The organism is Joostella atrarenae (genome assembly GCF_021764745.1).
In the GTDB taxonomy this organism is placed as follows: domain Bacteria; phylum Bacteroidota; class Bacteroidia; order Flavobacteriales; family Flavobacteriaceae; genus Galbibacter; species Galbibacter atrarenae.
Genome location: NZ_JAETXX010000001.1, coordinates 692,057 through 807,399 on the forward strand (window position 1 = coordinate 692,057; position 115,343 = coordinate 807,399).

Annotated in this window: 95 protein-coding genes (2 of these 95 running past the window's edge); 69 read left to right on the plus strand and 26 right to left on the minus strand. The window is 33.6% G+C overall.

Features of this window, described 5'->3' with window-relative positions; translation table 11 throughout:
• On the minus strand, positions 1–4,133 hold the 5' portion of the coding sequence (locus JM658_RS03025) for an alpha-2-macroglobulin family protein (protein ID WP_236957747.1). It extends 1,402 nt beyond the left edge of the window; 4,133 of the gene's 5,535 nt are visible here — the first part of the coding sequence; its start codon is at positions 4,131–4,133; its stop codon lies beyond the left edge, outside the window.
• Between the two features lie 80 nt (positions 4,134–4,213).
• On the minus strand, positions 4,214–5,281 hold the full coding sequence (locus JM658_RS03030) for an isoaspartyl peptidase/L-asparaginase family protein (protein ID WP_236957748.1): 1,068 nt from the start codon (positions 5,279–5,281) through the stop codon (positions 4,214–4,216).
• Positions 5,282–5,429: 148 nt separating this feature from the next.
• On the opposite strand from JM658_RS03030, the gene JM658_RS03035 reads away from it, so the two are divergent.
• Complete coding sequence (locus tag JM658_RS03035; RefSeq protein WP_236957749.1) at positions 5,430–5,924, plus strand: CAP domain-containing protein; 495 nt, start codon at positions 5,430–5,432, stop codon at positions 5,922–5,924.
• 62 nt (positions 5,925–5,986) lie between these two features.
• The gene (locus tag JM658_RS03040; protein WP_236957750.1) at positions 5,987–6,529 is read left to right on the plus strand and encodes a 3-hydroxyanthranilate 3,4-dioxygenase; all 543 of its coding nucleotides are present in this window, start codon (positions 5,987–5,989) and stop codon (positions 6,527–6,529) included.
• 33 nt (positions 6,530–6,562) lie between these two features.
• On the opposite strand, the gene JM658_RS03045 is transcribed toward JM658_RS03040, so the two are convergent.
• Both JM658_RS03045 and JM658_RS03050 read right to left on the minus strand, forming a co-directional pair.
• A complete protein-coding gene (locus JM658_RS03045) occupies positions 6,563–7,603 on the minus strand; it encodes a PepSY-associated TM helix domain-containing protein (RefSeq protein ID WP_236957751.1) in 1,041 nt (346 codons plus the stop codon).
• A gap of 12 nt (positions 7,604–7,615) precedes the next feature.
• Positions 7,616–9,955, minus strand: a complete 2,340-nt coding sequence (locus JM658_RS03050) for a TonB-dependent receptor (RefSeq protein ID WP_236957752.1) — start codon at positions 9,953–9,955, stop codon at positions 7,616–7,618.
• A 228-nt stretch (positions 9,956–10,183) separates the two neighbouring features.
• Between JM658_RS03050 and amaB the strand changes: the two genes are divergently transcribed.
• Positions 10,184–11,737 carry an L-piperidine-6-carboxylate dehydrogenase gene (amaB, locus tag JM658_RS03055; protein ID WP_236957753.1) on the plus strand — a complete coding sequence of 518 codons (1,554 nt, stop codon included), beginning with the start codon at positions 10,184–10,186 and terminating at the stop codon, positions 11,735–11,737.
• A 55-nt stretch (positions 11,738–11,792) separates the two neighbouring features.
• Here the strand turns inward: amaB and JM658_RS03060 are convergent, their stop codons facing one another.
• A complete protein-coding gene (locus JM658_RS03060) occupies positions 11,793–12,782 on the minus strand; it encodes an acyl-ACP desaturase (RefSeq protein WP_236957754.1) in 990 nt (329 codons plus the stop codon).
• A 442-nt stretch (positions 12,783–13,224) separates the two neighbouring features.
• On the opposite strand from JM658_RS03060, the gene JM658_RS03065 reads away from it, so the two are divergent.
• On the plus strand, positions 13,225–14,145 hold the full coding sequence (locus JM658_RS03065) for an OmpA family protein (protein WP_236957755.1): 921 nt from the start codon (positions 13,225–13,227) through the stop codon (positions 14,143–14,145).
• Positions 14,146–14,149: 4 nt separating this feature from the next.
• Positions 14,150–14,671: a hypothetical protein gene (locus tag JM658_RS03070; RefSeq protein WP_236957756.1), complete on the plus strand. Its 522-nt coding sequence runs from the start codon at positions 14,150–14,152 to the stop codon at positions 14,669–14,671.
• A 46-nt stretch (positions 14,672–14,717) separates the two neighbouring features.
• On the opposite strand, the gene JM658_RS03075 is transcribed toward JM658_RS03070, so the two are convergent.
• Complete coding sequence (locus JM658_RS03075) at positions 14,718–15,449, minus strand: metallophosphoesterase (RefSeq protein WP_236957757.1); 732 nt, start codon at positions 15,447–15,449, stop codon at positions 14,718–14,720.
• Between the two features lie 51 nt (positions 15,450–15,500).
• On the opposite strand from JM658_RS03075, the gene JM658_RS03080 reads away from it, so the two are divergent.
• Complete coding sequence (locus JM658_RS03080; RefSeq protein WP_236957758.1) at positions 15,501–16,445, plus strand: carbohydrate kinase family protein; 945 nt, start codon at positions 15,501–15,503, stop codon at positions 16,443–16,445.
• 1 nt (position 16,446) lies between these two features.
• Here the strand turns inward: JM658_RS03080 and JM658_RS03085 are convergent, their stop codons facing one another.
• Positions 16,447–17,583, minus strand: coding sequence for an ATP-binding protein (locus JM658_RS03085; protein ID WP_236957759.1), 1,137 nt, complete (start codon positions 17,581–17,583; stop codon positions 16,447–16,449).
• An 86-nt stretch (positions 17,584–17,669) separates the two neighbouring features.
• A complete protein-coding gene (locus JM658_RS03090) occupies positions 17,670–18,428 on the minus strand; it encodes an SDR family NAD(P)-dependent oxidoreductase (RefSeq protein ID WP_236957760.1) in 759 nt (252 codons plus the stop codon).
• Between the two features lie 258 nt (positions 18,429–18,686).
• Here JM658_RS03090 and JM658_RS03095 point away from each other — a divergent pair, with 258 nt between their 5' ends.
• The 13 genes from JM658_RS03095 (at position 18,687) to JM658_RS03155 (ending at position 34,313) form a co-directional block, all read left to right on the plus strand.
• A complete protein-coding gene (locus JM658_RS03095) occupies positions 18,687–19,760 on the plus strand; it encodes a DUF4382 domain-containing protein (RefSeq protein ID WP_236957761.1) in 1,074 nt (357 codons plus the stop codon).
• Between the two features lie 155 nt (positions 19,761–19,915).
• Positions 19,916–20,917 (plus strand): AAA family ATPase, encoded by a 1,002-nt coding sequence (locus JM658_RS03100; protein ID WP_236957762.1) that lies wholly within the window; start codon positions 19,916–19,918, stop codon positions 20,915–20,917.
• Positions 20,918–21,058: 141 nt separating this feature from the next.
• Positions 21,059–21,925, plus strand: coding sequence for a DUF58 domain-containing protein (locus JM658_RS03105; protein WP_236957763.1), 867 nt, complete (start codon positions 21,059–21,061; stop codon positions 21,923–21,925).
• An 18-nt stretch (positions 21,926–21,943) separates the two neighbouring features.
• The gene (locus tag JM658_RS03110; protein WP_236957764.1) at positions 21,944–23,602 is read left to right on the plus strand and encodes a BatD family protein; all 1,659 of its coding nucleotides are present in this window, start codon (positions 21,944–21,946) and stop codon (positions 23,600–23,602) included.
• 2 nt (positions 23,603–23,604) lie between these two features.
• The gene (locus JM658_RS03115; RefSeq protein ID WP_236957765.1) at positions 23,605–24,606 is read left to right on the plus strand and encodes a vWA domain-containing protein; all 1,002 of its coding nucleotides are present in this window, start codon (positions 23,605–23,607) and stop codon (positions 24,604–24,606) included.
• 3 nt (positions 24,607–24,609) lie between these two features.
• Positions 24,610–25,659, plus strand: coding sequence for a vWA domain-containing protein (locus JM658_RS03120; RefSeq protein ID WP_236957766.1), 1,050 nt, complete (start codon positions 24,610–24,612; stop codon positions 25,657–25,659).
• Positions 25,634–26,602 (plus strand): tetratricopeptide repeat protein, encoded by a 969-nt coding sequence (locus JM658_RS03125; protein ID WP_236957767.1) that lies wholly within the window; start codon positions 25,634–25,636, stop codon positions 26,600–26,602. The genes JM658_RS03120 and JM658_RS03125 overlap by 26 nt, the downstream gene beginning before the upstream one ends.
• Positions 26,603–26,606: 4 nt before the next feature.
• Positions 26,607–28,397 carry a BatD family protein gene (locus JM658_RS03130; RefSeq protein WP_236957768.1) on the plus strand — a complete coding sequence of 597 codons (1,791 nt, stop codon included), beginning with the start codon at positions 26,607–26,609 and terminating at the stop codon, positions 28,395–28,397.
• A complete protein-coding gene (locus tag JM658_RS03135) occupies positions 28,394–29,176 on the plus strand; it encodes a tetratricopeptide repeat protein (RefSeq protein WP_236957769.1) in 783 nt (260 codons plus the stop codon). The genes JM658_RS03130 and JM658_RS03135 overlap by 4 nt, the downstream gene beginning before the upstream one ends.
• A gap of 125 nt (positions 29,177–29,301) precedes the next feature.
• On the plus strand, positions 29,302–29,559 hold the full coding sequence (locus JM658_RS03140; RefSeq protein WP_236957770.1) for a hypothetical protein: 258 nt from the start codon (positions 29,302–29,304) through the stop codon (positions 29,557–29,559).
• Between the two features lie 185 nt (positions 29,560–29,744).
• Positions 29,745–31,325, plus strand: a complete 1,581-nt coding sequence (locus tag JM658_RS03145) for a SulP family inorganic anion transporter (protein WP_236957771.1) — start codon at positions 29,745–29,747, stop codon at positions 31,323–31,325.
• Positions 31,326–31,368: 43 nt separating this feature from the next.
• The gene (locus JM658_RS03150) at positions 31,369–31,995 is read left to right on the plus strand and encodes a carbonic anhydrase (RefSeq protein WP_236957772.1); all 627 of its coding nucleotides are present in this window, start codon (positions 31,369–31,371) and stop codon (positions 31,993–31,995) included.
• A gap of 476 nt (positions 31,996–32,471) precedes the next feature.
• Positions 32,472–34,313, plus strand: coding sequence for a SulP family inorganic anion transporter (locus JM658_RS03155; protein ID WP_236957773.1), 1,842 nt, complete (start codon positions 32,472–32,474; stop codon positions 34,311–34,313).
• Between the two features lie 16 nt (positions 34,314–34,329).
• Here the strand turns inward: JM658_RS03155 and JM658_RS03160 are convergent, their stop codons facing one another.
• On the minus strand, positions 34,330–34,818 hold the full coding sequence (locus JM658_RS03160; protein WP_236957774.1) for a CvpA family protein: 489 nt from the start codon (positions 34,816–34,818) through the stop codon (positions 34,330–34,332).
• A 147-nt stretch (positions 34,819–34,965) separates the two neighbouring features.
• Here JM658_RS03160 and JM658_RS03165 point away from each other — a divergent pair, with 147 nt between their 5' ends.
• The 10 genes from JM658_RS03165 (at position 34,966) to JM658_RS03210 (ending at position 47,655) form a co-directional block, all read left to right on the plus strand.
• Positions 34,966–35,322 (plus strand): hypothetical protein, encoded by a 357-nt coding sequence (locus tag JM658_RS03165; RefSeq protein ID WP_236957775.1) that lies wholly within the window; start codon positions 34,966–34,968, stop codon positions 35,320–35,322.
• Positions 35,323–35,433: 111 nt separating this feature from the next.
• A complete protein-coding gene (gene pheS, locus JM658_RS03170) occupies positions 35,434–36,453 on the plus strand; it encodes a phenylalanine--tRNA ligase subunit alpha (protein ID WP_236957776.1) in 1,020 nt (339 codons plus the stop codon).
• Positions 36,454–36,466: 13 nt separating this feature from the next.
• Entirely contained in the window at positions 36,467–36,862 is a 396-nt protein-coding gene (locus JM658_RS03175) for a hypothetical protein (protein WP_236957777.1), read from the plus strand.
• Positions 36,863–37,046: 184 nt separating this feature from the next.
• Positions 37,047–38,324, plus strand: a complete 1,278-nt coding sequence (locus JM658_RS03180) for a sensor histidine kinase (RefSeq protein ID WP_236957778.1) — start codon at positions 37,047–37,049, stop codon at positions 38,322–38,324.
• A gap of 218 nt (positions 38,325–38,542) precedes the next feature.
• A complete protein-coding gene (locus JM658_RS03185; protein WP_236957779.1) occupies positions 38,543–39,061 on the plus strand; it encodes a GbsR/MarR family transcriptional regulator in 519 nt (172 codons plus the stop codon).
• Entirely contained in the window at positions 39,061–40,191 is a 1,131-nt protein-coding gene (locus JM658_RS03190; protein ID WP_236957780.1) for an efflux RND transporter periplasmic adaptor subunit, read from the plus strand. The genes JM658_RS03185 and JM658_RS03190 overlap by 1 nt, the downstream gene beginning before the upstream one ends.
• An 18-nt stretch (positions 40,192–40,209) precedes the next feature.
• Complete coding sequence (locus JM658_RS03195; RefSeq protein ID WP_236957781.1) at positions 40,210–43,359, plus strand: efflux RND transporter permease subunit; 3,150 nt, start codon at positions 40,210–40,212, stop codon at positions 43,357–43,359.
• A gap of 1 nt (position 43,360) precedes the next feature.
• A complete protein-coding gene (locus JM658_RS03200) occupies positions 43,361–44,761 on the plus strand; it encodes an efflux transporter outer membrane subunit (protein WP_236957782.1) in 1,401 nt (466 codons plus the stop codon).
• 100 nt (positions 44,762–44,861) lie between these two features.
• A complete protein-coding gene (locus JM658_RS03205; protein ID WP_236957783.1) occupies positions 44,862–45,557 on the plus strand; it encodes a Bax inhibitor-1/YccA family protein in 696 nt (231 codons plus the stop codon).
• Between the two features lie 331 nt (positions 45,558–45,888).
• Positions 45,889–47,655, plus strand: coding sequence for an alpha-L-fucosidase (locus JM658_RS03210; protein ID WP_236957784.1), 1,767 nt, complete (start codon positions 45,889–45,891; stop codon positions 47,653–47,655).
• A gap of 9 nt (positions 47,656–47,664) precedes the next feature.
• Here JM658_RS03210 and JM658_RS03215 read toward each other — a convergent pair whose 3' ends face one another.
• The 3 genes from JM658_RS03215 to JM658_RS03225 all read right to left on the minus strand — a co-directional run bounded on the left by JM658_RS03215 (position 47,665) and on the right by JM658_RS03225 (position 50,130).
• On the minus strand, positions 47,665–48,549 hold the full coding sequence (locus JM658_RS03215; protein WP_236957785.1) for a 3-keto-disaccharide hydrolase: 885 nt from the start codon (positions 48,547–48,549) through the stop codon (positions 47,665–47,667).
• 13 nt (positions 48,550–48,562) lie between these two features.
• Complete coding sequence (gene azu, locus JM658_RS03220) at positions 48,563–49,081, minus strand: azurin (RefSeq protein ID WP_236957786.1); 519 nt, start codon at positions 49,079–49,081, stop codon at positions 48,563–48,565.
• An 86-nt stretch (positions 49,082–49,167) separates the two neighbouring features.
• On the minus strand, positions 49,168–50,130 hold the full coding sequence (locus tag JM658_RS03225; protein ID WP_236957787.1) for a YheT family hydrolase: 963 nt from the start codon (positions 50,128–50,130) through the stop codon (positions 49,168–49,170).
• Between the two features lie 198 nt (positions 50,131–50,328).
• Between JM658_RS03225 and JM658_RS03230 the strand changes: the two genes are divergently transcribed.
• A complete protein-coding gene (locus JM658_RS03230; RefSeq protein ID WP_236957788.1) occupies positions 50,329–50,808 on the plus strand; it encodes an acyl-CoA thioesterase in 480 nt (159 codons plus the stop codon).
• 74 nt (positions 50,809–50,882) lie between these two features.
• Here JM658_RS03230 and JM658_RS03235 read toward each other — a convergent pair whose 3' ends face one another.
• Together JM658_RS03235 and JM658_RS03240 are read right to left on the minus strand one after the other, a co-directional pair.
• On the minus strand, positions 50,883–51,797 hold the full coding sequence (locus tag JM658_RS03235; RefSeq protein ID WP_236957789.1) for a DMT family transporter: 915 nt from the start codon (positions 51,795–51,797) through the stop codon (positions 50,883–50,885).
• A complete protein-coding gene (locus JM658_RS03240; RefSeq protein WP_236957790.1) occupies positions 51,790–52,143 on the minus strand; it encodes an arsenate reductase family protein in 354 nt (117 codons plus the stop codon). Before JM658_RS03240 ends, JM658_RS03235 begins: the two co-directional genes overlap by 8 nt.
• A gap of 162 nt (positions 52,144–52,305) precedes the next feature.
• Between JM658_RS03240 and JM658_RS03245 the strand changes: the two genes are divergently transcribed.
• On the plus strand, positions 52,306–52,770 hold the full coding sequence (locus tag JM658_RS03245; protein ID WP_236957791.1) for a DinB family protein: 465 nt from the start codon (positions 52,306–52,308) through the stop codon (positions 52,768–52,770).
• Here the strand turns inward: JM658_RS03245 and JM658_RS03250 are convergent.
• Entirely contained in the window at positions 52,739–53,494 is a 756-nt protein-coding gene (locus JM658_RS03250; RefSeq protein ID WP_236957792.1) for a DUF3298 and DUF4163 domain-containing protein, read from the minus strand. The two genes, JM658_RS03245 and JM658_RS03250, sit on opposite strands and share 32 nt — an antisense overlap.
• 199 nt (positions 53,495–53,693) lie before the next feature.
• On the opposite strand from JM658_RS03250, the gene JM658_RS03255 reads away from it, so the two are divergent.
• The 3 genes from JM658_RS03255 to recO all read left to right on the plus strand — a co-directional run bounded on the left by JM658_RS03255 (position 53,694) and on the right by recO (position 57,197).
• Positions 53,694–54,848, plus strand: a complete 1,155-nt coding sequence (locus JM658_RS03255) for a cystathionine gamma-synthase (protein ID WP_236957793.1) — start codon at positions 53,694–53,696, stop codon at positions 54,846–54,848.
• Positions 54,849–54,961: 113 nt separating this feature from the next.
• Positions 54,962–56,305 (plus strand): NADP-specific glutamate dehydrogenase, encoded by a 1,344-nt coding sequence (gene gdhA / locus JM658_RS03260; RefSeq protein ID WP_236957794.1) that lies wholly within the window; start codon positions 54,962–54,964, stop codon positions 56,303–56,305.
• A 175-nt stretch (positions 56,306–56,480) separates the two neighbouring features.
• The gene (gene recO / locus JM658_RS03265) at positions 56,481–57,197 is read left to right on the plus strand and encodes a DNA repair protein RecO (RefSeq protein ID WP_236957795.1); all 717 of its coding nucleotides are present in this window, start codon (positions 56,481–56,483) and stop codon (positions 57,195–57,197) included.
• Between the two features lie 162 nt (positions 57,198–57,359).
• Here the strand turns inward: recO and JM658_RS03270 are convergent, their stop codons facing one another.
• A complete protein-coding gene (locus JM658_RS03270; protein ID WP_236957796.1) occupies positions 57,360–57,710 on the minus strand; it encodes a hypothetical protein in 351 nt (116 codons plus the stop codon).
• Between the two features lie 466 nt (positions 57,711–58,176).
• Here JM658_RS03270 and ileS point away from each other — a divergent pair, with 466 nt between their 5' ends.
• The 10 genes from ileS (at position 58,177) to JM658_RS03320 (ending at position 72,703) form a co-directional block, all read left to right on the plus strand.
• Positions 58,177–61,575 carry an isoleucine--tRNA ligase gene (gene ileS / locus JM658_RS03275; protein ID WP_236957797.1) on the plus strand — a complete coding sequence of 1,133 codons (3,399 nt, stop codon included), beginning with the start codon at positions 58,177–58,179 and terminating at the stop codon, positions 61,573–61,575.
• A gap of 4 nt (positions 61,576–61,579) precedes the next feature.
• Positions 61,580–61,963 carry a TraR/DksA family transcriptional regulator gene (locus tag JM658_RS03280; protein ID WP_236957798.1) on the plus strand — a complete coding sequence of 128 codons (384 nt, stop codon included), beginning with the start codon at positions 61,580–61,582 and terminating at the stop codon, positions 61,961–61,963.
• Between the two features lie 96 nt (positions 61,964–62,059).
• Entirely contained in the window at positions 62,060–62,653 is a 594-nt protein-coding gene (locus JM658_RS03285) for a DUF4097 family beta strand repeat-containing protein (protein ID WP_236957799.1), read from the plus strand.
• A gap of 66 nt (positions 62,654–62,719) precedes the next feature.
• Positions 62,720–63,343, plus strand: coding sequence for a lipoprotein signal peptidase (locus JM658_RS03290; RefSeq protein WP_236957800.1), 624 nt, complete (start codon positions 62,720–62,722; stop codon positions 63,341–63,343).
• 173 nt (positions 63,344–63,516) lie between these two features.
• The gene (locus tag JM658_RS03295) at positions 63,517–64,026 is read left to right on the plus strand and encodes an RNA polymerase sigma factor (RefSeq protein WP_262911727.1); all 510 of its coding nucleotides are present in this window, start codon (positions 63,517–63,519) and stop codon (positions 64,024–64,026) included.
• A 54-nt stretch (positions 64,027–64,080) separates the two neighbouring features.
• Positions 64,081–65,181: a FecR family protein gene (locus JM658_RS03300; RefSeq protein ID WP_236957802.1), complete on the plus strand. Its 1,101-nt coding sequence runs from the start codon at positions 64,081–64,083 to the stop codon at positions 65,179–65,181.
• A 456-nt stretch (positions 65,182–65,637) separates the two neighbouring features.
• The gene (locus tag JM658_RS03305) at positions 65,638–68,961 is read left to right on the plus strand and encodes a SusC/RagA family TonB-linked outer membrane protein (protein WP_236958061.1); all 3,324 of its coding nucleotides are present in this window, start codon (positions 65,638–65,640) and stop codon (positions 68,959–68,961) included.
• A 12-nt stretch (positions 68,962–68,973) separates the two neighbouring features.
• Positions 68,974–70,464: a RagB/SusD family nutrient uptake outer membrane protein gene (locus tag JM658_RS03310; protein WP_236957803.1), complete on the plus strand. Its 1,491-nt coding sequence runs from the start codon at positions 68,974–68,976 to the stop codon at positions 70,462–70,464.
• A gap of 24 nt (positions 70,465–70,488) precedes the next feature.
• Complete coding sequence (locus JM658_RS03315; protein WP_236957804.1) at positions 70,489–71,337, plus strand: zinc-binding metallopeptidase; 849 nt, start codon at positions 70,489–70,491, stop codon at positions 71,335–71,337.
• 10 nt (positions 71,338–71,347) lie between these two features.
• Positions 71,348–72,703, plus strand: a complete 1,356-nt coding sequence (locus tag JM658_RS03320) for a DUF4302 domain-containing protein (RefSeq protein WP_236957805.1) — start codon at positions 71,348–71,350, stop codon at positions 72,701–72,703.
• A gap of 64 nt (positions 72,704–72,767) precedes the next feature.
• Here JM658_RS03320 and JM658_RS03325 read toward each other — a convergent pair whose 3' ends face one another.
• A complete protein-coding gene (locus JM658_RS03325; RefSeq protein WP_236957806.1) occupies positions 72,768–73,331 on the minus strand; it encodes a 5-formyltetrahydrofolate cyclo-ligase in 564 nt (187 codons plus the stop codon).
• Positions 73,332–73,336: 5 nt separating this feature from the next.
• Positions 73,337–73,744, minus strand: a complete 408-nt coding sequence (locus tag JM658_RS03330) for a response regulator (RefSeq protein WP_236957807.1) — start codon at positions 73,742–73,744, stop codon at positions 73,337–73,339.
• A 219-nt stretch (positions 73,745–73,963) separates the two neighbouring features.
• On the opposite strand from JM658_RS03330, the gene uvrC reads away from it, so the two are divergent.
• The 10 genes from uvrC to JM658_RS03380 all read left to right on the plus strand — a co-directional run bounded on the left by uvrC (position 73,964) and on the right by JM658_RS03380 (position 89,029).
• Positions 73,964–75,757: an excinuclease ABC subunit UvrC gene (gene uvrC / locus JM658_RS03335; protein WP_236957808.1), complete on the plus strand. Its 1,794-nt coding sequence runs from the start codon at positions 73,964–73,966 to the stop codon at positions 75,755–75,757.
• Positions 75,758–75,761: 4 nt separating this feature from the next.
• On the plus strand, positions 75,762–77,990 hold the full coding sequence (locus JM658_RS03340; protein WP_394800458.1) for a patatin-like phospholipase family protein: 2,229 nt from the start codon (positions 75,762–75,764) through the stop codon (positions 77,988–77,990).
• 80 nt (positions 77,991–78,070) lie between these two features.
• Positions 78,071–79,231 carry a homogentisate 1,2-dioxygenase gene (locus JM658_RS03345; protein ID WP_236957810.1) on the plus strand — a complete coding sequence of 387 codons (1,161 nt, stop codon included), beginning with the start codon at positions 78,071–78,073 and terminating at the stop codon, positions 79,229–79,231.
• A gap of 132 nt (positions 79,232–79,363) precedes the next feature.
• A complete protein-coding gene (gene hppD, locus JM658_RS03350; protein WP_236957811.1) occupies positions 79,364–80,503 on the plus strand; it encodes a 4-hydroxyphenylpyruvate dioxygenase in 1,140 nt (379 codons plus the stop codon).
• Between the two features lie 315 nt (positions 80,504–80,818).
• Positions 80,819–81,607: a DUF3108 domain-containing protein gene (locus JM658_RS03355; protein ID WP_236957812.1), complete on the plus strand. Its 789-nt coding sequence runs from the start codon at positions 80,819–80,821 to the stop codon at positions 81,605–81,607.
• The gene (locus JM658_RS03360) at positions 81,607–82,569 is read left to right on the plus strand and encodes a tryptophan 2,3-dioxygenase family protein (protein WP_236957813.1); all 963 of its coding nucleotides are present in this window, start codon (positions 81,607–81,609) and stop codon (positions 82,567–82,569) included. Before JM658_RS03355 ends, JM658_RS03360 begins: the two co-directional genes overlap by 1 nt.
• Before the next feature lie 6 nt (positions 82,570–82,575).
• Positions 82,576–83,868 (plus strand): peptidoglycan DD-metalloendopeptidase family protein, encoded by a 1,293-nt coding sequence (locus JM658_RS03365; RefSeq protein WP_236957814.1) that lies wholly within the window; start codon positions 82,576–82,578, stop codon positions 83,866–83,868.
• Position 83,869: 1 nt separating this feature from the next.
• A complete protein-coding gene (gene pgi / locus JM658_RS03370; RefSeq protein WP_236957815.1) occupies positions 83,870–85,510 on the plus strand; it encodes a glucose-6-phosphate isomerase in 1,641 nt (546 codons plus the stop codon).
• A gap of 166 nt (positions 85,511–85,676) precedes the next feature.
• Complete coding sequence (locus JM658_RS03375) at positions 85,677–88,478, plus strand: TonB-dependent receptor (RefSeq protein WP_236957816.1); 2,802 nt, start codon at positions 85,677–85,679, stop codon at positions 88,476–88,478.
• A gap of 116 nt (positions 88,479–88,594) precedes the next feature.
• Positions 88,595–89,029, plus strand: coding sequence for a hypothetical protein (locus JM658_RS03380; protein ID WP_236957817.1), 435 nt, complete (start codon positions 88,595–88,597; stop codon positions 89,027–89,029).
• Between the two features lies 1 nt (position 89,030).
• On the opposite strand, the gene JM658_RS03385 is transcribed toward JM658_RS03380, so the two are convergent.
• Positions 89,031–90,071, minus strand: a complete 1,041-nt coding sequence (locus JM658_RS03385) for an endonuclease/exonuclease/phosphatase family protein (protein ID WP_236957818.1) — start codon at positions 90,069–90,071, stop codon at positions 89,031–89,033.
• A gap of 74 nt (positions 90,072–90,145) precedes the next feature.
• Between JM658_RS03385 and JM658_RS03390 the strand changes: the two genes are divergently transcribed.
• Both JM658_RS03390 and JM658_RS03395 read left to right on the plus strand, forming a co-directional pair.
• Positions 90,146–92,878 (plus strand): P44/Msp2 family outer membrane protein, encoded by a 2,733-nt coding sequence (locus JM658_RS03390; RefSeq protein ID WP_236957819.1) that lies wholly within the window; start codon positions 90,146–90,148, stop codon positions 92,876–92,878.
• 1 nt (position 92,879) lies between these two features.
• Positions 92,880–95,561, plus strand: a complete 2,682-nt coding sequence (locus tag JM658_RS03395; protein WP_236957820.1) for a DUF5689 domain-containing protein — start codon at positions 92,880–92,882, stop codon at positions 95,559–95,561.
• A 266-nt stretch (positions 95,562–95,827) separates the two neighbouring features.
• Here the strand turns inward: JM658_RS03395 and JM658_RS03400 are convergent, their stop codons facing one another.
• On the minus strand, positions 95,828–96,340 hold the full coding sequence (locus JM658_RS03400; protein ID WP_236957821.1) for an acyl-CoA thioesterase: 513 nt from the start codon (positions 96,338–96,340) through the stop codon (positions 95,828–95,830).
• A gap of 210 nt (positions 96,341–96,550) precedes the next feature.
• Positions 96,551–97,492: an HU domain-containing protein gene (locus JM658_RS03405; protein ID WP_236957822.1), complete on the minus strand. Its 942-nt coding sequence runs from the start codon at positions 97,490–97,492 to the stop codon at positions 96,551–96,553.
• Between the two features lie 105 nt (positions 97,493–97,597).
• Here JM658_RS03405 and dprA point away from each other — a divergent pair, with 105 nt between their 5' ends.
• Entirely contained in the window at positions 97,598–98,704 is a 1,107-nt protein-coding gene (gene dprA / locus JM658_RS03410) for a DNA-processing protein DprA (protein ID WP_236957823.1), read from the plus strand.
• A 133-nt stretch (positions 98,705–98,837) separates the two neighbouring features.
• A complete protein-coding gene (locus JM658_RS03415; protein ID WP_236957824.1) occupies positions 98,838–99,407 on the plus strand; it encodes a hypothetical protein in 570 nt (189 codons plus the stop codon).
• A 68-nt stretch (positions 99,408–99,475) separates the two neighbouring features.
• Here the strand turns inward: JM658_RS03415 and trpS are convergent, their stop codons facing one another.
• Positions 99,476–100,444, minus strand: coding sequence for a tryptophan--tRNA ligase (gene trpS / locus JM658_RS03420; protein ID WP_236957825.1), 969 nt, complete (start codon positions 100,442–100,444; stop codon positions 99,476–99,478).
• A 76-nt stretch (positions 100,445–100,520) separates the two neighbouring features.
• Here trpS and JM658_RS03425 point away from each other — a divergent pair, with 76 nt between their 5' ends.
• Positions 100,521–101,264, plus strand: a complete 744-nt coding sequence (locus JM658_RS03425; protein ID WP_236957826.1) for a lysophospholipid acyltransferase family protein — start codon at positions 100,521–100,523, stop codon at positions 101,262–101,264.
• A gap of 118 nt (positions 101,265–101,382) precedes the next feature.
• On the opposite strand, the gene JM658_RS03430 is transcribed toward JM658_RS03425, so the two are convergent.
• The 4 genes from JM658_RS03430 to recA all read right to left on the minus strand — a co-directional run bounded on the left by JM658_RS03430 (position 101,383) and on the right by recA (position 104,982).
• Complete coding sequence (locus JM658_RS03430; RefSeq protein ID WP_236957827.1) at positions 101,383–102,792, minus strand: outer membrane beta-barrel protein; 1,410 nt, start codon at positions 102,790–102,792, stop codon at positions 101,383–101,385.
• A 51-nt stretch (positions 102,793–102,843) separates the two neighbouring features.
• On the minus strand, positions 102,844–103,386 hold the full coding sequence (locus JM658_RS03435; RefSeq protein ID WP_236957828.1) for an RNA polymerase sigma factor: 543 nt from the start codon (positions 103,384–103,386) through the stop codon (positions 102,844–102,846).
• Between the two features lie 27 nt (positions 103,387–103,413).
• Positions 103,414–103,851: a hypothetical protein gene (locus tag JM658_RS03440; protein ID WP_236957829.1), complete on the minus strand. Its 438-nt coding sequence runs from the start codon at positions 103,849–103,851 to the stop codon at positions 103,414–103,416.
• A 123-nt stretch (positions 103,852–103,974) separates the two neighbouring features.
• Positions 103,975–104,982 carry a recombinase RecA gene (gene recA / locus JM658_RS03445; protein WP_236957830.1) on the minus strand — a complete coding sequence of 336 codons (1,008 nt, stop codon included), beginning with the start codon at positions 104,980–104,982 and terminating at the stop codon, positions 103,975–103,977.
• 424 nt (positions 104,983–105,406) lie between these two features.
• On the opposite strand from recA, the gene JM658_RS03450 reads away from it, so the two are divergent.
• The 10 genes from JM658_RS03450 to JM658_RS03495 form a co-directional block, all read left to right on the plus strand.
• The gene (locus tag JM658_RS03450; protein ID WP_236957831.1) at positions 105,407–106,648 is read left to right on the plus strand and encodes a peptidase U32 family protein; all 1,242 of its coding nucleotides are present in this window, start codon (positions 105,407–105,409) and stop codon (positions 106,646–106,648) included.
• Entirely contained in the window at positions 106,648–106,878 is a 231-nt protein-coding gene (locus JM658_RS03455) for a ferredoxin (RefSeq protein WP_236957832.1), read from the plus strand. Before JM658_RS03450 ends, JM658_RS03455 begins: the two co-directional genes overlap by 1 nt.
• A gap of 197 nt (positions 106,879–107,075) precedes the next feature.
• Positions 107,076–108,113: an oxygen-dependent tRNA uridine(34) hydroxylase TrhO gene (gene trhO, locus JM658_RS03460; RefSeq protein ID WP_236957833.1), complete on the plus strand. Its 1,038-nt coding sequence runs from the start codon at positions 107,076–107,078 to the stop codon at positions 108,111–108,113.
• Positions 108,114–108,303: 190 nt separating this feature from the next.
• The gene (locus JM658_RS03465; protein ID WP_236957834.1) at positions 108,304–109,470 is read left to right on the plus strand and encodes a PSP1 domain-containing protein; all 1,167 of its coding nucleotides are present in this window, start codon (positions 108,304–108,306) and stop codon (positions 109,468–109,470) included.
• Positions 109,463–109,951: a gliding motility lipoprotein GldH gene (locus JM658_RS03470; RefSeq protein WP_236957835.1), complete on the plus strand. Its 489-nt coding sequence runs from the start codon at positions 109,463–109,465 to the stop codon at positions 109,949–109,951. The genes JM658_RS03465 and JM658_RS03470 overlap by 8 nt, the downstream gene beginning before the upstream one ends.
• Position 109,952: 1 nt before the next feature.
• Complete coding sequence (locus JM658_RS03475) at positions 109,953–112,301, plus strand: penicillin-binding protein 1A (RefSeq protein WP_236957836.1); 2,349 nt, start codon at positions 109,953–109,955, stop codon at positions 112,299–112,301.
• A 10-nt stretch (positions 112,302–112,311) separates the two neighbouring features.
• Positions 112,312–112,860: an isochorismatase family protein gene (locus JM658_RS03480; protein ID WP_236957837.1), complete on the plus strand. Its 549-nt coding sequence runs from the start codon at positions 112,312–112,314 to the stop codon at positions 112,858–112,860.
• A 153-nt stretch (positions 112,861–113,013) separates the two neighbouring features.
• Positions 113,014–113,715: a CoA transferase subunit A gene (locus JM658_RS03485; protein WP_236957838.1), complete on the plus strand. Its 702-nt coding sequence runs from the start codon at positions 113,014–113,016 to the stop codon at positions 113,713–113,715.
• A gap of 24 nt (positions 113,716–113,739) precedes the next feature.
• A complete protein-coding gene (locus JM658_RS03490; RefSeq protein ID WP_236957839.1) occupies positions 113,740–114,396 on the plus strand; it encodes a CoA transferase subunit B in 657 nt (218 codons plus the stop codon).
• 535 nt (positions 114,397–114,931) lie between these two features.
• A protein-coding gene (locus JM658_RS03495) for an amidohydrolase (RefSeq protein ID WP_236957840.1) crosses the window boundary here: on the plus strand, positions 114,932–115,343 show its 5' portion. It continues 362 nt past the right edge of the window; only the first 412 of its 774 coding nucleotides appear in the window; the start codon lies at positions 114,932–114,934; its stop codon lies beyond the right edge, outside the window.

Sequence of the window (115,343 nt, forward strand, 5' to 3'; positions counted from 1 at the left end):
TCAATCTGCGCGCTATTACTGCCTTCGATTCCGAAAGTTTCTAAATTTATAGTTTCAGTAGCATTTGCATCTAAAGTGATTTCTTGAGTTATGGTCGACTTAGGATTTGGATTGAATACATCCAATTCGATTTTATAATTAGCTTTTTCGCCATTTGCAGTTGCACTAACTTCTATTTCTCCAATTCCTGTAATCTGATTTACTTGGAGATCAAAATAAACCATTTTTTCATCAGGGTCAGAAAATGTAACGGTTTTTGTCTTATCTCCAATAATTTCATAAGCATTGTTATCTTTTATCGAAACAGTTACATTTTTAATATTCTTTTCCATAGCAAAAACGGTCACAGGAACAGTAATCGTTTCTTTAGGAGTTATTTTCCTTGGCGCTGATGCTAATAACATCAATGGTTTTTTTACAGGAGTAGATTTCTCTGCCATTCCATAAGCATTTTCCTTAACGTTTCCTGCAATAACCATGGTTCTTACAGCTCCTATATATTTAGGAATAAGGATGTCATGAGTTTTTGTTTCTCCTTCTTTTAATTGAAAAGGTCCTAAATAAACAACCATCGGTTTAAAGCGGTTGGCTTTTTTATTTTTTGCTCCAGCTGCCATTCCATCTCCACCAATACTAAATACTTGATCTATACGACCTCCAAAAGCACCTATTATATCGTCATAAATATCCCAAGTTTTTACTCCTAAAGCTTCACGAGCAAAAAAAGTATCCCATGGATTTGGCGTTTTAAAACGAGTAAGATCGAGTAAGCCTTCATCTACAATAGCAAGAGTGTAGGTCATAGCCTTCCCGTTTTTCTCTCCCACTTTTACATTGATATGTTCTTCCGGTTTTAATGAATTTGGCATCGCGATAGTTGGCTCCAAGATTGTCTTAGGATCATTTACCGTAATCGGAATTACTCCATACATTCGTATTGGAGCATCATTTAATGTTGTAGCATGCGGCTGTAATAATGAAATATGAATGTATACATTTGGAGCGTAAAGAGCTTCGATTGGAAGCTCGAATTTAGTTTCCTCTTTTTCAGGAATTACCCACATTGATTTTAATACTTCGTTTCCATTTTCAACAGTAACCAAAGCTCGCCCTTGCTCACTAGAAGGAAATGTTATAATTGCATTTTCGCCAACATTATAAGTTTCTTTATCAGAAGAGAATACAAGCATGGTGGCCGCTTCAGGGTCTTGGTTTTTAGATTTTCCAGCCCATCCTGGCCAATCTATATATACAGTTTCTCCAGTGGCATGCCCACCTTCTTCATCTTCAACTCTTACCAAATAACGACCCCATTCAGGATATTTAATTTCAAATTTAAAAGTCCCTTTACCGCTGCTATTAGTGGCTATTGTTGTTTTGTATACTTCCTCTTGATAATTGCTACCGTTAAAACTAGATAAGTTGTCTTCGGAAGTATCCCACCACCAACGCCAATCAATTTTATAAACAGATACATTAAGTTTATCAACCGCTTTCGGAGCTCCGTTTTTATCTACAGTAGCTACTTCAAAAGTATGTTCTTCATCTGTAAGAAGCATACTTCTTTTTGTATCGCCATCTGGAACTCTAAGTCCAACATAAGTATCGTATGGAGCGTAATTTTTTGAAAATACATCAGTACTAAAGTCACCTCCGTTTTCATAAACTTTAGTGATAAAAGTGGCCTTTAGCATCCCAGGGGCTTTCTCTTCCAATTGTGGAGAAAGTCTAAAATTGGTTTTCCCTTCTGAATTTATCTTCCCGTCGAAAACCGTTTGATCTTCAGAAGAAAAACGGATGGTTGGATCATCAAAAATATAGTTTTGATAATCTTCAAAAGTAGTTTTTGTTGCTGAAAAACGACCTTTAATATCACTTTTTAAGTTCTTCGCAATTGCACCATGCAACCAAGTAACAGACATATTCCCATTGATTTCTTCGTCTGAGGAAAGCAATTCTTTATCAAAATCTACTTTTATTTTTAAACGGTTAGGCTTTATCGTTTCTATTTTTAGTGTTTTTGAAAACGATGTTCCCCCAATGCTCACTTTAGCTAGCCAGTTTCCTGTTGGAGCGTCTTGGTCTGTAGCTACATTAAAATTATAGAAACCGTTAATTCCATTTGCTCTAATTTCTTTGTGAACTATTTTTCCGTAAGGATCACTTAATTCGAACTTAACAGGATGGCTATCTGGAATAGGATTGTTTTTGTCATTTAAAATGAAATTTAAAAACAGGGTGTCTCCAGGTCTCCAAACACCACGTTCCCCATAAATAAATCCTTTTAGACCTCTTTTAAGTTCTGCCCCAGCGACGTTAAATTTACTAACCGATAATGCATTCCCATCGTTTATTTTAAGATATGTTTTCTGATTGTTTCGCTCTGCAATTACAAAGAAGGCTGGAGCTTCTGCATCAAACATTGTAGTCCCATCTGTTTCGGTAATACCGTATCCAATAGGCTGCTGTTGGTAATTGTAGAAGGTTACTTTTGTGCCAGCTAGCGGCTTTGTGGTGATAATATCATTAGCGCTGATAAAGTAACTTTCGTTTTTTCCCTTTTTAATTGTTAGACCAATATCACTTGCAATAATGTTTGTTTTTATTGTCTTATCGTAATAGTAAGAATCTTTACAAGGATCTTCACGTTCACTCCAATTATAATCATAATAATAGTCGTTATCCCAATAGCTATTGCTGGCGGTAGGCGTCCATTCTTCAGAGTTATTTACTTCTTCTTTAAAATTATCGAAATCATTAAGTTCGAAAGTTTCATTCTCATCAGCACCACAAGAATAGGAACTATATTTTTTACTGTATGAGAATTCTACCCTGTATATCGCTCCTGGATCTGGAGTGATAATTTCACGAAGATCGAGTGCATATGCTCGCCAATTACCAGTATTTTTAGTAAGGTTTGTTTGTAATTGGATGGCCTTTTTTGCTACAGGTTTTGCTACGGAACGCAAGTTTCCTCCACCGTTGATATCATTTTGTTGAAGAAATTGTAAGATATTATTTTGGTAGATTTTAATAACCGTTACATCTACTGCTTTTAGATTCACGGCTTCAAAATTAATTTTTAGATTGTTAGAGTTGGGAAGAATTGTTCCGCTACTTAAAAGTCTAACATTTGGTTTTAATTGTTCGAAAGCAATATTCTCACTGAAAATATTTTTTAGTTTATAGCCTTCAGCACTTTCTATTCCTTGAAAAATATTTAAACTATTTACACCTTGAACTTTTTCATTAGGATAGACTTTTATAACATTTCCATCAATTATAAATTTCAGTTTATCTACATTTTCAAGTGTAATTAACCCTTCTAAATTCTGAGACTTTTTTATAGGATCGGAGAAATTGATTTCGAAATATTGATTCTCACCCTCATAAGTATTTACTTCAACAATAGAAAAGTTGTTCTTTCCAGGGATATTTACTTTTGTATCCCCTTTATCATGAATTCCTTGAGAATTTCCATCCCAAATAATCTCTAATTCTGAGTCGTCTTCAAATCGCTGAATACTATCGATTTTAAAAGGGATTTGTGTTCCTTCGTCTATAGTTCCATCAAATTTAATAGCGAGGGATTTACTATTCTGGTATGCTGCCACAAGACTTTTTGCAGTCTCCAAATCCATAACATCACTGCTACGAAGGCTCCCCTCCAAATACTGCCAATCTCTGCTATATGATTGTAAATTGGAAGTTGTAATATTAAATTGTTGCTTGAGAGTTTTCACTTTAAAGGTAAACTCTTCAAATTCTGAAGGTAGATCTTCAATAAAAGCTTCTAGATTGAGTTCTAGCGTATATTCAGTGTCTTGTTTAAGTCTTTTTTCAGGAATAAAAGCAATAGTTTGATTGTTTAAAGCAACCACTTTACCATCTACATAGGGACTAATATCTAATATTTTATCATCTAATACTTTATTGTCAGAAAGTTTTTCTGAAGGGTTTCTTAGCACTACACGAATATCAGATTTAGTAGAAATGATTCCTGTGGAAACATCAGATATGTAATTTCTGTATTTAAATAATTCTTCTTTTTGTTGCTGAATATCATCCTTCTTGTTTTTGCAACCGATGATGAGAATTGCTAAAACGAAAAAAAATATCTTTTGTATTTGCATAATTGTTTTTTTGAAGGATGTTAGTCAGTACTAATTTTTGATTTTAATATTTTAAAAAAGGTATTGAAATATAAATGGAGCTATTCGCCATAAATAGCAATTTCTAGTTTTCCGTTTTTATCAATAGAAGCTCTATACATTCCAGCTGTATTAAATTCCATAGCCATATTCCCTTTATGGTCTATTGCAATTATACCACCATCGCCACCCATTTCTGGAACCTTTTCTTGGATTACTATTTTAGCAGCCTCTGCAAGAGATTTACCGCCATATTCCATCATTGCAGAAATATCATAAGCAACTACACCACGAATAAAATATTCTCCCCACCCTGTTGATGATACAGCGCAAGTTTTATTGTTAGCATACGTTCCTGCCCCTATAATTGGAGCGTCTCCAACACGCCCCCAGCGTTTGTTTGTCATTCCTCCTGTAGATGTTCCAGCTGCTAAATTTCCATTTTTATCTAAAGCAGCACAGCCTACAGTTCCAAATTTATCATCCTTAATAAAGGGATCATAGAATGCAGTTTTATCATCATGATCTAGCTCTACTTGTTCTCTTTTCTGTGCTCTTTTTAAAGAGTTCATTCTTTTGTCAGTATAAAAGTAAGAAGGGTCTACAATTTCTAGACCTTGCTCTTCTGCAAATTGTTCTGCACCTTCTCGTGCAAACATAACATGCTCCGACTTTTCCATTACAGCTCTCGCTAAATTAATTGGGTTTTTAACTGTAGTTACACCAGCCACAGCTCCAGCATTTAGTGTTTTACCGTCCATAATGGAAGCATCTAGTTCATTTTTTCCTTCATTGGTAAATACAGCTCCTTTTCCAGCATTAAAAAGAGGAGAGTTTTCCATTACATTTATTGTTTTTTCAATCGCATCTAAGCTACTTCCACCTTTTTCAAGAATTGCATATCCTGTTTTTATAGCTTCTTCTAATTTAGCTTTGTAGGCAACTTCGAGCGAATCGCTCATATTCTTTTTTAAGATGGTTCCTGCTCCTCCGTGAATAATAATTCCGAAGTTATTTTCAGTATTATTTTCTTTATCAGCAGTAGGTTGATCTGGAGCATTTGTAGTGTTTTTGTTTTCGCATGAGAAGAAAATAACTACAAATAGTAGCAGAAAATTCAGATGTTTCATAAATAATGATTATATTTAACTGATTAGATAGTTACTAAATTACTTTTTTTCCCATCTCTTTCCCAACTTGTCGCCTTTTTCTTTTTAAAAAAAGGACTTTTCATGGTGTCCCATTTCTGACACATAATTGTTTAATACAATTTGCCAGATGAAAAGTTATCTTTATTTTTTGAGTTTGATGTTGTTTTTATCTGTTGTTTCCTGTGGGAATGACAATATAGAAGATGAAATGCAACAAGAAGAATTAACAATTGCTGTTAATGAAGGTTTAGAGCAACAAGTGATTCAAGAAGTTAATAAGTTTAGAGTAAGTAAAGGGTTGAATGCGCTTGCTTATAGTGAGGACGCATACCAGTATGCGGAAGCACAAACTCATTATATGATTCGTACTGGGAGTTTAAATCATGATTCTTTTGATGAAAGAGCATCCTCACTTTCTAAATCTACAAATGCCATAAAGGTGGCCGAAAATGTTGCCAAAGGATATACTACAGCAAAAGACGTTGTTGAAGGATGGATTTTGAGTGAAGGACATTATATAAACTTAGTAGGTTCTTATTCTCATACAGCCGTTTCTGTAGCTCAAAATAGTGAAGGTGTCCTTTATTATACCCAGATTTTTATCAAGGATCAGATTAAATAATTGATTAGATTTCCTGCTTTTTTCTTTAAGTTGTTTACTTTTATACTTCAATTATAAGAACAATGGCAATTATAAAACCTTTCAATTTAAATAAATGGTTAGAAGAGAATAGAGATCTCTTAAAACCTCCTGTTGGGAATAAAAATCTATATAAAGAATCGGATGATTATATCGTAATGGTTGTGGCGGGGCCTAATGCTCGTAAAGATTATCATTACAATCAAACCGAAGAACTTTTTTATCAATTAGAGGGTACAATTGAAGTTCATGTTCAAGATGATGGGGAGAAGAAAATCATGGAGCTTGGTCCTGGAGATATGTACTTGCATCCTGCAGGAGTTCCTCATAGTCCTGTTAGAAAAGAAGGTTCGATTGGATTGGTTGTAGAACGTAAACGCGATAAGCTTGATATTGAAGATGGATTATTATGGTTTTGCGATAATTGTAATAATAAGCTGTACGAAGTTCGTTTTCCTTTAAATGATATTGAAAAAGACTTTCTAAAACATTTTAAACATTTTTATAGTAGTAAAGAATTGCGAACATGTGATAGCTGTGGCACTGTAATGCCAGTTGATGAACGTTATGTTTCTAATGATGATTAGGGTTTAAATTCAGTAGTATAAACATTAATTGCATTAAGCAATCAGTTTTTTTCTTTTAAGCCAGATAAAATAACCTGTAATAGAAAGAAATTGGCCAGAGAGCCCTATTAAGCAATATAGAACTTTGCTGAAGATTCCTCCGTACTGTCCATAGTGGAGGGGAAGGATACTGCTATTAAATTTAGTTGAGAAATCTGCTTCTTCAATTTTATTTACACCAATTAATTCACCTGTTTTATAGTCAACAGAAATCTTATTGTAGTATTCGCTAAGGTAAAAAGAATCACCTTTAAAAATACCATTTACAGTAATGCTCCCTTCTTTAGAACTTGGTAGTCTAAGATACGTTGGAGTAAAATCTGGATGCTCCTTTTTTATGTTTTTTAATGCTGCCTCCATAGAAGTTTCTACTGTTGGAGGTGTAGGTTCAACAGGTTTTTTAAGTCCAGAGGTTACCACTTTATACGCAAGAAATACCCCTGTAAATACAATCACTAAATTTAATAATAAAGACCAAACTCCTACATAACGGTGTAATGCCGAATAGTAATTACGTTTGTTATTACTCTTTACTTTAATTTTAAAAAGAAGCGTTTTTATGATTACTTTTCGATATAGGATTATCCCAGTAATAAGAGATAAGAAAAAAGCTATTCCTGCAATGAAAATTAGAACACGTCCAGTTATTCCTGCGTGGAGGGAATAATGAAACTTAAGAATCCATTTTGTAAAATGGCTCGTAGCACTGATAACATTTGTAATCTTTCCGGTAGCGGGATCTACAAAAGCATATTTTCTTGCTTCAGGCCTTCTTAAGTTAAAAAGAATGGTTTTTCCTTTTTCAAACTTAATAATCCTTGTGCTCCATTCAGGAAATTCTCTCTGAACTTCACTAATAGCCTTATCTAGTTGAAGTGCTTCACTTTCACTTTTAACCTCATATTTTTCAAAAATAAGAAGGTCAATATCATCTGTAAAAACTAACACAGAGCCCGTAATACCCAAAGCAAATAGAATGATACCTGCAATGATACCAAAGTATGAATGGTATTTTAAAAGGACTCTGTTGTTCATATAGTTACCCTACTATAAGTTTATAGTTAGCGATACATTAAATTGTGTTCCGTTAGCTTTTATGTAATTAGAATCTCTTGCGTTCCATTGAGAAATTAGATTGTAATAATCTTCATTCAGTAAGTTTTTAATACCTAATCCCAATTTTGTGTTTTCGGTTAAGTCATAATTGGTGGTAAGGTTTAATACCCCAAAACTATCAACTGGTCCTTGTCCGTAAGAGTAACTTGGCACGAAACGATCTCTGTCACCGCTGTAAATATAAGCTAAACGAGCATCAAATCTATTGTTCCATTTGTAAGATACATAAGAGACAATTTTTACTGGTGGAATTCTATCTCCTCCCATATAAGTGTCGTAATCACCACTATCTTGGCTATCTATTTTTCCTTCCGTATAAGAAACAGAAGTTCCAAAGTTTACATTTCTAGCTATTTCAGTGTCTAATGAGAGCTCAAATCCATATACTTTTTCTGGCTGACGTAGGATCTCGAAAGCTCCACTTTCTGTTTCGCTATATGTAGATCCTAAATCTGATGTGCTTATAAAGTATGCTCCACTAATACTTGTTGCTCTTCCTAAATGTGTATTGAACCCTATTTCGTAATTATTTGCAATTACTGCTTCAGAGTTAATTTCGCTTACAGTATTTTCCGTTGCAGAACGTAGTGTTCTCCCTAAATCCGCAATAGAAAAACTCTGTGAGAAACTAATAAAAGGCTTAAATACGCTCCACTTGTTGTAACGTAACCCTGCATTAAAAGTAGTTGCATTATAATCTAACTCTCCGCCAGTAATATCTACACCACCGCTGTTTGGAGTAGTTTCACCAACATTATATCTTGTAAGTGTTGTGTAGTCTGGAATATCAATATTTATGTTTTCGAATCTTATTCCTGCCTTTAAAACAAAATTCTTATAGATTGTTTTCAACTGGGCATAAGGAGCAAAGTTTGTCATGTCCATTTCTGGAACCCACTCACGGCCATCAACTAATTCTTGAGATGTTCTGTCATTTAAAATATCTACACCATAAAGAATATTACCCGTTACCTCTCCAAAAGAATACGAAGTATTTAAATTAAAACGCGCTCCTTTTTTTGATGATAATATAGAAGACTGTCCGCCATCATATCCTAGGTTAGGATCGTAAAAACTATCTGTATATCCGTATACAGTTTTAAAATCTTGCATGTATAGATTTAATCTGAAATCTGTTTTACCAAAAATCTCATCATAATCGTATGTTAGTTGAGCGTTATGGTTGTATCTATTTCCTTGGTCTTCTCCTAGATCTTCACCAAGCACTCCAATAGTTGGTGTTTCACCATAAACTCCTACTTGCGGAATGTAGTCTGTATCTTGATTGCTGCTGAAGTAATTGTACATTAATTCAACCCTTTGCTTTTCGGTAAACTGATAATTTAATTTACCAAATAAGCTATATTGACTTGTTTCACCTAACCCATAGAAAGGAGAGATAACCTCACCATTTGCATCTTTATAAACTCCTGTTTGTCTAAAACTTCCGCTAGCAACATATCCTAGTTTATTAATCTGACCGTTAAAAGTCTGAGTAACTTTAGCACCAACCGTATTATCAATATCTACTAAAGCACCTTCAGCACCAATATAGGTTGTGCTTTCCATTTTCTTTGTAGCATGCGGCTTTTTAGTAATGTAGTTTACAATACCACCATCGGCACCATTTCCATAAATAGCAGTAGCTCCTTTTATAACCTCTACACGCTCTAAAGTGCTCGGATCAATAGTATTTACATCTCTTCCTCCTGCTCTTAATGGTGTAGATTGCGGAATTCCATCAATAAGCACCAACATTCTTCTACCTCTTAGCGTTTGTCCTGTGCTACTTGTTTGATTTGAACTTAGAGACATTCCAGGGACTTCTGTAAGTACATCAGCAACAGAATTACTAGTTTGTGCTAAGTTTTCTACTTGTTTAGAGGTTAAAACAGAAACAGAAGATGTTACTTCGTCCAATGTTTCTCTTGTTCTGTTAGAGGTAATAACAACTTCATTTAGTTGCTCCATAGACTCTTCTAAAACAACATTTAGTTCTATAGAAGTATTGTTTTGTATGTCTACTTTTTTAGTGATTGTAGAAAAACCAATTGCAGAGAATCTAACAGTATAAGAACCATTCTCAATATTGTTTATTTCATAAGTACCGTTGTTTGCAGTAGTGGTACCCTTATTATTTTCTTTTATTGTAACTGAAATATAAGGAATCGGTTCATTGGTGTTATCGGTTACCTTTCCTCGGATACTTCCATCTTGTCCGTATATAGTTATTGAACTGATGATAAACAGTAAAAATGCGAAATATTTCATTCTTATTCTTATTTAGATTCTTTTAAAATAAGCGCAAATGTACAGTCATTTTATTCTTATCCAAAAATATCATTGTTAATTCTTAATTTTTTCTAAAATTACAATGAACTGTAATGATTAAGAGTTCTACTATTAATAGCTTTATTTTATGCTGCTGATTACATCTTTACATAAAGAATTTGTATTTTCGTGATTATTGAAACAAAATGAAGTTAAAAAGTTATAAATATGACAAACAATATAAAGGAATCTAAAATATCTGAAGCATTAAAAGAGTTAGGAGTAGAGTCCAATAGTTTAGGAACTTCTACAGGAAACGAATGGTTTGCTTCTGGTGAAGAGTTAATTTCTACTTCTCCCGTAGATGGAGCTGTAATAGGGAAAGTAAAGCAAACGACTGCTGAAGATTATGAAAAAGTAATTAAAACGGCGGAAGGAGCATTTAAAGAGTGGCGAAAAGTAACTGCGCCTCAGCGTGGAGAAATAGTGCGTCAATTTGGTCTAGAATTGCGAACGCATAAAAATGCTTTAGGAAAATTGGTTTCTTATGAAATGGGGAAATCATATCAAGAAGGTTTAGGAGAAGTTCAAGAAATGATAGATATCTGCGATTTCGCAGTAGGATTATCACGTCAGTTACATGGTCTTACCATGCATTCTGAACGTCCTGGGCATAGAATGTACGAACAATACCATCCTTTGGGAATTGTTGGGATTATCTCTGCGTTTAATTTCCCTGTTGCCGTTTGGGCTTGGAATACTGCCTTGGCATGGGTTTGTGGAGATGTTTGCGTTTGGAAACCTTCAGAGAAAACACCATTAACCTCTGTTGCTTGTCAGAAATTAATCGGTAATGTTATCAAAGCGAACAATCTGCCAGAAGGAATCTCTTGTTTAATTACAGGTGATTATAAAGTAGGAGAGTTGCTTACAAATGATAAAAGAATTCCATTGGTTTCTGCAACAGGATCTATCCGAATGGGGAAAATTGTAGCGCAAGCTGTAGCTGCTCGTTTAGGAAAATCTTTACTGGAATTAGGGGGAAATAATGCTATTATAGTTACGCCAGATGCTGATGTTAAGATGACGGTTATTGGAGCTGTATTTGGAGCTGTTGGTACTTGTGGGCAACGTTGTACTTCTACGAGAAGACTAATCGTGCATGAAGACATGTATGATAAAGTTAAGAATGCATTGGTGGAAGCGTATAAGCAATTAAGAATTGGAGATCCTTTGGATGAAAATAATCATGTTGGGCCACTTATCGATAAAGATGCTGTGAATAATTATTTAACGGCTTTAGATGAAGTTAAAAAAGAAGGTGGTACTATTTTAGTTGAAGGAGGAGTGCTTGAAGGCAAAGGTTATGAAAGTGGATGTTATGTAAAACCAGCCATTGCAGAAGCTAAAAACGATTATAAAATAGTTCAGCATGAAACATTTGCTCCTATTCTTTATTTAATGAAGTATAAAGGAAGTATAGAAGATGCTATCGAGCTTCAAAACGGTGTAGTACAAGGATTGTCTTCTGCAGTTATGACCAATAATTTAAGAGAAGCAGAACACTTTTTATCTTATCAAGGATCGGATTGTGGGATAGCGAATGTAAATATTGGAACTAGTGGTGCCGAGATTGGAGGTGCTTTTGGTGGAGAAAAAGAAACAGGTGGAGGTCGCGAAAGTGGATCGGATGCTTGGAAAGTTTATATGAGACGCCAAACAAATACTATTAATTACACTACAGAACTACCTTTAGCACAAGGAATAAAATTTGATTTGTAGTCAGGGAATAATATAAAAAAAAGCGGAGTTGAATTAACAACTCCGCTTTTTTGTTTTATAAAACTCCATTTGCCTCAACCCATTTAAAAATATGTGGATCTTGAGGAGTAGACATCCTTTCAGAAATACGTTTTAATCTGTCAGGAAGAGCAACTAAATAATCTCTAGCTTTCTCTCCTTTATCATTTAATTCTCTAATCTTATCGATTTCCCAATATTGGTTCAATCTTTCAAGAATATTAATGTAATCAAAAGTAGTGTAAACACCTAAGCGTTGCGCTGCATTCGAGAAGTTCTCGAAGGCACTTCCGATGTGGTCCCCAGATTCTCTTACAAATTGTGCAGGCATTACGATCTTTTTCTTCATCATATCAGCAAAAGCAATCATCATTTCACTGGCATCATATTCAAAAATCGTTTTTACAAATTCTCGGTATGCTAAATGGTGTCTCATTTCATCCCCAGCAATAATATTACACATTTTTGCTAGCATCGGATTTCCTTTCTTTTTAGCTAGTTGTCCAACTCTCTTGTGAGAAATATTGGTTGCTAACTCTTGGAAAGAAGTGTATACAAAGTTTTTATATGGGTCTCTTCCTGTACCGATATCAAAACCATCGGCAATCATATGTTGTGTTGTAACTTCAATTTCCTTCATGTTTACACGTCCAGAAAGATATAAGTATTTGTTCAACACATCTCCGTGTCTGTTTTCTTCTGCAGTCCAGTGGCGAACCCATTTAGACCATCCATTTCTAGATTGCTGGTCTACACCCTCTACATCCATTAACCAAGATTCGTATGTTGGTAATGCTTCTTCAGTAATAGTGTCTCCAACGAGTACTACCCAGAAGTCGTATCCTAATTCTTGCGCCTCTCCTCTAATTTTTTTTACGTCTTCAAAGAAGTTTTCACTTTGAGAGTCCGGAAGAAAATCTGTAGGCTGCCATATTTTTTCAGCAGGAATAAGATATTGTTCAAGAAAAGAGTCTACTCTCTTCTCGATGGTTCTCATTACTTCAAGTCTAATATTATGTAGTGACATGTTGTTCTGGTTTTTATGTTGGTAAATATCGTATTTCTATAAATTAAATACGAACACTTTAAGATATTTATAGTATTTTCCCTTTTTATAGGGTCTGTTTCACGATTTTACACCTAATTAAGTATAATTAAATGATACTTTTAGCGATTCCTTGTTTATTTTAAATTACCTCCAACAGGCTTTTTAAATGTTTCCATCTCCATTAACGCAAGGTCTCTAAATAACAATTCAGGATAATAATATAAGTTGGCTAATATAGGTTACAAAATAGAACTATTAAAGTTCTTTTGAGGGTAACTTAAAGATACGAAATAAAAATGTACATTATGTTTTTTTAATGTTATGATAACTAATTGATTTAAAGTTTTTTATATATTTCGAGTAATCATTTAAGATTTTGTTTAAATTTGAGTGTAAGAAATTATAAATCAAACCCATATATATGAAATCAACATATTTAGTTGGTATTATTCTGACCATTATAGTAGGTTCATTTTTTAATTGGATTTTATGCTGTGAGGCGGTAAATGTCACTTCTGATAAAAACCAAGAAATTGTATCGCCAAAAGAATCTACTCCACTAGTAAATCCGATGGTTATAAAAGATAGTACGGGAGATTTTAATTATACTACAAATGACAATTATAATTTTAATAAATCTGACTTCGTAATATTAAGGCCTCTGGGAGAAGGTGTAGATAAAGGTGTTGATGAATTAAAAGATTATATCAATCAGAATAACGGTAAGTTTATAAACATAAATGGGTTTTATTCAATTTCTGAAAAAAACAATTCTGCTTTTCCAAACTTAGGAATGGCAAGAGCAAATGCTATTAAAAATCATTTAATTGCGCAAGGAGTGTCTTCAAAAAAGATCAATACTTCCGGAGATTTAAAACCAGATTTGGTAATTCAAGATAGTGATAGTATTTATATCGGTCCTGTGTCTTTTGTGATTTCGAGTGATTCAGATTTTGAAGATGCGGAAGCTATTGTTGCAGATATTATTAAGAATCCTATTGTGTTATATTTTGAAACTGGTGAGAGTACAATAAAGTTGTATAAAGATCAGAAAGCTAAATATATGAACATAGTGAAGGCGCTAGATAAGGTTGATAATATTTCTGTACATATTATTGGTTATACGGATAATACCGGTGATACGGCTAATAATATAGCTTTAGGGAAAGAAAGGGCGGAGTTTATTAAAGCATATTTAGTGAGAAATGGAATTCCTGCGGGAAGTATTGAAACTCTTTCTAAAGGAGAAGAAGACCCCGTAGCTAATAATAGTACAATTGAAGGGCGTGCCAAAAACCGTCGTACAGTAATTACCATAAAAAAAGAATCATCCAAAATTTAAATATATGAACTGGTGTTTAATTATTCCGATAATAGTAGGTGTTATTTGTGCTATTTTAGGTTATTTATTAGGTAAGTCATCTTCTAATAATACTGATGAAATAGGAGCTTGGCAAAAGAAGTATGATAAATTAGAGGCAGATTTAAGCGAATGTAGATCGAAATTAGCTTTAAAACCCTCGGAGTCGATAGCAGCTACAGAATCTCCAAATACTTCTGCTACTTTACTTCCTTTTGACGCTACATTAGCTAAAGCTGCATTCGGAAAAAAAATAAAGCAAGACGATCTTAAAATTGTGGAGGGAATAGGCCCTAAAATAGAGCTGCTTTTTCATTCAAAAGGAATTAAAACATGGAAAGACTTATCAGAATGTAGTGTGCAAAAATGTACAGAAGTTTTACAATCTGGAGGAAAAGCATACGAAATTCATAAACCTGGAACCTGGCCAGAGCAAGCAAAATTAGCTTATGAAGGTAAGTGGACCGAGCTCCATAAGTGGCAAGGCGAGTTAAAAGGAGGTAAATAAAATTTACCTGTTAAGCATACAGAAGCCCTCTTTTACAGAGGGTTTTTTAATTTCTTCCGTTTTCATCAGGATACAATTCATTTACATTGTCACTTTGCCAATATTCTTTTGTGTCCACATCCATTATCGTAAGCGGACTTTTATATGCAGCTCCAGTATCCATATTCCAAACACGATCGATATTTACTGGTGTAGTTTCCCCGATTCTTATGGTAGGCGTATGTCCGATGTAAATTTCTTTGTAATGTTTTAATCGCTTTGGGTAATAAGGGCTGTCTTCAGTTAACGTTTTGTCCATTGCCAAAAGCATTTCCCAAAGAGTTCTGTCCCAGTACATCATTTCAGGGAAATATTCTTTATCAACACCATGTAAATTTGTAAATCCTGCATGAATATAAAGACGGTTTTTATCATCTAAATAATGGTTTTCTAGAGATTTAAAAAAATCGATATGGATATTTATCTCCGTTTTACTAAGTTTATTATAAGCATCGAGCGTTGCTTTGCCTCCATGGAATAACCACAACTCATTATCCTTTTGCGTAATAAGCCAGTCAAGAAATAAGGCATCATGATTCCCTTTTATAAAAACACATTCATTAGAGCTTCTTAATGAGATAAGTTTATTTATTACCTGTGGTGATTCACTCCAACCATCTACATAATCACCTAAAAAAATTAGCGTATCATTTTCGGTAACATTAGCAAGGGATAAAACTTGTTCTAAAGCGCGAAATGCACCATGAATATCACCGATTACAAGCGTTCTTTTTGTCATGAAGTCACTTTTAAAGTATATTTATGGTGAAATTACGATATAAGTTTGGGAATGAAAAAAGTTTATTGTGTAGGAGAGTTGTTAATAGATTTTGTTGCTGAAAACCAAGGAGCAGATTTATCTATTGCAAGTAGCTTTGTAAAGAAAGCAGGCGGAGCACCAGCAAATGTAGCTGCTGCAATAGCAAAGCTAAATGGGAAAAGTGAGTTTGTAGGTTGTGTTGGTCAAGATGCTTTTGGAGATTTTCTTGCTGAAACCCTTAAGGAAAATGGAGTAGGAATAACAAATCTCCAACGGTCTAATATATTTACAACATTAGCATTTGTCTCAATTGCTGAAGATGGAGAGCGTGATTTTGTATTTAGTAGAGGAGCGGATAAAGAATTGGTCCATCAGGAGGAGTTAGCAAGCGACTTAAAAAATCAAATTGTTCATTTTGGAGCGGCTACCAGTTTTTTGGGCGGTTCGCTAGAAACGGCATATCATCAATATTTGGAAGATGCTATTTCAGAAAATGCTTTCATTAGCTTCGACCCTAATTATAGAGCAGATCTATGGAAAGGAAATTCAGATGTTTTTATTGAAAAATGCATTCCATATATAAAAAAGGCAAATTTCGCTAAGTTCAGTGAAGAGGAAGCTATTTTAATAGCTGGAAAAGAAACTTTATTGGATGCGTGTAAAGCACTTCATTTGCATGGAGTAAAATTAATTGCTGTTACATTAGGGAGTAAAGGGACATTTTTAAGTACAGAGAACGAAAATGTTATTATAGAAAGTATTGCGGTAACCGCTGTGGATACTACTGGAGCAGGAGATGCTTTTGTAGGGTGTTTTTTATATCAACTTTCATTAGAGGATAATATTTCAGAAACAATAAATGATTTTTCGAAGCTTAAAAAAATGATAGCAATAGCCAATAAAGCGGGGGCGATAACAACCACAAAATTCGGTGCGATAAATGCATTGCCAACCGCAGATCAAGTTGGGGTGTGATTTAAGAATACTCCACTTTTCTTAAAATCCTCAATGCTTCTTTAAGAGAGGCATATACATCTTTATTATGCTCTTTTACAAACCATCTGTAATCTTCTAGCATTTGTTTGGCGCCTCCAAATCCATTCAAATAGCAAATAAGATGTGTTGCAGGGATGTTTTTGAGGTCTTTTTCATCACGATTATTTAATGGGAGTCCTTTTTTTAGTTTTTCTAGAATGGTGTTATTGGTATTGAAAATATGATAGAGCATTTTTCGGTCGTACTGCGGAGGATCAAAAATTAGTGTACTATTAATTTTGTAAGAGCCATTATCGTTAAAAAGGATTTCTACTTTTTCTAGAGGATAGAATTTTTTATTATTGCTTAATCCCAATTTCACATATTCAGTAATAGAAAAAGAGTGATCGTTATAATTAATTTCCACTTCATCTAAGGCAGAATAAAATAGTTTTACTTGCTCGTTTATAAGTTCGATATCAACCCGAGAGTAATAAACTTTGTTGTCAATTTTTTTAATTTTTCCAGCCCAACATACTACAAACTGCTCTTTAAAAACTTTATAGTCAGATTCTAAATCTCGGTGTTTGTTATTTATAAAATCGATAACTCCATCTAAGGTAAGTTCGATATTATTTTTGGCATGTTGTTCAATTTCATTAACAATCGCAGAATTGGTGTCTTTTATTTCAATATCAAAAATTTTGGGCATGCTTATGCTTCCATCTCTAAAGAAAACACTTCCTCCCCAATATTTCCAAATGTTCTTTTTTAAAGCTGCTAGTTTTCCTGAAGAGCGAATAGTAACTAAGCCGACTACCTTCCCCTCAGGGAGTTTTGGGAAATATATATTTTCATAAGAAACAAAAGGAGCATTTACAATGTAGGCATTTACAAGATTCTGAATCTTGCTATCGTCAAAAAAATCAACGCCAACAATTTTATTATCTTCATCTTCAACGCCAATTACAATAAAAGAATTGTTATTAGGATTAGAATTTGCTAATGCGCAGATGTGTTTTATAAATTTTGCCTTCCCTTCTTTATCTCCAATATTTATAAACCGCTTCTTATCATAAAAACTGTTTTCGTCGTTATGAGCCAATAGATTTTTTACTAGCAAGCGTTTATTAATCATTCAGCAATATATCCTTAATTATTTGACTTTAAAGATATAAAGTAGAAATGTAAAGGAAAAGACATTCATTCTTTTCCTTTAATAAACTATAGATTTTTATTTACGATCGTACTTGTTGCTTGCGCAGTCGGCATTACAATTAAGTCAGCAATATTTACATGTGGTGGTCTAGTAACTGTAAAATGGATTATATCTGCAATGTCTTCAGGTTTTAAAGGATCAAAACCTGTATAAACAGTAGCTGCTTTCTCTGTATCTCCTTTAAAGCGGACTTTACTAAACTCTGTTTCTACTAATCCAGGATTTATAGCTCCAACACGAATTCCATGTGCATGGAGGTCTATTCTCATACCTTGATTAATAGCATCAACGGCGTGTTTGCTTGCGCAATAGACGTTTCCGCCAGGATATACTTCTTTTCCAGCAGTAGATCCAATATTTATGATATGTCCAGATTTACGTGCTATCATTCCAGGGATAACAGCTTTAGAAATGTAAAGGAGTCCCTTAACGTTAATATCCATCATAGCTTCCCAATCGGAGATATCCCCTTTGTCAATAGGAGAAAGTCCATGCGCATTCCCTGCATTATTTATAAGAATGTCAATTTCTTTAAATGCTGAAGGGAGATTTTCGATAGCTTCAAAAACAAGTTCTTTATTACGAATATCAAATGTTAAGGTATGTACTTTTACTTTAGCTGAAAGTTCTTCTTTAAGCTTCTCTAATCGTTCGTTCCTTCTTCCGCAGATGATCAGATCAATACCATGATTAGCAAATACTTTTGCAGTTGCGTTTCCAATACCGCTAGTTGCTCCTGTTATAAGTGCAATTTTATTTTTCATGAGTTTATCTTTTTGTTGTAGTGCTTTTCAGAAATTAAAAGTAATCATAATATAAACGCTTAGAAAAATCGATTTTAAAATTCTATCGTTTGACGTAAATTTTTTCAATCAAAAAAAAGTTGAAGTTTCATACAATAAATCAATTTCCGAATCTTAACACTTGTTAACATCTTTCTGCTGTTAAAGGGGCGTACATAAAAATAAGACCACATTGCGCAAGAGGTTTTAGAGATTAAAATTTAACAACAAACAAACCCAATGATGAAAAGTTTAAAGAGATTATCACAAGTTGTATTAATGGCTTTTGCCATGCTATTTATAGCTGCTAGTTGTAGTGACGACGATAATGATGGTGCAGAAGTGCCGTCTTCAGATATGGCAAAAGTGACCGTAAAATTAGTAGATGCCCCTGGTGACTACGAAAAGGTAAATGTCGATATCCAAGATGTTATGATTAACAGAACCGACGACGAAGAAGGAGGATGGGAAAGTATCGGAGAAGTAAATGCTGGTGTTTACGATTTATTAGAATTAACTGGAGGTGCAAATGTTGTACTTGTAGATGAAGATATTCCTGCTGGAGAAGTAAAACAAATGAGACTTGTTTTAGGAGATAATAATACTGTTGTGATTGAAGGAGAAGAGTTTCCTTTAAAAACACCAAGTGCAGAGCAGTCAGGATTAAAAATAAAGTTGGACGATGCCGAAATGGAAGGTGGATTTACATATGAAGTAGTGCTAGATTTTGACGCGGAGAAATCTATCGTAGATGCTGGAAACTCTGATAATATTATTCTTAAGCCTGTAATTAATGCTAGTACAGAAGTAAATTCAGGAAGAATTATGGGGGCTGTTTCTCCAGTAGATTTCCAAACGTTGGCTTGGGTAGTTGCAGATCAAGATACTATTACGACCTACACAAACGAAGATGGACTTTTTGTATTAAATGGTGTGCCTGCTGGTACGTATGATGTAATGCTTACTCCAGATGAAGATTCAGGTTTTGCTGATGCTACTATTGAAGATGTTGAGGTAGAAAACGGATCAGTTGCCGATGTTGGTGCTGTAGAATTAATGCAGATTTCTGGAGGTAGTATTTCTGGAACTGTAATTAATGCTGATGTTACTATTACTGCTTCTATTTTAGTTGAAGATGAAATAGTTTCTGCTGATACAAATGCTGAAGGTGTATTTACATTAGAAGGTGTTCCTGCTGGGACTTATGTTTTAACTTTAACACCTGCAGAAGGTTCTGCTTTTGATGTAAAAGAAATTGAAACTGTTGAAGTTATGGACGGAGAAGCAACTGCTTTAGGTGAAATAAGCTTGTAATAGTTAAAAAAACATAAAAATCTACTAAGAGTAGTCTAATCTATAGGCTACTCTTAATTTTTTAACCTATTGTTAACAGCGACAGTCTAAATAAATTTTCAATTTGCGTCCTATTATAGATGGTGTTATATTGATGCCTCAAAAAATTAACATAAATGGAGCAAAATACTACGTTGGATATTAATGCTATTAACGAGAAAATTGAAAAAGAAAGTGCTTTTATCGATGTACTAACCTTAGAAATGAATAAGGTTATCGTTGGTCAAAAGCATATGGTAGAAAGATTGTTGATTGGCCTTTTGGGTCAAGGTCATATTCTATTGGAAGGTGTTCCTGGGTTGGCAAAGACATTGGCTATTAATACATTATCTAAAGCTGTAGATGGTAGCTTTAGTAGAGTGCAATTTACCCCAGACCTTTTACCTGCCGATGTTGTAGGTACGTTAATTTACAATATGAAGGATAATGACTTTTCGATTAAGAAAGGTCCAATATTTGCAAATTTTGTATTGGCAGATGAGATTAACCGTGCGCCAGCAAAAGTGCAATCTGCTCTTTTGGAGGCCATGCAAGAAAAGCAAGTTACCATTGGAGACGAAACTTTTACACTTGACAAGCCATTTTTAGTAATGGCAACACAGAATCCTGTGGAGCAAGAAGGGACGTATCCGTTACCAGAAGCACAAGTTGACCGTTTTATGTTGAAAACGGTAATTAAATACCCGAAATTAGATGAAGAGCAACTTATTATCCGAGCGAATCTAAAAGGGGAATTCAATAAGGTAAATAAAGTAGTTTCCATAGAGCAAATTCTTAGAGCTCAAGCTTCTGTTAGAGAAGTTTATATGGATGAAAAAATCGAGAAATATATCCTTGATATAATTTTTGCAACACGTTATCCAGAGAAATACAACCTTGCAGAGTTGAAGCCACTTATTAGTTTTGGTGCTTCACCAAGGGGTAGTATTAACTTGGCAGTAGCTGCAAAATGTTATGCGTTTATAAAAAGAAGAGGATATGTGATTCCAGAAGATGTTCGTGCTGTAATCCATGATGTGCTACGCCACAGAGTAGGAATTACATATGAGGCAGAAGCAGAGAATATTACTTCAGAAGAAATAATTAATAAAATTGTAAACGAAATAGAAGTACCATAGATAATTGAAAAAAAATTATGATACGGAGAAGGTTGTTTTAGAAACCTCTAAAACGCATAAAACTTCGAAGTGTTAAACTCAGCTAATGAGTAAATTTTATTGAGATCTCATGGATTCGATAAAACAAACTTTCAATAAAAAATGGATACTAAAGAACTACTTAAAAAGGTTAGAAAAATAGAGATAAAGACCCGTAGATTGAGTGATCATATCTTTGGCGGGGAATATCATTCTACATTTAAAGGCCGTGGGATGACATTTAGCGAAGTCCGCAGTTATCAATTTGGTGATGATGTAAGGAATATCGACTGGAATGTTACTGCGCGTTATAACGAACCTTATATAAAAGTTTTTGAAGAGGAACGCGAACTCACCATGATGCTTATGGTAGATGTGAGTGGATCGGAGCTATTTGGAACCACCAATCAATTCAAAAAAGATATTATTACTGAAATATCGGCTACGCTAGCATTTTCTGCTATGCAGAATAACGATAAAATTGGGTTAATATTATTTTCAGATCAGATAGAATTATACATCCCACCAAAAAAGGGAAGATTTCATGTGTTACGAATTATTCGTGAGTTGATTGAGTTTAAGCCGTCAAATAAGAATACAGATATAAATGGTGCGCTTAAATTTATGTCTAGCGTAAGCAAGAAAAAGGTAATCGCATTTGTATTGTCAGATTTTATGTCTGATGCTTATGAACATGCTCTTAAAATAGCTGCAAATAAGCATGATATTACAGGGATAAGAATCTATGACGAAAAAGAAGAAGCTATTCCTAATATTGGTTTCGTGCAGATGGAAGATGCAGAAACTGGAGAACTGATGCTTGTAAATACAAAGTCAAAAAGTGTTCGTAACCAGTATGCGCAACATTATAAAGACAATGTGAATTATTTTCAAACAGTATTCACTAAAAGTGGGGCAGGGGTAATAAGTAGTCGCGTAGATGAAAGTTATGTAAAGAAATTATTAGGGTATTTTAAACGAAGAGGATAAAAAGAATTAACCATAAGAATGACAAATTTAATTTTTAAGAATAGGTTTAAGATGTCGCTTCGAGGGAAGTCGGGCATGCTGTTGCTTATATTCTTTTGTGTTTCCTATTTTACCATAGCACAATCTACACCAACAATAAAATCTTCTGTAGATTCTACAGAAATAAAAATTGGTGAGCAGATACTTTTTAAGGTTGAAGTGGAAGCAGATACTACTGCGCAGGTAATTTTTCCTGAAGGGCAAACTTTTATGCCTATAGAAGTGGTGGAAGCTTTACCAACGGATACATTGATTAATCAAGATAAATTCAATTTAATAAAAAAATATGCATTAACGCAGTTTGATTCTGGGAGCTATACGCTACCGCGTCAACAGATAATGATTAACAACAAGCCTTATTTTACGGATTCTTTGCAAATAGAAGTAAATACCGTTGTTGTAGATACGTTAAAGCAAAAAATGTATGATATAAAAGGTTTGGCGCAAGTAGACAAGCCTCTTGGAGATTGGTGGATTTGGCTACTTGTTGGGATTGTAATTGCTGCTCTTGTTGGAGGTTTGCTTTATTGGTTTGTTTTTAGAAAGAAACCACTTTCCGAAGAAGAAAAGATAGCATTATTGCCTCCTTATGATCGTGCTCTTGCTGAATTAAAAAAATTAGACGAATCTAAATACCTTATCCAATCGGAATACAAAGAGTATTATTCAGAATTAACGAATATTGTACGTTCTTATTTAGAAGAAGATGCACATATTTCTGCATTGGAGAGTACAACAGATGAGTTGATTTTTAAAATGGAAATGCTTCGTGATGCAGGGAATTTAAAAATTGATGATGAAACGCTAAAGCAGTTTAAAAATGTACTTCAAACTGCCGATTTAGTAAAGTTTGCAAAGTCTACTCCCGAAGGTTCGATTATAGATCGTGATAGAAAGTCTATTGAGCACATTGTTGTAAAAACTAAAGAAGCCCTTCCGGAGCCTACAGAAGAGGAGTTGATGGAGCAAGAAGAATACATGGAGGCTTACAGGCAGAAAAAGAAAAAGCAACAAATAAGATATGCTATTGCTGCTGGAATCGGAGTGTTGTTAATTGTTGGAGGTATATTCACGTATACTTATGGCTTTAAAAATGTTAAGGATTCGGTTTTCGGGAACGCTACTAAATCTTTACTCGAAGAGCAGTGGGTAGGAAGTTCTTATGGATACCCAGCAATTTATGTGGAAACACCGGTTGTTCTTAAGAGAGAGACTGATATTACAACAGATGAAGCGGCAGGAACTAATACTTATCAGGTGTTTTCTTATGGAGATTTACTAAGTAAGTTTTATATCCAGACAAGTATCTCTACTTATAAAAAAGAAGCTGATTTCGATGCTAAGAAAGCGATAGATGCAGCACTAGCAAAAGTAGAGGCAGCTGGAGCTAAGAATATGATTGTAAAACAAGAAGACTTAGTAACGCCAACAGGAAAGAAGGGGAATAAGGTTTTTGGAACTTTAGAAATTGAAAACCCTGATGATAAGAAGATGAAAAAGTCTGCTTACGTTATTCTTAGTTTTGTTGAAAATGGAGGTTTCCAGCAGATAATTATGGTATATGAGAATGGCGATAGTTACGCGGAAGATATTGTTAAAAGAGTAACCAACTCTATAGATTTTAAAACGGAAAGCTAATTATGTTTGAAAATATACAATTTGCAAATCCACAATTTTTCTGGTTGTTTTTGATACTTCCAGTAGCTATTGCTTGGTACTTTTTTAAACGTAAAAAGCAAACAGCTTCCTTAAAAATATCCAGCATTAAAGGATTTAAGGGGAAGTCGTCTACGCTAGCAAAATTGAAGCCTTTACTTTTTGTATTGCGTTTACTGGCAATAGCAGCTTTAATTGTTGCGATGGCAAGACCACAGACAGAAGATATTTCTACAAGAACTAATACAACGAGAGGAATAGATATTGTAATGGCAATAGATGTCTCTTCAAGTATGTTGGCACGCGATTTAAAGCCTAATAGATTAAGTGCACTGAAAAAAGTAGCAGCAGAATTTATTAAAGAACGTGTAAACGACCGTATTGGATTGGTGGTTTATTCAGGAGAAAGTTTTACAAAAACCCCTATTACTAGCGACAAGGCTATTGTGCTGAGGTCTTTGGAAGATATAAAATACGGACAGCTTGAAGATGGTACTGCTATTGGAATGGGACTGGCTACTTCTGTAAATAGATTAAAAGATAGTAAAGCCAAGAGTAAAGTAATTATCTTGCTGACCGATGGTGTTAATAACTCTGGTTTTATAGAGCCACAAACAGCAGCTGGTTTAGCAATAGAATATGGTATAAAAACGTATACTATAGGCTTAGGAAGCAATGGTATGGCGCTTTCGCCAATTGGCTATAATCCAGATGGAAGTTTTAGATATGGAATGAGTAAAGTAGAAATTGACGAAGCTTTGCTAAAAGATGTTGCAGATAAAACTGGAGGAAAATATTTTAGAGCTACAGATAATGAGAAATTGTCTGAGATTTATGATGAAATAAATAAATTAGAGAAAACGGATATTGAAGAATTTAAATATTACAACTACGAAGAAAAGTTTAGAGTGTTCGCGCTTTTAGCTTGTGCTTTATTAGTATTGGAATATTTATTGAGGTATACTGTTTTTAGAAGTTTTGTATAAGATATGTATCAATTAGACGAAAAAATATATTTCTATTTATTGGTTTTAATACCAATATTGTTGCTGCTTTTTTTAGGGTTTAAATTCTGGCAAAGAAGAACTCAGAAGAAGTTTGCAGATACAACATTGCTCGATAAATTAAGTCCTAATAGATCGAGCTTTAAACCGTTTATTAAGTTATTGTTTTTACTTTTAGCGATAACATGTTTGGCAGTTGCATTGGTCAATCCAAAGATTGGTTCTAAACTAGAAACAGTTAAACGAGAAGGAGTAGATATTGTTTTTGCTATTGATGTTTCTAAAAGTATGGCTGCAGAAGATATTGCACCAAATAGATTAGAGAAAGCAAAACGGATAGTTTCAGAGATAATAAACAATCTTGCTAGTGATCGTATAGGGATTATTGCGTACGCTGGGCAAGCATATCCGCAGTTACCAATTACAACCGATTATTCTGCTGGGAAAATGTTTTTGCAGAGTATGAATACCGATATGATGTCTTCGCAAGGAACGGCAATAAATGAAGCCATTTCGTTAGCAACTACATATTACGACGACCAAGATCAAACAAATCGTGTATTGTTTTTAATTTCTGATGGAGAAGACCATTCCGACATGGCAATTGAGTCGGTTGAGAAAGCGCGTGAAGCAGGAATTAAAATATATACTATTGGAGTAGGAACACCAAAAGGAGGTCCAATTCCTATTAGAGTAAATGGAATTATAGATTCTTATAAAAAGGATAGAAATGGTGAAGTTGTAATTACACAGCTTAACGAGACTATTTTAGATGGGATTGCTTCGGAAGGAGATGGATCTTATATTAATGGATCTAATACAGGGGAGGTTGTAGATTTTGTTACAGATACCTTGGCAAGGATGGATAAAACTGAATTTGAGTCTAAGCAATATGCAGATTTTAAAGATCAGTTTCAATGGTTTATTGCTGCGGCAATTATATTTTTGTTCCTAGATATTTTCTTATTGGAAAGAAAAACGGTTTGGATTCAGAAATTAAACTTGTTTAATGAGCGAAAGAAAGATGAAAAATAATATAAAAACAATAGCTATAAAAGAGCGATTTTCTATGGATGCTAGAATTGTTTTCCTAACTGTTTTAGCACTTTTTTCCGTAGCTCAAATAGCTGCACAAGATTCAGAAGCTTTAGAAAAAGCTAAAGAGAAGGCTTTATCTGAGTCAAAAGGTTATACTTATGAAGGAAACGAAATTTTATCAGAAAGTGATGATGCTGTTGCTGCTGAAGTAGAATATCGTAAGGCTATAGCTAAAAGTTCTGCAAATGCAAAAGCTAAATATAATTTAGGAAACGTTTATTATAAGGATGAGAGCATGGGCGAAGCTTTTATGCGATATAAAGAAGCGGGAACCACAGCGGAAACTAAAGAAGAAAGACATAGCGCATATCATAACTTGGGAAATGTATTCATGAAGAATAAAGAGTACCAGAAAGCAGTAGAAGCGTATAAAGAAGCGCTTAGAAACGACCCATCTGATGAAGAAACACGTTATAATCTTGCCTTAGCCAAAGAAATGCTTAAAAAGCAGCAAGACGAGAATAAGGATAATCAGAATAAAGACGACCAAAACCAAGACGAGAATAAAGACAACCAAGATAATCAGGATCAGAACCAAGACGATCAAGACAAGAAAGATGGCGATGAAGGGGAAGATAAAAAAGACGATCAAGGTGAGGAAGGTGACGAGAATAAAGAGGGAGACAATAAAGATGAGCAAGGAGAGAATCCTGAAGATAAAAACCAGGATGAAGGAAAGAATGATAAACAAGATCAGCAGAAGCAGAATCCTGAAGGTAAACCTGAAGAACAGCAACAACAGCCTAGGCCAGATCAGTTATCACCGCAGCAGGTGAGAAATATTTTGGAGGCTATGAATAATGAGGAGAAGAAAGTTCAGGAGAAAGTAAATGCTGAAAAAATAAAAGGTGCGCCAGTAAAATCTGAAAAAGATTGGTAGAGAAATGAAGATTAGAATATTAATAATAGCTTTTATTATAGGATTTTTTGGGAATGCATATTCCCAAGATGAGGTACAGTTTGAGGCCAAGGCCAGCAAGCAGAAGCTTGGTGTGAATGAGCGCTTACGTATTGAATTTAGTATGAATAAAGATGGAGATAATTTTGTACCTCCTTCTTTTGAAGGCTTTAGAGTAGAAATGGGACCAAATCAATCTGTGAGTCATTCATGGGTGAATGGAAAACGTTCTTTTTCGAAATCATATTCTTATATAATTTCTCCTATTTCAAAAGGGAATTTTACAATTAATCAAGCAAAAGTAGAGATTGATGGAAGTACTTATAAAACATTTCCAATAAAGATAGAAGTTACTGGTGCAGTTAGCGATCCGAACGCTCCTCCTTCAGCAGACGAAATTGCTGGAGAGAATTTACATTTGGTAGCCGAAGTCTCTGACGCTAGTCCTTATTTAAATGAAGCGGTAAGCGTTGTTTATAAGCTTTATGTAAGCCCAAGTATTAATGTTTCTAATTTTGTGCCTAAAGCAAATCCTACGTATAATAATTTCTGGTCTCAAGATATAAAGGTTAAAAGATATAATGTTGAGAATGGATTGTATAATGGAAAACAGTATCGCTTTGTAGTTCTTAAAAGAGTTGTTTTATATCCTCAAAAAACGGGATCTTTAGAGATAGAGCCACTTTCTTTAGATGTAACGGTAGATGTGCCTACTAATAGAAGAGATGTTTTTGGAGGCAGATTGTTTACGCAAACTCATAAAACAGTTACTGCTGGGCAAAGAAAACTTAATGTTCGTCCGTTGCCTACAAAAGGAAAGCCTGATGGTTTTACTGGTGCTGTAGGGCAGTTTGATTTTGATGTGATTACTTCAAAATCTGATTTAAAAGCAAATGAATCTTTAAGTGCTAAGATAAAAGTATCTGGAAAGGGTAATTTAAAACTTATTAGCTTACCAAAGTTAACGCTACCAAGTTCTTTGGAAGTATATGAGCCAGAGCATGAAGAAAGTGTTTCTACGAACTTATCTGGAATGAGTGGTGAGATTTCCGATAATTATACCATTGTTCCTCAGTACAAGGGGAAATATCCAATTCCAGGCGTTGCTTTTTCATATTTCGATCCAAAGGAAGAAGCATATAAAACGATAACTTCCCAGCAGTCGGTAATTAATGTGTATGAAGGGCCTACAAGTGCTTCTGTTGCGAATGCAACAAATGATAATGCAGATAGTAGTACTTTAAATAAGCAACCAGTTTCTACTATTGGAGATCAGTTTAGATATATAAAATTGGATGCTGATTTTGTGTCTAAGAAAGCGAATGTCTTCTTTGGTTCTATTTTGTATTATATATTATTATTAGCTCCTTTATTGTTAATCCCTATTGCAATATTGATAGGTAAGAAAAGAGCAGCTATGGCTGGAGATGTTGTTGGAAATCGTGTGAGAAAGGCTAATAAACTTGCTAAGAAATATTTATCTGAAGCCAAACGTAACTTAGGTAATAAAGAAGCTTTCTATGAGTCTTTAGAGCGAGCGTTGCATAATTATTTACGTGCGAAATTAAAGTTAGTAACTTCAGAATTTAGTAAAGAGAAAATTAGTGAATTATTGCTGTCTAAAAGTGTGGATGAGCAGGTTGTAAATGAGTTTATTGCATTATTAAAAAGTTGTGAGTTGGCAAGGTATTCTCCGAGTACGATTGCTGAGATGCAGAGTGATTATAATAAAGCAGCCGAAGTTATTTCGTTAATCGATAAACAGTTTAGATCATGATTCGAGGTTATAAAATTTTATATAAAAGTATTGTGCTCGTCCTTTTCTTGTTAATTTCTGTTTCAGGATTAGCACAGCAGGAGTCTGCATTTCAAGAAGGAAATGATTTTTATCACGACGGTGAATATCAAGAAGCCATAGATTCATATTTAAAGGCAGAAAAAGGGAACCTGCATTCTGTAGCATTGTATTATAACTTAGCTAATTCATATTATAAATTAAATGAAATAGCACCGAGCATTTATTATTATGAAAAAGCTTTATTGTTGAATCCTGACGATGAGGATGTAAAAAACAACTTAAAGTTCGCTCAACAAATGACTGTTGATGCTATTGAAGTATTACCACAAGTAGGGATAGATAAGATTTTTGGGAAATTAATTAATAAGTTCTCTTACGCAACATGGGCGATTTTAGCTATTGTCTTTATGGTTTTGTTTGTGTTAGCTTTCTTACTTTATTATTTTGCTTCTTACCATACTAAGAAGCGAGTATTTTTCGCTATTAGTATAATTTTCATGATAGCTTCTATTGGTAGTTTTGTATTTGCACATTCTCAATATGGAGCTGTAAATGCTAAAGATCCTGCTATAATATTTGCAAAAGAAACACCAGTTATGTCCGAACCAAACATGGGAAGTACTGAGGTTTTTTTACTACACGAAGGAACCAAAGTAAGCGTTTTAGATACCGTTGGAGAATGGAAGAAAATTAGGCTTACAGACGGTAAAATCGGTTGGTTGCCAAGCAGTGAGATAAAAATAATCAAAGATTTTTAGTTGTTCCTTAACAGAAAAATCAATAACAAATATTATCTTTACATTTATTGTAATGTAATTTGCTAGCATTGGATACAAATAAGAAAATATTTGTTTGTTTTTTTTTATTCATATTCTGCTCTTTCTTGATAACACCGGCAATTTTAACGGTAGTAGAGAAAGGTGCAGATATAGCCTATTATTATAATTTAGCAGAAGAAGAAAAGAAAGATACCAATACAAATGGGTTGAAAGAAGTTAAAGAAATGCCTTACCCTAAGGACTTAAACTTACAGCTCTCCCAGATTTCTAAAAAAAAAGAAAATTATTTTTACTACTTCAAGCGCCATTACGATCAAGTAATGGATGTTATTATACCGCCTCCAGAGGCCTTTACTGTATAATTAATTAGATCAGAATTCATTTTTGAAATTACGAATAGTTCGGCATAAATTTTTGTTTAACTCAGTTAGTACATCAGTAATGAAATAAATAGGATCTAATTTATTATAGTTTCGTTTTTCAAATAAGATTTATAGTAAAGTTTCAATAGGCTTTCGCGTTACGCGGAGGTATAATATAGTTAGATATGTTTAAACATTTAAAAAAAGATTTACCGGCTAGTCTTGTCGTATTTTTTGTAGCCCTTCCATTATGTCTGGGAATTGCATTGGCCAGTGGAGCGCCATTGTTTTCTGGTTTGATAGCTGGAATTGTAGGAGGGATTGTAGTAGGAAGCTTGAGTGGTTCTTCAATAGGAGTTAGTGGACCAGCAGCAGGTTTAGCAGTTATAGTTTTAGCTGCGATAGCTAATTTAGGATTCGAGAACTTTTTAGTAGCAGTAATTATTGGTGGTGCACTTCAAATTTTATTGGGAGTGTTAAAAGCTGGTATTATTGGATATTATTTCCCTTCGTCTGTAATTAAAGGAATGTTGGCAGCCATAGGTATCATTATCTTTTTAAAACAAATTCCTCATGCATTTGGATATGATTCTGATTATGAGGGGGATTTAAATTTCTTCCAAATGGATGGAGAGAATACGTTTTCAGCAATAGGAGCAATGTTTGATTTTATTTCTCCTGGAGCTCTTTTAGTAACATGTATTTCGCTATTCATTTTATTATTTTGGGAGAAAGTTTTATCAAAAAAACACGATATATTTAAAATTATACCAGGGCCGTTAGTAGCAGTAGTTGTAGGTATTTTATATTATATGTTTGTAGATCCAACTTCTTCGCTTGCAATAGCAAAAAATCATTTAGTTTCTGTACCAGTTCCAGAGAGTGCAACAGATTTTATGAGTCAGTTTACATTCCCTAATTTTGGAGCGATTACAAATCCGCAAGTATGGGTTGCAGGGGTAACAATTGCTATTGTGGCTAGTTTAGAAACACTATTGTGTGTAGAAGCTACAGATAAGTTAGATCCAGAGAAAAGAACAACTCCAACAAATAGAGAGCTTTTTGCTCAGGGAACAGGAAATATTGTTTCTGGACTTATTGGAGGGCTTCCAATTACACAAGTAATTGTACGTAGTTCTGCGAACCTTCAATCAGGAGGTAAGACAAAACTATCAGCAATTATTCATGGATTTTTATTGCTAGGATCGGTAATTTTGATTCCGTTGTTACTTAATAAAATTCCATTAGCAGTATTAGCTGCAATTTTATTAATTGTAGGTTATAAACTAGCAAAACCAGCTTTATTTAAGCAAATGTTTAAGTTAGGAAGTGAGCAGTTTATTCCTTTTATTGTAACTGTTTTCGGTGTAGTATTCACAGATTTATTAGTAGGAATCGGTTTAGGATTGGCTGTAGGGATTACAATAATTTTAATTAAAAATTATCAAAATTCACATTTCTTGCATATTCAGAAAACAGAAGATGGAAGTCATGTTGTTAAAATGACTTTAGCAGAAGAGATTTCTTTTCTTAATAAAGGCGCTATTTTGAAGGAGCTTAATGCACTTCCAGAAGATACATTGTTGGAATTGGATGTGAGTAAGACTTTGCGATTAAATTATGATATTTTAGAAATTCTTGATGATTTTGCTATTAAAGCTAAAGATAAAAATATTGAAGTTAAATTGATTTCTGATAAAGGAGTTCTTTACAATCCGAAAAGCTTTACTGAATTTTTTAGATCAAAAAATAGAAAAGCGGCTTAATTGTTTATTTAAAAAAGTTTAATTTTAGAAAAAATATATAAATATGAATTTAGAAACGGTATTCGATAATAATAAAAAGTGGATTCAATCTAAACTCGATGTAGACTCAAATTATTTTGAAGAATTAGGGAAAGGACAAAGTCCTGAGCTATTGTATATAGGATGTTCTGATAGTAGAGTTACAGCTGAAGATTTAATGGGCTTAACACCGGGAGAAGTTTTTGTACATAGAAATATTGCAAACATGGTGGTAGGTACAGATTTAAATGCAATGTCTGTATTAGATTACGCTGTTAATCATTTAAAAGTAAATCATGTTGTAGTATGTGGTCATTATTCTTGCGGTGGAGTGAAAGCAGCTATGCAATCTGCTGATTTAGGAATTTTAAATCCATGGTTAAGAAATATTCGTGATGTGTATCGTTTACATAAAACTGAATTAAATGCTATTGAGGATGAAGATAAACGTTACGATCGTTTAGTTGAATTAAACGTTCAAGAGCAATGCGTAAACCTAATTAAGACGGCTACAGTACAAAAAGCATATAGAGATAGAAGCTTAAAAGTACATGGTTGGGTGTTTGATATTCACACAGGAAAGTTAATCGATTTAAAGATTGATCTTGATGGTATTTTAAATAATATCATGGAGATTTATCACTTAGACTAATGTAAGAGATATCAAAATCAAATAATATTTTATATCGTCATCTGTTTTTGTGATGATATTGAGGGCAAAAAAAATCCTGCGGAGTTTTCTCCGTAGGATTTTTTGCTTTCTACTGTTACATATCTTAGTTGTTCTTTTAAAGATATATCCTTTTAGCCTTTGTGTTGTATTCTTTATAGATTTCTTCTTTTATTTCTAACCTAAAGTTCATCTCTGTTTTAATTTTAATCTCCAATTTATAAGGGTTTAGGTTAGTTATTCTGGTTGTAGTACATTATTATTTAAATTTTATTCTACATTTATTGACTTAGTAATCAAATATTTTTAATATAATGTCATCTGTTTCTTATAATTTTATTTTTAGTTACATTATTTTGTTATACATTATGACCGCATAAATGCTTGTTTTATAGGTGTGTGTTGAATTTTCGCACGACTTCGTAAGAAAATTCGAAATAAATAAAAGAGTTTAGTGAATGAAGAATTTTTTCTCCAATCTTAAAAATGATGCTTTTGGAGGTGTCACAGCAGGAATAGTAGCATTACCACTAGCGTTAGCTTTTGGTGTTAGTTCAGGATTAGGTCCTAGCGCGGGACTTTATGGAGCCATATTTTTAAGTTTCTTTGCAGCGCTATTTGGTGGAACTAATACACAGATTTCTGGACCAACTGCTCCGATGACTGCTGTAAGTATGGTCGTAATAGCAAGTATTATTGGCGCTAATGATGGGGATGTTGCGCAAGCTTTACCTGCTATTTTAGCTGTTTTTCTCCTAGCAGGATTGATGCAAGTAGCGTTCGGACTTGCTGGTGTTGGAGTGTATATTAAATATATACCATATCCTGTAGTTTCTGGTTTTATGACTGCTATTGGAGTAATTATTTTGATTACCCAATTGCTCCCAATGGTGGGGTACTATCCTAAAGAAGATAAAGCTTTTGTGAGTGAGTTTACTCCCTATGCTGAGGAGATATTATTAGATAGGATTTTAAAGGAAGAAGCCGGAGAAGGTATTTTGGTGCTAGATGATTTTAAAGAAACAGTAAGTAGAGCTGAAGAAATTGATGATGATAAGATCCATACTGAAGCTGTTGTGTTAGCTAAAAAATCTGCTTCTGGTGTCATAGGAGCTATTAAGACTTTTCCTCGTGCTTTGAACAATATAAATTGGTTAGAACTTGCTTTAGGACTAATTACCATATTCATTATATACGGATTTAAGCGAATTACAACCGCTATTCCAAGCACATTAGTTTCATTATTAGTGGTCTCTGGAGCGGCAATGATATTAGGATTAGATTATCGTCCCATACAAGAGATTCCTGGAGGATTCCCAATTCCACACTTCGAAATATTTACATCGTTTAGTATCTCCTCTATATTGCCTTATATTTTCACTGCTTTTACTTTGGCGTTATTAGGAGGTATTGACTCGCTATTAACTTCTGTTGTTGCCGATAATATGACTAAAACAAAACATAAACCTAATAAAGAATTAATAGGACAAGGTATTGGTAATAGTATAGCTGCCTTATTTGCTGGATTGCCTGGAGCTGGAGCGACCATAAGAACAGTAGTTAATATTAAAGCAGGAGGTGCAACGCGTCTTTCTGGGATGATGGCTGGAATTCTTTTACTGATTGTACTATTAGCATTAGGTCCTATTGCATCTAAGATTCCTGCCGCTGTTTTAGCGGGTATTTTGGTTACAGTAGGTCTTGGAGTTATGGATTATAAGGGGTTAAAAGCAATTCCGAATATGCCAAAAAGTGAAGTTTTTATAATGGTAACGGTAATGTTACTTTCTACTTTTTGGAATTTAGTATATGCTGTAGGGATCGGTTTGGTGATTGCTGCTTTAGTATTTATGAAGAAAATTGGAGATCATACAGCACAAGCATCTGATGTAAAAATGTTAAAAGAAGAAGACTGGAAAGATGAGATGGATTTCCCAGAAAGCTTGAAAGAGGAAGTCTTTATTAAGCATTTAAAAGGGCCTCTTTTCTTTGGGTTTACCAGTGAATTCCAACACCTTTCGTCTCAAATTCCTATGACTGCTTCTCATGTGGTTATCAGAATGGATAAAGTTCCCTATATGGATCAGTCTGGAGTGTATGCAATGGAAGATGTGTTGATAGAACTCAGTAGTGCCAATATAGAAATTTTATTTGTAGATGTTAATAAGCAGCCTAGATATCTAATGGAAAGAGTTTCTCTGATCCCAAGATTAGTGCCAGAAAATCATGTTTTTAAAGATTTTAATGAGTGCTTGCTCTATATAAAAATGAATGTTAAGGATAAATACCCTAAGAAGTAAGGATAAGGCTGAATTATTAAGATGTTTCTTTTAGAACCCAGTCAAAAACAAAATTTCCGATACTTTTTACGGGTTCATAAGTAGCGGAGTTTTCGAGGGTTTTCTGGTCTATAAACTCTATTGTTTGGTTAGAACGGTCTATAAAAATTAAGATGGCTCCAAGGATAATAGCAATCTTTAATCCTCCAAAAACGCCTCCTGAAATCCTATTTAAGAGTCCTAAAGCGGCTAGATTAGCTATTTTGGTAAGGAGCTTTCCAATTAAAGAAACAGCTAATATTATTAATATAAATGTAATTGCAAAAGCAGTGAGGCTAATGTATTTTTCATCCCAGCTAACCTGTTCTTTTAAATAGTCTCCAATAAAATAGGAAAAATGGATGGCGCCATATATACCTAATACTAAAGCAATCAGGGAAGCTATTTCAATGAAAAGACCTTTCATAAAACCACGCACTAAGCCAAATAGAATAAGTCCGCCAATAATAATATCTATAAAGTTCATGCAATGATTGCTTTTCAACAAATATAAATCTTTTTTTAAATTATAATTAAGACCATAATTGATGGCCTCTTTAATCGCGGATAAAGAATTAATGTTAACGGTTAAATACTTATGGATTAACTTTCTATTTTTGTACAAAATTGAAAGATGGCAAGAGACGAGGTATTAAAGATGAAATGGGATTTGTTGGTTACTAAATTATCCAATCAGTTTGCTGATGGAGATGAGTTAGAGCTTGACGGAATTATATATTTAATAGGTGTTCAGGAACTTGGACAACTAAATAGAAAGTTTAAAAAAGACGAGAAGCTTAATTTAATGCATATTGCTATTTGTAGACTTTTAGAGCCTTATGGTTATTATGAGTTTGATTTTTTTGATGATGATGGTTGGCCGCATTATACTATAAAAGAACAATTGCCAGTGCTCAAAGCAGGAGAGCAATCTGTATTAATGAAAGAAGCGATTGTTCAATATTTTATAGAAGGTGGTTATATCGAGTAATTTTTAAAAGTATTATTAAAAAATGGTTTTTAAAAAGAATTATAAGTTCAAGGAAACTACATTATATTCTTTAGAAATCTTTAAATTTGCCCTTCCAAAGAAAAGTTGGTTATGATAGATACTATTAAGGAACATATCGGAAAAGTAAATAGCTTTACAGCTGCTACTTTAGATGAAGTTGAAGCATTTAGAATTGAATATTTAGGAAAAAAAGGATTGTTGAATGATTTTTTTGCTGAATTTAAAAATGTTCCTAATGAACAGAAAAAAGAATTCGGACAGGTAATTAACCAGTTGAAAACTTCTGCTCAAGAAAAGGTTAATTCTCTAAAAGAAGCCTTAGAAAATAATGATGCAGATAGTAATCAATATGGAGATTTAACTCGTCCTGGAATGCCATTAGAGCTAGGAGGGAGACATCCAATTTCTATCGTTAAGAATCAAATTATAGATATCTTTTCTCGTATCGGGTTTAATGTTTCTGAAGGACCAGAAATTGAAGACGATTGGCATAATTTCACAGCTTTAAATTTACCTGAATATCATCCAGCAAGAGATATGCAGGATACTTTTTTTGTACAAAAAGATCCAGATGTTCTATTGCGTACACACACATCTTCTGTGCAAGTGCGCTACATGGAAAATAACAAGCCACCAATTAGAACAATTTCTCCTGGTCGTGTATTTAGAAATGAAGCAATTTCTTCACGTTCTCATTGTTTCTTTCACCAAGTGGAAGGTCTTTATATAGATAAAGGAGTTTCTTTTGCAGATTTAAAGCAGACATTACAGTATTTTACTACCGAAATGTTCGGGAAATCTAAAATTCGCTTACGTCCTTCTTACTTTCCATTTACTGAGCCAAGTGCAGAGGTGGATGTATATTGGGGGTTAGAAACAGAAACCGACTATAGAATGACTAAAGGTACGGGCTGGTTAGAAATTATGGGTTGTGGTATGGTAGATCCAAATGTATTGGAAAACTGTGGGATCGATTCTAAAGAATATTCAGGATTCGCCTTTGGAATGGGGATTGATAGAATTGCATTGTTACTACATCAAATATCTGATATTAGAATGCTTAGTGAAAATGATATTCGTTTTCTAAAGCAATTTAAATCTGTATTATAAATAATTATAACTGATGAAAAAAGATATTGAAATACCAGTTGCAGAAGAAGTTTATATCGCCGCTGTAAATGAGTGGGATGAAAAACACCTATCTAAAACATGGTATATTTATCTTATTAATAATCGAAATACCCCTTTGGAGGCTTCTCTTCTTGTTTCCAAAGGGTATGCCGAAGAAATGAAAACTACAACCATGCGCCATGGTCTTGGTGATCTGGATGCAAAATCTTTTCGTAAAGTAGAACTTCTTCATGAGGATCTTTTTAAATTAGAAAATGAATTCTTTTTAACTTTTTTTGCAGACAATAAGCTATATGAAAGAAAGTTTATTTTTGATGCACATCAGATCTCGGAGAGTAATCAAATCAATATTCCTATAATGGAAGTGGATGGGGTTTTAGCTAGATAAATCCCATAAAACATATTATTTGTTCGGTATAATCACTATTATAATTGATTAACCGTATTTTTATTTATCTGAAATAGTTGTTATTAGCTTAAAATTATTATTTTCGTTTAAAGAATATATTCTATGTAATAAATAGATTATATATATTACTTGATTTAATAGTTTTAGAGGTAGTAATTTTATTATGAATTTATGGTTTTTTACAGATGATAGAGATGAGATAACAAAACTTCGATTCTTAGCACTTTGCGTGATTATCTCTGCTTTTTTGTTTGAAACATATGATGAGTTAGTGCTCAATGGTAATTTTATAAAAGGTTGTGTAGATGTACTTATAACTCTTATTATATTATCTTTATTAGTGTTAAATAGATTTAAGGTCATTTCATTAAAGGTGATTTTAACTATCGTAATGTATTGTATTCTTCTTTTTATAACTTTTTCAGCACCAATTGAAGGGATACATAATTTAGATTCAGCAATTACATTTTTTGTAAAGGGGGAGCTTATTTTTGTTTTATTAATTGTTGGGATGGGGGTTTTAGTTGATCCTCTTCATATAAACTATTGCATAGCATTAAATCTAATTTTTGCAACTTTCTTGGTTTATTACTTGTTTACAATCGATTTACATATTCCAACTCCTAAATTATTTTATTATCTAGTAATTTCATCTGGGTCTGGTATTATAGCAAAGCGTTTGTATGTCCATCTATTAAGTCTTCAGTCTAAATTAAGAGAAGCTAATAATGATATTACTCTTAAGAACGAAAGACTTATTCGGGTAAATAAATCTAACCAAGAGTTGTTTGTAATATTGGGTCATGATATGAAAACACCTTTTGTTCATATTAGGATGTTGTTAGATTTAATGGAACGTGCAGATTTTTCTAAAGATAAGTTTGATAAGTATAAAGCAATGCTTGATGAAGCTACTGCTAATGGAAGTAAATTACTTAGAAATTTATTGGAGTGGGTGCATAACAATTCTTTAGAGCATGAAATGAAAATCACACCTTTCCCACTTCATTCTTTAGTTGAAGAAGAGATAGAAATGTTTAAAAATACATATATATCTAAAGAGGTCAAGATTGTTAATTTAATCCCTAAAGATCTTATTATAAATGCGGATATGAATATGTCTTCAGTAATTATTAGAAACTTACTTTCTAATGCTATAAAATATTCTCATGTAAATTCTAAGATTGAAATTGGAGTAAGAGATATTAATAAGAGCCATCATATTTATGTAAAAGATTTTGGAGTAGGTGTTAGTGAAGCTGTAGTAGAGAAAATTAAGAAAAATATAAAAGTGTCTTCCATGCCAGGAACTATGAATGAGCAGGGTACGGGCTTAGGAATAAATATTTGTAAAAAATTAGCGTATCATCATGGTGGTGATATTACTGTTGCTGCAGATGATGAGGTAGGTAGTACATTTATTTTTATTCTCCCTCAATAAAACAAATATTTTTTTCTACTTGAATTATTTCTTCACTATATTTAACATATATTAGTTCCTTTCCCCTTTTTTTAGATTTCCCCCACACATATTTATAAGTTAATAATGAGCGTTTTAAGCGCTTTTTAAGTTCTTTGATAGATTTAACAAACTATTAACGACTGTTTAGTTCGGTATTATCCGAACTAGAGTTAATTTTGCGCTCTTATTTAGGCACTATGTTAATAGATGAAAAATTAAATAAAGTAAAGGCAGAGCTTATTGAAGAGATGGGAGTGTATTTTGAGTGTCAAGATATATTATCTCCATTGTCTTCAAGGATTTTTGCTTATTTAGCTTTAGCGGGAGATGATGGCGTTACCTTCGATGAAATTTTAGAAGAGTTAAAGATTAGCAAGAGCTCAGCTTCTACTAATCTTCAGCTTTTACAGTCTATGGGTAGAGTTGGATATTACACTAAGCCTGGAGATCGTAAGAGATATTTTAAAGTTTCGTTTGATAATATGGTGAACCGTTTAGATGATAAAATTAATTCTTGGAAAAAAGAAAAGGAGTTACATATCAAAGTGCTCGATTATCGTCATAAGGTTTTGTTAGCAAACGATAAAATCGACCGTGAAATAGAAAATAGAAAAGATTTATCATATAACAAACACTATATAGAGTTTGTGGATAGGATGATCGAAAATTTGCATAAATTAAAAAGTAATTTAATAACTGTCAACCAAGATAAATAATGGGTTCAAAATTATATTCAAGAATTATATTAATGGGACTTTCAGTAGTCTTATTAAGTTGTGGAGGTAAGAAAGAGCAGGATCAAAGTCAAGCGCAAAAGGCCATGCCATTTCCTACTGTTAAAGTAGAAAGTAAAGAAATTACAGGTTATAAGACCTACCCAACAAGCATAGAGGGGGTTCTTAATAGTGATGTGCGTGCTAAAGTTTCTGGTTACATCAAAGAGGTTTTAGTAGATGAAGGAGAGAAAGTGAGTAAGGGACAGACTTTGTTTAGACTAGAAACAGAATCTTTAAGTCAAGACGCACAAGCTGCACAGGCTAGCGTTAATGTGGCGCAGGTTAATGTAGATAAGTTGAAGCCACTTGTAGAGAAAGGGATCATCAGTAAAGTGCAATTGGAAACAGCAAAAGCAAACTTAGAGCAAGCAAAAAGTAATTATAGTAGTATTAATGCTAGTATTGGTTATGCAACTGTTAAAAGTTCTGTGGATGGATATGTAGGTGCTATTCCTTTTAGACAAGGTACTCTTGTGAGTCCAAACGATCAAACACCATTAACAACGGTTTCAGATATTAAGCAGGTTTATGCTTACTTTTCTATGAATGAGGAGGATTACATTGATTACATTCAGAACACAAAAGGAGATACTCGTCAAGAAAAACTAGATAATTTCCCTGAGATAGATCTTGTTTTAGCAAATGGAGCTTTATATCCACATAAAGGAAAAATTAAAACTGTAACAGGGCAAATCAATCAGAATACTGGTACGGTTAGTTTTAGAGCGACTTTTGATAATCCAAACTCATTGCTAACCAATGGGAATAGTGGGACAATAAAAATTCCAACTATATATAAAGATCAACCTGTTATTTCTCAAGAATCTACATTTGAACAACAAGGTCAAGTGTTAGTTTATCATGTGAATGATGAAAATAAAGTTTCATCAGAAGTAATAAAAATTAGTGATGAGATAGACAATCTATATGTTGTGAAATCTGGAGTGAAAGTAGGAGATGTGATTGTAGCTAAGGGAGTAGGGAAACTAAGAGAAGGGATGCTTATTGCTCCCCAAGAAGTTTCTTACGACAGTATAGTCAAGCCAATAAAAACTTTATTTAGAAACTAGAAGCTTAAAACATAAGATATGCTAAAGACATTTATTGAGAGACCTGTATTGTCTACAGTAATCTCTATTATATTAGTAATATTAGGGGTTTTAGGGGTTATTTCACTCCCTATAGAACAGTATCCTGATATTGCTCCAGCTACGGTTCAAGTAAATGCTACTTATCCTGGAGCGAGTGCAGAAACAATATTAGAGAGTGTTATTGTTCCGATTGAGGAGCAAATAAACGGAGTGGAAGGGATGACTTATATCACTTCAACAGCTACAAACTCTGGAACAGCTAATATTACTGTTTATTTTGATGAAGATACAGATCCAGATATTGCCGCTGTAAACGTTCAGAATAGAGTTTCGAGAGCAAACTCTTTATTACCACAAGAGGTGGTTCAAACAGGGGTAATTACACAAAAGCAGCAAACAAGTTCGTTGATGTTTATATCATTCTATTCAACGAATAAAGATTACGATGCTACTTATTTACAGAATTACCTTAAGATTAACGTAATTCCAGAATTACAGCGTGTTAAAGGTGTTGGAGACGTTAATGTGTTTTCGCAGCAGGATTATGCAATGCGTCTTTGGTTAAAGCCAGAGAAGCTAGCTGCTTATAACCTAATTCCAACAGATGTTGTTGCAGCATTGACCGAACAAAGTTTGGAGGCTGCTGCCGGATCTTTAGGGGAAAATAATGGAGAGGCATTTTCATATGTTATTAAATATAGTGGACGTTTTAAGACCGAAACTCAATATGAGGATATTATAATAAAAGCGTTAGGCGATGGTCAGTATTTAAGACTTAAGGATGTAGCTGATGTAGAATTAAATGCGCAATCTTATGCTGCAAATTCTGTTACAAAAGGTTTTCCAAGTATAAACATGGCAATTTATCAGACTAAAGGTTCTAATGCACAAGAGATTATAGAAACTATTCAAGGGAAATTAGATGATCTAAAACCTACTTTTCCAAAAGGAGTTGAGCTATTTATTCCATATAATACGAATGACTTCTTAACAGCGTCTATTGAAAAAGTAGTACATACGCTAGTAGAAGCCTTTATATTGGTTTTTATTGTTGTATTTATCTTCTTACAAGATTTCCGTTCAACGCTTATTCCTGCAATTGCAGTACCAGTGGCGATTATTGGAACGTTCTTTTTCCTGAATGTTTTCGGATATTCTATAAACCTATTAACGTTATTTGCATTAGTACTGGCAATTGGTATTGTTGTCGATGATGCCATTGTGGTCGTCGAGGCCGTCCATGCAAAAATTGAGGAAGGAAATTCTGAGTCCGCGAAATCTGCAACCATCGATGCGATGCATGAAATTTCTGGAGCTATTATTTCGATTACATTAGTAATGGCGGCCGTATTTATTCCAGTAACCTTTATTCAAGGTCCTACAGGGGTATTTTATGAGCAATTCGGTATTACACTTATTGTGGCGATCATGATTTCTGCAGTAAATGCATTGACCTTGAGTCCTGCATTATGTGCATTATTGCTAAAAACACATACAGAGGAAGAAAAGAAGAACACTTCTTTCTTACAACGATTTTATGATGGTTTTAATAGAGGATTTAACGCTATAACTCAGCGTTATGGTAAATCCCTAGGGTTTTTATATAAGCATAAATGGATTACAGGAGTTGCTTTACTGGCGTCTATAGCGGGTATTGTATGGGTTTCTTCAACAACACCTACAGGTTTTGTGCCTAGTGAAGACCGTGGAATTATTTTTGCCAATGTTGAATTGCCTCCAGGTTCTTCAATTGATAGAACAGGAGAAGTTAATAGATTATTATATGAAAAAACCAAAGATCTTCCTGGAGTAGAAGGAGTATCTGTAATTAGTGGTTTTAGTTTACTAGGAGGTAGAGGTAGTAACTACGGATTAGGATTTATAAAATTAGATGATTGGGAGAAACGTGGTGAAGATTCTCTTTCTGTAGATGCTCTTACTAAAAAACTCTTCGGTTTGGCGGCTTCTATTCCTGAAGCAAATATTGTCTTCTTTGCTCCGCCGAGTATACCTGGATTTGGAGTTTCCTCTGGGTTTGAGGTTAACCTTTTAGATAAATCAGGAGGTGCTTTTACAGAGCTGGATCAAACTAATCGTGATTTTATGACTGCCTTAATGCAGCATCCTGAAATACAATATGGACAATCGTCATTCAATACAAGATATCCACAGTACGAAATGGAAATCAACGTTCCATTGGCTAAAGAAAAAGGAGTTCCTATAAACTCTATATTTTCAACATTACAGGGGTATATAGGAGGTATTTATGCATCCGATTTCTCAAGATTTGGAAAGCAGTATCGTGTATACTTACAAACACTTCCTGAGAATAGAGATAATAAAGATGCTCTTAATGGTCTTTATGTTAGGACAGGAGAAGGAGAAATGGCTCCAATTACACAGTTTGTAAAACTGAAGAGAGTATATGGACCGCAATCTGTAACAAGATTTAATCTTTTTAACTCATCAAAAGTAACTGGAGCAACAAATCCAGGATTTAGTACAGGGGATGCTATTGCTGTTGTAGAAGCAGAAGCTGCTAAGCTACCAGCAAATTATGATATTGCTTACTCTGGATTAACAAGAGAAGAGGTGAGTGCCGGAAGTCAGACGATTTTAATATTTATTTTAAGTATTGTCTTTGTATACTTCTTATTAGCAGCACAATATGAGAGTTATTTATTACCGTTCTCTGTTATTTTCTCTCTTCCATTAGGGGTTTTTGGAGCTTACTTTACTACGAAAGTGGTAGGATTGGAAAACAATATATATTTCCAGATTGCATTAATAATGTTAATTGGATTACTGGCGAAGAATGCAATTCTTATTGTGGAGTTTGCGCTCCAGAGACGTAAAAATGGTGAAAGCTTATCTGAAGCAGCTATACATGGAGCAAAAGCGAGACTTCGACCTATTTTAATGACTTCATTTGCATTTATCTTAGGATTGATGCCGTTAGCATTAGCAGGTGGTGTAGGAGCAGCAGGAAATAGATCAATTGGTACAGGAGCTGTTGGTGGAATGTTAATAGGTACCATTTTAGGAGTATTTTTTATTCCGATATTGTTTGTAATCTTTCAATGGTTACAAGAACGTATTTCTGGAGCACCAAAAGTAGCAGTAGAACCTCATGATAACTCAAATTAAGATGAAGAATTTAAAGAAATATAGAATCTTATTAGGTCTTAGTATTCCATTGCTTTTGCAGTCTTGCTTTGTAGCTAAGAATTACGAAAGGCCTGAAGTAGAGACCGAAAACTTATATAGAACTGATAATATTTCTCAGGATAGCACTTCTTTAGGAATGGTTTCTTGGCGTGAATTGTTTCAAGATCCAATTCTGGAGAAACATATAGAAACTGCATTAGAGAACAATCTAGATATTAGAATGGCAGTTCAGCAAATTGTTGCTTCGGAGGCTTATTTAAAGCAAGGAAAGGCTGGTAATTATCCAACACTTGGTGTTAATGGGACGGTTACGCGTCAGCAAAACTCAGAGAATAGTCAGTTTGGTAGTATTTTTAGTGAGCCATATGAGCAGTACGATTTGACTGCAAATATTTCTTGGGAAGCAGATATCTGGGGGAAAATACGAAGTAACAAAAGAGCTTTTGAAGCTACTTATTTACAAACCTTAGAAGCGCATAAAGCTGTTAAAACAGAATTAATTGCTGCTATAGCTTCTACTTACTATCAATTACTTTCTTTGGATGAACAATTAGAAATCACCAATGAAACGATTGAAAATAGAAAAGGAAGTTTAGAGACTACAAAAGCTTTAAAGGAAGCAGGATTAGTTACTGAGGTAGGAGTTAAGCAAACGGAAGCGCAATTATATACTGCGCAGGCTATAAAGATTGATCTTGAGAACAATATAAAATTATTGGAGAACTCTTTTTCTATTCTTTTAGCTGAGCCACCGCATGCTATTGAAAGAGGAGTTTTAGATGCCCAAAAAATTGATTCTGAATTAACAACAGGGGTGCCATATTTGCTATTGCAAAACAGACCAGATGTAGCTTCAGCGGAATATGGATTGGTAAATGCTTTTGAGCTTACTAATGTCGCTAGAAGTAGCTTTTATCCCTCTATTACTTTAGGTGCTAGCGTTGGTTTTCAGAGTTTAAACTTTGATAATTGGATAGATGCGAGTTCTATTTTTAATTCTTTGGTAGCTGGTTTAGCACAACCAATTTTGAATGGAAGAAAAATACGTACACAATTTGAAGTTTCTAAAGCTCAACAAGAGCAAGCACTTTTAAATTATAAGAAAACGCTGCTGGTAGCTGGAAGAGAGGTGTCTGATGCATTGTATGATTATGATGCCGCTACAGGGAAAATTGAAGTCAGACAAAAAGAATATGAAGCTTATAATTTAGCTACACAATATTCAGAAGAGCTGTTAAATCAAGGTTTAGTTAACTACCTTGAGGTGCTTACAGCTAGAGAGAATTCATTAAATTCTGAATTATTATTGGTTCAGAATAAGTATTACCGTTTAAACTCTATTGTCACTCTATATCAAGCCTTAGGAGGCGGTTGGCAATAAGACTTTCATAAAATATATAGACATTGTGCCCTTACTTATTGTAAGGGCTTTTTGTTTTTAATAATTAAAAGGTGTTAATTAGAGTTTTTAAACTCAACTCATGAATATTAATCAACTTTCACAAGAACAAATAAAAGCAGAGCAAGCCCGATTTATGACTAAAGTATACGGATGGATGTCTGGAGCTTTGATTATAACAGGTTTAATAGCAGCTTGGGTTGCTAATACAGAAGAAATTGTCAATGTTATTTTTAGTAATAAATTATATTTCTACGGATTGCTTATTGCAGAATTTGCTGCTGTTGCCTATTTAAGCGCTGCAATTAATAGGATAAGTGCAAGTACTGCAATCGCTGTGTTTATAGGGTATGCTATATTAAACGGATTAACGTTTTCTGTTATCTTTCTTGCTTTTACATCAGAGTCTATAGCTACTACTTTTTATATTACTGCAGGAACCTTTGGAGCTATGAGTGTTTATGGATATTATACTAAAACCGACCTAACTTCAGTAGGGAATATAGCTTTTATGGGCTTAATTGGGATTATAATAGCCTCAATTGTCAATTTCTTTTTCCAGAATGAAATGTTGTATTGGATTGTGACGTATGCAGGTGTTTTAATTTTTGTAGCGTTAACTGCTTATGATACTCAGAAGATAAAACGAATGAATATCATTGGGAATGAGGGAACAGAAGAAGATACAAAAGAAGCTGTTATGGGAGCTTTAACACTTTACCTAGACTTTATAAACCTATTTCTATTCTTGCTGAGAATTTTTGGAAGAAGGAAATAACCTTTATGGGTTGTGCGTTTCTTTTCTTTCTTAAATTGAAATATTCTTCAAATTATTGATGATAAAAAAGTATCATTCTTTGTTATTTCTTGTGTAGAAAAAACTCTGTTATTAATGTAGTTTGCAATCAGTAAAATTATTGTGATTGCTTACTATAAGCATTCTGCGGTATAAAATGAGATATATAAACAGCGATATTTTTGCAAATTGATATTCACTATTTACTTGTTTTAATCTTGAATGATAGTGTTGATTTAATAAAATGCTTGAATTAGAACTACTGATGTATCTGAGTTATTAAAATTCTTCAATAAATTGAAACCGAATTATTATGAATAGAGTGTTGTATATATTGTGTTGTCTTGTATTTTGTGGAGTTGCTTTAGGGAACGCACAAGAAAAGGAGATGGACGAACTGTGGGGTGGATTAAATAATAATACCGTAGATAAAAAAACGCTTTTTTCTGAAGGGAATTACGCTATGTTTATTCACTGGGGTATTTATTCGGAATTAGCTGGGGTATGGCAGGACACTACTTATTATGGAATTTCAGAATTTTTAATGGATAAGAGACGAGCAGGCATTCCTGTTGATGTTTATAAAAAGCAAGCAAGTAAATTTAATCCAGAAAATTTTAATCCTGACGAAATTGTAAAACTCGCAAAAGATGCAGGGATGAAATATATTATAATCACTGCCAAACATATCGATGGTTTTGCTATGTATGATTCTAAAGTAAGCGATTTTAATATTGTTAAAGCTACGCCATACGGAAAAGACCCGATGAAAGCTTTACAAGAAGCTTGCGAACGAGAAGGACTCGGTTTCGGCTTTTATTATGCACAATATTTAGACTGGACATTTCCTGGAGGGAAAGGAGGTCCTACTAAAGATAGTCAAGGGAATCCTGTAGATTTTGGATATTACTTTGAAAATAAATGTTTGCCTCAAGTTCGAGAAATCACCCAAAACTATGGAGATTTAACTTTGCTTTGGTTTGATACGCCTGGACAGATGGAAAGGAAGTATGTAGAGAAGCTTATTGCAGAAGTTAAGAAAAATCAACCCAACGCTTTAGTTTCTGGAAGGGTAGGACATGGATTAGGAGATTATAATACATTTGGAGACATGCATATTCCAGTACTCAATGTAGATGGATTATGGGAATCTGTAGATGTAACGAATGATAGTTGGGGCTACACATGGTATGATAAAAATTGGAAAACACCTAAGCAAATTTTAATTAATACAATTTCTACTATTGCTAGAGGAGGAACATATATGTTGAATATAGGTCCCAAAGGAGATGGTTCTATCCCTAAAGCTGTAAAAGCTAGTTTAGAGAGTTCTGGATCTTGGATAAAAAGGCATCCTAGTGTTATTTATGGAGCAAGACCTTCTCCTTGGAAAAAAGCATTTTCTTGGGGAGAGGTAACAGTACATAGCAATACTATTCAGTTATGTATTTTTGATTGGCCAGAAAATGGAAAATTAGAATTTTACGGACTAGAGAATAAAATAGTAGGTGCTAAGTTGCAGGGAGAAGATGAAACACTTTCAGTAGCATATAATCAAGAAAATAAGTGGACTACAGTGAATTTACCGTTTCAAAAGCCAGAGAAACTTATAAATGTAGTTACTTTAGAGGTAAAAGGACAAATAAAAGTAGATGACAAACTTGTAGTTGACCCAGTTTACAAAACTGAATTACCTGTAGAGATAGCTAATGAAAATAATGTTACTATTGAAGGGAAACGATGGATGGAAAAATTTGGAGAATGGAAGCATGTTACGCAAGCACATAATTGGATTAAAAAAGAGAGCTATATTTCTTGGGAAGTAAATGTAAATCAACCAGGATATTATCAAACAGAACTACGCTATGCTGGAAATGGACGTATGGTTTGGAAAATCGAATCTTCTCATGGTGAAGTCGTTCAAAACGAGCAAGGTTCCTCTAGTATTTATACAAACTTCCCGATGGGGTGGATAAAATTTGATAAAGCTGGCGTATATGAGCTAAAAGTAAGATTGATGGAAGGTGATACTTCTTCAGCTAGCTTAGAAGGGTTATATCTTGAGCCGATTGAATTTTAAGGTTTATAATCAGCTTTTCTCTTCTTTTAAAATAGCATCAATCGTTGCGTTTAGTTTTTCTTTGTTGCTATAGATAGGATCTAAATCGATGATTTCAACTTTTCGGAACTGTACAGGGTGACTTTCACTTTGTATAGATATAAAGCCTTCTGTTAGCGCTTTTCCGTCTTGTTTAACGGCTGGATCAAAATCTTTAACCCCAGCATCTCCAATTTGAGGATTTGTATATTCAAGAACAGTTTTTCCGTCTATAATATGCTTTACAATGGAGTCTTTTAAAACTAAAAATGTACCACGAACCCATTGATCGCCATGATAAGTTTTAGAATCAGAGTTTGTACAATGTGGGGTAAATAATGAATCGTTTAAGACAACATTTGTTCCTGGAGTGCATAAGTTCAACGTGTGTCTTTCGTTAGTGCCGTCTCCTCCTAAAAATTGCCCTTCAATACTAATTGGAAAATCTTGATCTTTCAGCATTGTTCTTGGGTCTTGGCCATGTAACATAGCGCCGCTATTTCTCCAAGCCCATCCTTCACCGTCTGCAATTTGTTTGTCTATAAATCGGTATTCAATAGCAAGGAAATATGCCGAAAAAGACTTGTCGTAGAATAAATGACCATATTGTTTATTGAAAACATCATTATAACCATCATAATTAACGGTAATGTATCCATCTTTCACGGAAAATGTGTTGGCATAATTTTCGCCAACCTCATGATGTCTAATTTTAGGAATCCAGCCAGAAAGGTCTTCGCCATTAAATAGCTGCTCCCATTCTAGCTGGACTGCTGTATCAGTTTTTAATGTTGGTGTTTCTTTTTTCTCTTCATTGTTTTTACAACCAATCGTAAAAATTAGTCCTGCCAATACTATAAACTGATATATCTTCATCTTAAAAAATAAATTATTCTACAATAAATTTACCTTGCATAGCAGCAAAGTGTCCTGGGAAACTACATAAGAAATCATAAGTTCCAGCAGCTGGAGCTTCAAATTCTATAGTGTCACTTTCTCCACCACCAATCAATTTTGTGTGTGCAATAACAGCATCTGTTCCTTCAGGGATGTATTCACTTTCTGATGCTCCAGTAGCTTTGGTAGCAAATTCTATAAGATCAGTACCTGCTTTTAGAATCACAAGATTATGACCCATTACACTTTTGTCAAGCTTACCAACGTGCTTTAAAGTGATAGTTACTTTTTCACCAGCTTTTACTCTAATTTCTTTTTTATTGAATTTCATCATGTCGTTTGCTGTAATAACCACAGTGTTTTGTGATTCTTTAGCATCAGAGCTCTCTTTAGAAGACGACTGATCTTGTTCATATTGAAATTTTTCTTCTTTTTTCTCTTTCTTCCCGTCACCACAACTTATAATGGCTAATGAAAAAAGACACGCAGCTATTTTACTGTACAGTTTCATTGTTGTTGTTATTTTTTTAGTTAACTGCTAAGATAATCATTTCAGATTCTTTTGTGGAATTCATTGTGTAGAAAATAGGTAGCTTTTTAGTCTGTAAAATCTGATGCAAATTGAAGCGCTCTCTTTTCATTATAATAAATATTGTTTGTGTCATAAAACCCCACATGTCCTCCATACTTAGGGGTTTCAAGAAAAAGATGCCTATTTTTTTTTGCCTTTTCTCTTGGGAAGCAACTTTCAGAAAGAAAGGAGTCGTTTTCAGCATTTATAAGTAATGTTGGTGTTGTAATAGTCTCTAGATATTGTAGAGAGCTACTTTGTTTGTAATAGTCTAAAGCATCTAAAAATCCATGTGCTTTTGAAGTGTATATGTCATCAAAATCTTTTAGAGTGATTATGCTTTTTATAGTTTGATCTGTTACTTTATCTGGAAATATTTTTTGCTTTTCTTTTAATTTCTGAATTAGTGACTTTTTAAAGCGAAGGGCATACAAATAATTTTTCTTCTTATGAATCTCTAGCATGGATCCATATAAATCACAAGGAGCAGAAATTGCAATTGCTGCTTTAATTTGTGAAGGTGTGTCGTGCTGGCCTAAATATTTTAAAACTAGATTTCCACCAAGGCTAAATCCTTTTAAAATAATATCTTTATAATTAGTTGTTTTTAGAATGTGATTTATAATCCATTCCAATTCATCAGAATCTCCAGAATGGTAGGATCTAAAATTATTATTTGTTCGCCCGCTACAACTTCTATAGTTTACCGAAACAACATCAAAGTCGTTGTTGTTAAATAATTTTGCGCTTCCTGTAACGTAAGGCCTTTGTGCATTACCTTCCAATCCATGTAAAATAATTAAAAGCTTAGTTGTTTTTACTTTTGAATAACTCCAATCTAAATCGATAAAATCATTGTCGCGTGTAGTAAGTTCAACACGTTTCTGTTCTACGCCAATTACCTTTCTTATTTTTCCAGAATAGATAGTTGCAAAATGACCGTTTTTAAATAAATGAGGTGGATTGTAATGAGATTCAATAATAGGCATATTAGAAATATATTTTCCTTAAGCGTTAAATATTATGCGCGCATAATAATAGTTTGTAAATTTGTTTTTCAGGGAAGGTTAAAACTAAGAAAATAATTAGATATAATAATCGCTAGTGCTGTCTATTTAAGTATAAAATAGAACAATCTATGTGGGAGATGTTTTACTTCTGATGTTAGAATGAATTAAAATTTATATATGTACAAAAAGGAATTTGAAATACGTTGGAACGATTTAGATGCAAATAGACATTTAGCAAATAAGGCATACATAGAATTTGCAGCTCATACAAGAATGTCTTTTTTAATAGAAAATGGTTTTGATCAACGTTTGTTGGCAAAGCTAAATATCGGTCCCGTAGTTTTTTATGAACACATTTATTATTTTAAAGAAGTATTCTCAGGGAAACCAGTAACAGTTTCTCTAGAGTTAAAAGGACTTAGTGAAGATGGAATGTTCTTTGAATTTCATCATAATTACTATGATTATAAAGGTCGTAACGTAGCACATTGTGAAATAATGGGTGCTTGGATTGATTTAGGATCTAGAAAACTAATAGGGCTTCCAGAAGAGGCTGTTCATCTTTTTGATAAGATAGAGCGTGCTAAAGACTTTAGAGTACTTACCAAAGAGGATACTCGTAAACATGCTAAAAAGCCAGTCGATTTAGAAGCTTAATGAAAATAGATCGTTGAAAGACGAATTTTTTTGTTTGACTCCCTCGCGGTATATGCTGCGAGGGAGTTCTTTTTTTATACAGGCTTGCTTTCTATCTTAGGTACTTGCTTTTTAGTTTTAGTTACTAAATAGACACCTATAAATACTAAGATAGCAGCAACAATTCTAACAGTGCTAATTTTATCAGCGCCTACTAAAACAGCAAAAGCTATCCCGATAAGCGGTTGTAGGTATACAAAAGCTCCAATAGTCGATGCTTTTAATTGTTTTAATGCGTAGATGTTTAAAATGTAAGTAGAAAATGTGGTTCCAAGTACAACAAAAGCCATTCTCCAAATAGCATCGAATGGGAGAGAACTCCATTCTACTGCTGTGAATTCTGAAATTGTAAACGGTAAATTAATAAAAATTGCAATTAGAAACAGCCACTTCATAATTGTAAAGGCATGATATTTTGCTGTGAGTGGTTTAACCAAAATTAAATAAATACCGTACGAAATAGCATTTATAAGAACCATAATATTACCCAATGCAATGTCTGGAGCTCCTTGTTGCATTTCTCCTCCTGCTAGCACCAAGCCAAGGGCTCCGGTTAGACCTAATAAAACTCCAAAAATTCTAATAGGAGTAATACGTTCCTTTATAATCAAAGCGGAAAGTACAAATACAAAAATTGGTGTAATTGTGGATATTACAGAGCTGTTTACAGGCGAAGAAAGGCTAAGACCTTTGAAAAACATAAGCATATTGATAACCATTCCGAAAATAGCACTTCCTATAAGTCGTGGCCAATCTTCTCGGGCTATTTTTTCTTTCGGGCCAAAAAGACTAATGAGCCAAAATAAGACAGCCGCACCCGTTACTCTTAAAAATATGAACCCAAAAGGCTCAATATAAGTTGGCATTACATCTTTAGCAACAGTGTGGTTTATTCCATAAATAACACTTGCGCCAAAGGCTGCTAACAGCGCTAAAACTCTTTTATCCATGAACAGCTTGTTTTGCGGATTCAACAATTTTTTTACTGTTTCCTATAAAAATAGAATCCCCAATAATTATAACTGGTCTTTTTAAGAATGTATAGTGTTCTAAAATAAGCTCTTTGTAGTCGTTTTCACTGAGTTCTTTATTTTTTAAATCTCGCTCTTTATAAAGGCGTGCTCTTTTACTGAATAAAGATTCGTATGACTCAGCTAAAGCTTTCATTTCTTCAATTTGCTCCTTTGTAATGCTTTCTTTTTTTATGTCTTGAAAAATGAAATCTGAAGGTAGGTTTAGTTCTTCAATGATTCTTTTACATGTGTCACAAGTGCTTAGGTAGTATATCTTTTTCATGAGCTAAAATTTAAACGGCAAATTTAAAGTTTATAAGACACTTTAGCCTTCTTTTTGTGGTATTTATATCATAGTATATGTTATTAATTATGTGACTTTTTATAATGAGTTCTTACATGTAAATATGTAATTTTATCGGTTAGAATTAAAAACACTATAATAATGATCGATTACCAGTTTAATATCTTGGAGAAAAGTAGAGAAGCCGTATTGAAAAAAACGGAAAACCTTTCAGAAGAACAAATCAATAAAATCCCTGAGGGGTTTAAAAATAATATAGCTTGGAATGTAATACATCTGCTAGTAACACAGCAACTTCTGTGTTATAAGTTAGCCGGAAAAGAAATGTATGTTAGTGAAGAAGTGGTTAATAGTTATCGTAAAGGGACAGCTCCAGATCCAAGCAAGCCAGTTTCTCTAGAAGATTTTAATAAGTTTAAAGAAGAACTTGTGCTAAATATCAAAAGGATAAAGGAAGATTATAAAAAAGTTACTTCTTTTAATAGCTACCCAACCAGTGCGGGGATTACTTTAAATAGTATTGAAGACGCTATAGCTTTTAATAATTATCATGAAGGGCTGCATACAGGTTTTATTAATGCGTTGCTTCGTGCCATTCAGGCTTAATAAATTCATTAGCTTTTTCAAAAGGAATTTCAATTTTAGTAAGTCCATCTGCATAGGCAGATATTTCATACGGGTTGTAAATTAATATGATGCCCTTTTCGTTGAATCCAATGCTATTTGGTAAATGAAAATTATCATCTTCAAACATAAATCCGGTGCTATTAATATTGGCATCGGATTCTATTTTTTCTTGATTTCTAAAAGTTTCTTCCGCGTAATCTATAAATGCTTCTTCATCTTTAAAAAGTCCTTCAGAAGGAATAATATTCCCTGTAGCATTATCAAAATTTAAGTAGCTAACGCTCCCGTATCCATGTGCGCCACCCGTAAAAACATAACTGTCTATTTTTATGGAAGTAAATTTCTCGTTTTCAAAAGCTATTTCTCCATTTATAGTAGCTTCCCATGGAATAATATCTTCTGGAAATCTCTCTTTTAATTTTTTGTAGTCATTTTTAAAAATTCCAATAGCTGTTTCTAAAGAATCTGTTGTTCGTTCTTCAGAATAATTAAGAATACTGATAATAAATTTATCGACCTCTTGATTTATAGAAGTTGCAATAGGACTTTCCGGTTGTGCTTGTGGAGTATTGATAACTACTTTCGCACAATTTTCACAGGTATCATTTATGATATTATGATTCACAAAACTAAGAGTTTCCTTCTTTTCACATCCTATAAAAAGGATAGAAATAACAATTCCGATTGCAAAAAAATTCTTCATAAAAAATAGCTGTTAAATAAAGGATAAAGGTACGTTGTTCTTTGCAATCACCAAAAGTAAACGATATTTTTGTTAGGGTAACACTGCTACATTTTATGAATTTAAAGTTGCTTTTATTGTTTCGGCTTTAATATGAAAGTTGGGGTTCTATAAATTATTAAAATGATTGTTTTGAGAGTGTTATGTAATTTCGTCAGATATGAGTAAAGATAATTTACGTTTTAATTCTAAAACAATTCATGGAGGTCAAGAGCCAGATAAAGCATACGGTTCCGTAATGCCTCCAATTTATCAAACATCCACTTATGCACAAAGCACACCAGGTGGTCACAAAGGATACGAGTATTCTAGGAGTGCTAATCCTACACGTACTGCTTTAGAAAAAAGCTTGGCTAGCATAGAAAATGGTAACTACGGACTGGCTTTTGCAAGTGGTTTGGCTGCTATTGATGCTGTTATGAAGCTATTAAAGCCTGGCGATGAAGTGATTTCTACAAGTGATTTGTATGGTGGGAGTTATAGGTTGTTTAGTAAGATTTTTGAAGGTTTTGGAATCAAATTCCATTTTGTAAATATGGAGAATCCTTCAGAAATTGAAAAACATATAAATAAAAACACTAAGATTATTTGGGTAGAAACACCAACCAACCCAATGATGAATATTATAGATATCGAGGCGGTTTCTAAGATCGCAAAAAAACATAAGGTGCTGTTGGGAGTAGATAATACTTTTGCGACTCCCTATTTACAGCAGCCTATAAATTTGGGTGCAGATATTGTTATGCATTCAGCTACAAAATATTTAGGAGGACATAGCGATGTGGTGATCGGAGCTTTAGTTGTTAAAGACAAGGAACTTGCAGATAAATTATATTTTATACAAAATGCAAGTGGAGCGGTTGCCGGCCCGATGGATAGTTTTCTTGTTTTAAGAGGAATTAAAACATTACATGTTCGAATGCAACGCCATTGTGAAAATGGAGCGGCAGTTGCAAAATATCTAGCGAGTCATCCAAAAATTGAAAAGGTTTATTGGCCAGGTTTTGAGTCGCATCCTAATCATGAAATAGCTAAACAGCAAATGAATGGCTATGGAGGAATGATTTCTTTTGTTACAAAAGGAAATAATTATGAGGAGGCTATTAAAATAGTGGAGAATCTTAAGGTTTTCACATTAGCAGAGTCTTTAGGAGGTGTTGAATCGTTAGCAGGGCATCCTGCGAGTATGACGCATGCTTCAATCCCTAAAGAAGAACGAGAAAAAACGGGTATTGTAGATGCGCTTATTAGATTGAGTGTAGGAATAGAAGATGAAAATGACTTAATAGAGGATTTAAGTCAAGCAATTGGATAGCGAAAACGTTTGAAATTGATGATTTTTAAAAAAACTAGCACCTATTTTCAATAAAAAGCATAATTTTGCTTTCAAATTATTAAATACTTAATTATTCCATTTTTATGAACGCAATGGACAAAAAAATTGAAGCATTTATGGACGAAGTAAAAGTTCGTAATGCGCATGAACCTGAATTTCTTCAAGCAGTACAAGAAGTAGCAGAAACGGTACTTCCTTATATTGCTGAACATGAAATTTATAACGGTAAAAATATATTATTAAGAATGGTGGAGCCTGAAAGAGCAATTATGTTCAGGGTGCCATGGGTAGACGATAAAGGAGAAATCCAAGTTAATAGAGGATATAGAATTCAGATGAGTTCGGTTATAGGACCGTACAAAGGGGGACTTCGTTTTCATCCAACAGTAAACTTGAGTATTTTAAAATTCTTAGCTTTTGAGCAAGTGTTTAAAAACAGCTTAACTACACTGCCAATGGGTGGTGGTAAAGGAGGTTCTGATTTTGACCCTAAAGGGAAGTCTGATAATGAGATTATGCGTTTTTGCCATAGTTTTATGTCAGAACTTTTTAGACATATTGGACCAAATACAGATGTTCCAGCTGGAGATATTGGGGTTGGAGCTAGAGAAATTGGTTTCTTGTTTGGAATGTATCGTAAGATTAGAAATGAATTTACGGGAGTTTTAACAGGAAAAGGACTTTCATGGGGAGGTTCGTTAATCCGTCCAGAAGCTACAGGATATGGAAATGTGTATTTTGCACAGAATATGCTTGAGCGAAAAGGAGATAGCCTAAAAGGAAAAGTTATAACGGTTTCTGGTTCTGGAAATGTAGCGCAATATGCTACGGAGAAAGCTACGCAATTAGGAGCTAAAGTTGTAACATTATCAGATTCAGGAGGTACAATATACGACAAAGACGGTATTGACCAAGAGAAGCTGGCTCATGTTATGGAGATTAAAAACGTAAATCGTGGCCGAATCTCTGAATACATTGAGAAGTATCCAAACGCAGAATATTTTGAAGGTAAAACACCTTGGCATATCGCTTGTGATGTTGCAATGCCGTGTGCTACGCAAAATGAGCTTGATCAAGACAATGCAAAAGAATTAGTTAAAAATGGATGTATCTGTGTGAGTGAAGGGGCTAACATGCCTTGTACTCCTGGAGCAGTTACAGTTTTCCATGAATCTAAGATTTTATTTGCTCCTGGAAAAGCTTCTAATGCTGGTGGAGTTGCTACTTCTGGATTGGAGATGGCGCAAAATTCATTACGTTACAGCTGGTCTAGAGAAGAAGTGGATGAGAAATTACAAGGGATCATGAAGAGTATTCATAATTCTTGTATCGAGCATGGTGAAGATGAAGATGGTTATGTAAACTATGTTAGAGGTGCTAATATTGCAGGTTTTGTTAAGGTGGCAGATGCCGTTTTAGCTCAAGGAGTAGTATAAGAAACCATATTATAAAAATAAATGGCGCCCCAAAGGTTTTTTAATCTTTGGGGCGCTTTTTGTTTTAAAACTACCTAATTGGATTTGTGATTTTAAGTTCTTGAATGAGCAGTTCATGCTTTAAACAATACAATAAATAGCTTTTTTACGGTTGTGCTTTCCTATCTTTGTTTTTATGATTGTTACGACTAAAGCTATTGTGCTTTCTGCCTTAAAATATGGAGATACGAGTTTAATCGTTAAGCTCTTCACAGCTTGTGATGGCGTAAAATCGTATTTACTTAAAGGAGTTTTGGCTTCTAAGAAAGGAAAGCTTAAAAAAGGATATTTTCAGCCGTTAACACAATTGGAGATTGTGGCAAATCATAAGAATAAAGGGACGTTAGAAAGTTTGCGAGATGTAAAGTTAGCGTACTCCTATAAAAGTCTTCAGACAGATGTTCTAAAAAGTTCTATTGCACTGTTTTTATCTGAAATGTTAGTAGTTTCTCTTCAAGAGGAAGAAGAAAATGTAATCTTATTTGATTTTATAGAAAATGCTTTTATTTGGTTGGATACCAATAATGAAATTGCAAATTTCCATATCTCATTCTTGATTCAATTGACTACTTTTCTTGGTTTTTACCCTGATGATACTCATATTGATGCTCCGTATTTTGATTTATTAGAAGGGGAATTTGTTCCTTCGCTTTATAATGAAGTTATCGAAGGAGTCACATTGGAAGCATTTAAACAATTCCTGAAAGCAGATTTTGATGAAGCTAAAACCATTAAAATGGGAAGAGGTGTCCGTGCTATTCTGCTGAATAATCTAATCCGTTATTACCAGCTCCATTTAACAGATTTTAAAAAGCCGAGATCTCTAGAGATTCTTCAACAAGTATTTGGATAGATTTTTATTTAAGCTAAAAGAGTAATATTCCTCTGTCAGCCTTTAAAGTTGTTTGTGTAGCGATTGTTGATTTCATACTTGAATGGTGCAGAGAGGTTTCTGTTTTAATAAACCTCTGCACTCTCTGAGCAGAGGTTTATAGTTGTTTTAACTTTATCAATATTAGTTAGCGTGTTCAAAGTCGTTTAGAGGTACATTAGGATCTCTACTGGGTTCTATTGGGTTGGAAGAAGGTGGTTCAGGGTTTGTTGAGTTGTTTTCATCTGAAGGTTCATTATCTGGATTCAACCCTGGATAATCAACGTCTCCAACTCCATCAGGAAAAGGGTCATAGTCACCTGGATTATTGTCTCCAGAACCTCCGCCACTATTTTCTTCTGAATCTTTAAACTTATGTAGAGATTGAGGATTTACATTTTCATACATATCTGATTGTCTAATGTCCTCTGCTTCACAAGATATGAATAAAAAGGTTAAAAACAATAGTAGTGTTAGTGTTGTTAATGATTTCATACAATAAAAATTAATAATTAATAAGTTTAAATATATAAATTATAATTTAAGACATTGGTGTGTTGGTGTTAATTTTTAACTCATTTTAAGTTAGCGTGTTGAAAATAAATAACATGTGTATTTAAAATTTAGAGCTTTATAGAGTTTTATTTCGTTGGATTTGCTTCTGAGGGAAAAAGTAGAAACTATTTGGTAATTAGAACTTAGGCTCTGTAATTATTATTTTCAAGTTATTTATAATTCAATAGGGAGCTTTTAGTGTTATTAAGGTGTGTCAATTCACTGGAATTTAGTAATTTTGCAAACTTTAATACGACAAAGATTAACTGATTGGTTGTAGATGAAAATTGACATTAATAAATTTTAATTTTCAGTGAATTGAAATATTTAATGTGAGAGCAAAATGGAAACATATGTTCTTAATTTTATAATTTATGTAATCAGCTAATTACTAAAATTTAAACGCGTGAAGTTTACAGAATATAAAGGATTGGATTTACCGAAAACAGCAGAAGAAGTTCTAAAGTTTTGGGAGGAACAGGCTATTTTTGAAAAAAGTATAACTAGCAGAGAAGGGAACGAACCTTTTGTGTTTTTTGAAGGACCTCCTTCTGCTAATGGATTGCCAGGTATTCACCATGTGATGGCTCGTGCGATTAAAGATATTTTTTGTCGTTATAAAACTCAAAAAGGATTTCAAGTAAAAAGAAAAGCTGGGTGGGATACACACGGACTTCCTGTAGAGCTTGGAGTTGAAAAAGAATTAGGGATTACCAAAGAAGATATCGGTACTAAAATATCGGTTGAAGAATATAACGAAGCTTGTAAAAAAGCGGTGATGCGCTACACGGATATCTGGAATGATATGACGCGCAAAATCGGGTATTGGGTAGATATGGAAGATCCATATATTACTTACAAACCAAAATATATGGAGAGCGTTTGGTGGCTACTTAAGCAAATCTATTCTAAAGATTTGATGTATAAAGGGTACACTATTCAGCCATATTCTCCAAAAGCAGGTACAGGATTAAGTTCACACGAAATTAATCAGCCTGGAGCATACCAAGATGTTACTGATACAACTATTGTAGCGCAGTTTAAAGCGAAAGATGAAACATTACCAGCGTTTTTAAAAGGCTTTGGGACTGTTCATTTCTTAGCTTGGACTACAACTCCATGGACACTTCCATCAAATACAGCTTTAACAGTTGGACCTAAAATAGATTATGTTTTGGTTAAAACTTTTAATCAATATACACATGAGCCTATTAATGTTGTAGTTGGGAAGCCGCTTCTTAAAAAGCAATTCTCAGGAAAATATTTTGAAGCTACTTCGGAAGAAGATTTTGCTAATTATAAAGCTGGAGATAAGAAAACACCATACAAAGTAATTGCTGAAGGTAAAGGTGCCGATATGGTTGGTGCAGAATATGAGCAATTATTAACATATGCATTACCTTATCAGAATCCAGAAAATGCTTTTAGAGTTATTTCTGGAGATTTTGTTACTACAGAAGATGGTACTGGTATTGTACATACAGCACCTACTTTTGGTGCAGATGATGCTAAGGTTGCAAAAGAGGCAACGCCAGAGATTCCTCCAATGTTGGTATTGGATGATAATGGTAATCCTGTTCCGTTGGTAGACTTGCAAGGGCGTTTTAGAGCGGAGCTTCCAGGAGTAGGAGGTAAATATGTGAAGAATGAATATTATGATGATGGAGAGGCGCCAGAGAAATCTGTAGATGTTGAGATTGCTATTAAATTAAAAGAAGAAAATAAAGCCTTTAAGGTTGAAAAGTATGTCCATAGTTATCCACATTGCTGGAGAACAGACAAGCCAGTATTATATTATCCTTTAGACTCTTGGTTTATAAAAGTAACCGATGTTAAGGATAAAATGTACGAATTAAACAAAACGATTAACTGGAAGCCAAAAGCAACTGGAGAAGGTCGTTTTGGGAATTGGTTACAGAATGCTAATGATTGGAATTTATCGCGTTCTCGTTTCTGGGGAATTCCATTACCAATATGGCGTACCGAAGATGGAAAAGAAGAAGTTGTTGTAGGTTCCATAGAAGAATTAAAAGCGGAAATGGCGAAAGCTGTAGAAGCGGGAGTTCTTGAAGCTGATATTTTTGCTGATTTTGAGGTGAATAATATGAGTGAGGAGAATTATGATAAAGTAGATCTTCATAAAAATGTAGTTGATAAAATTACATTAGTTTCTCCATCTGGAAAACCTATGAAGCGTGAAGCTGATCTGATAGATGTTTGGTTCGATTCTGGATCGATGCCTTATGCACAATGGCATTATCCTTTTGAAAACAAGGAGAAAATAGATGATAAAGAAGCTTATCCGGCAGATTATATTGCAGAAGGAGTAGATCAAACTAGAGGTTGGTTCTATACACTACATGCAATTGGTACAATGGTATTCGATTCTGTTGCATATAAGAATGTAGTTTCAAACGGACTAGTTTTAGATAAGAACGGACAGAAAATGTCTAAGCGTTTAGGGAATGCTGTAGATCCATTCGAGACATTGAATGAATATGGTCCAGATGCTACACGTTGGTATATGATTTCGAATGCAAACCCTTGGGATAATTTAAAATTTGATCTTGAAGGAATAGCTGAGGTACGTAGAAAGTTCTTCGGAACACTTTATAATACGTATTCTTTTTTCAGTTTATATGCTAATATCGATGGATTCACGTATGCGGAAGATGATATTCCGTTAGAAGAACGTCCAGAAATAGACCGTTGGATTCTTTCGGAGCTAAATACTTTAATTCAGAAAGTAGATCAAGCTTATGCGGAGTATGAACCAACACGTGCAGCCAGAGCAATTTCTGACTTTGTACAAGAGAACTTAAGTAACTGGTATGTGCGTTTATGTAGAAGACGTTTCTGGAAAGGTGACTATGAGCAAGATAAGATTTCTGCGTATCAAACGCTTTATACTTGTCTTCTTACAGTAGCTAAGTTGGGTGCGCCTATTGCTCCATTCTATATGGATCAATTATATAAAGACTTGGTAGCTACTACCAATAAAGAGAATTCCGAGAGTGTACACCTTGCAGATTTCCCAAAATTTGTAGAGAACTTTGTTAATAAGTTGTTGGAGCGTAAGATGGAGAAAGCACAAACGATCTCTTCTTTAGTACTTTCACTACGTAAGAAGGAGATGATTAAAGTGCGTCAACCGCTGCAAAGGGTTATGATTCCTATACTTGACGAAGCTCAAAGAGAAGAAATAAAAGGAATAGAAGAGCTTATAAAGTCGGAGGTTAATGTAAAAGAAATCGAGTTGATTGATGATGCTTCTGGGCTTTTAGTAAAGCAAATTAAGCCTAATTTTAAAGTTTTAGGGCCTCGTTTCGGGAAGGATATGAAGCTGATTGTCAACGAAGTATCTAAATTTGAGCAAGCTGAAATTCAGCGAATAGAAAAGGACGGAGAGATTTCTATTGAAATTAATGGAAAAAATGTTACTTTAGGTATCGATGAAGTAGAGATTTCATCGCAAGACATAGAGGGGTGGTTAGTAGCAAGTTCAGGCGCTATCACTGTAGCATTAGATGTAACTATAACTGATGATTTACGCAACGAAGGCGTAGCTCGAGAATTGGTAAATAGAATTCAAAACCTTCGTAAAGATTCTGGTTTTGAAGTAACAGACAAGATCGAAGTTAGGTTACAGAAAGATGGATTTGTAGAAAAAGCTGTACAGAATAATATAGATTATATTAAAGCAGAAACGCTGACTGCAGAGCTTAATTTCGAAGAAAATATTAATAATGGTACAGAAATTGCATTTGATGAGGTGAACACCAAATTAATCATTCAAAAACACTAGTACTATGGAAGCAGATATAAAAACGAGGTACTCAGATAAAGACCTAGCAGAGTTTAGGACTTTAATAGAAGGAAAAATGGAGAAAGCTTATCAGGATTTAGAACTTTTAAAGAGTTCTTATAAGAATGATGGGAATAATGGAACTGATGATACATCGCCTACTTTTAAAGCCTTTGAGGAAGGTTCTGAGACCATGAGTAGAGAAGCAAATACACAGCTTGCTTTACGTCAAGAGAAATTTATTCGTGACTTAAAAAATGCCTTAGTGCGTATTGAAAACAAAACGTATGGTGTTTGTAGAGTTACAGGAAAACTTATAAATAAAGAACGCTTGAAACTTGTTCCGCATGCTACTTTAAGTATAGAAGCGAAAAATTTACAAGCTTAATCTACAATGTTTATTTTTTTTAAAAAACGCTCTTTTTAAGGGCGTTTTTTGTTTACAGTAAATCGTACTTTGGTGAGGTTTTTTATAGTCTTTTTTTTGATAGTCAGTTTTTCTTTTGCCCAAAAAGCTGTGGATAAGGTGGTTTTTGCCGATGGTGTTTCTCTTGTAGATATTAATGCCGAAAATATATTTTCAGTAACTATAACTACACATACATCTGATGAGGTGTTCATAACAACTCTTATGGATGGGGAATATCAAAATGAATTTGTAAACACCGTAAAAGAAGATGGTACAACGCTTTATCTAGGAGTAGAGAATAGACCTTTGTTTGATAAACCAAATGATAAATTGAGCGCTCATAAAGTAGTTGCTATTTCTTTGAATATTGTAGTTCCTGAATATAAGGAGGTGCGAATTCATGGAAGTTATACAAAAATAGAAGCATCAGGTAAGTACGCGGTTATGGAAGCCACTACTGGAAATGAAACGATTGTTTTAGATAATATTTCAGGGAATCTTATTAAGGCAAGAACTAGAAAAGGTGCTATTATTGTTACTAGAGCCGCGGGTATTATAAAAGCAGTATCTAAGTATGGACAGATATATCAAGGAACTTTAAAAAATGGAATAACTAAGTTTGAGTTAAATTCTCTTAACGGAGATATTTACGTTAATAAAACAGAATAATATCCTTATTTTTACGGCCGTCCTAAAAAACACTTTTTTAAGTTGGAGGCAATTATTTAGAAAATCATGTCATTAAAGAAAGCAACATTTATAATTATATTGGTCTTACTAATAGATCAAATCTCAAAAATATACATTAAGACTAATTTTGTTTTAGGAGAACACGTAGAAGTTTTTAGTTGGTTTAAAATTCTATTTATAGAAAATGAAGGGGCAGCATGGGGAACAAAAATTAGTGATATTATTCCTGGTGTCTCCGATGAGGCAGGTAAATTATTTCTTACTGTTTTTAGATTGATAGCAATCTGCGGAATTGGTTACTGGTTGGTAGATAGTGTTAAGAAAAATTCGACGCCAACATTAATCTTAGCAGTTTCTTTAATTTTTGCAGGTGCTTTAGGGAATATTATAGATTCTGTTTTCTACGGATTAATATTTGATGATAGTTATGGTCATGTAGCTACACTTTTCTCTGATGAACCTTACGGGACTTTATTTCATGGTAAAGTGGTAGATATGCTTCATTTCCCTATGATAGATACAGTTCTTCCTGATTGGTTTCCTATTTGGGGAGGTAAAAACTTTAGATTCTTTGAACCCGTTTTTAATGTTGCAGATGCTGCAATTAGTATCGGGGTAGGTGTTCTGTTGATCTTTAACAAAAAAGCTTTCCCTAACGAAGGGAAATAGTGCTAAGGCTTGTTGATTTTTCCACTATAATTTTTGAATTATATTTCTTTTTTTATTGTCTATATATAGAAATTTTAACTTTATTTTTAGAATATATGCGTCAAAATGTATAATTTAATCTAAATTTTTATATATTTCGGGCAAAGGATAAACTTATGTGTCCTTAGCCGATATTGAAAAAAAGAAATAAACTTTTTTTAGACACTCTTTATTATGAATATGTGGATTCATTGTATAGTTATGGAATGAACATAAACAATGATTCTGATTTAGTTAAAGATACCATCCACGACTTATTTATTGATTTATATAAGTATAAAAAAAAACTACGGAAAGTCGAGAATATAGAATCATACCTTTTTACTTCCTTTAAACATAAACTTTATAAGGCGATTAAAGTAGAGACAAAAGTTATTAAAGTTTCTTTTAATACAAATGACCATGCTACGGATGTAGTTTCACAAGATCATAAAATTATTAATCTTGAACAGTATAATTACGATCTTGAAATGCTGTCTAATGCGATGCATAAACTTTCGGATAAACAACGTAAAGTAATTCAATTCAAGTTTCACCATGGTAAAGATTATCCTGAAATAGCTCATATAATGGGTATTTCTGTACCTTCTGCAAGAACACAAGTATACCGTGCGCTGAAAACATTAAAAGCTGGAATTAGTTAAAATTATTCTTTTTTCAAAAAAAGAGCATATAATCTGTCTATATATTAAAATTTAATGACTCTTATTATTAAAGGCTTCTGTTTCTGGAGGTTTTTTAATGAAAATGAGAATCGTGTTTTAATGAATAGATATAGAATTACACATGATGATAAAATGAAGCTTATGAATAGGATTAATGATTCTATTAATCAAATGAAGCTTCAGAAGAGAATCAGACAAAAGAGAATAATTTTCTCTGTTGCAGCAGCTGTGGTGTCTATATTCTTTGTGGGACATCTATTTTATAAGGATAATTCTTTTCAATCATCACCTTTAAAAAAAATCATTACTCAATATAGAGAAAGCGAATTATCTGAAGACGGGGAGGTTAAATTAATTATAGGAGGAGAAAAAGCGATTAGCCTTCAGCAAAAAAACTCAGAATTAATTTATTCTAATAATGGAGAGGAAGTTCTAGCAAATAATATTTTGGTACATAAATCTGATGTAAAGATCGAATCTAATATAAATGCCTTAATTGTTCCATATGGAAAGCGGTCTTTTGTTACTCTTTCTGACGGGACAAAAGTCTGGTTAAATTCTGGAACGAAACTGTCGTACCCCAGTGTTTTTAATGCCAAAAAGCGCGAAGTATATTTAGAAGGAGAGGCAATTTTTGATGTAGCTCATAATTCAGAGAAGCCGTTTTTTGTGCATACAAAGGAAAGTGAAATTAAAGTCCTTGGAACCATCTTTAATATTTCTAGTTATTCTGATGAACAATTTATTCAAACAGCCTTAAAATCTGGAAGCATAGAAGTTGTCTATAGAAAATCTAACATTCTAGGAACAAAAATTAAGAAGAAACTTTCTCCAGGAATGATTTCTCTTTTTGATAAGGATACTGAATCAGTAGAGATCAAAACTACTGATGTAGATAATGTTATGAGTTGGAGAGATGGAGTGTTAATTTTTAGGAATCAGCAATTAGAAGGCATTATAAAAAAATTAGCTAGGTATTATAATGTGCGTATTGAAATAAAAAACAAAGAAGAATTATCAAAGACATTCTCTGGTTCATTGCATATAAAGAAAACTATAGAAGAAGTAATGCAGGTGATAAAAGAGACTACAAGTATTGATTTTGAAATTAAAAATATGAACGAGCTAAACTAACTTTTAAACTAAACTATACGCCTATGAAATGAGAGCCGCTAAACAAAAAAGCCAGAAAATGTTCCCGCATTTTCTGGCGTGAAATTAATTAAACATTGAAGTGAACAACATTTAAAAATCTATTACAAAAATATGAATAAAAAGTACACACTAATCCTGTACAATGGATTAAATAAGTTCCTATGGGGTATGATAAAAACAATTGTTTTATGTATATGCTTCGGGTTAAATAGCTTGTATGCTATAAATACCTATTCTCAAACAAAAATGAATATTGATGTAGAAAATGTGTCAATAGAACATTTTTTTAAGGAGATACAAAAGAAGAGTGATTTTATTTTCTTTTATGAAGATAATGTAGTTAATAATATTTCAAAGATATCTTATCACGCTGAAGATAAGTTGATAAAAACAATTTTAGATGATGTGCTCAATGAAAATCGTCTTCATTTTAAAATGTTTGATAACCAAATAATAATAGCGAGAAGTACTAAGGTTATTATTCAGCAGTCTATCAGTGGAAATGTTACAGATCCAGATGGATTGCCAATGGCTGGTGTAAACGTCTTTATAGATGGAATTGCTAAAGGTGTAACTACAGATTTTGATGGTAATTACTCTATTACAGCAACTGAAGGGCAGACTTTGGTGTATAGTTATATTGGGATGAAAACTCAAAAACATACCGTAGGAAGTAATGATGTTATAAACGTTGCTTTAGAATATGATGTAGAAAGTTTAGAGGGAGTTGTAGTAACAGGATATCAAAATATTCAAAAGAAAGTCTTTACTGGTGCATCTCAAACATTAGAGGCAGAAGAGTTCAAGATAGATGGAGTTATTGATGTAGGGCGTATGTTAGAAGGTAGAGCTGCAGGGGTTAATGTCCAAAATGTTACAGGAACTTTTGGAGCTGCACCAAAAATTACGATCCGTGGGGGTTCTTCTATTTATGGAGATACAAAACCACTTTGGGTAGTAGATGGAGCAGTGCAAGAAGAAATTGTAAATCTTAGTTTTGCAGAGTTGGTGTCAGGAGATTCAGCAACATTGATTAGTTCAGCTATTTCGGGTATAAATGCTAATGATATAGCATCGATAGAAATTCTTAAAGATGCATCTGCATTATCATTATATGGAGCGCGAGCAATTAATGGAGCGGTTATTATTACTACCAAAAAAGGAGGTAGAAATCAGAAGAACACCATTACCTACCAAGGGGAATATACCGTGAGGAGTATTCCTGATTATTCTGATTATGATTTTTTGAATTCTCAAGAAACAATGGGTATTTACAAAGAGCTAGAGAATAAAGGGTTCTTAAATTTATCAAGAAATACACAGGGAAGATACGGTGGAGTTTATAATATTATGTATAGAAGTATAGATAATTATGACCCATCTATTGGAGGATATGCAGTAGAAAATACTCCTGAAGGAAGAAATAGGTTTTTACAGCAATACGAAATGGCAAATACAGATTGGTTTAAGACCCTTTTTAGAGGTAGTCCAACTCAAAACCATACGTTGAGTTTTTCAGGTGGTGGTGAAAATAGTGCTCAATATGCTTCTATAGGTTTTTATACAGATCCAGGATGGACAATTGCTGATAAAACAGATAGATTTACTGCTAACTTAAGAAACACCTATTATATTTCTGATGTTGTTACTGCTGGAATTTTACTTCAAGGATCTGTAAGAAATCAAGATGCTCCTGGTACATACGAAAGAGAGTCTAATACTGTAGATGGTGAATTTAGTAGAAACTTTGATATAAATCCATTTAGTTATGCTTTAAACACAAGCAGAACGTTACGACCAAGAGATAATAATGGAGATTTAGAATACTATAGATTTAATTGGGCGCCATTTAATATTATAAACGAGGTTAATAATAATAAAATTGATCTTCAGGTAATAGATATTAAGGCACAAGGTAATTTAGGAATTAAGATAAACGATAAGTTAGATTATAGTTTTTTAGGATCTCTTAGATATGCAAAAAGTAGTAGAGAACATAATATAACAGAAAACTCTAATGTTGCGGCAGCATATAGAGCAAATGAAACTACCGTTGTTGCGGATGAAAATGTTTTCTTATTTACAGACCCTAATAGCCCTAATTCACCTCCGCAAGTAGTATTACCGTATGGGGGGATTTTGAATTCAAGTGAAGATAATTTACAAAGTTTTTACTTCAGAAATGCATTGAATTACTCTAATAAATTTAATGACAAACATGATGTGGAGCTTTATTTGGGACAAGAATACAGATATACAAACAGAAGTAATGAATTCTTTTCGGGCTATGGGTATCAATATACTCGAGGAGGTATTCCTTTTACAGACTATAGAGTTATCCAAAATGCTTTAATTAACGATACAGATTACTTTGGTAAATCTGAAGATAGAGAAAGAGGAGTCGCTTTTTTTGGACAAGGAACATATGCCTTCGATGATAGATATGTAATTAGTGGAACAGCAAATTATGAAGGGTCTAATAAGTTAGGAAGATCAAGTAGTGCTAGATGGTTGCCAACATGGAATGTGAGTGGTAAATGGAATGCTTCTAATGAAGATTTTTTGAGAGATTCTAAAGTTATTTCAAACCTATCTTTTAGAGTTGGATATGGTTTGATTGCTGGTTTAGGAAGTGCAAGTAATGCTGTGGCAATTTTTGAGAATGATATTACAAATAGATTTAATACGGATGATCGTGAAAATGTAATTGATATTGATGAGCTTGAAAACAGCGATTTAACTTGGGAAAAAGTAAATGAATTTAATTTCGGAATGGACTTAGGCTTGTTTCGTAATCGAGTTACGCTAACAACAGATTTATACCAAAAGAAATCCTATGATTTAATAGATTTTGTTTCTACAACGGGTATTGGAGGTCAAACTATAAAGATAGCAAATAACGCAGATATGACAACAAAGGGTATTGAGATAAGTTTGCTTGCAAAAATCTTTGATAACCCTAATTTTAAATGGACTTCGACATTTAATTTTGCTTGGTTCGATCAAGAAATTACCAAATTACATAATGAACCGTCAGTGTTTGACTTGGTTAGAGATACAGGAGGGAATGTAGTAGGAAGACAACGTAATTCTCTTTATTCTTTTGACTTTACAGGATTAGATGAGCGTGGCTTGCCAATGTATAATTTTGGAGAAGATCAAAATCCAACAACAGATGTTGATTTTCAAGACACAGAAGATATCTCGGATTATCTAAAGTATGAAGGACCAATAGATCCAAATATTACAGGAGGTTTTTCAAACACTTTTACATATAAAAATTGGGATTTAAGCGCATTAATAACAATGCAGGCAGGTAACAAAGTAAGATTGTCACCCATATATAGCTCAGAATATAATGATTTAGATGTCTTTACTACGGATTTTAGAAATAGATGGTTAGTCCCTGGAGACGAAAATGTTACTAATATTCCTGTAATTGTAGATACAAGAACTATAGATAGCTATAATTCTAGAGATTTATCTCGTGCTTATAATGCTTATAATTACTCAACAGAGAGAGTTGTTGATGGTTCTTTTGTTAGAATGAAAAATATTGCTTTAGGATATTCATTCCCGAAGAACTTAACAAATAAATTATCGATGTCTAATTTTAAATTAAGATTTCAGGTAACAAATCCATTTTTAATTTATTCTGATAAAGATTTAAATGGTCAAGATCCAGAATTCTTTAGAGCTGGTGGTGTTGCTTATCCAATAAGCAGGCAATATACTTTTACATTAAACGTAGGATTCTAAAAAAGGAGAAAGATGAAAAGAAATATTAAAATATATACACTATTACTGATAAGTGTGTTTGTACTGTCTAGCTGTAATGAATTTTTAGATGAAGTGCCAGATAATAGAACAGAGATAGATTCTGCTGATAAAATTGGAGAATTGCTAGTGGGTGCATACCCAGAGGCGTCATATTTTATGATTGCAGAAAGTATGAGCGATAATGCAATAGATTTAGGTTCAGCCAATACTACAGATGTAGATGTTAATACAATCATGTACAATTGGGAAGATACAAACCTTGACACAAGAGATACACCTACTTTTTATTGGAATGCATGCTATGCTGCAATAGCTCAAGCAAACCAAGCGCTAAAGGCAATTGAAGAATTAGAAGGAGGGAATGATTTAAGTGCTTATAGAGGTGAAGCATTATTAGCTAGAGCTTACGCACATTTTATGCTTGTAAATTTATGGGGAAAAGCTTATGATTCAAACACAGCAGCTACAGATCTAGGAGTTCCATATGTTTTGGAGCCTGAAGTTGAGGTTTTACAGGATTATGAGCGGAATACAGTTGAGGAGGTTTACGAATTGATCGAAGCTGATTTGTTAGAAGGACTGCCTTTAATTACAAATGATTATTTTGAAGCAAAATTTCACTTTACCCAAGATGCGGCAAATACATTCGCTTCTAGATTCTATTTGTTTAAAGGCGAATGGGATAAGGTGGTAACGTATGCTTCGAAAGCACTTTCTGCAAATCCAGCAGATAACATTAGAGATTGGAACTTCTATAGGGCACTTACTTACGATGAAACAAGAATAAGACATCAAGCTAGTGTTGAGCCTACTAACTTGCTTATTGTTGGGGCGAGTTCTTTGTATGCGAGACAATATGCATTAGGGAGATATGGGTTGAGTTCAGCGCATAGAGGAGAAATTTTCACTACTGATACACCTCTAAATAAATCATGGGCGTACAGGGTGTTTAATTTTTCGTCAACTAGATATTTTGTTCCTAAGTATAACGAGTATTTTAGATATACCAATTTAAGTGAAGGGATAGGGTTTCCGTATGCTATGAATGTACTTATAACCTATGATGAAGCTTTGCTTAATAGAATTGAAGCTAATGTTATGCTAGGAAATACTGTGGAGGTTACAAACGACATAAATGCATACATTTCTAAAAAGACACAGGATTATGATGCTACAACTGATTTGCTAACCTATAATGATATAGATACATATTATCAAGATTTTGTAGTAGACGGAGAATTTGATCCTTTTTATGAAATAGGAACAGATAAGCTGCCTTTAATGAAGTTTGTATCTAAAAGCAGACAAAGAGAGTTTTTTCATGAAGGGATAAGATGGTTAGACATCAAGCGTCTAGGAGTGGAAGTAGTACATCCAGATTTTGATGGGAATGAAGAGATCTTAACTAAAGAAGACCCTAGAAGGCAATTACAGATTCCTATAATAGCACAGAGTTTAGGAATTGAAGCAAACCCAAGATAATTAATCCAACTAAAAATAAAATAGATGAAATTAAATAATATAATATATAGTTTTTTCTTGATGCTTTTATTTAGTGCTTGTGATTCAGAAAAATCATTAGAAGAAAGCATCTTAGATACGTCTCAACCAGCTCTGTCAGAATTGGATGTTTGGTTGAGAGATAGTTATATTTCTCCTTATAATATAGAAGTATTATATGAGTGGGACGATAACCAAGTAACACAATCTAGATACTTATATCCACCAACAGAGGAAAATGTAAAACCATTAATGGAGCAGATATTAGATATTTGGATCAATTCTTACTCTGAGGTTGGAGGTGATGATTTTGTAAAGGAAATAGCGCCAAGACAAATTGTATTAGTAGGAGGGTATAATGTTAATCCTAGTGGAACCATAACGCTTGGACTTGCGGAATCTGGAAATAAAATTACACTTTTCCGTGTGGACGATCTTGATTTCTCTGATTTGGAGCAAACAAGAAGGTTCTTTAAAACTATTCAACATGAGTATTGCCATATTTTAAACCAAAATAAAGTTTTCAGTGAAAGCTTTGGTGATATAACACCCTCTGGTTACGATGGTGACTGGCACTTAACATCAACAGAGGATGCGAGAGAAGAAGGTTTTATAACTAATTATGCTAAATCTAGAGATTCAGAAGATTTTGCAGAAATGACATCAGTAATGCTTACCAATTCTAAAGAAGAATACGAGGCTATCATTGCAAGTATTGAAAGCGAAACAGCTGTAGCAGATTTAAGAGCAAAGGAAGCTATCGTAGCAGATTATTTTTTGAAAGAATGGGCAATAGATATATATGAGCTTCAAGCTATAAACTACAATAAATTAATAGCGTTAACTCAAAATTAATTAAAACATTATGAAAAAAATATTAAAATATAGAATAGCTGTTAGTGCAGTTTTTTTCGCGCTGTTTTTAATTACTTCATGTAATAATGACGAAGGCGCAGAAGATTTATTCACTGAAAATGCTGTGGAGCGTTTAGATGAACGTTCGGAAGAACTAAATAATTTGTTGATAAGTGCCGAAAATGGATGGAAAATGTATTATTTCACTGATAGTGAAGAGTTTGGAGGGTTTACTCTTTTAATGGACTTTAGAGAGGATGGTACCGTTTTAATGACTTCAGATACAGATGATGAAATACAAACTAGTGAAAGTAGGTATGATATCAAATTAGGAAATACAACCAAATTGTCTTTTACTACCAAAAATGATATTCACAACCTTGTTGATTCTTACTATCCAGTTGAGCTTAGAGGAGAAGGTTATAAAGGTAGTGGAGAGTTTTATTATATAGAAACAACCGAGACGGGAAATATTGCTTTTAGCTCAGTAAGATTTCAAGAAGGCGAATATATTGTTTTTGAAAAGGCCACTGCAGAAGATTGGGATTCTACCATAGAAGAGAGTATAGCTATGGAAGAAAATTTATTACCAGGTCCTGAAGATTCTGTATTTACATTAATTGAAGTTGATAATGGTTCTAGTGTTGAAAAATATCCTTTTGTTTTTGATGAATTACGAAGGTATATGAATTTTTCAGGAATTGATAGTGACGGTAAGGTTGTAGATAATTCTTTTGGAATTTTGTATACTCCAGACGGATTAACAGTTTATCCGAAGTTAGAGTTTGATGGAGTAGAGTTTGATAGCTTTAATTTTGATGAAGAGCAAGGTGTTTTTATTGCTGAAGAGGGTGGCATTACTGTAACTATACAATATGCAGATGCGCCAGCAGTAATAAGCGATGAGGTTAATGAGATTGGAACCGTTAATTATGAAACGTATGGATTTAATTTTGGTTGGGGAACAAGTTCTTTAACATCTAAAGGGTTTTTAAATTTAATAGATGAAGTTAATGAAAACCTTGGTCAATATGAATTCGAAAGATTTAACATCTATGCGGAAGTAGACGAAGATGGTTATGTACTAGTTGGTTTCACAATTTCAGGATATTTTGCTGGGTATTATTTCCTGCCTGAAATAAAAGATGGTAAATACGTTTTAACATATCAAGACGTAGCAGATGATAATGGACGATTTTTTGAAGAAGGTCTTCAGCCATTTTTAGATTTAATTGGTAGTGAAGAAGGGTGGTATTATGATAAATTAGGTTCTTTCACAACAGATACAAGAAACTTTTCTAATACTTCTGCAACTTTTACTAGCGTAGAAGATCCAAGTGTTAGATTCTATGGATTGTGGTATTAAAAATTAAGATTGTATAATATTTTCAAAGCAACTTTTATTCATTTAAAAGTTGCTTTTTTTTATACTAGAAGCTGTAAATGTCATTTGGAGTTACGCAGTAATCTAATGAGATGTCATGCTGAGAAATGTCCTCAATACTTTCTTCAGGAGGGAAAAAGGAAAGCCCTATTTTAATAACTTCATTGTTGCAAGACGCAAGGAATCGATCATAAAATCCTTTGCCGTATCCAATTCTATTCCCTTTTTTATCATACGCTAGTAACGGTATAAAAACAACATCTATCTTTTTATTAGGCACTTCAATACCGTCTTCAGGTTCAGGAATCCCATATTTATTTACTTTAACAGCAGTATTATCGGTAAGTAAAAAATTGGTTAGCGTTCCTTCTTTAAAATTACTTTTTGAGATAATTACTTCTTTGTCTTTTCCTTGAAGAATGCTAAGGATAAAGGAAGTGTCTATCTCCTTCTGAGAGGCAATACTTAGGAAAATATGGTAATAATTCTTTTCCCAAATTTTAAGCCTTAAAAGTTGGTTTGCAATAGCGATGCTATAATCTTCTATGTCGCTTTGCAAAAGAGCATCACGTTTTTTTTTATATTCTATACGAAGCTCATTTTTATTCATTCTTATCAAACTTTTTCAAACATCTCTTCTAATTCCCCTAAAGATATTGGTTTTACCCAATAATCAGAAACTTCTTCGAATTCTTTGGCGCGTTCTATGTCTTCTTGATTAATAGAAGAACTCACCACATATAGTGTAATTGGATGTTCTAGATCACATTTAATTTTTACAAATTCATCTAAAAATTGCCATCCATCCATAACAGGCATATTAAGATCCAAGAGGATTACCTGAGGGACTTTATCTTTTGTAGGTTGTTCAAAAATATCTTTGAAATAAGAGAAAGCTTCTTGACCGTTTTCAAACACTAAAAACTCTTTACAAAGCTTTTTGATGTCTAATAAACGAGATAGCATTTTCACATAGAGTTTATCGTCATCGATTATGCAGGCTAGGTCTATTTTGTGGGTCATTTATATATTGTTAGGGATCAAGTTATAATAAAATAGCTGCTAAATATAGTTTTTTTTTAATACTTCAGTCTGTAAAAAAATAACAGAGGTAGGTATTTGAATGAAATAGTTATTTTAGGCTAAATTATATCGTATTTTTACTGTGGATTAAATAAAGCTTTCTGCCAAATGTGTTTTATTTTAGATTAAATTATCTTTGTTAGAAATTGCGATTAATACATGAGTAATACTCCGATAGAAATTCAATTACAAACCTTACCCGATAATCCTGGGGTCTACCAATTTTATAATAAAGATGGTAAAATTATATATGTTGGTAAGGCAAAGAATTTAAAAAAACGAGTTTCTTCTTATTTTCATAAAAATCATGATTCTGGTAAAACTAGAGTACTTGTAAAAAAGATTGATACTATAAAGCATGTTGTTGTGGCTACAGAAACAGATGCATTGCTTTTAGAAAACAACCTTATAAAAAAATATAAGCCGAGATATAATGTATTATTAAAAGATGATAAAACATATCCTTGGATCTGTATAAAAAATGAACGTTTTCCTAGAGTTTTTCCAACGCGTAATTTAATTAAAGACGGATCAGAGTATTTTGGACCCTATACAAGTATGAAAACAGTACGAACGCTGTTGGATTTAATAAAAGGACTGTATCCTTTAAGAACTTGTAGTTACGATCTTGCAAAAGAAAAAATCGATGCAGGGAAGTATAAGGTTTGCTTAGAATATCATTTGGGTAATTGTAAAGGGCCTTGTGAGGGGTATCAATCGTACCAAGATTATGATAGCCAGATAAAGGCTATTAGAGAAATTCTAAAAGGGAATTTTAAGGATTCGCTTTCTGAGTTTAAAACTCAGATGAAAGAATTGGCGGAAGATATGCTTTTTGAGGAGGCTCAGAAAGTAAAAGAAAAAATCGATGTTTTAGAAAATTATCAGGCTAAATCTACTATTGTAAATCCTAAGATAAGTAATGTAGATGTGTTTTCTATTGTTACTGATGATAGCTTTGGGTATGTTAATTTCTTACAGCTTTCCTATGGTTCTATTATCCGAGCACATACTATAGAAATTAAGAAAAAATTAGAAGAGACAGATAAAGAACTGCTAGAATTGGCTGTTACGGAATTGCGAACACGTTTTAATTCGCAGTCAGAAGAAATTTATGTCCCTTTTTCAATAAAAGTACCAGGAAAAATTAAGGTGACTATTCCAAAATTAGGGGATAAAAAACGTATTTTAGAACTGTCGGAGAGAAATGCTAAGTATTACCGTCAAGAACGTTTTAAGCAAATAAAGATAATCGATCCAGATAGGCATGTAAAACGTATAATGGGACAGATGAAGCAAGATTTACGTCTTTCAGAAGAACCAAGGCATATAGAGTGTTTTGATAATTCTAATATTCAAGGGACAAATCCTGTGGCTGCTTGCGTTGTTTTTAAAGACGGTAAGCCTAGTAAAAAAGAATATCGCCATTTTAATATTAAAACGGTAACAGGACCAGATGATTTTGCTTCTATGGAGGAAGTAGTTTTTAGACGCTATAAGCGACTTCTAGAAGAGGAGGAGCCCTTGCCGCAGTTAATTGTTATTGATGGAGGAAAAGGACAACTTTCTTCAGCATTAAAAAGTTTAGATGTATTGGGTTTAAGAGGGAAGATTGCAATTATTGGGATTGCAAAACGTTTAGAAGAAATCTATTACCCTGGAGATTCTATTCCGATGTATTTAGATAAGAAGTCTGAGACATTGAAGATTATTCAGCATTTAAGAAATGAAGCACATAGATTTGGAATTACATTCCATAGAAATAAAAGAAGTAAAGCAGCTATTAACTCAGAGTTGGAGAATATAGAGGGAGTTGGAGAGAAAACAGCAAGCGATTTATTAAAGCAGTTTAAGTCTGTAAAGCGGGTAAAAGAGGCTCCATTAGAACAGATTGCAGCTGTAGTAGGAAATGCAAAGGCTAAAAAAATATATCAAACTTTTCATAAAAATTAGAAACGTGTTGGCAAAGAAATATTTATTATTATTTACACTCCTATTTTCATTTTTAGGCTTCTCTCAAGAGGTTCAAAATAAAGACCCAAAAGTAGGATTGGTTTTAAGTGGAGGAGGTGCCAAAGGGTTAGCTCATATTGGAGCTTTACAGGCGATGGAAGAGGCTGGTGTTCGTGTAGATTATATTGGAGGAACCAGTATGGGAGCAATCGTTGGTGCGTTATATGCTGCTGGATATTCTCCAAAGCAACTAGATTCTATTTTTCAAGAGATTAATTTTGACGTGTTATTACAGGATAAAATTCCACGTTCTGCAATGTCTTTTTATGAAAAGAATAGCTATGAAAAATATGCAGTTTCCTTGCCATTTAATAAGTTTAAATTATCACTTCCGAGTTCATTGTCTAAAGGGCAAAGCTTATATAATTTATTATCCAAGCTTCTTTTTAATGTAAATGAAATAGAAGATTTTAACGACCTGCCAATTCCCTTTTTCTGTATCGCTACTGATGTAGAAACGGGGGCTCAAGTGAAATTGAATAAAGGATATCTGCCTAGAGCATTGGCTGCAAGTGCTGCGATTCCCTCTTTTTTTGAGCCCGTAATGAATGACGGAAGTGTTTTGGTAGATGGTGGAGTGATTAATAATTACCCTGTGGATGAAGTGCTAGAAATGGGTGCTGATATTATTATTGGGGTAGACGTTCAAGATTCTTTAGCAACTCGAGATGAACTTCAGTCTGCTACAGATATTTTAGTACAGATTAATTATTACAACACTATAAATGCTATGGAGGAGAAGTTAAAAAAGACAGACCTTCATATAAAACCAAATATTAAACCTTTTAGTGTGCTTTCCTTTGGAAAAGGGAGAGATATTATTGAAAGTGGATATGTTGCTGCGAGTGATAAATCATCAACCTTAGATAGTATTGCGAGCCTGCAAAAGCAAAAACCCATTAAGAGATATCCTGGGAAAATTGTTGATAGTTTTTTAATTGACAAATTATCTTTTGAAGGAAATGATAAGTACACTCGAGCTTATTTAAAGGGGAAGTTACGATATAGAACGGAAGAGTATATAGATTTTGATAAAATAGATCAAGGAATGAGCAATCTTGCTGCTACAAATAATTTTAATAGCGTAAGGTATGAGCTTAGACCAAATAAGGAAGGTTATATGCTTACGGTTCCTATAATAGAGCGCCATACAGATATGTTTCTGAAATTTGGCGTTCATTATGATGGTTTGTACAAAACAGCAGCTTTGGTTAACATCACAAAAAAACATCTCTTTTTTGATGATGATAATGTTTACTTTGATTTTATAGTTGGTGATTTCCTTCGATATAATTTTGAATATTATTTAGATAAAGGATTCTATTGGAGTTACGGGATTAAATCTAGGTTTAATACATTTTCTAAGGATGTAGAGTTCGATTTTATAAATCAAGGGCAATTGCAAGATGCCCCCGATTTAAATAAATTGGATATAAAAATGTCGGATTTTACAAATCAGATATATATGCAAACTGTTTGGAAAGAGGAGTTTACTTTTGGAGTTGGATTAGAGCATAAGTTGTTGAAAATTGAAACAGAAACATTGGTTGATGATAATGGAAAGGAAGTGTATTTAGAGGATGAGAACTATTTTAGCGTTTATAGCTTCTTGAAATTTGATTCTTTAAATGATAAATACTTTCCTTCTAAAGGTTTTTTCTTTGACGGTGATTTTCACGCGTATTTACTTTCTTCAAATAAACGAGATGATTTTAGTGAGTTTTCGATTGCAAAGGCAAAAATGGGGTTTGCAACACCTTTATATAGGAGTTTGTCACTTAGTGCTTTTACAGAAGGTGGATTTAAATTTGGAGATCCCAATATTCAATCTTTAGATTTTATTTTTGGAGGTTTTGGGAATAATTTCATTAATAATATTACTCCCTTTTTAGGTTATGATTATCTTAGTTTTGGTGGAGACAGTTATGTAATGGCTACTTTCACTGCAGATTGGGAGTTTGCAAAGCAAAACCATGTAAATATAACAGCTAATATTGCAAATGCAGGGGATGATATTTTTGAGGAAGGTACTTGGTTTTCTTTACCTGATTATACAGGATACGCTTTAGGTTATGGTTATGAGTCTATTATTGGGCCTCTCCAAGGAAAAGTTCATTGGTCTCCAGAGGTAAACGAGGCGCTTTTTACGATTAGTATTGGGTTCTGGTTTTAAATACGTATAGTTTTTAAGAGTTTCTTAATGGAAATCTCCGTAAATTATTGCGATATTTGTTTAATTCAAACGTTTTCGTTATGCCTTTTTATCATAAACTCGGTAACATACCACATAAGAGACACACTATTTTTAAAAAGCCAGATGGTAGCTTGTATTATGAGCAATTATTTGGAACTATCGGTTTTGATGGAATGTCCTCAAACTTGTATCATGTACACCGCCCAACGCAAGTAAAAGAAATAAAATCTAAGATAAATGTAGCTCCAAAGGTTGCTGTCTCTAACAATATACAATCGTATCGTTTTCATGGATTCAAAATAAAACCTGAAAATGATTACTTAAAAAGTAGAAAATCAGTTTTAACAAACTCCGATTGTACAATTCAATTAGCAGCCCCTAAAAAGTCATCAGAAGATTACTTTTATAAGAATGCAGATGCAGATGAACTTATTTTTATCCATAAAGGGAATGGGAAGCTGAGAACTCATCTAGGAAATTTAGATTTCTCTTATGGAGATTATTTAGTCGTACCAAGAGGGACTATTTATAAAATGGATTTTGAAACAGAAGACAATAGACTTTTTATTGTAGAATCCCGAAGTCCAATATACACACCCAAACGATATAGAAACTGGTTTGGACAATTATTAGAGCATTCTCCATTTTGCGAACGAGATATTCGTAGACCTTACGAATTAGAAACTAATGATGAGAAGGGAGACTTCTTAATTAAAATAAAGAAGCAAGATGAGATTTTCGATATGGTCTATGCAACACATCCTTTTGATGTAGTTGGTTACGATGGTTTTAATTATCCTTATGCGTTGAGTATTCATGATTTTGAGCCAATAACAGGTAGAATTCATCAACCACCACCAGTACATCAAACTTTCGAAACAGACACTTTTGTTGTTTGTAGTTTTGTTCCTAGACTTTATGATTATCATCCAGAGAGTATACCAGCTCCTTATAATCATAGTAATATAGATTCTGATGAAGTTTTGTATTATGTAGATGGCGATTTTATGAGTAGAAATGATATAGAAAAAGGACATATTTCGTTACATCCAGCAGGAATACCTCACGGTCCTCATCCTGGAGCAGCAGAGCGAAGTATTGGAAAAACTGAAACAGAAGAATTAGCTGTAATGGTAGACACCTTTAAGCCGCTTATGCTTACAGAAGAAGCTATTGAGATTTCAGACGATTCGTATTATAAGTCTTGGTTAGAAAATTAATATTTAAAGAATATGTTGAATTATAGAGTTGATATAACAGCTCATTTAAGAGCAATGTGGTAGGTATTTGTTATTCTTAGAAATTAACTTATCGCTTATTCATATTCAAAATAATAATTATAAAAAAATAAAATGTCACAAGATACAACATCACTAAAATTAAATAAGGAAGTAGCAGAAGCTGAAGATTTTTTACCGCTTTTAGGCACTGATTACGTTGAACTTTATGTTGGGAACGCCAAACAAGCAGCGCATTATTACCAAGCAGCATGGGGTTTTCAGCCAGTAGCCTATGCTGGACTAGAAACTGGTAGAAAGGATAGTGTTTCATATGTGTTAGAACAAGATAAAATAAGAATCGTTTTAACGTCTCCTTTACAAGAAGGGGGAGCAATAAATAGGCATATTGAAAAACATGGCGATGGAGTAAAAGTAGTTGCACTTTGGGTGGATGACGCTAAGAAGAGTTATGAGGAAACCACAAAAAGAGGTGCAGAAAGTTATATGGAGCCTAAGACTATTGAAGATGAGAATGGAAAAGTAGTACTTTCAGGAATCCATACATACGGAGAAACCGTTCATGTATTTGTTGAACGCTCAGCATACAACGGAGCTTTTATGCCAGGTTTTAAAGAATGGAATCCAGAATATAAGCCAGCAACTGTAGGTCTTAAATTTATTGACCATATGGTTGGGAATGTAGGTTGGAATGAAATGACTAAATGGTGTGAGTTCTACGCTAAAGTAATGGGGTTTGCACAATTGGTTTCTTTTGATGATAAAGATATATCTACAGATTATACCGCTCTTATGAGTAAGGTAATGAGTAATGGTAACGGTAGAATAAAGTTCCCTATAAATGAACCTGCGGAGGGAAAGAAAAAATCGCAGATCGAGGAGTATATAGATTTTTATAATGGTGCTGGAGTGCAACACATAGCCTTGGCAACAGATAATATTATTAAAACTGTTAAGGAGCTAAAATCTCGAGGAGTGGAATTTTTAAATGTTCCTGAAACATATTATGACACAGTTTTAGATAGAGTAGGGAAAATAGACGAAGATTTGCAACCGCTTAAAGAACTTGGGATTCTTATAGATAGAGATGATGAGGGTTATTTACTGCAATTATTTACTAAGCCGATTTTAGATAGACCGACAATGTTTTTTGAAATTATTCAGCGTAAAGGGGCTAAATCCTTTGGAAAGGGTAACTTTAAAGCACTTTTTGAAGCTATAGAGAGAGAACAGGAAATGCGAGGAACGCTATAAAATAGCGATTTTATTATTAAATTGATAAATAGAAACTGAACAATTTATATTCTTAATGTTAAAAAAGTTAAACTTATTTATTATGCTTGCATAATATATGTTTTGTATTAACTTTGCTCTCGCAATAGGGGTGGTGCCCTATGCAGACTTTAAGTAAAGTTTTCATAATTTAAAGTTTTGGTTGGTTAATGAAAAAAACTCGGCTTCGGTCGAGTTTTTTGCGTTTATAAACTTTTGGAATAATAATTGTTAATTGTATTGATAAAGAATTATAATGTAATTCATTTTATTATTTTTACACAATTAACTCTGACTATGAAGAAGATAATCTTAGCGATAACAATATTTTGGCTTTCAGCTTTTGTGAATCAAAATGAGACAAAAGAGCAAAAAGCTTTTCAAGACGGAGAATGGTTTAAGTTTAGAATCCACTACGGAATCTTCAATGCTAGTTATGCTACACTACAAGTTAAAGATGAATATCTAAATGGGAAAGAAGTTTACCATGTAACAGGAATTGGTAAAACTACAGGATTAGCTAGCTTATTTTTTGAAGTTAATGACGATTACCAAAGTTATTTTGATAAAACTACTGGTCAGCCTTATAAATTTATTCGAAAAATAGATGAAGGAGGGCATACCAAAGATTTAGAAATAAACTTTGATTATAAAGCAAAAAAAGCAACTTTAAAAGATCATAAACACGATACAGAAGAGTATTTTGATATAGACAAAGGGGTTCAAGACCTTATTTCTGGATTTTATTTTCTTAGAGATCGCGTAGATAGAACTACCGTAGCAGCTGGAGATGAGTTCGTGTCCGATATGTTGTTTGATGATGATGGGATATTTAAATTTAAACTTAAGTATTTAGGGAGAGAGGTTTTAAATACAAAATTCGGTAAAGTGAAATGTTTGAAATTCAGACCCTATGTGCAATCCGGACGTATTTTTAAAGAAGAAGAAAGTTTGACTTTATGGGTGTCTGACGATGAGAATAAAATACCAATACGAATAAAGGCAGATATCCTTGTAGGTTCAATAAAAGCAGATTTAGAAGAATTTAAAGGATTGAAGCATCAGTTTAAAATTCAAATGAATTAATGGCAATTAAACCAGAAATTGAAGCTCAAATTAAAGAGCTTGAAGAAAAGTATAAAAATTCAGGACAAGATCTTAGTGCGTATTTAGACGGTCTGCTTTATGAAAAGTATCTTACATATTGGGATTATATCCATTTAGATACATTGTTAAGTCTGCAGATTCCACGTACACATTTTCCTGATGAAGAAATTTTTATCACTTATCATCAAATTACAGAGTTGTATTTTAAGCTTATTATTCATGAGCAAAAGCAGATCATAGATCATAAGTTGAATGATGCAGCTTTTATGATTACCAAAATCGGGAGGATTAATAATTATTATAAAATTTTAATCAATTCTTTCAGTGTTATGATTAATGGGATGGACAGAGCTCAGTTTCTAAAATATAGAATGGCGCTTCTTCCAGCCAGTGGGTTTCAATCTGCTCAATTTAGAATGATAGAGATTTATTGTACTCCTTTTTATAATTTATTGCCTGAAAATGCAAAATCAGAATATACACCAGAAAGTAGTCTAGAAGATCTTTTTGAAAATATTTATTGGAAAAGAGGAGCTGTAGATACTAAAACACAAGAAAAAACGCTTACATTAAAGCAGTTTGAATACCGTTATACTCCAAGGTTTATGCGAATAGCCAAAGAGGTAGAAGGAATGACGATTTATGAAAAGTATTTAAACTTTCCAAAAGAGGTAAAAGAGAATCCTTTATTGATTAAAGCGATGAAAGAGCTAGATGTAAATGCAAATGTAAATTGGAACTTGATGCATATGGGCGTAGCTTATAAGCATTTAAGTAAAGATAAGCAGACAATTGATGCTACTGGAGGCACCAATTGGAAAGATTATTTACCTCCAAGTTTTCAGAAAATCATCTTTTTTCCCGAAATTTGGAGCGATTCAGAAAGAGCCGACTGGGGAAAACAGTGGGTGGAGCATATGTTAAACCCTCAAACAAATTAGTAGTAAATGCCAAAGAAGATTGTAGGACTTTTGTTTATTGCGATACTAACTATTTTATCGTGTAAAGAAGAAGAGAAGAAAGTAGAGGAAGTGGGTGTTGTAGAAGCAGAAGGACTGGAGCCCGTTGAAGTGAAAGAATTTGGTTATGATTTAAACCAATATCTTGTTGTTAGAGATACAATAAAAGCTGGCGACAGTTTTGGTGAGATTTTACAGCGTAATAATATAGGATACCCTGAGATATATAATATTGTTGAAGGGGTAAAAGATTCATTTAATATAGCAAGCCTTCAAGTAGGAAAACCTTATACATTATTGTGTACTAAGGAAGATTCTTTACAGAAGCCAAAATGTTTTATCTATCAACCAAATAGTATAGATTATGTGGTGGTAGATTTTGCAGATTCTACATTAGTAAAAAAGGGTAAAAAAGAAGTTAAGCTTGTAGAACGTGAGGCTTCAGGAATTATAAACGGTTCTTTATATCAAACACTTCAGGAGCAAGGGTTAAGTCCTATTGTAGCTTATAAAATGTCCGATATCTATGCTTGGACTATAGATTTCTTCAGAATTCAGAAAGGAGATAAGTTTAAAGTTTTGTTTACTGAAAAGTATATAGACGATTCTATTTATGCAGGAGTAGATAAGATAAAGGGAGCATATTTTGAGCATAATGGAGAGCCTATTTATTCATTCCGTTTTGAGTCTGATTCTACAAAACATATTGTTGATTATTTTGATGAGAATGCTAAGAACTTAAGAAGAGCTTTCTTGAAAGCACCAGTTCAGTTTAGCAGAATATCATCTCGTTATAATTTAAATCGTAGAATTGCTTACTACGGAAATAAAGTGAGACCACATAAGGGGACTGACTTTGCTGCTCCAGTTGGAACACCAATTTTATCTACAGCAAATGGTACCGTAATAGAATCTACCAGAAGAGGTGGAAATGGTAATTATGTAAAAGTAAAACACAATTCAACTTATACAACCCAATATTTGCATATGCAGAAAAGGAAGGTGAAGGTGGGTGAGTATGTTAAACAAGGAGACGTTATTGGTTGGGTTGGTATGACTGGAAATACTAGTGGACCCCATGTTTGTTACCGTTTCTGGAAAAATGGGGCGCAAGTAGATCCGTTTAGACAAGATCTTCCAAAAGCAGAACCTATTGGAGATTCGTTGAAAGTGAAATATTTGGCTCATATAAAACCAATAAAGCAACAATTAGACGCAATAGAATATCCTTTGGATAAAAGCTCTGAAGAAGGAGAATATGTAACCGAATTAAATCAATAAAATGCCATTATCAGCAATCAACCCAACCAAGACAGAAGCTTGGAAGAAATTAGAAGAACATTATAGTACTTTTCATAATACATCGGTAAAGAGTTTGTTTGCTCAAGATGATAAAAGAGCAGAAAAGTTTACCATTCAATGGAATGATTTTTACGTAGATTTTTCTAAAAATAGAATCGATGATACTACGGTTAATTTACTTCTAGAACTAGCTAAAGAGGTCAACTTAAAGGATGCTATAGAAAAATGTTTTACTGGAGATCTTATTAATGAAACAGAAGGGAGAGCAGTACTTCATACAGCTTTAAGAGCCAAAGAAAGTGAGAAGATTTTTGTTGATGGAGAGAATGTTGTTCCTGAGATTTATAAGGTAAAAGAAAAAATAAAAACGTTTACAGAAAGTATTATTTCCGGAGAGAAGAAGGGGTATACTGGGAAAGCGTTTACCGATGTTGTAAATATCGGAATTGGAGGATCAGATCTTGGGCCGGCAATGGTTACAGAAGGACTCCAATATTATAAAAATCATCTTAATGTTCATTTTGTAAGTAATGTAGATGGAGATCATGTGCATGAAACTATCAAGAAATTAGATCCAGAGACTACTCTGTTTGTAATTGTTTCTAAAACTTTTACAACGCAAGAAACATTGAGCAATGCAACAACTCTTAAAAAGTGGTTTTTAGAATCTGCAACTCAAAAGGATGTTGCTGCACACTTTGTTGCAGTGTCTACGAATCTAGAAAAGATAAACGAATTTGGAATAGATTCTAATAATGTATTCCCAATGAAAGATTGGGTTGGAGGAAGATTTTCATTATGGAGTGCTGTTGGTTTGTCTATAGCGCTAGCAGTAGGTTTTGATAACTTCAACAAGCTGTTGGGGGGAGCTCAAGCCATGGACGATCACTTTAGAGAAACTCCTTTCGAAAGAAATATTCCAGTAATATTAGCACTTTTAAGTGTTTGGTATAATAATTTTTATGGAGCAGAAAGTGAAGCTTTAATACCTTATTCTCAATATTTACATAGACTCTCGGCATATCTTCAGCAGGGAACTATGGAGAGTAATGGAAAGAGTATGGATCGTGCCGGAAACCCAGTAGATTATCAAACGGGAACTATTATTTGGGGAGAACCTGGAACGAATTCACAACACGCATTTTTTCAATTGATTCACCAAGGGACTAAATTGATTCCGGCGGATTTTATTGGGTTTATAGAGTCACTTCATGGAGATAAAGATCATCATGATAAGTTGATGGCCAATTATTTTGCGCAGACGGAAGCTTTACTTAACGGAAAAACAGAAGCAGAAGTAAGAGAAGAGTTAGAAGGAAAAGATATTTCAGAAGAAGAAATTGAAAAATTACTCCCTTTTAAGTTATTTGAAGGAAATAAGCCTACAAACTCTATACTTATTGATAAGTTAACACCGCAAGCCCTCGGAGAAATTATAGCAATGTACGAGCATAAAATCTTTGTTCAAGGAGTAATTTGGGATATTTTTAGCTTCGATCAATGGGGTGTGGAATTAGGGAAACAATTAGCTTCTACAATACTTACCGATATAAAAAGCGAAAAGATTAGTAATCATGATAGTTCTACGTTAAATCTTTTGCGATTTTATAAAAACAGTTAACATATTTTGTTAAAATCTAAAAACGTAACATTGTAATCTGCACAAGATTATTATGTTACGTTTTTTGTTTACTTTTGTTCCAATGTTAAATTATTTAACATTACCTTAATGCTAGAAATCATTTAATAGATGATTTTTGCACCGTTAAATTAAATTAAACAAACAAATGAAGACGATCTACAATTGGATTTTAACTACAGTAATTGCATTGATTACTACTACAGCTTTCTCGCAAGGAACGATTACGGGTTCTGTAGTAGATGGAAGTTTCGGGGGGCCATTACCTGGAGCTAATGTTATGGTGAAAGGTTCTACATCTGGAACTTCAACCGACTTTGATGGTAATTTCACATTAAATGTTACTGAAAACTCAGGAACTATCGTAGTTTCATATATTGGGTTTGTAGCAAACCAAGTTTCTTTTACACTAAGTAACGGAAGTGCTAACATCGGAGCTGTTACTTTACAACCTGATGCTGAAGAGCTTGAAGGGGTTGTTGTTACAGGGGTTATTGATATAGCTAAGGACCGACAAACGCCAGTAGCTGTGTCTACTATTAAAGCTTCTGAAATTCAAGAAAAATTGGGATCTCAAGAATTTCCTGAAATCTTAAGATCAACGCCTTCAATTTATGTTACTAAGCAGGGTGGAGGATATGGAGATTCTAGGATTAATATACGTGGTTTTGATACAAACAATTCTGCGGTTATGATTAATGGAGCTCCTGTAAATGATATGGAGAATGGTTCAGTATATTGGAGTAACTGGGCAGGGTTAAGTGATGTGACTTCTGCTATGCAGGTGCAAAGAGGTTTAGGGTCTTCTAAATTAGCTGTGTCTTCTGTTGGAGGTACAATTAATGTTATTACAAAATCTTCTGATAAGTCAGAAGGTGGTTCTATTTCTACATCTGTAGGAAATGACAACTATTTGAAGACGTTAGCTTCTTATAACACAGGGGTTATGGATAGTGGTTTTTCTATGTCTGCTTTATTTAGTAGAACTGCTGGAGATGGTTATGTTGATGGAACAGCGTTTGAAGGATATAATTATTTTTTAGCATTTGGATTTAAGCCTAATGATAAGCATGATTTACAATTCACTTTAACAGGAGCGCCACAACAACATAATCAAAGAAGTTTTTCTCCAACATTAAATGATTATATTAAATATGGTCAAAATGGAGATCCAGATAGAAGATATAATAGTGATTATGGATATAGAAATGGAAAGGAATTTACTTTTGGAGGAAACTTTTATCATAAGCCTGTAGCATCTTTAAACTGGGATTGGAATATATCTGATAATTCAACATTATCTACAGTGTTATATGCTTCATTTGGTAGAGGGGGATCAATCGGTTCTATTGGACGTATTAATGGAGATAGATCTTATTCATCAAAATTTAAAGATGCAAATGGTTTAATAAGAGTTGATGATATTATTGCTTGGAATGGTGGAGCTGATGTTCCAGACTTTGGAGCGCCTAGAACTGGATACTCAGGTGGAGGTGATGCTCAATATCAAGGACAATTTATAAATGGAGGTGATTATAATAACAGATCATTAACGAATTCTGATTCAGGACATATTTTTGGGTCTGAAAATGGTATCTCTCAAAGGTCTTCGGTGAACTCACATAACTGGTATGGTGCCATTATTAACTTTAATAACAAAATAAATGATAATTGGAGTTGGGATATTGGAGCTGATTTAAGAACTTATAAAGGATATCATTATAGAAGGTTAGTTGATCTTCTTGGAGCTGATGCTTATGTTGATAATGATGATGTAAATAATCCATATAGTTTCTCTACTGATACATATTCTCCAAAAGTCGGAAACACTTGGAATGTGTTTAAGGATGTAGATAAAGAAACAAAAATTGATTATTATAATTTAGGATATGTAAATTGGGCAGGAGGATTTGGTCAATTAGAGTATTCTAATGATGTGATTTCTGCTTTTATACAAGGAGCCGTATCTAACCAAGGGTTTAAACGAGAGGATAAATTTAATTATTTAGATTCAGATCCAGAACAAGAAACAGATTGGGTTAATAGAGTCGGAGGTAATATTAAAGGGGGTGTTAACTACAACATAAACGCTAAGCACAATGTTTTTGCAAATGCCGGATTTTATTCTAAGCAACCTTTGTTTGATGCAGTTTTCTTAAACTATGTAAATGATTTAAATGAAGACCTTACGAATGAAAAAATATTAGGTTTAGAATTAGGATATGGATTCAGAAGTTCTGAATTTACTGCTGATGTAAATGTGTATAGAACATCTTGGAAGGATAGATTTTTATCCGAAAGTGTTATAGTCGATGGAGATAACAATGGTTCCGCAAACTTTAAAGGAATAGAGCAAGTACACAGTGGTGTTGAGCTTGTGGCAAACTATCGTCCTTTACATCAATTTTTTGATGTGTACGGTATGTTATCTATAGGTAACTGGGAATATGAAGGGGATGTAAATGCAGCTGTGTACGATTCAGGTCAAAACCTAGTTGGAAATTATACTTTATATCTAGACGGTGTAAAGGTTGGAGATGCAGCTCAAGTAACTTCTAGGTTAGGTATAGGTGTTATGCCAGTAGAAGGTTTAAGACTTGATGCAAGTTGGGATAGAGCTGATAAATTATATGCAGATTTTGCAGGGGATAGTGGTAATTTCGTAGATCAATTTGGAAGCCCAGATAATGAAGGTGCACTTGAATTACCAGATTATAATTTATTTGATGCAGGAATATCTTATAAATTAGTAGTAGGGAAAGATAGAGATAAAGCTATTAATTTAAGATTAAATGTAAACAACTTATTTGATAATACTTACATATCTGAGTCTGATACAAATATATTTGCTGAAGCTGGTGATGATACTTATAAAGGTATTAACACAAATAACAGAGTGTTTTTTGGATGGGGAAGAGCATGGAACATGACAGTTCGTTATAACTTCTAAAAATAAAATCACTACAATATTTAAGCCCCGCAATTTGCGGGGTTTTTTTATGTCTTTTCTGAAGTTTATCAAGCTTTAATTCTTATTTTTGAAGAACTAACAAAACAAACATACTCATGTATACAACAGTTAATGCTTTGCATTCATATTGGGCGTATTTTACGCTTTTAGTACTTATTATAGCCGTTCTAAATGCTATGGTAGGATATTTTAAGAATAAAGATTTTAGTCTGGCTAAAGACTTTAGAATAAGTCTTTTCGCTCTTATCTTTTCTCACTTACAATTGGTAATAGGTTTAATACTTTACTTTGTTTCTCCAAGGTTTTCTTCTTGGCAGACAGGAGGAGTTATGGGAGATAGCCTTTTAAGACTAGTTCTTGTAGAGCATCCTTTTATTAATATTATTGCAATCGCTTTAATTACTATCGGTTGGAGTAAGCATAAAAAAGAAACTACTTCTAAAAGAAAATTCGGAAAGATTGCCTTATTCTACGGAATTGGACTTTTCTTGATTTTACTTAGAATACCTTATATGCTTTGGTTCGATTAGTCTATTTCTTGACTTTTTTAACTAAATAGAGATAGACCGGAAAATGGTCAGAATATCCTGCTGTAAAAGCACCTGAAGCATAGCTTCTAAAAGGATATCCTTTGTATTTTCCGGTTTTTGTTTTTAAATATTCTGCACTGAAAATACCTGCTTTCCAAAAATGCATCCCGTCATCTTTTTTTAATAGGTTTGAAGTGAAAAAAAATTGATCAAATAAACTCCATTTGTCTCGATATGCAAGAGATCCGATTCCTTTCTTATATAATTTTTCCATAGGATTATACAAGTTATTGATCTCATCTAGCTCATCTCTTTCTCCTTTTGTTCTTAGTATATTTTTAAAACTTGCGTCTGTAGGGTTATCATTATAATCGCCCATACTGATTATTTTAATGGCTGGATTTCTCCATACTACAGAATCAATTATTTTCTTATTTAATCTCGCTGCTGCTTCTCTAAAGGGTCTACTTCTTTGTTCGCCTCCACTTCTCGATGGCCAATGATTAACAATAAAACAAAAATGCTCTCCTTCAAAATATCCATCAACCACCAATTGATCTCTTGTGTAATCTCGGAATCCCTTCTCGTTGTATATTATAAGTCTTCTATAATGAATAGTATTAGGAATAAAACTTTCTTTTTTATAAAATAAAGCTACATCTATGCCGCGTTCATCTGGAGAATCTTCATGTATAATACCGTAATCACTACTTATTAAATCTGGATGACTCTTGAGGTCTGTAAGTACTTTTATGTTTTCTACTTCAGCAAAACCAATAACCGTAGGAGTATTGTCTATCGTTTCATTTGTAATCTCTTTTATGACCTTAGCAAGTCTGGATAATTTTATATTATATCGCTCCTCCGTCCATTTGTATTTTCCATTAGGAGTTCGTTGGTCATCAAAAGTTAGAGAATCATCTAGTGTGTCATATAGATTTTCAACATTGTAAAAGGCGATGCTTTTTATTGAATATTCTGTTGATTGTGCAATCAAAATAAAAGATTTTAATACGACAATTGTAATTAATAACTTCTTCATTATATATTATTTTCTATAAATAAGTAGTAAATGTACGTTATATTTCACTACATTGAAGATTCAAGTGCTTGATAATGAGTGTGAAAGTTTTAGTTCTTTGTTGTTTATTAGTTAGTTTTCACTGTTTGTATGGGCAGGAACTAAAAGGCTCTATCTATGATTTAAGAACGCAACTCCCTATTGAAGGTGCTTTGATTGAAGTAGAAGATTCTTTTCACGAAGTGTTGTCATCTTTGGATGGTAATTTTGTGATTTTAGATGTTGCTAGTAATAATCATGTGCTTAAAATTACCAAAGAAGGTTATATTATTAAGTTTCTCCCGTTTTCTAAAAAATATTTGCAGACAGTAAATTTTAAAACCATCTATTTAGAAGTAGATGTTAAAGAACTTCAGCAGGAAAACAGTATTTCTCTTTCTGATAGTGATTTTATAGATGATGTAGATACCGATTTTTCAGGGCAAATGCTTCAAGCAACACGTGATATTTTTCTTAGTAGAGCAGCTTTCGATTTTAGTCAATCCTTTTTTAAAGTAAAAGGATATGATTCTAAATATGGGGATGTTTTAATAAATGGAGTTCGGATGAATCGAGTCTTTAATGGTAGACCGCAATGGAGTAATTGGGGAGGGATAAATGACGTACTTCGAAATCAAGAATATTTTTATGGTTTAAAGGCAAATCCTTATGGTTTTGGTGGACTCCTTGGAACTACAAATATGAATACTAATCCTGCTAAAATGCGTCCCGGAATACGTTTGTCTTCTTCAGCTTCTAACAAATCTTATAGGGGTAGATTGATGGCAACTTATAACTCTGGAGTAAAAAAGAGCGGAATTTCATATTCATTATCCGCTTCAAAACGATGGGGGAAAGAGGGCTATGTTTCTGGAACCTTATATGATGCCTATTCTGTGTTTGGAGCAATAGGATATCAAACAGGGAAGCAGAATTTTTATTTTACTGGAATGTATACACCTAATAGAAGAGGTAAGTCTGCTGCTATTACTGCGGAAGTATTTCAGCTTGTAGGGAGAAAATATAATCCATATTGGGGAGAGCAAGATGGTGAGATTCGTAATTCTAAAGAAAGAAACATAGAAGAACCTATCGCTATGTTTAATTATGATTTTTCAGGTGATAAACTTACCCTGAATTTTGGTGCTGCATATCAATTCGGTAGCTTTAGTAGTAGTCGCTTAGGGTATTATAATGCTCCAAGTCCCAATCCAGACTATTATAGATATCTACCCAGTTTTTATATTAATAATTCTTTAGGAGCTAATTTTGATAATGCCAATCTAGCTAAAGAGGGGTTTCAAGAAAACCCGCAAATGCAATGGAGTTCTTTATATAGTGCTAATTTATCTAGTGAGCGGAATGGTAAAAGTTCTTATGTGCTTTATAATGATCAAGCGGATGAGAACCAATTGTTTGTAAATATCAATTCAAGCTATATTTTTAGTGATTACTTTAAGATTGAAGGTGGTTTTAGATATCATAAATCGGATGCAGAGAATTATGGACTTCTTTTGGATTTACTTGGTGGTAATTTTCATGAAGATATAGATACATTTTCAGATACTAAAAATGATGTTGAGCATGAAGTTCAGAAAGGTGTTGGCGATAAGATGGGATATAATTATAATATCAATTCTAGTTTCTATGAAGGTTTTTTGCAGGGGGATTTTCAGTTAGAAAAATTAGCATTTTTTGTTTCAGCCAAAATATCACAAACAACATATCAAAGAGAAGGTTTGTTTATAAATGAGCGCTTTCCATTAACCTCTCAGGGGAAAGGTGAAATTCAAAATTTCACAGATTATGGGTTTAAAACTGGACTGACGTATAAGTTTAATAATCGTCATATTGTAAATCTGTCAGCTGCTTATTTAACAAAGGCCCCGACGTTGCAAAATACTTTTGTAAACGCTAGAGAAAATAATAAAACTGTAGATAGTCTGCAATCCGAAGTTATATATTCTGGAGCACTTACATATAATCTTGATCTTCCTAATATAAGCATGAGATTTACGGGTTATTATTCCAAATTTAAAGAAGTAACGGATATAAATTATTTTTATGTAGATGCAGGTGTGGGGAGTGACTTTATCCAAGAGGTGGTAACAGGAATTGAAAAGTTACATTACGGAGGTGAACTTGGGTTTTCTTATCAAGCTACAACAGAAATTAAACTTACAGCTGTTGCATCCTATGGAGATTTTAGTTATACCGAGAATGCTAATGTAACCATCAATTTCGATACCGTTGGAGCGGAGGAAGATCTAATTAATTTAATAGGAACATTAGATTTGGGTGAGACAGCAATAAAAGATTTTAAGCTTGCTGTAGGCCCTCAAAAAGCATATTCTATTGGTGTAGATTATAGAAGTTCTAATTATTGGTGGGTTGGTGCAACAGGAAACTATTTAGCGGATAACTATGTGGATATTTCTGCTATTAAAAGAACAAGTAGCTTTTTACAAGATCCCGATGGGGATGTTTTTTCCAATGCTACTCCAGAGATAGTTACAGAGCTTTTGACACAAGAGCGATTAACTCCTATTTATTTATTGAATCTTACTGGCGGAAAATCTTGGTTGATAGACAAGAAATATATTAGCTTTTTTGTGAGTGTTAATAACCTATTTGATGTTAGTTATAGAACGGGAGGTTATGAGCAGAGTAGGAATGGTAATTTTGGACAGGCATATAACGATACGCAACGTGGCGCTCCACTTTTTGGGAATAAATACTGGTATGGATACGGTAGATCATACTTTGTGAACCTTGCTTTAAGCTTTTAATATGCGAAATCTAAAAAATGTAGTGCTCAGTATTATTTATTTAACAGCTATTCTTATTTTCTTTTTTGCTTGTGTTGCAGATGATCAGCACGATATTCCAAACGATATTTGTATAGAGAATACATTGGAGGTAAATGCTTCTTATGACGAAGTTAAGGCTCTATATAATGGAGAGATCCTAAGAATTCAAGAGGATTTAATTATATCTGGATACATAAATTCTTCTGATGCAGCTAGTAATTTTTTTGGGAATATCCATTTTCAAGATCATCCTACAAATCCTACTCAAGGGCTTCAAATAGAATTGGATTTAAGGAATCTTGCGATTTTTTATCCCATTGGTCAAAAGGTTTTTATAAAATTAAAAGACCTTTATTTAGATAATGATAAAGGAACATATAAGCTTGGGGGTACGTTTACTGCTTTTGGAAATCTTTCTGTAGGGAGACTTCCCGCAACTAAAATTAAGGAACATATAATTGTATCCTGTGATGAAGTTGTGCCAATGGTTCCGAAGAAATATGAGATGGAGCAGCTTGATAGTACGATGGTGAATACGTTGGTTGTTGTTGATGATTTAGATGTTGGTCCTGAAAGATTATGTGGCACGTTTGCAGAATTCCGAGAAACTACAGATGTGGAACTGAATAATTGCAACGGGGCACCTTTAATTATGAGAAATAGCGGCTTTTCTGATTTTCAGTCTGCACTTTTGCCTGTAGGAAATGGTCTTGTTACAGGGGTGTTGACAAAAGAGCGTGAAGAATATATAATTACTATTCGTGATCTAAATGATGTAGATATGAATAATGAAAGGTGCGATGCGATTGAATATTATTGTGAAATACCAGAAGCTAATACAACCATTTTTGATGTTAAAGAAAAGTACTTGGGGGAGAGGGTTACGATAAAAGAACCTTTAGTTCTTAATGCTACGATTATTGCTAATGATGAAAATAAGAATTTTTCTAAACAGCTATATGTACAAGATGCTACTGGAGGAATTAAGGTTAAGTTAGATGATACTAAGATTTTTGAAAGATTTCCGTTGAATGCTGTAATTACAATTGTAGTGAATGGATTAACTTTAGATAAAATTGATGAGGAATATACTTTAGGGATCTTAAATGATGAAGAGATTCTTGGAGTCGAAAAAGAAGATTATTATCGCTTTTTTTATGATGAAGGGGAGTATTCAGAAATAGCGCCTAATAAAATAAAAATTGCTGATATTTCTGAAGCTGATATTGGAAGTTTAATAGTTGTAGATTCTGTTCAATTTGTAGATAATTCTAAGTTCGTTATAAATAATAGAGATACAAAGAATGTTATAACAGATTGTTTTGCTAATGAACTTACTTTAAATACATCGCGTAGTTTTGTTTATGGTAGTGAGGTCGTTCCTGTTAATAATGGAAGCATAATCGGTATTTTACAATATGATAATGGGTTTCAGATAAGGATAAGAGATGTTGCTGACTTAGTCGGGATGAATCTTGAAAGATGTAATGTTCTAGATAATGCTGCAGAGATAAGTCTGGATACTTTAATTAGTCAATATGGAGAAAGTGGAAAAGAGATAAAAGAAAATCTTAAGATAAAAGGGTTTGTCACTACAGATTATTTAACTCATAACCTTGAAAATACTAGCGCGATAATTCAAAATCAAGATATTGGAATGGAGCTAGAATTTAAAGAGGCACACCAGATTCCCTTAAATTCTGAAATCACTATCGCCTTACGTGGGTTAACATTTTTTAATGATGAATATGGATTTCGTATTAAAGGGTTGACTAATGATCATATTTTAAATATTATTGAAGCTCAGCCTGTAAAACCATTAATAGTCAGTATAGATGAATTATTATCGTTAAAATACAATAATGTAATTGTTGAGTTGCAAGGATTCCAATTTGAAGATGTTAATGCTGTATATGCTGGAGATAATGTTATTGTTAACTGTGAGGATAGTTATATAGTTTCAATACTCGAATCTGCGAGTTTTGCTAATGTTAATGTAAGTGATGGAAAGGGAAATATTGTTGGAGTATTAATCAGAGGTCGGTTTTATGTGAGATCTGTTTCAGACTTTACGTTTGATCAGCCTTATGAAGATTGTTCTTTAAAATTGACAAGCAAGTTTATCTTCATTTCTGAAATAGCTGATCCAGACAATAGCAGTGCTGCTTTGAATATGCGATTTATAGAACTCTATAATTCTAGTGATAAAGAAGTAAGTCTTAATGGTTGGGTATTGCGAAGGTATACAAATGCAAATGTAAGTTTTACGGAGCGCAGTGTTATTGATTTGTCTGGTTATGTTATCCCGCCAGAAAGTGCTTTTATAATAGCTTCAAATGAGGTAGATTTTATTTCAACTTATGGGTTTTCCCCAAATTTGGAGGCTGGAACTGGTAGCGCAGCAGATTCTAATGGAGATGATAATATAGAATTAGTGGACGGTAATGGTAGCGTTGTAGATGTATTTGGGAGACCTGGCGAGGATGGATCGGGTACAAATCACGAATTTGAAGATGGTAGAGCTGTGAGGAATCTAACAGTAACTACTAACAATAATCAATATGATTTTTTACAGTGGATGGTTTTTAATGATACGGGTGAATCTGGAACTGCAAATCTCCCAAAAATAGCCCCGCAAGATTACAATCCAGGACAAAGGTAGCTGCATTTGGTTTAGATTGTTGAATATATTTTATTTCTTCAACAAGGTTAAATCTATGTAAACATGATATTTATCATGTTTTGTTAGAATTATTGAGTTTACTTTTGTTAAAGATTAAAACATAAATACTATACTTTGGAGTTTATGTTTAGCTGAAGTATTCTGAATTTTGAGGGGAATGATGAATAAAATTAAAGCTTCTAATCTTTTTTAAATTATTTGTTATTTAAAAGGCTTCCATTTTTAAGTGGAAGCCTTTTATTTTTTTATTCAGTAAAAAGAGCTTTTAATTCTGTAGCTTCATTTGGTTTCATTTTTCCAGCTAAGACTAGGCTAAGTTGCTTTCTTCTAAGTGCACCTTCAAAACGTTCTTTTTCTAGTTTTGTTTCTGGTACCGTTGGAGGAACAGCTACTGGTTTCCCTGTGTCGTCTACAGCTACAAAAGTGTATATTGCCTCATTAGCTTTGCTTCTGTGACCATTTTCTCGATCTTCAATCCAAACATCAAGGTATATTTCCATAGAGCTATTAAACGCTCTAGAAACACATGCTTCTACAGTAACAACACTTCCTAGTGGAATAGCTCGGTTAAAAGCTACATGGTTTACAGATGCAGTCACTGTAACTCTTCTGGAGTGTCTTCTAGCAGCAATACTTGCAGCCCTGTCCATTCTGGCTAGTAACTCACCACCAAATAAATTGTTTAGTGGGTTTGTTTCACTAGGTAAAACAAGGTCGGTCATTATTGTGCGAGATTCGCTAGGTGTCTTTGCTTGCATTATTTTTATTTTTTTTGCAAAGATATCTTCATTTATTTCAATAAAAGAAAATTAGTTAGATAATATTTATAGAATACTCATAGTTAGATTAATATTGACATCAGTAAATACATAAATACTATTAATAGGAAGAGCTATATTTTAATGATGAGCCAAAAAAAAAGCCTCATTATTTAATGAGGCTATGTATATATTGCTATGATAGCAAGCTTATTTTATTTCGTCAACCAAAAGCCAAGCTTCGGAAGATTCTGTCTTTTTAACTTCTCTTAGAAATGTTAATGCCTCAGGAACATCAGCAAAACTAGCATAGGTAACTTGATGTAGGCCATATTTGTTTTTTCCTATACGCTCTGCATCAAATCCTTTTTCTATGAGTTGATTTACTTTTTTATCTGCATTTTCTTCTACTCTAAAAGCGCCAGCTACAATATGATATTTTAAAGGTTGCTTTTCAACTTTTAAAGTAATAGAAGGAATTTCTAATGGAGCAGTATCAAAAAATGTAGCTTTCTGGATATCTCTCTCAATTTGTTCTTGAGCCTCTTGTTGGGCAACTTGAACTTGATTTTCTTTCTGAATGTCAACCAATCGATACCCGATAGTTCCAGCAGAAACTGCTAATAAGAATATTGCAGCATATTTTAAGTAAGAACGATTTTTTCTTCGCTCTGGAGTAAATGCAATCGGAGCTTTCTCTTCAATTTTTTCTACATCTTTCTTTAACTCCTCTCTAGTGATAGAAGGTGAAACAAAAGAAGATAATCCGAATGAATCTGTTAAATAGTTTAAATGATAAGAAGGTTGGAATAATATTTTTTCATCTTCATTAGACCAAAGTTCTCCTATGTTTTTTAGCGCTATTCTTTCTTTAGATAGTAATGTTTTTCTCCATGAAAGTACAGTGGCTTCAATTTTCTTTGTAGCCTCTTCGTAAGAGATATTTTGTGCTTCTGCTACATATTTAGTAAGCAACCCATCATTAGATTTTAGTTGCTCATTAAATGCGATTGATTTAGATGGAGGATAGAATGCATTAGTGTTATAGTGCACTTTTGCAGGTTTGTGTTGAGTTATGAAAGAACCAAAACCTGGAATGGTCACACACTCATATCTGTATAATAAATCGCTTATGTAATTATCTATTCGCATATAGCAAAGATGTAAAAAAATCGAGTAGATTTTAAAATACTTTTTCAGTTTTTATTAACAGTAGTTTTTTTTCTATACTTTTATGACTGATAATCATTTGTTTAGATGACAGATAAAGAGCTTCTTTTTTTATTAGCAATGCATAGAGCGCCTAAAGTTGGGGATATTACTGCAAAGAAAATCCTACAACATTGCGGTAGTGCGGAAGCGGTTTTTAAAGAAAAAAGGAGTAATCTACTTCAGATTGGAGGGGTAGGTACGTTTTTAGTAAATCAGTTATTGCGTAAGGAAAATCTAATTGAAGCAGAGAAAGAGCTTGCATTTATTAGAAGTAGTAATTATAATGTAGTTTCATATTATGAGGAGGAGTATCCTCGTAACCTTCGGCATTGTATTGATGGTCCAATTCTTATTTTTAGTAGAGGTAATATTAATCTAACGAAGCCTAATAATAAGATTTTGAGTATTGTGGGTACGCGTCAAATTACTTCTTATGGAGCGGCTTTTTGTGAAGAACTGATAAGTGATTTAGCTCCTTTTGATCCCTTAATTCTTAGTGGTTTTGCATACGGAATAGATATTTGTGCACATAAAAGTGCAATGAAAAATAATTTACAAACTATAGGTTGTTTAGCTCACGGTCTTAATCAGATTTATCCTAAAGTGCATTCTAAATATGTTTCCGAAATGGAACATAGCGGAGGCTTTATTACAGATTTTTGGAGCGATGAAGGCCCTGAGCGTAATAATTTCTTAAAAAGGAATCGCGTAATAGCGGGAATGGCAGATGCTGTAATCGTAATTGAGTCGGCAGGAAAAGGGGGGAGTTTGGTTACTGCAGATATTGCAGCGTCCTATAATCGAGATGTTTTTGCAGTTCCTGGTAGAGCTACAGATAAGTTTAGTGAGGGGTGTAATAATCTTATAAAAACACAACAAGCGCATATGATAACTTCAGCCGCCGATATTGTTTATATGTTAGGTTGGGAATTGAAAGAACCTGTAAATTCTGTACAGAAACAAATGTTTGTTGAAATGGATGAAAGCGAACAAACTGTTTATGATTATTTACAAGAAAATGGAAAGCAATTATTAGATAGTATTGCGTTAGGCTGTAAAATGCCAATACATAAACTGGTAACAGTTTTATTCGGGATGGAAATGAAAGGAGTTGTGCGCCCGTTGCCAGGTAAATTGTTTGAGTTGATATAAGGATTGCTTCATGTTCGAAAATGAAAAGCCTATGTTTTCTTCAATTAATTAAATATAATTGTTAAAATATTGAATATATAGAATTTATTTAATATAAAAACCTATATTTAGGTGGTAATATAAATTATGTGTTATGAAGAAAATATTCTTTTTGTGTTTATTTATTTTATTGATTTCATGTGAAAAAGATTCAATTTCGGAAGAAGAATTGGTTGTAGTAAAGGCAGTGCACTATGACTCAGCAACATTACATTACTCTGGAAATGGAAAGTGGTACGCATCTTTTGGAGGCGTTATAGCTTGGTTTAATGGAGCTTCCCCTAGTCAACTCGAAAATGGAGTAAGAAGTGCATGGGAAATGACGGTATCCCCTAATGACCCATTGTCATATGATAAAAATGCTGTTATTTCGTGGGGAGGTAGTGCTTTTGGTTTTCACATAAGTAAAACGGTATTTGGGTATGGGGAAATAAAGAAAAGTATAAAAAAGGTAACTAGAAATAGTGATGGGAGTTATTCATCTACGAGTGTTTATCAATATGTAAAACAATCTAATTCAACTGTGGCAAATTATAGAGGAAAAATTATTTTAGATGAAAACTGTTATCCTATAATTGTGGATGCTAATTCAGATATGCCTTCAGGTTGTATGGAAGACGATGCAGGAGGGAGTGGAGATGATGAGATATTAATTCCATATTAAATTTGTATATGTTATTTATTAAAAAGCAAAGGCTGAGCTATAGACATCTATAGCTCAGCCTTTGCTTTTTAATATCCAATTTTGCTTCGTACGCGTTTTAAAGTTTCATTGGCTACTTTTCTTGCTTTTTCAGCTCCTAAAGCTAATATGTCATCAATCTCATTAAGGTTCTCCATATAATAATTGAAGAGTTCTCTTTCTGTAGAGAATTTATCAAGAATTAGTTCATATAATGCTTGTTTTGCATGACCGTAACCAAATCCTCCTTGTTCATATTTTTTACGCATATCTGCTGTTTGCTCTTCCGTAGCAAGTAATTTATAAATACCATAAACATTACAAGTATCTGGGTCTTTAGGGTCTTCTAACGGAGTGCTATCCGTTTCGATGCTCATTACTTGTTTACGTAACTTTTTTTCTGGAAGGAAAATATTAATAAAGTTATCCGCAGATTTACTCATTTTTTTTCCGTCTGTCCCTGGAATGTACATCGTTGTTTCTTGTACTTTTCCTTCAGGAATAACAAACGTTTCACCTATTTGCGTATGTACACGTGAAGCTACATCTCTAGTTATTTCTATATGCTGCATTTGATCTTTCCCAACAGGAACAATCTCCGCATCGTAAAGTAAAATATCTGCGGCCATAAGCATAGGATATGTAAAAAGTCCTGCATTTACATCGTCCAATCTGTCTGCCTTATCTTTAAAAGAATGTGCTAATGTAAGACGCTGAAATGGGAAATAACAACTTAAATACCAAGTAAGCTCCGTTGTTTGTGGAATATCACTTTGTCTGTAAAATACAACTCTATTTACATCTAGACCGAAAGCAAGCCAAGTTGCAGCAACTCGGTAGGTGTTATTTCTTAAAGTCTCTCCGTCTTTAATTTGAGTTAACGAATGCATGTCAGCAATAAATAGAAAAGAATCGTTTTCTAATTTATCAGACATTTTAATTGCAGGAATAATAGCTCCCAATAGATTTCCTAAGTGGGGAGTTCCTGTACTCTGTATACCTGTAAGTATTCTTGCCATTTCTGTATTTTAAACAATACTACAAAGGTATAATGTTTTATAAAAAAATATAGTACAATTGCTTATTTTTGACTCCATGCAGAAACTTATAAAAGGATTCTTTCAGTTATTATATAGAATTTGGTTTTATCTCCTTATGGCGTTGCCAATTATTGTTTTGTTTCCATTATTGCTGATTCTAAGTAGTAGTGAGCGATTGTATCCTTACTTCTTTTGGATAGCTAGAAACATATGGGCTAATTTTGTGCTTTATGGTATGTTTTTGTTTCCAAGAATCAAGAGAGAGCAGAAGCTTGAAAAAGGAGAAAGTTACATGCTTATTGGGAATCATACTTCTATGATGGATATTATGATGATGCTAAGAGTTTCTAAAAATCCTTTTGTTTTTGTCGGTAAAAAGGAGTTGTCGAAGATTCCTATTTTTGGATTTTTCTATAGGCGTGTTTGTATTCTTGTTGACCGAAGTTCTTCTAAAAGTAGGTCTGCTGTCTATAAAAGAGCTCAAAAGCGTCTAAATCAAGGGGTGAGTATATGTATTTTTCCTGAAGGGGGAGTTCCTGATGATATAACTGTTGTGTTAGATTCTTTTAAAGATGGCGCCTTTAGATTGGCTATAGAGCACCAGATACCTGTTGTTCCAATTGTTTTTTTAGATAATAAAAAGAGGTTCTCGTATGAGTTTTTTAGTGGCTCTCCTGGGAAAACAAGGGCTGTTGTGATGCCTTTTATTCAAACTGAAAATTTAAAATCTAGTGATGCTTCAGAAATAAAACAGGAATCTCGTGAGCTTATTCTTGATAAATTAATTGCTGAAGGATAAGGTCATTAGTTAAATATAAATCTAACGAGTGATTATCTGTAAAGTTATATATACCAATATTATTCTTGAGCTAAATGCTTTACTTTTCCTAGCGGAAATAGTAGTCTTTAGAAGTTGATTAAAACTTAAAGCTCAATCCAGAATATACTCCTAAAATATATGGAGAGAAACCACCGTCTTCTCTAGAGAATGTGTTTAATTGGTATTTAAACATTGGCTCAATATTAAAAAGTAACTTGTTGGAAACTTGGTAATCTACTCCTAGCCCAATATTGGTACTAAAACTTAAATCGTTCAAATTATTCGCTTCTCCAATTTCGGCGGCTAGATTATTAGATTGTAAGGTCACTTCATTGTTTGTTAAAAATAAAGAGCTTACACCCCCAATAATATTAATTCCAAACTTTTTATCTAACAAGCGATATTTTAATTCCATTGGAACTTCAATATACCCGAACTCTTGATTCATAGTTCCTTCAGAAGAATCGTCTGTTTTTCCTTGAAATTCACTAGTTGCGCTAAAACTTGGATTTTTGCTACTAGAAACATTTAAAAGCGCATCTGATCTATTAAAAGTTACGGTAGAAAGTGATTGTGTGGATCCAAATACAGCAGGGCTAAATTCAATATTATTGGTGCTATAACCCATATTTACATTGTTAACTCCAGATCTCACACTTAAACGCTTACTCACATTGTATGCAACGTTAATTCCATAACTCATATTTATAGCACCTTCTTTGCTGTTTGAAGAAAATTCTCTGTTAATAGGAGATCCTTTGCTAAGTGAATTATAGTAAACAGGAGCGATATTTGGGTTTACAGACCAACGAGAAGCTTTAGGCTCGTTAACTGCAACTTCAGTTTCTTCTTTTTCCATTTCTGCAACAACATCTAATAGCGATCTCTTTTTAGAATCATCGATATCGGTGTCTTTTTCCTCTTCTGTCTGTGGCAAATTTTTAGCAACTAGATTATTATCCTCTGCAACTTCCTTGTTTGCTACCGAAGACTCTTTATTTGCAAAACTCTTATCTACTTCAGGGTAATTAATTGGGTTTTTTGAAGTGTTGTTGTTAGCTTTATTTGTGCTTTTTTCTGATACAGCAACTCGGGTATTGTTTGAGTTAACTTCTTTTTTGGTTGCAGGGTTTTTAATGTTGTCAAGAGTTTCTTTCTCATTATTCTCTTCCTCTGCAATAGCATTTTTAGGTGTTATTGCAGGCTCTTCATTTAATATGTTGGTATTTTTTTCTTCTGATGGTGTAGCAGGTTTATTGGTGATTGTTTCTGTTGAAGGAATCGCGTTGTTAGGAGTGTTTAGGAATAGACTGCCTAATAATAGTAAAAGAGCTACTGCAGCAGCTGCACCACCAAGTCTCCACCAAATAGGAATTACCTTGCGGTTTTGTTTTCCTTTATTATCCAAAGAGGTTTCAATCGAAGACCAGATGTGCTCAGGTGGAGCAGCATCGAAATCCTTGAATTTCTCTTGGAATAAGCGTTCTATGTTCTTTTTGTCCTTCATATTAATAAAATACCAATAGGTATTATATAATTTTGTAGCAAAGAAAGTATTTTATACCGAATTTGCTGCTGTATTTATAGTGTCTTCTTCTATTTTATTCCTTAAAGCCATTTTGGCGCGTGCCAAATTAGACTTAGATGTTCCTTCGCTAATAGATAGCATTTCGGCTATCTCTTTATGAGAATACCCGTCCAATACATAAAGGTTAAATGTGAGACGATATCTATCTGGTAATTCTTGGATGAGTTTTAATAAATAATCCAAAGAAATGTCTTCATCTACAACTTCAACATTTACTTCTGCATCCAGATTATTGGGGAGTGCTTCAAAAGCACCTTCTTTTCTATACTTTTGAAGTACTGTATTAACGGTAACTCGTTTCATCCAGCCTTCAAAAGAACCTTTAAAGCTATATTTTTCAATTTTACTAAAAATAACCATAAAACTATCGTGCAGATTATCTTCCGCCTCAGCTTGATTGCGAGAATATTTTAGGCATGCGCTATATAGCTTCTTACTGTAAAGCTTATAAAGTGCTGCTTGCGCTTTTCTATCCTGCTTCTTGCATTGTTCTATGAGTTGTTCTAGACTCACTATGGCTTCGTTAGGCTCTTTTTGTTTTTACTCATCTCCAGCATCTCTTACTGGAACTTCATAAGTAATATACACTTTTTCTCCATTTTCATCTTCGCCTACGTAAAATTTAAAAGTATAGGGGTCTCTATATCTTACTTCAAAATCGAAACTGTCTGTACCTTCTGTATCTGTTAGTGTTTCGCAATCTGTTCTGTCTAACACTGTGGCGATTGCAAAGATAGTGCGTTCTGTTTCTCCTGTATGATTAAATTCAAATCCATCATAAATGTGACAATCAGTAGGAAGTGCATAGTTGAATTCAATATTATACACCTTTCCATATTCAAAATATTCTGGGAATGTAGCCTCAGTTACTTCTAAGGTTTCATAATAAAAATTTGTAGCATCATCATCAGATAAGTCACATGAACTAAAACTAAGTAGCAATACGCTGCTAAGCATTAAAACAAAAAACTTTTTCATCTTTCTATTTGTGTTATTTTTTATTATTAGATGCTTTTGTAATCAAAGGGTTGCGTATGGGGATAAAAAAATCCCGAGAAATTATTTCTCGGGATTTTTTTGGTATATTATAAGAGATCGAGTTTACTCATTCATAGCTTTAATAGCGTCATAAATTTTAACTTCAAGCTCTTCTAAGAGTTCTGGATTGTCTTGTAATAATGCTTTAACAGCATCACGACCTTGACCTAGTTTAGTGTCTCCATAACTAAACCAAGAACCACTCTTTTTAATAATTTCAAACTCAACACCAAGATCTAAAATCTCTCCAACACGAGAAATTCCTTCACCATACATAATGTCGAATTCTGTAGCTTTAAAAGGAGGAGCTACTTTATTTTTAACAACTTTTACTCTAGTTTTATTTCCAGAAGCGCCACCGTCGCTATCTTTAATTTGTGTAGATCTACGGATATCTAAACGTACCGAAGCATAAAATTTTAATGCGTTACCACCAGTTGTTGTTTCTGGGTTACCAAACATAACTCCAATTTTTTCTCGAAGCTGATTGATAAATATTACGGTACATTTTGTTTTATTAATACTTGCGGTTAGCTTACGGAGCGCCTGAGACATTAAACGGGCATGAAGTCCCATTTTAGAATCTCCCATTTCTCCTTCAATCTCACTCTTAGGAGTTAATGCAGCTACAGAATCTATAACAACGATATCTATAGCTCCAGAACGAATTAAGTTATCTGCTATTTCTAACGCTTGCTCTCCATGATCCGGTTGAGATATAATTAAATTATCGATATCTACTCCTAATTTCTGCGCATAGAAACGATCAAATGCATGCTCTGCATCAATAAATGCAGCAATACCTCCAGCTTTTTGAGCCTCAGCCATTGCATGCAAAGTAAGTGTGGTTTTTCCAGAAGATTCTGGACCATATATTTCTATAACTCTTCCTCTTGGGTAACCTCCAACGCCTAAAGCGATATCCAGACCAATAGAACCTGTAGGAATAGCATCTACATCTACAATAACACTATCTCCCATTTTCATCACCGCTCCCTTACCGTAGGTTTTATCCAACTTGTCTAAAGTGAGCTTTAGTGCTTTTAATTTTGCATCTTTTTCCGAACTCATTTCTCTCTGTGTACTTTATATTTTGATTAGTGCTAAAATACTATTTCTTTTTTCAGCATACAATTTGCCGCGCAACCTTTTTAATTATTTTGTGTCTATTAATTAAGGAAAGCAAAAAGAACTCTTATGATTAGAATTCACTTAAATAGTATTTTCTAGTTGTAGGGAAGTTACGTCTTTTATTTTTAAAAGATTTACATAGATTTTTTTAGATAGAAAACTGCAATGTCTACATATTAAAATCAAAAATAACTTTTGCTTTTCCTTGTTTCGAAAAGATTGATGTAGGCTAATTTCGTTGTTGGTTTTTGCAAGGATGGATATATTGAATGTTTAGCAACAACGATTTAGTTATTAAAGAGTTTCAGTGTAAATTGAAACTCTTTTTTTATGTGTATCTTTGCACGGTTTAATTTCTATATAGATGACAAGTAACGGACGTATTGAATTGATGGCGCCTGCAGGGAATTTTGAATCACTACAGGCTGCTTTGGTAAATGGAGCAGATTCTATTTATTTTGGTGTTGAACAATTAAATATGCGAGCTCGTGCAAGTATTAATTTTACTATTGAGGATTTATCAGAAATAGTGAAAAGATGTGAGGAGAAGAAAGTTCGTACCTATTTAACTCTTAATACCATTATTTACGATCATGATCTTTCTGTAATAAAAACGGTTCTTGATGCTGCTAAAGCGGCAAATGTTACTGCCGTTATTGCTATGGATCAGGCTGTAATTGCCTATGCTAGGCAGATACAGATGGAAGTTCATATTTCTACACAAATTAATATTACAAATATAGAGACAGTAAAGTTCTATTCTTTATTTGCAGATACTATGGTTTTGAGTAGAGAGCTTAGTCTTAGACAGGTTAAGAAGATTTGTGATGACATTGAAAAGGAGCAAATAAAAGGACCTTCAGGGAATTTAGTTGAAATTGAAATTTTTGGACACGGAGCTTTGTGTATGGCTGTTTCTGGAAAATGCTATTTGAGTCTTCATTCTCATAATTCTTCTGCAAATAGAGGTGCTTGTAAACAAAATTGCAGGAAAAAGTACACGGTTATAGATCAAGAAAGTGGTTTTGAGATAGAGTTGGATAATGAATACATGATGTCTCCTAAAGACTTGTGTACATTAGATTTCTTAGATCAGGTGATAGATGCTGGGTGCAGTGTTTTAAAAATAGAAGGACGAGGGAGAGCACCAGAATATGTTGCTACGGTAATAAAAACATATCGAGAGGCTATAGATTCATATTATGAAAAGACCTATTCTGATGAAAAGGTTTCAGAATGGATGAAATCTCTTGAGAAAGTTTATAATCGTGGTTTCTGGAGTGGATATTATTTAGGTCAGAAGTTAGGAGAATGGAGTGACGGGCCAGGATCACAGGCTACGCAGAAAAAAGTTTATGTAGGTAAAGGGATGCACTTCTTCCCTAAAAGCAATATTGCTGAATTTAAAGTAGAAGCTTTCGATATCAAGATAGGAGACACACTGCTTGTAACAGGACCTACAACTGGAGTTGAAGAATTTACTTTGGAAGGAATGATGGTGAATGATGAAAAGCTTGAAGTTGCCAAAAAAGGAGATTCTTGTACGATCCGAACAGACTTTAGAGTCCGATTATCAGATAAACTATATAAAATTGTTGCTTCCTAATGGTTGTAGTTACTTTACAGAGAAATAAATGTATAGGCTGTAATTATTGTGTAGAATTGGCGCCGCAGCAATTTCAGATGTCTAAAAAGGATGGTAAATCTGTGTTGCTAGGAGCGGTAGAAAAAAAAGGGTTTTTTACAATAAAATCTTTCGATGAATCTATTTATGATGCCTGTAAGCAATCACAAAGTGCATGCCCAGTAAAAATCATAGAAACGAAACTTATTTAAGGAACAAATTCAGAAAATTAATAGTTTGTAAAAAATCAATTTAGGTGCTTGCTAAAATGGGTTGAAGAAAACTTAGAACAGGCAACTGTAGGATGTGCAGAGAGCGCCAAACACAGTTTCTTTTATTCGTTTCTTTAAAAACCAAAAAAGGCTTACTTTTGCAAAAATATATTCTTTAACTTAAATTTTGTTATAGCATGCAACTGTACAATAACTTAAGCGCAGAAGAAAGAGCAACATTAATTGAAGAGGCCGGAAAAGAACGCCTTACAATTTCTTTCTACAAATACGCTAAAATCGGAAATCCACAAATCCTAAGGGATCATTTATTTATAACTTGGAACGAATTGGAAGTTCTTGGTAGAATTTATGTTGCTAATGAAGGGATTAACGCACAATTATCGGTTCCTGCCGATTTATTTGCTGATTTTAAAGCACATTTAGATTCCATTTCTTTTTTAGAAAATGTACGATTGAATATTGCTATTGAACATGATAATTTTGCTTTCCTAAAGCTTAAGGTGAAAGTGAGAGAGAAGATTGTTGCTGATGGTCTTATTGATGAAACTTTTGATGTTACTAATAAAGGAGTTCATGTAGATGCAAATAAATTTAATGAACTTATAGAAGATCCAAACACAGTTTTAGTGGATATGCGTAACCACTATGAAAGTGAAATAGGTCATTTTAAAAACGCCATTACTCCAGATGTAGATACTTTTAGGGACTCTTTGCCAATTATTGAAGAAGACCTTAAAGAGCATAAAGAAGATAAAAACTTAGTAATGTATTGTACTGGTGGAATTCGTTGTGAAAAAGCCAGTGCTTACTATAAACATAAGGGGTTTAAGAATGTATTTCAGTTGGAAGGTGGAATCATTAATTATGTAAGGCAAGTAGAAGCAAATAAGCTAGAGAATAAATTTATAGGTAAGAATTTTGTTTTTGATGAGCGTCGTTCGGAGCGTATTTCTGAAGATGTTATTGCTCATTGTCATCAATGTGGGAAACCTTGTGATACACATGTAAATTGTGCTAATGAAGCTTGCCATTTGTTATTTATTCAATGTGAAGAATGTGCAGCAGAAATGAATAATTGCTGTTCTACAGATTGTATGGATATTGTTGCACTTCCTGCCGAGGAGCAAAAAGCGCTAAGAAAAGGGAAGGGTGTTAGTAACTTGATTTTCAAAAAAGGAAGATCAGAAGTATTAAAATATAAGAATAAGAGTTAGTAAAAGCACTTATAAAGAGTGTTTTTATTAATTTAAGAAGCTGTTTCTATAAATCGGTCATTCTTAAATTTTAAGGGTGTAAGAAATTTAAACAGACTAAAAATAGTATCTTTACGTATTAGTAAAATATTTATGAACCTCCGCCGAAATATACTTTTGAGAAGTTTATTTTGGTTCAATATATAAAATTATGGGATGTAGTAGTTGTTCAACCGGTAAGGATGGGCAACCTCGAGGGTGCCAGAATAACGGTACTTGTGGAACAGATGGTTGTAATAAACTTACCGTTTTTGATTGGCTTTCTAATATGTCGTTACCCAATGGGCATGAGCCTTTTGATTGCGTGGAAGTTAGATTTAAAAACAGTAGAAAAGAGTTTTTCAGAAATAAAGAAAATTTAACCCTTTCTATCGGAGATGTCGTTGCAACAGAATGCTCTCCTGGGCATGATGTTGGAGTTGTTACGCTGGTTGGAGAATTGGTTAAAGTACAGATGAAGAAGAAAAAAGTAGATTTTAAAGATGAAAATCTACCTAAAGTCTACCGAAAAGCTTCACAGAAAGATATAGATATTTGGCAAGCAGCACGAGATCGTGAAGCTGAAGTTCAGAAACGTTCTAGAGAATTAGCTATAAGCCTAAAATTACAAATGAAAATCTCCGATGTTGAATTTCAGGGAGATGGGTCTAAAGCTACTTTTTATTATACCGCAGAAGAGCGTGTAGATTTCCGACAGTTAATTAAAGATATGGCGCGTACTTTTAGTACACGAATAGAAATGCGTCAAATAGGTTACAGACAAGAAGCTGCCAGACTTGGTGGGATTGGATCTTGTGGCCGTGAACTTTGTTGTTCTACCTGGCTTACAGATTTTAGATCCGTAAATACTGCTTCCGCTCGTTACCAACAGCTTTCACTAAATCCGCAGAAATTAGCCGGACAATGTGGTAAGCTTAAGTGTTGCCTAAACTACGAATTGGATGCATATTTAGATGCATTGAATGATTTTCCGAGTCAAGATCAGCGCTTAAAAACCAAAAAGGGAGATGCCGTTTGTCAGAAAATAGACATCTTTAAGCAGTTAATGTGGTTTTGTTACGAAGGAGAATGGGCAAATTGGTTTATTCTTACAACGAGTCAAGTAAAAGAAATTATCAGTCTTAATAAGAAAAAACAGCTAGTAGCAGGGTTAGAAGAATATGCTTTAGATCTAACTGAAGATACTAAAACGGAGTTTGAAAACGTTGTAGGGCAAGATAGTTTAACACGTTTTGATAAGCCTAAAGGCACAAAAGGGCGTTCTAAAAATAAGAAAAGACGTAATAATAACAGAAGGAAAAGGTCTGACAATGCATAAACGACTTGTTTTTTTGAGTCTTATAGGTTTACTGCTTATTGCTTGCGATACCAATAGTGTATTTAGTGAGTATAAAGCGATAAAAGGTGGTTGGGATAAAGAAGAGGAGGTCTCTTTTGATTTCACCCCTAAGGATTCTATTAATGCATATGATATCTTTATCAATCTTAGGAATGATAATAAATATCGATTCAGTAATTTATATTTGATTGTTAATTTAGACTTTCCCGAAGGAAAAACTATTTCAGATACTTTAGAGTATGAAATGGCTAAGCCAAATGGTGAATGGCTAGGAAAGGGGTTTTCTTCAGTAAAAGAGAATAAACTTTTTTATAAGCAAGCAATTGTCTTCCCCACTATGGGAAATTATAGTATTGGGATAGCGCATGCAATGCGAAAAAATGGATCTGTAGAAGGAGTGACGTCCTTAGAGGGGATTACAGACGTAGGTATAAGTATAGAAAAATCAGCTGAAAAATAAAATGGCAAAGAAGGCAACGAATAAAAAAGCTAAAAGTAAAAATCAAGGTTTTAGAAAATATATCCTTTGGTTTTGGCGATTGTTCTTAGGTGGAATCGCTTTTGTAGTACTTATGTTTTTATTAGCTTCATGGGGTGTATTTGGAGAATTACCTTCATTTGAAATCCTAGAAAACCCACAAACGAACTTAGCTTCAGAAATTATTTCTTCTGATGGAAAAACGTTGGGTAAATATTATTTAAATGATAATAGAACGCCTGTTGCTTTTGAAGATCTTCCGCCACATTTAGTAAATGCATTAGTGGCTACAGAGGATGAGCGTTATTACGACCACTCAGGAATTGATGCTTGGGGAACATTAAGAGCAGCTGTTTTCTTGGGATCTAGGGGAGGAGCAAGTACGATTTCTCAGCAATTAGCAAAACAATTATTTACAGAACAAGTTTCGTCGAATATACTAGCGCGTGTCGTTCAAAAAATGAAAGAATGGATTATTGCCATTCAGCTAGAAAGACAATATACAAAAGAAGAAATCATAGCGATGTATTTCAATATCTATGATTTTGGTAATAATGCAGATGGTATTCGTTCTGCTGCACGTATATATTTTGGAGAAGAACCTTCAAGCCTAAATGTAGAGCAATCTGCAATGTTGGTGGGAATGTTTAAAAATTCTTCTTTGTATAATCCTAGAAGGAACTCTGCAGGAGTGGAGAATAGAAGAAATGTAGTGTTGAGCCAGATGTATAAGAATGAATTCTTAAATGAGCAAGAACGCGATTCTCTAAAGGCAATTCCTTTAGAAATCGACTACCATCCAGAAACACACCGAGAGGGAATTGCTACATATTTTAGAGAGTATCTTAGAGATTGGTTGAAGCAATGGGCTGCAGATGAAGATAATTACAGACCAGACGGTGAGAAGTATAATATTTACCTAGATGGATTAAAAATATTTACGACTATAGATTCTAGAATGCAAGCAAATGCAGAAGAAGCGGTAACGGAACATATGAAGCGTTTACAAGCAGAATTTTTTGTTCAGAATACAGATGAACGCAATCCTACGGCACCATTTTTAGATGTTACTCCAGAAGAAGTACAAAGTACATATGAGCGTTCTATGCGTCAATCAGAGCGTTGGAGGCATATGAAATATGATCTTAAAAATCCAGATGATAAAATTATTGCTTCATTTAAGGAGAAAATTCCAATGCGAGTTTTTACTTGGCAAGGGGAAAAAGATACCGTAATGACGCCGTTAGATTCGATAAAATATTACAAGTATTTCTTACGTACAGGAATGATGTCTATGGAGCCGCAATCCGGACATGTAAAAGCTTGGGTTGGAGGTATAAATTATAAGCATTTTCAATACGATCAAGTTAAGCAAGGTCGCCGCCAAGCGGGTTCTACTTTTAAACCTTTTGTATATGCTACCGCTGTAGATCAATTGCATTTATCACCTTGTGATGAATTTCCAGATATATATACATGTATTGAAGCTAATAAGTATGGAAATATGCTTCCTTGGTGTCCTAAAAACTCCAATGGAAAATATTCTGGAGATATGTACACGTTAAAGTATGCATTGGCAAACTCTGTGAATACTGTTACAGCTAGGCTAATGGATAAAGTTGGTCCACAACCAGTTGTAAACCTTATTAAGCGTATGGGGATAGAATCTGAAGTTCTTCCTGTACCTTCTATTGCCCTTGGTACAGCAGATGTTTCTGTATACGAAATGGTAGGTGCCTTTGGTACTTTTGCTAATCAAGGGGTGTATGTAAAGCCAGTTATGATTTCTCGTATAGAAGATAAAAACGGAACTGTATTATATGAGTCTGTACCAGAAACACGTGATGTTTTAAGTAAAGAAGTTGCTTATACAACCATAAAACTGATGGAAGGTGTTACGCAGGCAGGATCTGGAGCTAGGTTAAGAACTACTGGAGTAGATAAGTATAACCAGATGTATCGCGAAATAATGACGGGCTATCCTTATAAATTAATGAATCCTATTGCAGGTAAAACTGGAACAACTCAAAATAATAGTGACGGTTGGTTTATGGGGATGGTTCCTAATTTGGTTACTGGTGTTTGGGTAGGTGGAGAGGATAGAGCAACTCATTTTTCAAGGACTTTATATGGTCAAGGAGCGAGTATGGCATTACCTATTTGGGGACTTTATATGAAGAAGTGTTATGCCGATGAAGATCTTGGTATTTCAACGTCAGATTTTGAAGAGCCAGAAGACTTAAGTATCCGAGTAGATTGTAATAAACCTGCTGAAACGGATCAAGATTCTATAAAAGTAGATTATAACGAAGGAGTAGATATCGATTTTTAAAATCGTACTTATGAAAGCATTATTAATTGTAGATGTTCAAAACGACTTCTGTACTGGCGGCGTATTGGCCGCCAAAGGAGGTGAAGAAGTGGCTCCTATAATTAATAAAGTTGCTCCTAGTTTTAATTTGGTAGTAGCTTCTAAAGATTGGCACCCTACAAAAACAAAGCATTTTGATAAATGGCCTCCACATTGTGTTCAAAATACAAAAGGAGCAGCCTTTCACCCTGATTTAAACTTAGATTTTATAGATAAAATTGCTTTAAAAGGAACAGGAACTATTGATGATGGTTATTCTGCTTTTGAAGCTACTAATATCAATCTTTCTTCATATTTTAATAATGAGGGTATTACCTCATTATATATTAGTGGTATTGCAACAGATTACTGTGTTCTTCATTCTGTGATAGATGCAATCAAAGCTGGTTTTAAAACATATGTTATAACAGATGCAATCCGTGGTGTAAATCTAGAACCGAACGATTCGCAAGAAGCATTAAAGCAGATGGAACAGCTTGGTTGTATTTTAATTACTTCTGAAGAGTTTTTAGATTCTTAGGACTCATGAATGATATTTTTTGACTTTAGTTTAAAAGTTAACTCTCAATAATCAGTTTCTTCGATTTCTTTCCATAAATAGGTTATTAAACAACTCAATAAAAAATTCTTATTTTATTGAAATATTCGTAATTTTCAATTAAAATTTTATCAAATGATTAATAAGAAAGTTGCCTCTGTGGATGAAGCACTCCAAGGAGTAAAAGATAATATGACATTTCTATTGGGGGGATTCGGACTTTGTGGAATTCCTGAGAATAGTATCAATAAATTGGTAGCGCTTAATATTAAGAATCTTACTTGTATTTCTAATAATGCGGGAGTAGATGATTTTGGTTTAGGCTTATTGCTGCAAAAACGTCAAATAAAGAAAATGATTTCCTCATATGTTGGAGAGAATGACGAATTTGAACGTCAGATGTTGAGTGGAGAGCTAGAAGTAGAACTTATTCCGCAGGGTACATTAGCGGAACGCTGCCGAGCGGCACAAGCTGGTATTCCTGCTTTTTATACTCCAGCAGGCTATGGAACGGAAGTGGGTGAAGGAAAAGAAAGTAGAGTTTTTAATGGGAAACCACATATTTTAGAACATGCTTTTGAAGCCGATTTTTCTTTTGTAAAAGCATGGAAAGGGGATGAAGCTGGGAATCTTATTTTTAAAGGAACTGCTCGTAATTTTAATCCTGTTATGTGTGGAGCAGCTAAGATTACAGTTGCCGAAGTAGAAGAGTTGTTACCAGCAGGCAGTTTAAACCCTAATGAAATTCATATTCCAGGGATTTTTGTTCAGCGAATTTTTCAAGGAGAAAAATATGAGAAGAGGATTGAACAACGTACAGTAAGAAAGAGAGTTTAATTTGAACAATTCAACAAATTAATTATGAGTTTAAATAAAGAACAAATAGCGCAGCGTATTGCTCAAGAAGTAAAAGATGGATATTATGTGAATCTTGGAATTGGAATTCCTACACTGGTTGCTAATTATGTACGCGATGATATTTCTGTTGAATTTCAAAGTGAAAATGGTGTGCTTGGGATGGGGTCATTTCCTTTTGAAGGCGATGAAGATGCAGATATAATAAATGCCGGTAAGCAAACAATCACAACATTGCCAGGAGCTTCATTTTTTGATTCATCACTTAGTTTTGGGATGATTCGTGGGCAACATGTCGATCTAACCATTCTTGGTGCTATGGAAGTTGCAGAAAATGGAGATATAGCAAACTGGAAGATTCCAGGGAAAATGGTGAAAGGAATGGGAGGAGCAATGGATTTAGTTGCTTCAGCAGAAAATATTATTGTTGCGATGATGCATACCAACAGAGCAGGCGAGTCTAAGCTTCTTAAAGAATGTTCTCTACCATTAACAGGGGTTAAGTGTGTTAAAAAAATTGTTACTAATTTAGCCGTTCTTGAGGTTACTAAAGATGGTTTCTTATTGTTAGAACGTGCTCCTGGAGTTTCTGTAGATGAAATTAAAAACGCTACTGATGGACGTCTTATTATTAAAGAAAATACTCCTGAAATGAATTTATAACAATTTATTGTTTTCTTATTAAGTTGTTATTTTTAAAAGAATGTGCATTTCGTCGAATTAGTTTATCCTTTTAACTGATAATTCAAATTTTCTTTTAGATTTGCAACCGTCAATATGGAAATATTGTGTTGAATGACACATAATTTTAATTTGACAACAACATTTGTATCATTCACAACAAAAATGTGAGATTTATGATAAAGTGTTATAAATTTATGTTCCTAGATTATTAGATTGTTATTAACCTACTTAACTATTTGTAAAATGAGTGATTATGCTTTAACCTATGAAACCGACCAACAAAGTAAATCGATCTTAAAAGTATTAAGTAATAATATTAAAGGAACGATTACACTAATGAAAAGTTTAATGATTGTAGCAAAAAAACTATTAATGTTCTAATGCCCCAAATAAGAACATTTCCCCCACTAGTTTTTTGCTGAGTGTCATGGATTAAAGAGATAAACTTAATTGTTTGTCTCTTTTTTTATGCTTTAGAATTTACTTTTTATGTTAATTACCTTACTTTTATCTTATGTCGGATACACTTTCTATAGCAGCAATACAAACTACCTTAGCGTGGGAAAACCCTGAGGATAACCGTGAATTACTTCAACAGAGAATAAGAGATTTAAAAGAGGATGTCGATATTGTAATCCTTCCTGAAATGTTTACATCTGGCTTTACAATGAATGCAGCAAGGGTGTTCGAAACTATGGAAGGTGAGACTTTAAGGTTGCTAAAAACTCTTTCAAAGGAAAAAAATGTAGCTATTGTTGGGAGTTTAGTAATCCAAGAAAATAAAAATTATTACAACCGATTAGTGTTTGTAACTCCAAATGGTAATATTAGTTATTATGATAAACGGCATACCTTTACGTTGGCAGGAGAACATGAGGTGTATGCTTCGGGAACCGAAAAAGTGATTATTACTTATAAAGGTTGGA

Bases quoted from the DNA above. Each gene is read 5' to 3' on its own strand.
- JM658_RS03195 (WP_236957781.1), top strand. From the start codon at position 40,210: ATGCTAAAGACATTTATTGAGAGACCTGTATTGTCTACAGTAATCTCT.
- JM658_RS03415 (WP_236957824.1), top strand. From the start codon at position 98,838: ATGAAGAAAATATTCTTTTTGTGTTTATTTATTTTATTGATTTCATGT.
- amaB (WP_236957753.1), top strand. From the start codon at position 10,184: ATGACAAACAATATAAAGGAATCTAAAATATCTGAAGCATTAAAAGAG.
- JM658_RS03210 (WP_236957784.1), top strand. From the start codon at position 45,889: ATGAATAGAGTGTTGTATATATTGTGTTGTCTTGTATTTTGTGGAGTT.
- JM658_RS03110 (WP_236957764.1), top strand. From the start codon at position 21,944: ATGACAAATTTAATTTTTAAGAATAGGTTTAAGATGTCGCTTCGAGGG.
- JM658_RS03080 (WP_236957758.1), top strand. From the start codon at position 15,501: ATGAAAAAAGTTTATTGTGTAGGAGAGTTGTTAATAGATTTTGTTGCT.
- gdhA (WP_236957794.1), top strand. From the start codon at position 54,962: ATGGACAAAAAAATTGAAGCATTTATGGACGAAGTAAAAGTTCGTAAT.
- JM658_RS03135 (WP_236957769.1), top strand. From the start codon at position 28,394: ATGATTCGAGGTTATAAAATTTTATATAAAAGTATTGTGCTCGTCCTT.
- JM658_RS03190 (WP_236957780.1), top strand. From the start codon at position 39,061: ATGGGTTCAAAATTATATTCAAGAATTATATTAATGGGACTTTCAGTA.
- azu (WP_236957786.1), bottom strand. From the start codon at position 49,081: ATGAAACTGTACAGTAAAATAGCTGCGTGTCTTTTTTCATTAGCCATT.
- JM658_RS03310 (WP_236957803.1), top strand. From the start codon at position 68,974: ATGAAAAGAAATATTAAAATATATACACTATTACTGATAAGTGTGTTT.
- JM658_RS03105 (WP_236957763.1), top strand. From the start codon at position 21,059: ATGGATACTAAAGAACTACTTAAAAAGGTTAGAAAAATAGAGATAAAG.
- JM658_RS03450 (WP_236957831.1), top strand. From the start codon at position 105,407: ATGACAAGTAACGGACGTATTGAATTGATGGCGCCTGCAGGGAATTTT.
- JM658_RS03385 (WP_236957818.1), bottom strand. From the start codon at position 90,071: ATGAAGAAGTTATTAATTACAATTGTCGTATTAAAATCTTTTATTTTG.
- JM658_RS03440 (WP_236957829.1), bottom strand. From the start codon at position 103,851: ATGAAAAAGTTTTTTGTTTTAATGCTTAGCAGCGTATTGCTACTTAGT.
- JM658_RS03480 (WP_236957837.1), top strand. From the start codon at position 112,312: ATGAAAGCATTATTAATTGTAGATGTTCAAAACGACTTCTGTACTGGC.
- JM658_RS03225 (WP_236957787.1), bottom strand. From the start codon at position 50,130: ATGCCTATTATTGAATCTCATTACAATCCACCTCATTTATTTAAAAAC.
- JM658_RS03345 (WP_236957810.1), top strand. From the start codon at position 78,071: ATGCCTTTTTATCATAAACTCGGTAACATACCACATAAGAGACACACT.
- JM658_RS03180 (WP_236957778.1), top strand. From the start codon at position 37,047: ATGAATTTATGGTTTTTTACAGATGATAGAGATGAGATAACAAAACTT.
- JM658_RS03425 (WP_236957826.1), top strand. From the start codon at position 100,521: ATGCAGAAACTTATAAAAGGATTCTTTCAGTTATTATATAGAATTTGG.
- JM658_RS03065 (WP_236957755.1), top strand. From the start codon at position 13,225: ATGAAATCAACATATTTAGTTGGTATTATTCTGACCATTATAGTAGGT.
- JM658_RS03250 (WP_236957792.1), bottom strand. From the start codon at position 53,494: ATGAAGAATTTTTTTGCAATCGGAATTGTTATTTCTATCCTTTTTATA.
- JM658_RS03070 (WP_236957756.1), top strand. From the start codon at position 14,150: ATGAACTGGTGTTTAATTATTCCGATAATAGTAGGTGTTATTTGTGCT.
- JM658_RS03120 (WP_236957766.1), top strand. From the start codon at position 24,610: ATGTATCAATTAGACGAAAAAATATATTTCTATTTATTGGTTTTAATA.
- JM658_RS03270 (WP_236957796.1), bottom strand. From the start codon at position 57,710: ATGAAATCATTAACAACACTAACACTACTATTGTTTTTAACCTTTTTA.
- JM658_RS03100 (WP_236957762.1), top strand. From the start codon at position 19,916: ATGGAGCAAAATACTACGTTGGATATTAATGCTATTAACGAGAAAATT.
- JM658_RS03380 (WP_236957817.1), top strand. From the start codon at position 88,595: ATGTATACAACAGTTAATGCTTTGCATTCATATTGGGCGTATTTTACG.
- recO (WP_236957795.1), top strand. From the start codon at position 56,481: ATGATTGTTACGACTAAAGCTATTGTGCTTTCTGCCTTAAAATATGGA.
- JM658_RS03430 (WP_236957827.1), bottom strand. From the start codon at position 102,792: ATGAAGGACAAAAAGAACATAGAACGCTTATTCCAAGAGAAATTCAAG.
- pheS (WP_236957776.1), top strand. From the start codon at position 35,434: ATGATAGATACTATTAAGGAACATATCGGAAAAGTAAATAGCTTTACA.
- recA (WP_236957830.1), bottom strand. From the start codon at position 104,982: ATGAGTTCGGAAAAAGATGCAAAATTAAAAGCACTAAAGCTCACTTTA.
- JM658_RS03470 (WP_236957835.1), top strand. From the start codon at position 109,463: ATGCATAAACGACTTGTTTTTTTGAGTCTTATAGGTTTACTGCTTATT.
- JM658_RS03205 (WP_236957783.1), top strand. From the start codon at position 44,862: ATGAATATTAATCAACTTTCACAAGAACAAATAAAAGCAGAGCAAGCC.
- JM658_RS03490 (WP_236957839.1), top strand. From the start codon at position 113,740: ATGAGTTTAAATAAAGAACAAATAGCGCAGCGTATTGCTCAAGAAGTA.
- JM658_RS03355 (WP_236957812.1), top strand. From the start codon at position 80,819: ATGAAGAAGATAATCTTAGCGATAACAATATTTTGGCTTTCAGCTTTT.
- JM658_RS03455 (WP_236957832.1), top strand. From the start codon at position 106,648: ATGGTTGTAGTTACTTTACAGAGAAATAAATGTATAGGCTGTAATTAT.
- JM658_RS03040 (WP_236957750.1), top strand. From the start codon at position 5,987: ATGGCAATTATAAAACCTTTCAATTTAAATAAATGGTTAGAAGAGAAT.
- JM658_RS03240 (WP_236957790.1), bottom strand. From the start codon at position 52,143: ATGAAAAAGATATACTACCTAAGCACTTGTGACACATGTAAAAGAATC.
- JM658_RS03245 (WP_236957791.1), top strand. From the start codon at position 52,306: ATGATCGATTACCAGTTTAATATCTTGGAGAAAAGTAGAGAAGCCGTA.
- JM658_RS03045 (WP_236957751.1), bottom strand. From the start codon at position 7,603: ATGAACAACAGAGTCCTTTTAAAATACCATTCATACTTTGGTATCATT.
- JM658_RS03165 (WP_236957775.1), top strand. From the start codon at position 34,966: ATGGCAAGAGACGAGGTATTAAAGATGAAATGGGATTTGTTGGTTACT.
- JM658_RS03390 (WP_236957819.1), top strand. From the start codon at position 90,146: ATGAGTGTGAAAGTTTTAGTTCTTTGTTGTTTATTAGTTAGTTTTCAC.
- JM658_RS03230 (WP_236957788.1), top strand. From the start codon at position 50,329: ATGTACAAAAAGGAATTTGAAATACGTTGGAACGATTTAGATGCAAAT.
- JM658_RS03050 (WP_236957752.1), bottom strand. From the start codon at position 9,955: ATGAAATATTTCGCATTTTTACTGTTTATCATCAGTTCAATAACTATA.
- JM658_RS03365 (WP_236957814.1), top strand. From the start codon at position 82,576: ATGCCAAAGAAGATTGTAGGACTTTTGTTTATTGCGATACTAACTATT.
- JM658_RS03400 (WP_236957821.1), bottom strand. From the start codon at position 96,340: ATGCAAGCAAAGACACCTAGCGAATCTCGCACAATAATGACCGACCTT.
- JM658_RS03305 (WP_236958061.1), top strand. From the start codon at position 65,638: ATGTTTGATAACCAAATAATAATAGCGAGAAGTACTAAGGTTATTATT.
- JM658_RS03375 (WP_236957816.1), top strand. From the start codon at position 85,677: ATGAAGACGATCTACAATTGGATTTTAACTACAGTAATTGCATTGATT.
- JM658_RS03115 (WP_236957765.1), top strand. From the start codon at position 23,605: ATGTTTGAAAATATACAATTTGCAAATCCACAATTTTTCTGGTTGTTT.
- JM658_RS03160 (WP_236957774.1), bottom strand. From the start codon at position 34,818: ATGAACTTTATAGATATTATTATTGGCGGACTTATTCTATTTGGCTTA.
- JM658_RS03475 (WP_236957836.1), top strand. From the start codon at position 109,953: ATGGCAAAGAAGGCAACGAATAAAAAAGCTAAAAGTAAAAATCAAGGT.
- trhO (WP_236957833.1), top strand. From the start codon at position 107,076: ATGCAACTGTACAATAACTTAAGCGCAGAAGAAAGAGCAACATTAATT.
- JM658_RS03185 (WP_236957779.1), top strand. From the start codon at position 38,543: ATGTTAATAGATGAAAAATTAAATAAAGTAAAGGCAGAGCTTATTGAA.
- JM658_RS03145 (WP_236957771.1), top strand. From the start codon at position 29,745: ATGTTTAAACATTTAAAAAAAGATTTACCGGCTAGTCTTGTCGTATTT.
- JM658_RS03175 (WP_236957777.1), top strand. From the start codon at position 36,467: ATGAAAAAAGATATTGAAATACCAGTTGCAGAAGAAGTTTATATCGCC.
- JM658_RS03200 (WP_236957782.1), top strand. From the start codon at position 43,361: ATGAAGAATTTAAAGAAATATAGAATCTTATTAGGTCTTAGTATTCCA.
- JM658_RS03130 (WP_236957768.1), top strand. From the start codon at position 26,607: ATGAAGATTAGAATATTAATAATAGCTTTTATTATAGGATTTTTTGGG.
- JM658_RS03090 (WP_236957760.1), bottom strand. From the start codon at position 18,428: ATGAAAAATAAAATTGCACTTATAACAGGAGCAACTAGCGGTATTGGA.
- JM658_RS03060 (WP_236957754.1), bottom strand. From the start codon at position 12,782: ATGTCACTACATAATATTAGACTTGAAGTAATGAGAACCATCGAGAAG.
- JM658_RS03485 (WP_236957838.1), top strand. From the start codon at position 113,014: ATGATTAATAAGAAAGTTGCCTCTGTGGATGAAGCACTCCAAGGAGTA.
- JM658_RS03155 (WP_236957773.1), top strand. From the start codon at position 32,472: ATGAAGAATTTTTTCTCCAATCTTAAAAATGATGCTTTTGGAGGTGTC.
- JM658_RS03035 (WP_236957749.1), top strand. From the start codon at position 5,430: ATGAAAAGTTATCTTTATTTTTTGAGTTTGATGTTGTTTTTATCTGTT.
- JM658_RS03150 (WP_236957772.1), top strand. From the start codon at position 31,369: ATGAATTTAGAAACGGTATTCGATAATAATAAAAAGTGGATTCAATCT.
- hppD (WP_236957811.1), top strand. From the start codon at position 79,364: ATGTCACAAGATACAACATCACTAAAATTAAATAAGGAAGTAGCAGAA.
- JM658_RS03085 (WP_236957759.1), bottom strand. From the start codon at position 17,583: ATGATTAATAAACGCTTGCTAGTAAAAAATCTATTGGCTCATAACGAC.
- JM658_RS03125 (WP_236957767.1), top strand. From the start codon at position 25,634: ATGAGCGAAAGAAAGATGAAAAATAATATAAAAACAATAGCTATAAAA.
- JM658_RS03325 (WP_236957806.1), bottom strand. From the start codon at position 73,331: ATGAATAAAAATGAGCTTCGTATAGAATATAAAAAAAAACGTGATGCT.
- JM658_RS03405 (WP_236957822.1), bottom strand. From the start codon at position 97,492: ATGCGAATAGATAATTACATAAGCGATTTATTATACAGATATGAGTGT.
- pgi (WP_236957815.1), top strand. From the start codon at position 83,870: ATGCCATTATCAGCAATCAACCCAACCAAGACAGAAGCTTGGAAGAAA.
- JM658_RS03095 (WP_236957761.1), top strand. From the start codon at position 18,687: ATGATGAAAAGTTTAAAGAGATTATCACAAGTTGTATTAATGGCTTTT.
- JM658_RS03315 (WP_236957804.1), top strand. From the start codon at position 70,489: ATGAAATTAAATAATATAATATATAGTTTTTTCTTGATGCTTTTATTT.
- JM658_RS03360 (WP_236957813.1), top strand. From the start codon at position 81,607: ATGGCAATTAAACCAGAAATTGAAGCTCAAATTAAAGAGCTTGAAGAA.
- trpS (WP_236957825.1), bottom strand. From the start codon at position 100,444: ATGGCAAGAATACTTACAGGTATACAGAGTACAGGAACTCCCCACTTA.
- dprA (WP_236957823.1), top strand. From the start codon at position 97,598: ATGACAGATAAAGAGCTTCTTTTTTTATTAGCAATGCATAGAGCGCCT.
- JM658_RS03255 (WP_236957793.1), top strand. From the start codon at position 53,694: ATGAGTAAAGATAATTTACGTTTTAATTCTAAAACAATTCATGGAGGT.
- JM658_RS03235 (WP_236957789.1), bottom strand. From the start codon at position 51,797: ATGGATAAAAGAGTTTTAGCGCTGTTAGCAGCCTTTGGCGCAAGTGTT.
- JM658_RS03330 (WP_236957807.1), bottom strand. From the start codon at position 73,744: ATGACCCACAAAATAGACCTAGCCTGCATAATCGATGACGATAAACTC.
- JM658_RS03290 (WP_236957800.1), top strand. From the start codon at position 62,720: ATGTCATTAAAGAAAGCAACATTTATAATTATATTGGTCTTACTAATA.
- JM658_RS03300 (WP_236957802.1), top strand. From the start codon at position 64,081: ATGACTCTTATTATTAAAGGCTTCTGTTTCTGGAGGTTTTTTAATGAA.
- JM658_RS03280 (WP_236957798.1), top strand. From the start codon at position 61,580: ATGGAAGCAGATATAAAAACGAGGTACTCAGATAAAGACCTAGCAGAG.
- uvrC (WP_236957808.1), top strand. From the start codon at position 73,964: ATGAGTAATACTCCGATAGAAATTCAATTACAAACCTTACCCGATAAT.
- JM658_RS03465 (WP_236957834.1), top strand. From the start codon at position 108,304: ATGGGATGTAGTAGTTGTTCAACCGGTAAGGATGGGCAACCTCGAGGG.
- JM658_RS03075 (WP_236957757.1), bottom strand. From the start codon at position 15,449: ATGACAAAAAGAACGCTTGTAATCGGTGATATTCATGGTGCATTTCGC.
- JM658_RS03395 (WP_236957820.1), top strand. From the start codon at position 92,880: ATGCGAAATCTAAAAAATGTAGTGCTCAGTATTATTTATTTAACAGCT.
- JM658_RS03320 (WP_236957805.1), top strand. From the start codon at position 71,348: ATGAAAAAAATATTAAAATATAGAATAGCTGTTAGTGCAGTTTTTTTC.
- JM658_RS03215 (WP_236957785.1), bottom strand. From the start codon at position 48,549: ATGAAGATATATCAGTTTATAGTATTGGCAGGACTAATTTTTACGATT.
- JM658_RS03030 (WP_236957748.1), bottom strand. From the start codon at position 5,281: ATGAAACATCTGAATTTTCTGCTACTATTTGTAGTTATTTTCTTCTCA.